The following is a 115,094-nucleotide window of genomic DNA, read 5'->3' as shown; positions in this document are numbered from 1 at the left end:
TCAGCTTCGTCGGGCGCCTGCCGGTGCGCGGCGAGGTGATCTCCGGCCCCGGCCATTACGAGATCGAGGTGCTCGATGCCGATCCGCGCCGCGTCAAGCGGCTGCGCATCTCGACACGGAAGGAGCGTCCTGCGCCGCGTACCCAGCGCGAGAGCCGCCGCCGCGAAGCCACGCCGGAGAGCGGCCAACCGCCTTCCAGCGACACGCCCGTCCCGCCGCCAAGCGACGGGACCGGTTCGCAGTGAGCCCGTTCCAGCGGTTTCGGCAGATTGCGCTTGCCATCATCCTCACCTGGGGATGGAAGCGTGCGCTCATCGCGATGGGATGCGGTGCGCTGTCGGTGCTGGCGCTGGCGCCATTCAATGTCTTTCCGGTGCTGTTCATCACCTTCCCGGTGCTGGTCTGGCTGATCGACGGCGCGGGCGCCGGACGATATCGCGGCGTCCCCGCCGCGGCACTGACGGGCTATTGGTTCGGGCTCGGCTATTTCGTCCCCGGCCTCTACTGGATCGGCTACGCCTTCTTCGTCGACGCCGATGTGTTCGCGTGGCTGACACCGTTCGCCGTGCTTGGCTTGCCGGCCTATCTCTCCATCTTCACTGCGATCGGATTCGCGCTGGCCCGCCTGCTCTGGACCAAGGATGCCACGCGCATCCTCGCGCTGGCCGCAAGCCTCACCATCGCCGAATGGCTGCGCGGTCACGCATTGACCGGCTTCCCCTGGAACGCGTTCGGCTATGCCCTGTCCGAGCCGCTGCCGCTGGCGCAGACGGCGTCGCTGATTGGCCTGTGGGGCATGACATTCCTTAGCATCGCGATCTTCGCAAGCCCCGCGGCTCTGATCGACCGTACTCCCGATCGCCGCCCGGCATGGCGCGCGCCGGCGGCTGCGATTGCTCTTCTGATTGTCATGAGCATCTTCGGCGCGATCCGGCTGTCGCTGCATCCGACCACGATGGTCGCGGGCGCGAAGCTGCGCCTGATGCAGCCGGACCTCCAGCAGGACGCGAAATTCAACTACGCCGCCAAGGCGGAGGTGATGAAGAAATATCTGGCGCTGTCGGACCGCGCCTCGGGGCCGCAATCCACCGGCGTGCGCGATGCCACCATCCTGATCTGGCCGGAATCCGCCTTTCCGTTCTTCCTGACCCGCGAAGCCGACGCGATGGCGCAAATCGCCGAGCTGCTGCCGAAGGGCACGGTGCTGATTACTGGCTCGGTCCGCGCCCCCGACCTGCCGCGGGGCACGCCGATCACGCGCGCCTATAATTCGATCTACGTGATCGATCACGACGGCAGCGTGCTCTCGGTCTACGACAAGCTGCACCTCGTGCCGTTCGGCGAATTCCTGCCCTACCAGGACCTGATGGAGAAGCTCGGCTTCGAGCAACTCACGCGCGTGCGCGGCGGATTCATTCCGGGCAGCGTGCGACATGCGCTATCGGTGCCCGGCGCGCCGCCCGCGCTGCCGCTGATATGTTACGAAGCAATTTTTCCAGGCGAGGTCGCCGGCCGCAATGAGCGTCCGGGCTGGATCGTGAATCTCACCAATGACGGCTGGTTCGGCATATCGACCGGTCCCTATCAGCATCTCGAGCAGGCCCGGATGCGCGCAATCGAGCTCGGATTGCCGCTGGTCCGGTCCGCCAATACCGGCGTGTCAGCGGTGATCGATCCGGTGGGACGAACCGTTGCCAGCCTCGGCCTCGGCGTCGAAGGCATTTTGGATGCAAACCTGCCCGCCGCAATTCCGCCGACCGTCTATGCGCGGGTGGGCGACGTGCCCGCAGCCATGCTCGTTGCGCTGGCCGTGTTTCTGGCGGTCCGCCGACGTGTTGCCAAACGGCACCCCTGATCACGCCTCGCGGCCGCCGCGACCGGAATCCTTTGACAACCGTAGTCCCACGGTTGACAGACTGCACGCGCCCTCCTCATTCTGCACCGGCTGCAAAAGACAGTGGGCGTTGCTAAATTTCTCCGCAATGTTTCCCAATAACAGGGTTTGATTTTGACGCTGCTGGCACCGGAGGCATTCTTGTGATTGCGCCGAAGGTGATGTTTGGAGGCTGAGGAAATGTCGAAAGCGCCCAACCCTGTTGACAAATATGTCGGCAGCCGCGTGCGTATGCGCCGCATCATGTTGGGCATGAGCCAGGAAAAGCTCGGTGAAGCTTTGGGCCTGACTTTCCAGCAGATCCAGAAGTACGAGAAGGGCACGAATCGCGTCGGCGCGAGCCGCATCCAGCAGATCGCCGAGATTCTGCAGGTGCCGGTGTCGTTCCTGTTCGAGGGCGGACCGAGCGGCGTGGCCGGCCCGGACGGCTTCGCCGAAGGCGCCTCGCCTTCCTATGTCTCGGACTTCCTCGCGACCTCCGAAGGTCTCGCTCTGACCAAGGCGTTCACCCGAATCACTGATTCGAAGATGCGCCGCTCGATCGTCGATCTTGTCGAGCAGATCGCCGCCCGCGAAGGTCCCGACAAACGCTGACGCGACGGCTCAATCCGATTTGAGACTGCGTCAAATCTGGCCTATGTCGTCATTTGCGGGCGCGTTTTTGGTGCGCGCCCTCTTCGATGATGCGGTTCAAAGGCACAGATGCGTTCATGACCAAGTCCAATTGGTTCGATTCACAAACTATTCTCGATGGCATCCGTCGCTGGGTGGAGATCGAGACGCCGACGGACACACCTGAACAGGTCAACAAGCTGATCTCCGTGGTCGCGGAGCAATACCGCGATCTGCCGGTTACGCTCGAGCGCGTCGCCGGCGTCGATGGCTGCGGCGATCATCTCGCTGCACGCTCGACCTGGGGCCAGGACCGGCCGGGCATTTTGGTGCTGAGCCACCTCGATACCGTTCACCCGATGGGATTCATCGAGCGCCTGCCGTTCAAGGTCGAAGGCGACAGCGCGTTCGGTCCCGGCATCTACGACATGAAGGGCGGCGCCTATATCGCCCATCACGCCTTTCGCGCGCTCTGCGCCGCCGGCGACCGCTCGCCGCTCGGCATCACCCATTTGTTCACCTCCGACGAGGAGATCGGCAGCCCGACCTCGCGCGCGCTGATCGAGGCGGAAGGGCGCAAGGCCAAATACGTGCTTGTGACGGAGCCCGCGCGCGACGGCGGCAAGATCGTCACCGGACGCAAGGGCGTCGGACGATTCGAAGTATTCATCAAGGGTGTGCCCGCACATGCCGGCACGAGGCCCCAGGATGGCCGCAGCGCGATCCGCGAGCTTGCCAACGTCATCCTGGCGCTGGAAGCGATGAATGATCTGGCACGCGGCGTTACGGTGAATGTCGGCGTGGCGCGCGGCGGCACGCGCCCCAACGTCACGCCGGAGGAGGCCTTTGCCGAAGTCGACCTGCGCGTGCCGAGCTTTGCCGACGCGGAAGAGTTCGTCGGCAAGATCCTCGGGCTGACGTCGAAGACGGATGGCGTCACCGTCAAGGTCACGGGCGGGCTCAACCGTCCACCTTATGAGAAGAGCAATGCAGGCGCCTCGCTGTACGAACACGCGAAGTCGCTTGCCACCGAGATCGGCTTCGAGCTGATCGACACTCACACCGGCGGCGGCTCGGATGGCAATTTCACCGCCGCCCACACCGCAACGCTCGATGGACTCGGCGTCGACGGCAAGGGCGCACACACCCATTATGAGCAGATCTACCTCTCGTCGCTCGAACCGCGCGCGCGGCTGCTCCATCGCCTGTACCAGACGCTGCGATGAGCGAACGAAAATCAGATCCCGATCGCGATGATAGCGAGCGCGCCTTCTTCGGGCGCCGCAAGGGCCACAAGCTCAGGCAGCACCAGGCCGAGCTGATCGATCATCTACTGCCGCATCTTTCACTCGACATCGAGGGCGAGAAGCCGGCGAATGCCAATGAGATCTTCGATTCCGCGGCCGACGATGTGCGGCTTGAGATCGGATTCGGCGGCGGCGAGCATCTTGCGGCCGAGGCCCAGAACTTCGCCACGACCGGCTTCATCGGCTGCGAGCCCTATGTCAACGGCATGGCAAAGATCCTCGCGCAGATCGAGGCCACCAACATCGGCAACATCCGTCTGTTCGCAGGCGATGCCGCCGAGCTGCTGGCCTGGCTGCCGCAGGCATCGCTGTCGCGGATCGACCTGATCCATCCCGATCCCTGGCCGAAGCGGCGGCACTGGAAGCGGCGCTTCGTCCAGGACCGCACCATCGCCGCGATGGCACGCGTGCTGAAGGCGGGTGGCGAATTCCGTTTCGTCTGCGATATCGACGATTACTGCGCGTGGACGCTGATGCATCTGTCGCGGTCGACGGATTTTCAGTGGCTCGCCGAATGCGCCGATGATTTCCGTCGGCCATGGGACGGCTACACCATGACGCGCTACGGCAGGAAGGCCACGCGCGAAGGGCGCAAGACCACGTATCTGCGGTTCAGGCGCGCATAGATTCTTCGCGCGATCCATCGATAATCGTCATGCCCGGGCTTGTCCCGGGCATCCACGTACTTTCCTTCTGTGGGCAGCAAGAACGTGGATGGCCGGGACAAGCCCGGCCATGACGACGAAGATCCGTACTTTGATTAGATCGTCTGGCGGTTGCGCCAGAATTTCACGACGCGCTCGGCCGTTGACGGCATCAGGCGCGTGAAGTTCACGCGCGCCTGCTCGAGATCGGCATCGGCCGGCGTGCGATGCGGGCCGTACCACATCAGGATCAGCGCGCGCACCGTGGGCCAGCCGAGATTGAGCACGCGCCCCAGAATGAGAATCGGATCGTAGCGGTCGCCCGCGACCAGGCGATCGAGGATCGAGAGGCGGACACCGGACATCGCCGCGAGCGAGGCGATCGATTCCTCGTATTTGAGCGCCTTGGCGAAGCCGAGCAGCGCGCTCTCGCCGAGATGACCCTCGCGATGCAAGGTCAGCACCGTGCGCTGTGCATCCGAGAAATCGCGGCGCGGCCCCGGCGGCAGCGCGGCCTCCTCGATCGCCGCCATGGCGCGCTTGATCTCGACCTGGCGCACGGGATTGACCACGCTCGAGAGGCGGCGGCGGATGACGTCGAGCGTGCCGTCGAGCAGCTGTTTCAGGTGCTCGCCCGAGAGATCGTTGCGCTGGCCGATCTTGAGCGTCAGCACGCCGTCCTGCGACGCACGCTTGATCAGCTCGGAATAGCTGCCTTGCGAGAACTCCGCGCCGGCATTGCCCGCGGCGCGACGCACCACGTCGCGATCGCCGCGCTCGACCAGCACGTCGGTGATGGCGGCCGACAGTGCGGGGCGCTCGGTCATCGCTAGCAGATGGCCCTGACCCTTCAGCCGCGCGATCTCGACGAGAGCGGCGTCGTCGAGCACCGGCGAGCGGCGCAGCACAGGACCCGCCACCATGATCTCGTTTTCGCGCGCGAGCTGGCTCACCAGATGCGGCGGCGCATTGTTCAGGCGCGAGAAACGCTCGGCGAGGTCGACGCGCGAGGCAAGCTCGGCATGCGGAACGAGATCGATCAGCAGATTGTCGAAGAGATCGACGAGATCAGGACGGAGCTTCTCGGCGTCCTGGAAGAACAGTTGGGCGATGGCGCGCGCGATCTCGCCGCGACGCCGGGGGTCGCCGCGTTTGACGATCTCGTCCAGTCCGGGAATGAGCGACGTGGCAGCGGTCATGAAAACGCAACTCGTACAGGGCACGCCGCGGGTGCGCCCTTGGTCCAAGTCGCCCCACAATCAGGGAATTTAGGCCTGCTAGATGAAGGAAGCGTTGCGCGGGGGGCCACAGGCCGGGCGCAAAAAGCCTCGTCTTTCCCGCGATGGGCCTTGTCCGGGAGGACGGAAAGGGCTATATCAGCGCCAATTCATCTTCTCATACGATCCGCGTAGTGAGAGTGGGCCCGAAAGGACCCGCTCTTTTTTATTACCTGAACGCGGCTTGGTGGAAGATATGCGACCCGGCGAGCTGCCGGGATAAAGAGTTCCGAAACAGGCTCTGCAGATCCTAACCTGTTCAAGTCCTTAACCAAGCCTTAACCATCGAGCGCCTTGACCCCTGATATGACCGAACCGAACACTGGTTCCACGGATGCCGAGTTGCTGGCCGAGCCGAGGCTCGTGGTCGAGCCGGGCGTGGCGGCACGTGTGTCTGCGGTCGCAGGTCCGGTGCTCGAGGGCATGGGCTACCGCCTGGTGCGGATCCGCATCTCCGGCGAGGCCGGCTGCACCGTGCAGATCATGGCCGAGCGGCCGGACGGCTCGATGCAGCTCGAGGATTGCGAAGCGATCTCGCGGGCGCTGTCGCCCGTGCTCGACGTCGCGGACCCCATCGACCGCGCTTATCGGCTGGAAATCTCCTCGCCGGGGATCGACCGTCCGCTGGTGCGCCGCTCGGATTTCGAGCGCTATTCCGGCTATCTGGTGAAGATCGACATGGCGGTCGCCCATGAGGGGCGGAAGCGGTTCCGTGGCATGCTTGGTGCCGTCGAAGGCGACCGCGTGCACCTGCATCGCGACGACGTCAAGGCGAACGATAATCCCGACGTTCTCCTGACGATGGAAGACATCGGTGAGGCACGCTTGGTGCTGACCGACGAGCTGATCGCGGAATCCATGCGCCGCGGCAAGGCCGAGGAGCGCCAGATGCGCCGCGATCTCGGCATCGAGCCGCCGGCTGCACCGCACGCGGAAATCAGTGCGAAGATCACCAAGAACACCAAGCCGCAAAAAAAGAAGCCGGCACCGACCAATACGAAGAAGCACCGCCTGGCCGCCGAACGCGCGCGGCGGGGCGAGATCGAGCCTGACGAAGGAGACTAGCCATGGCAGTCAGCGCCAATCGACTTGAATTGCTCCAGATCGCCGATGCCGTCGCGCGCGAGAAATCGATCGACCGCGGCATCGTCATCGCGGCGATGGAAGACGCCATCGCCAAGGCGGCACGGGCACGTTACGGCAGTGAGACTGACGTTCATGCCGAGATCGACCCGAAGAAGGGCGAGCTGCGGCTGTCGCGCCACATGCTGGTGGTCGAGAAGGTCGAAAATCATTCCAACCAGATCTCGCTGGTGGATGCGCAGCGCGCCAATCCCGGCGCCCAGGTCGGTGACACCATCGCCGATACGCTGCCGCCGCTGGAATATGGCCGCATCGCCGCGCAATCGGCCAAGCAGGTGATCGTGCAGAAGGTGCGCGAGGCCGAGCGCGACCGCCAATATCAGGAATTCAAGGACCGCATCGGCGACATCGTCAACGGCGTCGTCAAGCGCGTCGAATATGGCAGCGTGATCGTCGACCTCGGCCGCGGTGAAGCCATCATCCGCCGCGACGAGATGCTGCCGCGCGAAGTGTTCCGCAACGGCGACCGCGTCCGCGCCTACATCTTCGACGTCCGCCGCGAGACCCGCGGCCCGCAGATCTTCCTCTCCCGCACCCATCCGCAGTTCATGGCGAAGCTGTTCGCGCAGGAAGTGCCTGAGATCTATGACGGCATCGTCGAGATCAAGGCGGTGGCCCGCGATCCCGGCTCGCGCGCGAAAATCGGCGTGATTTCCCGCGATTCCTCGGTCGATCCCGTCGGCGCCTGCGTCGGCATGCGCGGCTCGCGCGTGCAGGCGGTGGTGAACGAGCTGCAGGGCGAGAAGATCGACATCATCCCGTGGTCGCCCGACATCGCGACCTTCGTGGTCAACGCGCTGGCGCCGGCCGAAGTCTCCAAGGTCGTCATCGACGAAGACCGCGAGCGCATCGAGGTCGTCGTGCCCGACACCAACAACCAGCTCTCGCTGGCGATCGGCCGCCGCGGCCAGAACGTGCGTCTGGCCTCGCAGCTCACCGGCTGGGACATCGATATCCTGACCGAGCAGGAGGAATCGGAGCGCCGCCAGGCCGACTTCGAGAACTCCACCCGCGTCTTCATGGAATCGCTCAACGTCGACGAGGTGGTCGGCCAGCTGCTGGCGTCCGAAGGCTTCACCTCGGTCGAGGAACTCGCGATGGTGGACCTCAAGGAACTCGCCGGCATCGAAGGCTTCGACGAGGAGACCGCGCAAGAGCTCCAGAACCGTGCCCGCGAATATCTCGAGCAGCAGGAGGCCGAGATCGAGGCCAAGCGCAAGGAGCTCGGTGTCGAGGACGCCGTCAAGGACGTGCCGGGCGTCACCTCCAAGATGCTGGTGAAATTCGGCGAGAACGACATCAAGACCGTCGAAGACCTCGCCGGCTGCGCCACTGACGATCTGGTCGGCTGGACCGAGCGCAAGGAAGGCGGCGAGCAGACCAAATTCCCTGGTGCGCTCGACGGTATCGAGATCTCCCGTGACGATGCCGAAGCCATGATCATGCAGGCCCGCGTCAAGGCCGGCTGGATCACCGAAGCCGATCTCGCCAAGCCCGCCGAAGAGGCCGAGGCGACCGAAGATCAGCCGGCTTAAGGACGAAGGAGAATGTCGCCCGGATGCTCGCAGATACTGACCACGATCTCGACCATGGACCGCGGACCGAAAGGTCCGCGACCATGCGGATGTGCGCGGTCAGTCGCGAGGTCCGGCCGATCGACGAGCTGATCCGCTTCGTCATTTCGCCGCAAGGCGACATAGTTCCCGATCTCAAGCGCAAGCTGCCCGGACGCGGCATGTGGGTCACCGCCTCGCGCGAGGTGGTTGCGGAAGCCGTGCGGCGTCACCAATTTAGCAAAGCCTTCAAGCGCGAGCTGCGCACTCCCCAGACGCTTCCCGCCGACATCGAGGCGCTCCTGGTTCGGAGCGTGACGGAAGCCCTTGGGATTGCCGCCAAGGCGGGCCAGATTGTGGCCGGCTTCGGCAAGGTCGAAAGCGCCCTGCGGGAAGGCACGGCCGAGGTCCTGATCCATGCCAGCGACGGGGCCGCGGACGGAATCCGCAAATTGGACATGCTGGCACGTCAAAATGGCGGGAATCGCGGCGCCAAGCCGCAGATTCCCGTCGTCACTGCGTTGAAATCGATAGAATTGGATTTGGCACTTACCCGGTCAAATGTGATACATGCTGCCCTGCTCGCGGGCCCGGCGAGCAAGTCATTCCTGTCACGTAGCCAGATGCTGGTCCGATACCGGATGGCGGACGATGACAAGACTGCCGAAAAGCCCGGCCAGGATTTCTGAGAGACAACGACGACCCAATAGGACGGTGCGGCAACGCACAACGTTAACAAAGATCAGGATTAGGACTGCTGAATGGTTGATACCAAGACCCCTGACGACAAGAAGCTGAGCGTTCCGAGCAAGACGCTATCGCTCAAGCCGCGCGTCGAAACGGGCACTGTGCGTCAGAGCTTCAGCCATGGCCGCAGCAAGCAGGTCGTGGTCGAGAAGCGCGGCAAGCGCCGCGTCGACGGCAGCCCCGAACCGCAAGCTCCCGCGGTTGTTGCAAAGCCGGCACCGGCCGCGCCTGCTCCCGCTCCGGCACGCCCGGCTCCGCCGCGCAACGCCGGCTCCGGCGTGGTGCTGCGCACGCTGACCGAGGACGAACGTTCCGCCCGCGCCAGCGCGCTGGCCGACGCCAAGGTGCGCGAAGTCGAAGAGCGCCGCCAGGCCGAAGACGAAGCCCAGCGCCGCGCTGTCCGCGAAGCCGCCGAACGCGTCGAGCGCGAAGCCGCCGAGGCCCGCCGCAAGGCCGAGGATGAGCGCCACCGCCACGAAGAGGAAGCCAAGCGCAAGGCCGAAACCGAGGCCAAGAAGCGTTTTGGCGAAGGCGAACAGCCGGCGTCAGCCGCGCGCCCTGCAACTGCCGCCCCGGCCGCTCCCACGCCACGTCCTGGCGCGCCCGCAGCACGCCCCGGCACCACCACGACCACGGCACGCCCGGGAACAACCACCGCGCGCCCTGGAACGACCACCGCGAGGCCGGGAGGCGGCCCGTTGGGTCGCGCTCCCGCGGTCGCAGCCGGACCGGACGAGGACGATGGTCCGCGCCAGATCCGTCGCGGTCCCGGCGGCGCCGCGCGTCCCGTGGTAGCCCCCAAGCCCACCCACAAACCCGGCCCGCAGAAGGAGCGCGGTCGCCTGACGGTCGTGACCGCATTCAATGCCGACGACGTGCGCGAGCGCTCGATCGCCTCGTTCCGCCGCCGCACTCAGCGCCTGAAGGGCCATGCCGCGAACGAGCCGAAGGAAAAGCTCATCCGCGAGGTGGTCATTCCGGAAGCGATCACCATCCAGGAGCTCGCCAACCGCATGGCCGAGCGCGCGGTGGAAATCATCCGCATGCTGATGAAGCAGGGCGCGATTCACAAGATCACCGACGTGATCGACGCCGACACTGCGCAGCTGATCGCCGAAGAGCTTGGTCACACCGTCAAGCGCGTTGCCGCGTCCGACGTTGAAGAAGGCCTGTTCGACGCCACCGACGATTCCACCGACACCGAGACGCGTTCGCCGGTGGTGACCGTGATGGGTCACGTCGACCACGGCAAGACCTCGCTGCTCGACGCGCTCCGCCATGCCAACGTCGTCTCCGGCGAAGCCGGCGGCATCACCCAGCATATCGGCGCCTATCAGGTGCTGTCGCCCGAAAGCGGCAAGAAGATCACCTTCATCGACACGCCCGGCCACGCCGCGTTCACCGCGATGCGCGCCCGCGGCGCCAAGGTGACCGACATCGTCGTGCTGGTGGTTGCTGCCGATGACGGCGTCATGCCGCAGACGATCGAAGCCATCAACCACGCCAAGGCGGCGCGGGTGCCGATCATCGTTGCCATCAACAAGATCGACAAGCCCGATGCGAAGCCCGAGCGCGTGCGCACCGAGCTGCTCCAGCACGAGGTGCAGGTCGAATCCTTCGGCGGCGAAGTCGTCGACGTCGAAGTGTCAGCCAAGAACAAGACCAATCTCGACAAGCTGCTCGAGATGATCGCGCTCCAGGCCGACATCCTCGACCTGAAGACCAATTCGGAGCGTCCGGCCGAAGGCACCGTGATCGAAGCCAAGCTCGATCGCGGCCGTGGCCCGGTCGCGACCGTGCTGGTCCAGCGCGGCACGCTTCGTGTCGGTGACATCATTGTCGCCGGCGCCGAGATGGGCCGCGTCCGCGCGCTGATCTCGGATCAGGGCGAGACGGTGCATGAGGCCGGTCCTTCGGTTCCGGTCGAGGTGCTCGGCTTCAACGGTCCGCCGGAGGCCGGCGATCGTCTCGCGGTGGTCGAGAACGAAGCCCGCGCCCGCCAGGTCACCAGCTATCGCGCGCACCAGAAGCGCGAGAACGCGGCTGCCTCGATCTCCGGCATGCGCGGCTCGCTTGAGCAGATGATGTCGCAATTGAAGACGGCGGGCCGCAAGGAATTCCCGCTGATCATCAAGGCCGACGTGCAGGGCTCGCTCGAAGCGATCCTCGGCTCGCTGGAGAAGCTCGGCACCGACGAAGTCGCAGCCCGCATCCTGCATGCCGGCGTCGGCGGCATCTCGGAATCGGACGTGACGCTCGCGGAAGGCTTCAATGCCGCGATCATCGGCTTCTCGGTTCGTGCCAACAAGGAGGCGGCTGCGGCCGCCAAGCGCAACGGCATCGAGATCCGCTACTACAACATCATCTACGACCTCGTGGACGACGTGAAGAAGGCGATGAGCGGCCTGCTCGCGCCGACCCTGCGCGAAACCATGCTGGGCAATGCCGCGATCCTGGAGATCTTCAACATCTCCAAGGTCGGCAAGGTCGCCGGCTGCCGCGTCACCGACGGCACCGTGGAACGCGGCGCCAATGTGCGCCTGATCCGCGACAACGTCGTCGTGCACGAAGGCAAGCTGTCGACGCTGAAGCGCTTCAAGGACGAAGTGAAGGAAGTCCAGTCCGGTCAGGAGTGCGGCATGGCCTTCGAGAACTACCACGACATGCGTGCCGGTGACGTGATCGAGTGTTATCGCGTGGAGACGATCCAGCGCTCCCTGTAAGTCCAAATCTTACCGAAGCGCCCGGATCTTTTTGAGCTGAAATTGCGGGAGTGCGATGGCCGGATTTATTCCGGCCATCCGCGCCGCATTCGTTTCAACAGGACAAATGACAATGCTCGTGTCCCAAACGCGGGCACGACGAGGTGATTTTCAACCATGCCCCGCCACCATCAGAAGAAAAGTTCCGCGCCGGGCGGCTCGCAACGCCAGTTGCGTGTCGGCGAGCAGGTTCGCCACGCGATGGCCGAGATTCTGGCGCAAGGCAATGTGCATGATGCGGACCTCGAAGGTCACATCATCACCGTGCCGGAGGTTCGGATGTCGCCCGACCTGAAGCTCGCAACGGTTTACGTGATGCCGCTCGGTGGCCGCGACACCGAGGTCATCATCGCTGCGCTCGAGCGCAACAAGAAATTCCTGCGCGGCGAAGTCGCGCGGCGCGTTAACCTGAAATTTGCACCTGACCTTCGTTTCCGCGTCGACGAACGATTCGACGAAGCGGAACGGATCGAGAAGCTTTTGCGAACACCTGCGGTGCAGAAGGACCTGGAACAGGATCCGGATTCGGATCGGGAAGAAGAGCGATGACGATGGACCCGGCTCACGGCACGATCGGCGGCGAAGAGACCGATCAGCGCGACGTGCAGAAAAATAATTTTGCGGATCTCGGCGGCGATTCCCAGCCGCATCAGGAGCCGCGCCGCGTCAACAACGATCCCCGCGCCAACAAGCAGAAGGGCAACCAGCCGCGCCGCGACCGCCGCGACGTCCATGGCTGGGTCGTGCTCGACAAGCCGATCGGCATGACCTCGACGCAAGCGGTCGCCGTGCTCAAGCGCCTGTTCAACGCCAAGCGCGCGGGACACGCCGGCACGCTCGACCCGCTCGCCTCCGGCGGCCTGCCGATCGCGCTCGGCGAGGCCACCAAGACGGTTCCCTTCGTGATGGACGGCCGCAAGCGCTACCAGTTCACCGTGTGCTGGGGCGAGGAGCGCGACACCGATGATATCGAGGGCCGGGTCACCGCGACCTCCGACCAGCGCCCGACCCGGGAGGCCATCCTGGCCCTGCTGCCCCGCTTCACCGGGGTGATCGAGCAGATCCCGCCGCGCTATTCCGCGATCAAGGTCCAGGGCGAGCGCGCCTATGACCTGGCCCGCGACGGCGAGGTCGTGGAACTGGCCCCCCGTCCGGTCGAAATTCATCATTTAACCCTTGTGGATCAACCGGATAACGACCGGACGGTGTTCGAGGCGGAGTGCGGCAAGGGCACCTATGTCCGGGCGCTGGCCCGCGATATGGGCCGGATTCTCGGCACTTACGGCCATATTTGCGCGCTGCGGCGGACCCTGGTCGGCCCATTTGACGAGAACGACATGATTCCGCTGGATCAGTTGGAGGCTTTATGCGATAGAGCCGCGTCCGGCGAGGGCAGCCTCGCCGACGCGCTTATGCCCGTTGAGACCGCGCTGGACGACATCCCGGCACTGGCCGTCACTCGGGCTGATGCGGCAAGGCTCCATCGGGGCCAGGCCGTTTTATTGCGCGGACGGGATGCGCCCACTAGTAGCGGCACAGTCTATGTCACGGTGGCAGGCCGTCTATTGGCGCTTGCTGAAGTCGGCAACGGCGAAATCATCCCCAAGCGTGTGTTCAACCTGACCGGTCTGACTGCCAGCACCGGTCGCAACGAGAGAAATTGACGATGTCGATTGCCGCAGAACGCAAAGCGGAAGTCATCAAGACGAATGCCAACAAGGCCGGCGACACCGGCTCGCCGGAGGTTCAGGTCGCGATCCTGTCGGAACGCATCAACAACCTCACCAACCATTTCAAGACCCACGTGAAGGACAACCATTCGCGTCGCGGCCTCTTGAAGCTGGTTTCGACCCGCCGCTCGCTGCTCGACTACCTCAAGAAGAGGGACGAGGCGCGTTACAAGGCGCTGCTCGAGAAGCACAACATTCGTCGTTAAGTGTTCCTGCGCGCGCCACTGGCGCGCGTTTTCGTGCGCGGTTTCGAGCGAAAGCGTTTGTTTAAAGGTTTTTGATCGAGGCTGCGTGCGCGTCGGGTGCGAGCCGTTGACGGCTAGCACCCGGGCACGATGGGCGAGGACCGCAATCCGGTGTTCGCGTTCGTGCCGACTGACAGTCCAGCAGCAATCCGGCGGCTGGGCACAACGGGCAAGGCGCCCGTATGACCCGAAAGGATGGACGCCATCCGAAATCCGAAAACCATGGCAGGATCGCAGGACGCTGATCGCCCGCTTCGATCAACGTCCCGCAATCTTGCGCATGGTTTTTGTTTTTCGGGCCGTCCTTCTTTCGAGAACCCATGAAAGAAGACATCTATGTTCAATAAGCATTCAGTCGAGATCGACTGGGGTGGACGCCCTCTCAAGCTTGAAACCGGCAAGATCGCGCGTCAGGCCGACGGCGCCGTCGTCGCCACCTATGGCGAGACCGTGGTGCTCGCCACCGTCGTCGCGGCGAAGGCGCCGCGCGAAGGCGTCGACTTCCTGCCGCTGACGGTCGACTACCAGGAGAAGACCTACGCAGCCGGCCGCATTCCCGGCGGCTATTTCAAGCGCGAGGGTCGTCCGACCGAGAAGGAGACGCTGGTCTCCCGCCTGATCGACCGTCCGATCCGTCCGCTGTTCGTCGACGGCTGGCGCAACGAGACCCAGGTGATCGTCACCGTGCTGTCGCACGACATGGAGAACGATCCCGATATCGTGGCGCTGGTGGCCTCATCGGCTGCGCTGACCCTGTCCGGCGCGCCCTTCAAGGGCCCGATCGGCGCAGCGCGCGTCGGCTTCGCCAATGACGAGTTCATCCTCAACCCGACGCTCGACGAGATGGTCGACACCCAGCTCGACCTCGTCGTCGCCGGCACCGCCGACGCCGTGCTGATGGTGGAATCGGAAGCCAAGGAGCTCAACGAAGAGGTGATGCTCGGCGCCGTGATGTTCGGTCACCGCCACTTCCAGCCGGTGATCAACGCGATCATCGAGCTGGCCGAGAAGGCTGCCAAGGAGCCGCGCGAAGTCACCGTCATCGACAATTCGGCGCTCGAGAAGGAAATGCTCGGCCTCGTCGAGCAGGAGCTGCGCGCCGCCTATGCCATTCCGATCAAGCAGGATCGCTACGCCGCGGTCGGCAAGGTCAAGGAAAAGGTGATCGCTCACTACTTCCCCGAAGGCCAGGAGCCGAAATACGACAAGCTGCGCATCGGCGGCGTGTTCAAGGAGCTGGAAGCGAAGATCGTTCGCTGGAACATCCTCGACACCGGCAAGCGCATCGACGGCCGCGATTCCAAGACCGTGCGCAACATCATCGCCGAAGTCGGCGTGCTGCCCCGTGCCCACGGCTCGGCGCTGTTCACCCGCGGCGAGACCCAGGCGCTGGTCGTGACCACGCTCGGCACCGGCGAGGACGAGCAGTACATCGACGCGCTGTCCGGAACGTACAAAGAGACGTTCCTGCTGCACTACAACTTCCCTCCCTACTCGGTCGGTGAGACCGGCCGCCTCGGCGGCACCAAGCGTCGCGAGATCGGCCACGGCAAGCTCGCCTGGCGCGCGATCCACCCGGTGCTGCCGCCGCATCACGAGTTCCCCTACACCACGCGCGTGGTGTCGGAGATCACCGAGTCGAACGGCTCGTCCTCGATGGCTTCGGTCTGCGGCGCTTCGCTGGCGCTGATGGATGCCGGCGTGCCGTTGAAGCGGCCGACCGCGGGCATCGCGATGGGCCTGATCCTCGAAGACAAGCGCTTCGCGGTTCTCTCGGACATCCTCGGTGACGAGGACCATCTCGGCGACATGGACTTCAAGGTCGCCGGTACCGAGCAAGGCATCACCTCGCTCCAGATGGACATCAAGATCGAGGGCATCACCGAAGAGATCATGAAGGTGGCGCTCGGTCAGGCCAAGGATGGCCGTATCCACATCCTCGGTGAAATGGCCAAGGCGCTCACCAACGCCCGCGCCGAGCTCGGCGAGTACGCGCCGCGCATCGAGACCTTCAAGATCGCCACCGACAAGATCCGCGAAGTGATCGGCACCGGCGGCAAGGTGATCCGCGAGATCGTCGAGAAGACCGGCGCCAAAGTCAACATCGAGGACGACGGCACCGTGAAGGTCGCCTCCTCCGATGGCGAGGCGATGAAGGCCGCGATCAAGTGGATCAAGTCGATCGCCTCCGATCCGGAAGTCGGCCAGATCTATGACGGCACCGTCGTCAAGGTGATGGAGTTCGGCGCCTTCGTGAACTTCTTCGGTTCCAAGGACGGCCTCGTCCACATCAGCCAGCTCGCTTCAGCGCGCGTGCAGAAGACCTCCGACGTCGTCAAGGAAGGCGACAAGGTCAAGGTCAAGCTGCTCGGCTTCGACGACCGCGGCAAGACCCGGCTGTCGATGAAGGTGGTCGACCAGACCACCGGCGAAGACCTCGAAGGCAAGGGCGGCGACGGCGAGAAGACCCCGCGCGAAGCCGCCGGCGAGTAATCGATCCGCACATCAGAAACACGAAGGGCGGCCTCGCGGCCGCCCTTTTTGTTTGTCGCTTGCTTAAGCCCGGGGATCAGGCCGCGAGGTCGTACCGGTCGAGGTTCATCACCTTGGTCCAGGCCTTGGCGAAGTCCTGCACGAACTGCTGCTTGGCGTCCGACGAGGCATAGACCTCGGCGAAGGCGCGGAGCTGCGAGTGCGCACCGAAGATCAGGTCGGCGCGCGTGCCGGTCCACTTCACCGCGTTGGTCTTGCGGTCGCGGGCCTCGTAGGTGCCGTCAGCCGCCGGCGTCCACTGCGCGCTCATGTCGAGCAGGTTGATGAAGAAGTCGTTGCTCAGCGTTCCGACCTTCGAGGTCAAGACGCCGTGCTTCGAACCGCCCGCATTGGCGCCGAGCACACGCAGACCGCCGACGAGCGCGGTCAGCTCGGGACCGGACAGCTTCAGCAGCTGCGCGCGATCGACAAGAGCTTCCTCCTGCTGCAGGAACTGATGCTTCTTGCCGACGTAGTTGCGGAAGCCATCGGCCCGCGGCTCCAGCGGGGCGAAGGATTCCGCGTCGGTCTGCTCCTGCGAAGCATCCATGCGGCCCGGCGTGAAGCCAAGCTTCACGTCAACGCCGGCATCCTTCGCGGCCTTCTCGACCGCGGCAGAACCGCCGAGGACGATGAGGTCGGCGAGCGAGACCTTCTTCGCACCTGCCGATGCGTTGAAGTCCTTCTGGATCGCTTCGAGCTTGCCGAGGACCTTGGAGAGCTGAGCCGGCTGGTTCACCTCCCAATCCTTCTGGGGGGCCAGACGGATGCGCGCGCCGTTGGCGCCGCCGCGCTTGTCCGAGCCGCGGAACGTCGAGGCCGACGCCCAGGCGGTCGAGACCAGCTCGGAGACCGAGAGGCCCGAAGCCAGGATCTTGGTCTTCAGCGCGGCGATGTCCTGGTCGCCGACCAGCTCGTGGTCGACCTTCGGAATCGGATCCTGCCAGATCAGCGTTTCCTTCGGCACCAGCGGGCCGAGATAGCGCTGGATCGGACCCATGTCGCGGTGGGTGAGCTTGAACCAGGCGCGGGCAAAGGCGTCCGCGAACTGATCCGGGTTTTCCAGGAAGCGACGCGAGATCTTCTCGTAGGCCGGATCGAGGCGCAGCGAGAGGTCGGTCGTCAGCATCGTCGGCCGGTGCTTCTTCGACTTGTCGAAGGCATCCGGAATGATCGCCTCGGCGCCCTTGGCCGTCCACTGATTCGCGCCGCCCGGGCTCTTCGTCAGCTCCCATTCGTACTTGAACAGGTTCTCGAAGAAGTTGTTGCTCCACTTCGTCGGCGTCGTCGTCCAGGTCACCTCGAGACCGCTGGTGATGGAATCACCCGCCAGGCCCGAAGCGTGCTTGCTCTTCCAGCCGAGGCCCTGGTCTTCGAGCGCACCCGCTTCCGGCTCCGGACCGACCAGCGACGGATCACCCGCGCCGTGGGTCTTGCCGAAGGTGTGGCCGCCGGCGATCAGCGCGACGGTTTCCTCGTCGTTCATCGCCATGCGGGCGAACGTCTCGCGGATGTCCTTGGCCGCGGCGACCGGGTCAGGCTTGCCGTTCGGGCCTTCCGGATTGACGTAGATCAGGCCCATCTGCACCGCGCCGAGCGGCTCGGCGAGCTGGCGTTCGCCGCTGTAGCGCTCGTCGCCCAGCCACGTGCCTTCAGGACCCCAATAGAGCTCTTCCGGCTCCCACACGTCAGCGCGGCCGCCGGCGAAGCCGAAGGTCTTGAAGCCCATCGATTCCAGCGCGACGTTGCCGGCGAGCACCATCAGATCAGCCCAGGAGATCTTGCGGCCGTATTTCTGCTTGATCGGCCAGAGCAGACGGCGCGCCTTGTCGAGATTGGCGTTGTCGGGCCAGCTGTTGAGCGGTGCGAAACGCTGCTGACCGGCACCGGCGCCACCGCGGCCGTCCGTGGTGCGATACGTGCCGGCGCTGTGCCAAGCCATGCGGATCATGAGGCCGCCATAGTGGCCGAAATCGGCGGGCCACCATTCCTGTGAGTCCGTCATCAGAGCCGTCAGGTCCTTGATGACGGCATTCAGGTCGAGCGACTTGAACTCCTTGGCATAGTCGAACTCCTTGCCCATCGGGTCGGACAGGGTGGAATTCTTGTGCAGCATCTCGATGCTGAGCTGGGTCGGCCACCAGTCGCGGTTCACGCGCGTGGGTTTTCCGCCCGAAAACGGGCACTTCGAAGTGTCATCCATGAATACCTCCTCTGGTGGCGTCGAACTCGCGCCTTTGACCAGGTAGAATTACTCTAGGCTTCGCATTCGATCAGGGGAAGTTGACTTTAATGATCGCTGCGATAGGATTTTCTGATGGCCAACGTGACGATGCGCCAGCTCAGATATTTCGACGCGCTGGCGCGTCACGGCCATTTCGGCCGCGCGGCGGAGGCAAGCTCGATCTCCCAGCCGGCCCTGTCGATGCAGATCAAGGAACTGGAGGAGGCGCTCGGCGGCCTGCTGCTGGAGCGCAGCGCCCGGCAGGTGGCGCTGACCCGGTTCGGCGAGGAACTCGCGCCGCGCGTCCGCGACATCCTGCGCTCGGTCGATGAGCTCGGCGATTTCGCACGCGCCTCGCAGGACCGGTTTGCGGGCCGGCTGCGGATCGGCATGATCCCGACGATCGCGCCCTATCTGCTGCCGAAGATCACCAAGAATCTCACGCGCATGCATCCGGAGCTCGACATCCGCGTGCGCGAGACGATGACGCCGCGGCTGATCCAGGAACTGGTCGAAGGCCGGCTCGACACGGCCATCGTCGCACTGCCGGTGTCCGAGCCTTCGCTCACCGAAGTCGCGCTGTTCGATGAAAAATTCCTGCTGGTGCGGCCGGGCTCCGACGAAGGCACACCGGTGCCATCACGCGAGATGATGCGCGAGATGCGGCTGCTGCTGCTCGAAGAGGGGCACTGCTTCCGCGATCAGGCGCTGTCGTTCTGCAACATGCAATCGGCGCCGCCGCGCGAGATGCTGGATGCGAATTCGCTGTCGACGCTGGTCCAGATGGTCAGCGCCGGCATCGGCGTCACCTTGATCCCGGAAATGGCGGTGTCGGTGGAGACACGATCGGCCTCGGTCTCGCTGTCGCGCTTCCGCGATCCCGAGCCCTCGCGCACCATCGGCATGGTCTGGCGCAAGACCAGCCCGCTGGCGCGGCAGCTGCTGCAGATCTCCGAGGTGGTGTGCCTGTCGGCCGGCAAGGCGCGCCCGCGGCAAGCCACGCGCGGCCAACGTGGGTAGGCGGGAATTTTCCTGAATAGCCGGGATCACTCAAGCGAGCCCCCGCGCAAGGCGGGCAGATCGAACCGAGAGCACCAATGTCTGATCCCGTCATCCGTCCCGCGCGTACCGACGAATATGACGAGATCGGCCGCGTCTGGATGGAAAGCTGGGTCTCGACCGGCCTCGCCGAGGCGAGTGAGTTCCTGTTGGCAAATCTGCGCGCGCGCATCAGGCGCGAGATCGAGAACGGCTGGAGCCTGTTCGTCGCCGACGACAACGGCACGATCGCCGCCATGCTGGCGCTGCATCTGCCAAAACTCTATCTCGACATGCTGTTCGTCGGCCCTGCCTATCAGGGGCAATCGCTCGGGCGGAAGCTGCTGGCCTTCACGCGCACGCAAATGCCCGACGAGATGTACCTGCGCTGCGTGCGCGAGAACGAGAAAGCCTGGCGCTGGTACGAGCGCGAAGGGTTTGCGTTCGAGAAGGAAGAGATCGAGCCGTCGAATGGGTTCGTGATGAAGTATTATCGGTGGAGGCGGCCGCGGCTCACCGGATAGACAGCGATCCCGGGCTGCAGCTTGCGGTTGTCACGATCCCACCCTAGTGTGGCGTATCCGATGACCTCCCGCCTCTGATCCTTGGAATCCATGTTTCGACTTGCTGCCCCGGTGCTCATCCTGCTGTCCTTCCTGACTTCGGCAGCAGCGCAGACCCCTCCCGCAACCACCGCTCCCGCCGCTCAGACCACACCACAGGCAAAGCCGACAGCCAAGAAAGCGACGACGAAGCCGAAGGCGACAGCCAAGCCTGCGGAGCCGGCGACTGCCGGTCCTTGCGGCGTCGGTGTGATTGCGGGGACCGGGGACATCTTTGTCGTCCAGAAGATCGGTTTGACCGTGTTCGGCAACGACTATGCCGAAGTCCCGGTATCCTGGGGCCTTGACGATCTTGTCTTTGCGCGGGTGCGGGCCGCAGCAGGCAACACGCCGGTGCGACGGATCACTTACGCCAAGGGCGCGCTCGATTCCTACTACCACCCCAGATCCGGCCTGTTCCGCAATCAGCGCGAAGAGCTGTCGAACCTGATCCGGCAGGTCGCGGGCAGTGCCGGTTGCGAGCGCTATCTCGTCGTCATGCGCAGCGAAGGACAGCTTGACGGGACCAATCAGTCGCTCAGCGGCGTCGGCATCTTCAGCCGGGGTGTCGGTCTCATCTCCTACGCGTATGTCTTCTCCTATATCGGCGCGACGTGGGTCGACGGCCGCACCTTCGAAATCATGAAAGGCCCCGCTGTGACGTTCGAAGGTGTCATGAAGCATATGGCTGACAACTTCGTGTCGAACGAGCTTTTGCAGAAGGTGGACAAGTCCATGTTTCCGGAGACGGCCGCGGACTCCGCCAACAACACCGCCCTGCGCGACACCACCCGCGACTTTCTGACCAAACGGCTGGACAAGATCTTGCCGCCGTATTTCGCGCAATAAGGCGCGTTGGCGTACGACGATGAATCTGCTTGCCGCCGCATTGGTATCATACGCGCTGCTGTCGCCGACAGGCGGGCAGGTGCAGCCGGCGCCAAAGCCGGAAGTGGTCAAGCCCGCGATCAGGAAACCGGCAGGCGTCAAGCCAAGCGGACCGGTTGAAAGCGGCCCGTGCCAAATCGGCGTGATACCGGTCGGCGGTGACCTATTCGTGGTCGAGAAGTTTGGACCTTTCACGTTCATGGACAAGCGTGCGCGGGTCTCGATTGGGGCGTGGGCGCTCGACGACCTCGTCGTCTCGCGCGTTCGCGCCGCTGCGGCCGGCAGTTCCGTGAAGAGAATTCCCTACACCGTCGAAGAGCTCAAGTCCGGTGGTCGCGAAAAGCAGCATCCGTTTTTTTACAGCGCAGCGACCGACATCGGAAACTTCGTTCGCTTCCTCGCGCCCAAACTGCGGTGTGAGCGCTACATCGTGGTCCACCGGAATCACGGAACGCATCGGGAATCCGGCATCGGTATCTCACAATACCCTTACGGTGGGCCAGTCCATCTCTTCGCGATGATGTACATCCGGGTCTATGACGGTACCACCTTCGCGTTGATCAAGGAGGCACCCGCCTTGATGACCGAGGACACGTATGTGGAGCGCTTGCTGCACAATCCGCTCGGCGGTCCGTCGAGCGAGCTGGATCGCGCGATGTTTCCGGAGAAGCCGGCGGACGCAGTCAACAACCCGGTGCTGCGCGACGGGGTACGCACGATGCTGACGAAGAGTCTCGACAAGACGCTGCCGGCCCTGCTGCAACGTCCGTCGCCGTCACGTTGACCAAGATATCGCTCGCAGAACGGCGCATCCATCTAGGCATAGTGCGTTGCGCATCGGGCGCAAACACGCAATGAATCTGCCCTCGCCCGCCGTTACGCCAATGGAAAGTTCTCGCCATGATCAAGCTCTATTGGTCGCCCCGCTCGCGCTCGTTCACGACGCTCTGGCTGATGGAAGAGAGCGGCCTGCCCTATGAGCGCGTGCTGACCGACATCTCGACCGGTGCGCAGAAAGCGCCGGATTATTTGAAGGTCAATCCGATGGGCAAGGTGCCGGCGCTCAGCGACCGCGATGCCGCGCTCGGCGAGGCCGCGGCGATTTGCGCCTACATCGCCGACCGCTATCCCGAGACGAAGCTGGCGCCCGCCATGACCGATCCGCGCCGTGCGCGCTATCTGCAATGGCTGTTCTTCTCGCCGGGCTGCATTGAGCCTGCCATCATCCAGATCTTCACCAAGATCGAGATCCCGACCTCGACGGCGGCCTGGGGCAGCGCCACGCAGGTGTTCGACGTGCTGGAAGCTGCGCTCGCGAAGGGACCGTGGATCCTCGGCGAGGAATTTTCGGCCGCCGACATCACGGTCGGCTCCGGCCTGAATTTTGCGGTGCGCCTGTTCAAGATGGTGCCGTCCCGCCCGACCTTCGATGCCTATCTCGCGCGCTGCATGGCGCGGCCGGCGTTCCAGCGTGCAGAGCAGATCGCCGCGGGATAAACCAACTCTCGTAGGGTGGGCAAAGCGGAGCGTGCCCACCACGTCTTTCTGCGGTCATGGAGAGATGGTGGGCACGGCGCTCTGCGCCTTTGCCCACCCTACGAAATCACTCTGACGTCTTCAAATCGTCCGGCCTTGGCATCAGGACGATGTTGTAGCCGGAATCGACATAGTGGATCTCACCGGTCACGCCGCCAGAGAGATCCGACAACAGATACAGCGCCGAGCCGCCGAGCTCGTCGAGCGTGACGCCGCGGCGGAGCGGCGAATGTTTCTGCATGAAGCCGAACATCGCACGCGCCTCGCCGATGCCCGAGCCGGCGAGCGTACGGATGGGGCCTGCGGAGATCGCGTTGACGCGGATGCCGCGCGGTCCGAAATCGGAGGCGAGGTAGCGCACGGAAGCTTCCAGCGCCGCCTTGGCGACGCCCATCACGTTGTAGTTCGGCATCGCGCGCTCCGAGGCGCCGAAGGTCAGCGTGACCATGCTGCCGCCCTCCGTCATCAGCTCGGCGGCGCGTTTGGCGACCTCCGTGAACGAGAAGCAGGAGATCACCATGGTGCGCGAAAAGTTCTCGCGGCTGGTGTCGGCGTAGCGGCCCTTCAGCTCGTTCTTGTCGGCAAAGCCGATGGCGTGGATGACGAAATCGAGCTTGCCCCATTTCTCGCGCAGCACGGCGAAGGTCGCATCAACGCTGGCAATGTCCTCGACGTCGCAAGGCAGCACCAATTCCACGCCGAGCTGCTCCGCCAGCGGCTTGACGCGCTTGCCCAGCGCCTCGCCCTGGAAGGTGAAGGCAAGCTCGGCACCGTGGGCATGCAGCGCCTTCGCCATGCCCCAGGCGATCGAATGATCATTGGCGATGCCCATGATCAGACCGCGCTTGCCTTTCATCAGTCCTTCCATCTCGCAATTACTCTCCGCTCTCCGTCATGCCCGGGCTTGTCCCGGGCATCCACGTTCTTCCGCAACCGGTAGCAAAGACGTGGATGGCCGGGACGAGCCCGGCCATGACGAAAAAACTACCAGTGCGTCTGCAATGACGTCACACATCCAGCCGGCTGAACACCAGCGTGGCGTTGGTGCCGCCGAAGCCGAAGGAGTTCGACAGCACGGTGCCGATCTTGACGTTGTCGATGCGCTTGCGCACGATCGGCATGTCGGCGAACACGGGATCGAGCTCCTGGATGTGAGCGCTCTCGCAGATGAAGCCGTTGTTCATCATGAGCAGCGAGTAGATCGCCTCCTGCACACCGGTCGCACCGAGCGAATGGCCGGTCAGCGCCTTGGTCGCCGAGATCGGCGGGCACTTCTCGCCGGCACCGAACACCCTGCGGAGCGCGTCGATCTCCGGCGGATCGCCGGCTGGCGTCGAGGTCGCGTGCGGATTGATGTAATCGACCTTGGTCTTCACCGTCGACATCGCCATGCGCATGCAGCGCTCGGCGCCCTCGCCGGAGGGCGCGACCATGTCGTAGCCGTCCGACGTCGCGCCGTAGCCGACGATCTCGCCGTAAATGCGCGCGCCGCGCGCCTTGGCATGTTCAAGCTCTTCCAGCACCAGCACGCCGGCGCCGCCGGCAATGACGAAGCCGTCGCGGTTGACGTCATAGGGACGCGAGGCGGTGGCGGGCGTATCGTTGTACTTCGACGACATCGCGCCCATGGCGTCGAACAGCACCGAGAGGGACCAGTCCAGCTCCTCGCAGCCGCCGGCGAAAATGATGTCCTGCTTGCCGATCTGGATCGTCTCATAGGCGTTGCCGACGCAGTGGTTCGACGTCGCGCAGGCCGAGGAGATCGAATAGTTCACGCCCTTGATCTTGAACCAGGTCGCGAGCGTCGCGGAGGCCGTGGACGACATCGCCTTCGGCACGGCAAACGGTCCGACGCGCTTCGGCCCCTTGGTGCGGGTGATGTCGGCGGATTCGACGATGGTGCGGGCCGACGGGCCGCCGGAACCCATGATGATGCCGGTGCGGATGTTGGAGATTTCTTCGGGCGACAGACCGGAATCCTGGATCGCCTGCTCCATCGCGATGTGATTCCACCCCGCGCCCTGGCCGAGGAAGCGCATCGCACGCCGGTCGACGACCGTCGCAGGATCGATCGTCGGCGCACCTTGCACCTGCGAACGGAAACCGAGTTCGGCATATTTTTCAGCCCGCGAAATACCTGACTTCGCCTCGTGAAGGCTCGCAAGCACTTCCTGGGTGTTGTTTCCGATGGACGAGACGATACCCATCCCGGTGACCACAACCCGCCTCATGACAGCCTCGCCTAAATCGTTGTCTTTCTTGATGTGATGCGCTCAGCCCAGGCTCACGCCCTGCTTGAACAGGCCGACCTTCAGATCCTTCGCGCGATAGATAATCTGGTCATCGACCGAAAGCCATCCGTCGGCGATGCCGAGCACCAGCTTTGAACGCATCACGCGCTTGATATCGATGTTGTACACAACCTTACGGGCCTCGGGCAGCACCTGGCCGCTGAACTTCAGCTCGTTCAGGCCAAGCGCGCGGCCACGCCCTTCACCGCCGCTCCAGCCCAAATAAAAGCCGACCATCTGCCACAGCGCATCAAGGCCGAGGCAGCCGGGCATGACCGGGTCGTTCTTGAAGTGGCAGCCGAAGAACCAGAGGTCGGGCTTCACGTCGAGCTCGGCCCGCACCACCCCCTTGCCAAACTCGCCGCCGGTCTCGTTGATGTCCGTGATGCGGTCGAACATGAGCATCGGCGGCAGCGGCAGCTGGGCATTGCCCGGGCCGAACATCTCGCCGCGGCCACATGCCAGCAGATCTTCATATTCGTAGCCGTTGCGCCTGTTCAGCATGCGGAAGCCTCTGTTCAAATCCCGATTGAGCGGCGTTTCTGGCGAAAATGGGCCCCGTTTCGTTCGGAAAGCCGCGCCAATTCCCGTCATCCGGCGCGACAGCCACGAGCCAGGATGGACTGCGGGCCGGGCCTCAATGCCCGGCTGCGCCATAGTCGGCCAAGCGGAACCGCGGGCTCTCTAACACAGGCATTTCGGGTGGCAAAGCGATCTCATGAAGGGAAAGTGACCACCTGCTCGCCCGGTTCCATTTCTCATTAGAACCTCTCTAGTTGCGAGAAACTTGCATCTGCATCTATCTGTCCATATATTGCATATAGATGCAGTGTCCACGCGTGCCCGAAATCTGGAAATGAGCGAGAATCCCGCGCCCCATCACGACGACCACGTCCATTCCGCCGCCCTCCTGTCCGGCCGCCAGCCGGCCTTGACCGGCTGCCCGTGGCACGACGTCAACGAAATGCTCCAGTCCGCGGGGCTTCGTCCGACGCGCCAGCGCATGGCGCTCGGCTGGCTCCTGTTCGGCAAGGGTGCTCGCCACCTCACGGCTGAAATGCTCTACGAGGAGGCGACGCTGGCCAAGGTGCCGGTGTCGCTCGCGACCGTCTACAACACGCTGAACCAGCTGACCGATGCCGGCCTGCTGCGCCAGGTCAGCGTCGACGGTACCAAGACCTATTTCGACACCAACGTCACCACCCACCACCATTATTACCTCGAGAACAGCCACGAGCTGGTCGATATCGAGGATCCGCATCTGGCGCTGTCCAAGATGCCGGAGGTGCCCGAGGGTTACGAGATCGCGCGCATCGACATGGTCGTGCGCCTGCGCAAGAAGCGCTGAGATCGATCCAAAGCTGCTGAATTTGTCGTCATGGCCGGGCTTGTCCCGGCCATTGTCGTTTGTGCCGTCATTCCGAGGCGGTGCGCAGCACCGAACTATGGTGCGCGCTTGCGCACCTGAGAATCTCAAGATCCAAGTCTTGCGCTTCGCGCCATCCTGGGATGACCCTTCGGGTCAGTTGACCTGCTCGTCCGAATAAACGCCCCAGAGGCGCTCCTGCTGGATCCAGCCGTCAAAGCCGTTGCCGGTGACGCGACACCAGTTTGCAGTGCACTTCTTGACCTGCGTGACGACGCCGGCCTGGAGCTTGGCCGCAACCGCGCTGTCGAGGTCGGCGCGGTCGTAGATCGGGGCGAGGTCGTCCTTGTGTTTCATGGTGACGACCGCGGTGCGGCGGCCCGACAGCAGCGAATGATAGACCCAGCCCTCGGCGCCTTCGGAATCGCGCACCCGGCGCCAGTTCTCGAACTCGGCGGTGATTTCGACCGGCAGGCCGGCGCGGGTGTAGACCCAGGCGACGTCATTGTCCTTGGTCGGGCCGGCGCGGACGTTCACGTGATCCGATTTGAGGCTGACATAACGCGGCACCGGCAGGCCGCTCGCGGTCTGGGGGGTGCTGTCCTTCGCCGAATGCCCGGGGCTGACCGAGGCGCTCAACCAGGTGCAAACGAGCGCCATCACCGAACAAAAACGCCCCAACGCCATCAACCCGTCTCCTGTCGAGGGCCCCGCCGCGCCGGGCCCTCACCCTAAATTCCGAACCTGCCGCGTAAGCCCATCTCCCGTGTTCCCGAAGCCTTAACCCGTGGTTCTTGTCTTGGCCCGGCCTTCTGCTAGAGAGGACGGACACTTGAACAACCAGTTTGCCCCGATTTTCCGGTCGGAAATGTCGGGAGAGCTTGAAGGAAGCGCCGGGGACGACACGGCAAAGGCAGTGTCGAACAACCGGGTTAATGAGGCCTCAACGGCCGGCCTTTGGTAACAGAGGCGGCTTGCGGCGCCTCATGAGGGCATGACATGTCGGTGAAGAAAAAGCCCCTCGTGGTGGTGACGCGCAAGCTGCCGGACTCGATCGAGACCCGGATGCGCGAGCTGTTCGACGCGCGGATCAATCTCGAGGACACACCGATGTCGGCCGAGCAGATCGCTGAGGCCGCGCGCACCGCCGACGTGCTGGTTCCGACCGTCACCGACCACATCACCGCCGACATCGTCAACCAGCCCGACTGCAAGCTCCGCCTGATCGCCAATTTCGGCAACGGCGTCGACAATATCGATGTCGAGGCCGCGCATGCCCGCGGCATCACCGTCACCAACACGCCAAAAGTTCTGACCGAAGACACCGCCGACATGACCATGGCGCTGATCCTGGCGGTGCCGCGCCGGATGATCGAAGGCGCCTCGATCCTGACCGAAGGAAAGCCCTGGCCCGGCTGGTCGCCGACCTGGATGCTCGGCCACCGCATCGGCGGCAAGCGTCTCGGCATCATCGGCATGGGCCGCATCGGCCAGGCGGTCGCGCGCCGTGCCCGCGCCTTCGGCCTCCAGATCCACTACCACAATCGCCGTCCCGTGGCGCCGAAGATCGCCGAAGAGTTAGGGGCGACCTATTGGGAAAGCCTCGACCAGATGCTGGCGCGGATGGACATCATCTCGGTGAACTGTCCGCACACGCCGGCGACCTATCATCTGCTGTCGGCGCGGCGGCTGAAGCTGATCCGCAAGGACGCCTACATCGTCAACACCGCGCGCGGCGAGGTCACCGACGAGGACACGCTGATCAAGCTGATCGAGGGCGGCGAGATCGGCGGCGCCGGCCTCGACGTCTACGAGCACGAGCCCGCGGTCAATCCAAAGCTGGTGCGGCTCGCCAAGGCCGGCAAGGTGACGCTGCTGCCGCATATGGGCTCGGCCACGATCGAGGGCCGCGTCGAGATGGGCGAGAAGGTGATCATCAACATCCGCACCTTCCTCGACGCCCACAAGCCGCCGGACCGCGTGCTGCCGAGCATGCTCTGAGGTTTATTTGCCGCGCGTTTCGCGCTTGCGCCAATCCGCGACGAAATCGATGAACGCGCGTAGCGCGGGCGGCGTCTGGCGCCGGCTCGGATAGTACAGGAACGGGCCCGGAAACGGCTCGCACCAATCTTCCATCAAGCTGACCAACGCGCCGGACGTCACTGCGTCATGGACGTAGCCATCGAGCGTCGCCCAGATGCCGGCGCCGTCGAGCGCAGCGCGCATGGCAAGGCCCATGTTGGTCGAGATCAGCTTTGCGGGCGGATCGACCTTCACGATCTGGCCAGCCTTCTCGAACTCCAGATCATGCATGACACCGCTCGAGTAGCGGGCGCGGATGCAATCATGGTCGAGCAGATCTTTCGGATGCTTCGGCGTGCCGCGGCGCGCGATGTACGCAGGCGATGCGACGACGACATAGCTCTGCGGACCGCTCAGCGGGATCGCCACCATGTCCTGCGCGAGGTGCTCGCCATAACGCACGCCGGCATCGTAGCCCGCGCTGACGATGTCGACGAAGCCGCTTTCGGAAACGATGTCGAGGTCGACCTGCGGGTAGGTCGCGAGGAACGGCCCGACCATCGGCGCCAGCACGAGGTCCACCGCCGGCGGCGGCGCGTTGATGCGCAGGCGGCCCGAGGCCACCTCGCGCATGCCGCGGACCTGATCCAGGGCATCGCCGACATCGCGCAGCGCCGGAGCGATGCGGGACAGCAGCAGCTCGCCCGCCTCGGTCAGCGCGACGCTGCGGGTGGTGCGGTTCATCAGGCGGACGCCAAGGCGCTCCTCCAGATCCCGCAGCCGCTGGCTAAGGCTCGACACCGACACACGAATTTCGATCGCCGCACGCCGGAAATTGCGGGTACGGGCAACCGCCACGAAGACGTCGAGATCTCGCAGATCGGGTTCGGCCATTGTTCTCTAATGTGAACAAACCATTCTGGATTGTCCAGCTTATCGGCCTAATCGGTCAGGCGCATATCTGGCCTCGTCACGCGGCGCAATCAGCCTGCCGCCTTTTCTAGGAGAGCCATCATGGAACAGCGCAAACTCGGTTCAACCGGTCCGACCGTCTCCGCCCTTGGTCTCGGCTGCATGGGCATGTCGGAGGTCTATGGCCCCGCCGACCGCGGCGAAAGCATCGCCACGGTCCGTTCGGCGCTCGATGCCGGCATCACACTGCTGGACACCGGCGATTTCTACGCCATGGGCCACAATGAAATGCTGGTGCGCGAGGCCCTGAAGGATGTGTCGCGCGACAAGGTGCAGATCAGCGTGAAGTTCGGCGCGCTGCGCGGTCCCGCCGGCGAATTCTCCGGCATGGACACAAGGCCAGCCGCGACCAAAAACTTCCTGGCTTATTCGCTGCAGCGCCTCGGCACCGACTACATCGACATCTACCGTCCGGCGCGTCTCGATCCCAACGTTCCCATCGAGGAGACGATCGGCGGCCTCGCCGATCTCGTGAAGGCCGGCTACATCAGGCATATCGGCCTGTCCGAGGTCGGCTCCGACACCATCCGCCGCGCGCACGCCGTGCATCCGATTGCCGATCTCCAGATCGAATATTCGTTGATCGAGCGCGGCATCGAACGCGACATCCTCAAGACCTGCCGCGAGCTCGGCATCAGCATCACGGCCTACGGCGTGCTGGCGCGCGGCCTGATCAGCGGCCATTGGTCGAAGGACTCCGGCAAGACCGGCAGGGATTACCGGCTGATGACGCCGCGCTTCCAGGGCGCAAATCTCGACGCCAATCTCGCGCTGGTGGAATCCCTGCGGGCGATCGCCACGGAGATCGGCGCGACGCCGGCGCAGGTCGCAATCGCCTGGGTGGCGGCTCAAGGCAAGGAGATCGTGCCGCTGGTCGGCGCACGCACGCGCAACCGTCTCACCGAAGCGCTCGGCGCGGCGAAGGTAACGCTGACGCCGGCGCATCTTGCGGCGCTTGCAAAAGCGTTTCCGCCCGACGTCGCTTCCGGCACGCGCTACGCGGCCGAGCAGATGGCGCATCTCGACAGCGAGAAGCCGGCCACGCGGTAGCGGCAGCGATCAGGTGCGATGGGCGCTGAGATCGGTGATGACAGGCCCATCGCCGTTGAGCGGATTGGCCGGATCGCGCGCGTAGCGCAGCGTCTCGAAGCGCATCGCGCGCGCGTCGATCATCAGGAGGCGGCCGACGAGGCCGTCGCCGAAGCCGACGATCTCGCGGATCGCCTCCAGCGCCATCATCGAGCCCATCACGCCCGCAAGCGCGCCCATGACGCCGGCCTCCGCGCAGGCCGGCACGGTGCCGGGCGGCGGCGCTTCCGGAAACAGGCAGCGATAGGTCGGATTGAACACGCCCTGCTCGTTCTTCTCATGCGCGCGGATGGTGGTGAGCGAGCCGTCGAAGGTGCCGAGCGCCGCCGTGATCAGCGGCCGCTTCGCGAAGAAGCAGGCATCCGAGACCAGATAACGCGTCGAGAAATTGTCGGAGCCGTCGAGCACGAGATCGTAGTCTCCGATCATGCTCAGCGCATTGTCGGCATTGAGCCAGGTGGCATGGCCGACGAAGCGGACATGCGGATTGAGCGCGGAGATCCGCTCCGCCGCGCTCTCGACCTTGTGACGGCCGATATCGGGCGTCGTATGGATCACCTGGCGCTGGAGGTTTGACAGCGAGACCACGTCGTCATCGACCACGCCGAGCGTGCCGACGCCAGCGGCCGCCAGATACATCAGCGCGGGCGCGCCGAGCCCGCCGGCGCCGATCACCAGCACGGAGGCCCGCTTCAGCGCAGCCTGGCCCGGCCCGCCGACGTCGCGCAGCACGATATGCCGGGCATAGCGTTCAAGTTCGTCCGGGCTCAGCATCGTCGTCCTTCGTACCTCTCGCCCCTCGTGGTGAGGCGGCGCAACACCTGAACCACCCCGACATTGTTCGCGACCAACGAGATGTGCTTCAATGGTAGCACGTTCAATGGGCTGGCTGGATTTGTCATGAGATCGATGCTTGCGGCAACACTGATGTTTGCGGCTGCCACAGGCGCGAGCGCCCAGATGACGGCGCCAGAGATCCCCGGCACCAAGCCGAAGCCGGTCCAGACCGTGCCGATCCGGCCTCCCGCACTGCAGACGCCGTCAGCGACGGCCGATGCGATGGCGCAGGCGGAGCGGCTGTCGCTCCAGTCCGACCTCGCCTGGGTCGGCCAATATAACGGCGCTATCACCGGCGACGTCAGCGCGCGCATGGTCGAGGCGATCAAGGAGTATCAGAAGGCCAAGGGTGGCAAGCCGACCGGCGTGCTCAATCCGCAGGAGCGTGCCGCGCTCGCCGAGACCGCGCGGCGCAAGCAGGAGAGCGTCGGCTGGAAGATCGTGATGGAGCCGACCAGCGGCGCCCGGCTCGGCATCCCCGGCAAATTGGTGCCGCAGCAGGCGACCGATGCCAACGGCTCGAAATGGACTTCGCCGACCGGCACGGTGCAGGTGCTGCTGAGCCGCCGCAAGGAAGCGAACCCGACCACGGCGAAACTCGCCGAGCTGGAGAAGGAGCCGTCGGGGCGCAAGGTCGACTACACCGTGGTGAAGCCCGACTTCTTCGTGCTGTCGGGATTGCAGGGCCTCAAGAAATTCTACGTGCGAGGCACCTTTAAGGGCGACGAAGTCCGCACCATGACGATCCTCTACGACCAGGCGACCGAGAACACCGTCGAGCCGGTCGTGATCGCGATGTCGAGCGCGTTCAATGCGTTTCCGACGGGCCCGCAGKCCGGGCCGCCGCCGCGCAAGACCGTCGAATACGGCACCGGCATCGTCGTCAGCGACGATGGTGCGATTGTCACCGACCACCTCGTCACCGATAGCTGTCTCGCGATCACGATTGCCGGCTATGGCAGCGCCGACCGTCTCGCCGAGGACAAGGAGCACGATCTCGCGCTCCTGCACATCTACGGCGCGCGCGGCCTGAAGCCGCTCAGCCTCACCGGTGGCACAGCGAAGACGAGCGTCGATGTCATCGGCATTGCCGATCCGCAGAGCCAGGGCGGAGCTGCGGGCGTATCGAGCCTCAAGGGCGCGCTGGCGCCGGTCACAGCAAGCGATTCCGCGCTGTCGCCTCCACCGGCGGTCGGCTTCTCGGGCAGCCCGGCCATCGACGGCGACGGCAAGTTCGCCGGCGTCGCGCTGTTGAAGCCGGCGATGGTCGCGGGGCCCGCGACATCGGTGCCGGCGTCACAGGCGGTGATGGTGTCTGCAGAAATGGTGCGTGATTTCCTGAAGGCGAACGGTGTCACTGCGAATGGCACGTCGACGGATGCGAAGGCGGCCGTCGTCCGCGTGATCTGCGTGCGGAAGTAGGCGAGAGAGAATAACACTTCTCTCGTGTCCCGGACGCGGTGCGGAACGCAATGCCTCTCCGTTGAGCCACGCAGCTCCTGCACGGTCTCACGTGCTCTTTGGCGAAGGTCCCAGATTTTCGAGGGGCGCGGTCAGCCTGCATGTAAGCCCGGCTGCGCCATACGAAACGTCAACGGAACCGCTGAAATCGTCCTTCAGCACCCGGGAAATCAGCCTGGAGCCAAAGCCTGTGCCGACGGGTTTCGATACGGATGGACCGCCAATCTCCTGCCAGACAAAGACAAATTTTGACTCGCCATCCTGAGCCTCGGCTGACCATGTAATCGATACGCAGCCTCCCGCTACGGTCAGAGCGCCGTACTTCGAAGCGTTGGTCGCGAGCTCGTGGAGCGCCAATGACAGAGCCAGCGCTTGTCGAGATTTCACGACGAGTGGAGGACCCGAGACGATGAAGCGGCCTTCGCCTGTCCGATAAGGTGCAAGAGCAGTGCCGATCACATCGTGGAGTGGCGCGGCCGCCCAATTTGATGCGGTCAGCAGATCCTGCGCTCGTCCAAACGCGCCGAGCCGTGCCTGGTACTTTTCGAGATCGGCTTTGCTCGTCGGGTCACGAAATGTCTGGGCAGCTACCGCGCTCAACACTGCGAGCGTGTTCTTGACGCGGTGCTTCAGCTCCTCATTGATGAGGTTCAGCGCTTCCCTTGCCATATGCTCGGACGTGACATCCCTGCAGACGACAAGCACGCCGCCCACATTGCCTTCAAGATCAATTGGACCAAAGCTGTACGTCCACCAAACGTCCTCGCGGCGCCCGTGACGGGTCACCGGCACCAGCTGGTCCTCATTCCAGGTCGCCCCCTTGCCCGACATGACGTACTCGATCTGGGGACCAATGATGTCCCAGATCTCCGCCCAACACTCACGGCCGCGCGCGCCCAAAGCGCTTGGGTGCCTTTCCGGCCCCATCGTCTCCCGGTATGCATCGTTGTAGAACTGGATGAGTTCTGGTCCCCACCAAATGAACATCGGGTGCCGCGAGGTCAGAACGAGCCGCACTGTAACTCGAAGACTTTGGGGCCAAGTGTCCGGAGAGCCCACGGATGTGCTTGACCAGTCAAACGCTCGCGTCAAAGCGCCCATCTCGCCGCCGCCGGCCAGGAAGTCGCCGCTTATATCGCCGCCCATACGCACAGCCTTACTCAGACGCTGATCGACGAGCCTGCCGCCAGTGTTCCGCACCCTACATTGCCGAACTTGTGCCGTCATCTGCGCGGATCGGGCCGCATAGGCGACATCTGCCTCGCACCGAAAAATACCGCGGAGGTTCGAAAACCGCGAACCGCTGGATTTGCGGTCGCGACACCTGCCGGCGATTGGACGACGTCAGTTGCACAAGAGGTACGAGCGCACCGTCCTTGTGAATGCGCGGTCAGCTCAACCTGAACCTGACACCGCTCCGCGCAAGCCCCCCAGAGATCCCGACCGGCGTGCCGTCCGCGCGCCAGCAGGCGGCGCCGGTCATGCTGCCGTCGTCGTGGAAGGCAATGCCGTTCATGCCGCCCGCCACCGTCGCAACGGCCTGCACCTTGTGGCCGAGGCCCGCAAGCTTCGCGCGCACGGCCTCCGGCACCTTCTGCTCGACTTCGAGCGCGTTGCCTTCGGTCCAGATGCGCGGCGCCTCGACCGCTTCCTGCAGGCTCATGCCGTGGTCGATCAGATTGACCAGCGCCTGCATCGCGCTGGGGAAGATGCGTTTTCCCCCGGGCAGGCCGAGCGCATAGCGCAGCTTGCCGCCGCTCAGCGCCATCATCGGCGACATCGAGGTGGTGACGCGCTTGCCCGGCGCCAGCGACAGCGCGTGGCCGGGGCGCGGATCGAACAGGTTCATGTAGTTGTTGGCGATGGCGCCGAGACCCGGGATCATGATCTTGGCGCCAAAGAGATTGTTGATGGTCTGCGTGGTCGCGACGACGTTGCCGAACGCGTCCGCCGCGGTCATGTGCGTGGTGTGCGCGCCTTCGAGCTGCGAGACGCCGGCGCCCCAGGCCTGCGCCCGCGCCGGATCGATCGCACGGCGGCGTTCCTCGGCATAGGCCTTCGACGTCAGCCGCTCCACGGGGACGCCGACATAATCCGGATCGCCGCTGGCCGCGGCGCGATCGGCGAAGGCGATCTTCAGGACTTCGGCGAGATAGTGGATCGTCTCTGGCGTGCCGAAGCCGAGGCCTCCGATGTCATAGCCCTCCAGAATGTTCAGCATCTGCGCGATGTGGACGCCGGAGGCCGCGGGCGGCGGCGGGCCAAGGATGGTCCAGCCACGATAGTCGGCGCGGATCGGTTGCCGTTCGACGGTCTTGTAGCCGGTGAGATCGTTGCGGCGGATGAAGCCGCCGGTTTTCTCCATGTAGTCGACGAGGATGTCACCGAGCGGCCCCTCATAGAGGGCCTTCTCGCCGTGGTCGGCGATGGTGCGGAGCGTCTCGGCGTATTCGGCCTGCACCACGCGTTCGCCGACCTTGAGCGGCTCGCCATCAGGCAAATAGATCGCCGCAATCGGCTTGTCCTTGCGCATCTCGGCGGCGCTCTCGCTGATGCATTCGTGCAAATATGGCGTCGCCGTATAGCCGCGCGCGGCATGCTTGATCGCGGGCTGCATCACGTCGCCAAGCGACATGGTGCCGAACCGGCGCAGCGTCTCGCACCAGGCTTTCAGCGAGCCCGGCGTGGCAACCGCCTTCGGGCCGTTGAGGTTCTCGTTGCCGACGGTGTCGAACACGTCATGCGCCGCGCCTGGCGCGGAGGTATAGCTGGTGTCACGCACCGCCGCAGGCACGGTGCTCTGCCCGTCGATGAAACGGTGGCTGCCGTCAGCCAGACGTATATGCGCCATGCCGCCGCCGATGATGCCGACCATCATCGGCTCGACCACGGTCAGCGTGAACAGGGTCGCGATCGCGGCGTCGATGGCGTTGCCGCCCGCGGCCAGCATCTCGGCGCCGGCGCTTGAGGCCAGCGGATGGTTGCTGACCACCATGCCGCGGCTCGAGACCGCCGGCATCTTCTGGCATTCAAAGATCGTTGCCGTCCGGTCGCGCCAGTTTCCGCCCATGCCGCCAGCCCCTTTTATTCACGGCGGCAAGCACATCATACGCGCGACTACGGGTCCAGTATTGGTACGGGTTAGCTGGCATTCCTGATTCTGCCATCATCGTTACCGTTGATTCGGACATCCGCGGTCCCCTTTGGATCGGGCAGGGCACGTCCTGAGCGAGTAGAGCTCAGCATCGAGAAGCGATGCACGTTCGCGTGGCGTTACCCCACAGACCCAAGCATTCCAAAGGATTCAACTTTCCATGCACACGATCGTACTGGCCACCCAAAAGGGTGGCAGTGGCAAGAGCACGCTTGCCATCGGCCTCGCGCGCTGGCGGCCAAGCAGGCCGGCCTCACCGTCCGCCTGATCGAAACCGACCCGCAGGGTACCCTGTCCAACTGGCTGCGTCGCCGCCACGCTGACGATCTCGTCGTCGAGCCGATCTATCACGCCGCCGACATCGCGCCGCGCCTGAAGATGCTGGCCGACAGCGGCTTGCAGCTCGCGATCGTCGACACCGCAGCCGGCCTCAGCGCCGCGACCACCGCCGCGATCCGCCATGCCGACCTCTGCCTGATTCCTGCTCGCCCGAGCGTTGCCGACATCGAGGCGACCGTCTCGACGCTGAGCGTCGCGCGCGCCTGGAAGCGGCCCTACGGCTTCGTGCTGAACCAGGCGCCGATCCGCGGCCAGCGCATCGACAACGCCGCCAACACGCTCGCCGAGGAAGCCGCGCTCGATCTCGCCGAAGTGCTCGCGCGCCCGTTGATCGTGATGCGCAATGACCACCAGGACTCGCTCGCGAGCGGCCTCGCCGTCAGCGAATTCGCGCCGAACGGCAAGTCGGCGGACGAGATCCGCGGCCTCTGGCGCTGGATCGAGACCCGGCTCGAGCTCGAAGCCACGACCAATGTCCTGATCGACCAGGTCATCTCGGTCGCGGACGGGATGCTGCACGTCGCCGCCGAACACGCGGCGGACGAGACCACGACGCTGGCGTCCTGAGCGGGGCGATCGCTCGGACGACAGGCGGCCTCTTCACTTATCCGGTTGAAGAGCCCAAGCGACGAACCAATCCGGCCACCAGCCCGGCCGGATTGCTTCGCCTCGCGTTTTTGGGACGCTCCATCCACCCGTCATTGCAAGCGCGGCTTCTTGTAGCCCGGATGAAGCGAAGCGAAATCCGGGAAAGTCTCTCCGCGGAGAGGCTGGACCCGGATTGCGCTTCGCTTCATCCGGGCTACGGTGCTACGTCACTTCTGACATTTCTGACACCAGAAGGTGGAGCGCCCGTTCTGGGTGAATCGCTTCACGGTGCCGCCGCACCCTGGCGTCTTGCAGGTCTCGCCCTCGCGGTCATAGACCTTGAAGGAATGCTGGAAATAGCCGAGCTCGCCCGAGGTCTGGCGATGGTCGCGCAAGCTCGATCCGCCGGCCTTGATCGCGTCGTTCAGCACAGTGTGAATGGCACTCACCAACCGCTTCGCGTGATCGGTCGGCTCGCCGCCGCCAACACCCTTGCGACCCTTGGTCGCGAGCGTCGCAGCAATGCGGCGCGGCGACAGATGCGAGCGATGCAGCGCTTCGCAGACATAGATGTTGCCGAGCCCGGCGACCACGCGCTGGTCGAGCAGCGCGGCCTTCAGGCTCGTCGTCTTGCCCTCGCACGACCGCGCCAGCATCGCGGCGTCGAATTCATTGCCGAGCGGCTCGGGGCCGAGATCGCGCAGCAGCGGCTCGTCCTCAAGCGCGTTGCGCGCGATCACTTTCATGTAACCGAAGCGGCGCGGGTCGTTGAACACGATGTCGGCGCCGGACGACATCCGAAACAGCACGTGGTCGTGCGTGGAGTCCTTAGCCCGCGGGTAGTGAAACTCGCCCGGCGCGGCCTCGTTGTCCGGCTTGATGACGCGGAACGAGCCCGACATCCCCAGATGCATCAGCAGCACGTCGCCGGAGGCGAGATCGGCCATGAGATATTTTGCACGGCGGCCAAGCCCCGTGACGACCTGCCCCTGGAGCCGGGCCACGAAATCGGGCTGGAAGGGAAAGCGCAGATCCGGCCTGCGGGCCTCCGCGACGAGGATTTTCGCACCCTCCATGACGGGCTGAAGGCCGCGGCGGACGGTCTCGACTTCGGGCAATTCAGGCATGGTCAGGCATTCACCTTATGAGGGCGGTGTGATAGCGCCATTGCGGCGGCCGCGCTATGGTCCGCCCAGTGGAGTAGAGTAATGGATCGGCCGGGCGAAACCACGCATTTTGGCTTCAGGGACGTTCCCCTGGGGGACAAGCAGACGCTGGTGAACGATGTGTTTCACAGCGTGGCGTCGCGCTATGACTTGATGAACGACCTGATGTCCGGTGGCCTGCACCGGGTCTGGAAGGACATCATGATCACCGCGCTCAACCCGCCGCGGGGTGACCGGCCGTTCGCGCTGCTCGACGTTGCCGGCGGCACCGGCGACATCTCGTTCCGCGCTGCCAAGGCGGCAGGTCCCGGCTTCCATGCCACGGTGTGCGACATCAACGCCGAGATGCTGGCCGTGGGCCGCGAGCGTGCCGCGAAGCGGCATCTCGAGACCCAGGTCGATTTCGTCGAGGGCAATGCCGAAGCGCTCGCCTTCGCCGACCGCAGCTTTGACGCATATACGATCGCTTTCGGCATTCGCAACGTGCCGCGGATCGACCTGGCGCTGCGCGAGGCCTATCGCGTGCTCAAGCCCGGCAGCCGCTTCCTGTGCCTGGAATTCTCCACCGTCGAGATGCCCGGGCTCGACCGGATCTATGACCTGTTCTCGTTCAAGGTGATCCCGCCGCTCGGCCGCATGGTCACGGGCGACGCCGAGTCCTACCAGTATCTCGTCGAATCGATCCGCAAGTTTCCGAAACCCAACGCCTTCGCCGACATGATCCGCGACGCCGGCTTCGCCCGCGTCAGCTGGCAGACGTTGTCCGGCGGCATCGTCGCACTGCATTCGGGCTGGCGTTTGTGATTTCTTCCATTACCCACATTTCGCGCCTGATCCGCGCCGCGTTCGTGTTTGCGCGCGAGGGCGTGTTCGGTTCCGTCGATCCGACCCTAGTGCCGCCGCCAGGGCAACTCGCGCTGAAGCTTGCGCGCCTCGTCGAACGGCGCGGTCCAAAGCACGGACCACGGCTGACGCGCGCGCTGACCCGGATGGGCCCAGCCTATCTCAAGCTCGGGCAGTTTCTGGCCACGCGTCCCGACGTCGTCGGCGTCGTCATGGCGCGTGATCTGGAAAGCCTCCAGGATCGCTTGCCGCCGTTTTCGCAAGCCGAAGCGGAAGCCGCGATCGCGAGCTCGCTGGAGCGTCCGCTCAAGGACGTATTCGCGAGCCTCGGCCCGCCGGTCGCGGCAGCCTCGATCGCGCAGGTGCATCGCGGCGAAGTCTTGCGCGACGGCATCCGCAAGCCGGTCGCCGTAAAAGTGCTGCGGCCCAACGTGGCCTCGCGATTCCGCCGCGATCTCTCCGATTTCTTCTACGTCGCGCACAAGGCCGAGACCTATTCGAGCGAGGCGCGGCGTTTGCGCCTGATCGAAGTCATCAACACCATGTCGCGCTCGGTCGCGATGGAGATGGACCTGCGGCTGGAAGCGGCTGCAATGTCGGAGATGGCGGAGAACACGGGCGACGATCCTGATTTTCGTGTGCCGACCGTCGATTGGGACCGCACCACGCACAACGTGCTGACGATGGAGTGGATCGACGGCATCGCGCTGAACGATCACAAGCGCCTGGCAGAGGCGCAGGTCGACCTGCCCGATCTCGGCCGCAAGGTGATCCAGAGTTTTCTGCGTCACGCGCTGCGCGACGGCTTCTTCCACGCCGACATGCATCCCGGCAATCTGTTCCTCGATGACGCCGGCCGTCTGGTCGCGGTCGATTTCGGCATCATGGGCCGGCTCGGGATGAAGGAGCGGCGCTTCCTCGCCGAAATCCTGCTCGGCTTCATCACGCGCGATTATCGCCGCGTCGCCGAGGTGCATTTCGAGGCGGGCTATGTGCCGGCGCACCACTCGGTCGAGAATTTCGCGCAAGCCATCCGCGCCATCGGTGAGCCTATTCACAACCGCACGGCGGAAGAGATCTCGATGGCGCGGCTGCTGACGCTGCTGCTCGAGGTCACCGGTCTGTTCGACATGACGACGCGGCCCGAGCTGATCCTGCTGCAGAAGACCATGGTGGTGGTCGAGGGCGTGGCGCGCGCCTTCGATCCCAAGCTCGACATCTGGAAGGTTGCCGACCCCGTGGTGCGCGAATGGATCGAGCGCAATCTCGGCCCGCTCGGCCGCGTGCAGGGCGCGCTGTCCGGCGGCAGCGACCTCGCCCGCGTGCTGATGCGCCTGCCCGACATCGCGCAACGCTCGGTCGCGGTGCTCGAGCAGCTCGAGACCATGACGCGGGAAGGCATCCGGCTGTCGCCGGAGAGCATCGCCGCGATGGGCCGCAGCGAAGGTCGCAAGAACCGCTGGCGCACCGTGGCGCTCTGGATCATTGCCGCCACCTTCATCGGAATCCTGATCGCCGTCCGGAATCTGTGATTGCACTGCAATCACGGAAACGATAGCATCGCTATCATTCCGTGCTGGAGGGGCGTCATGGCAAGCCTGACCATCCGCAAGCTCGACGAGGGCGTCAAAACCTATTTGCGCCTTCGCTCGGCCAGGAACCGCAGGTCGGTCGAGGAAGAGGTCCGGGTCATCCTCGGGGAGCTGATCGAGGGCCGCGAGGAGCCGCTGACGCCGTTTGCGCTGCCGCCGGCCCAATCCACCGCCCCCGCGCCGCAGCGGACCGGCGCCCTTCCCGAGGCCAGCGTCACCCTGATCATCGGCGGCGGGATCGCAGCCTATAAGTCGCTCGACCTGATCCGCCGGCTCAAGGAGCGCCGGATCGAGGTCCGTTGCGTACTGACCAAGGCGGCGCAGCAATTCGTCACGCCGCTGGCTGTCAGCGCGCTGTCGCATGAGCGCGTCTACACTGACCTGTTCGACCCCCAGAGCGAGTTCGACGCCGGGCACATTCGCCTGGCGCGCGACTGCGACCTGATCGTCGTCGCGCCCGCGACCGCCGATCTCCTGGCGAAGATGGCCAATGGCCATGCCGACGATCTCGCCAGCGCCATCCTGCTCGCGACCAACCGCAAGGTCCTGCTGGCGCCGGCGATGAATCCGCTGATGTGGAACAATGCCGCGACGCGGCGCAACGTCACGCAGCTCCAGCGCGACGGGGCGGTGCTGATCGGCCCGAATTCCGGCGAGATGGCTGAAGCGGGCGAAGCCGGAATCGGCCGCATGTCTGAAGCGATCGAGATCGCCACCGCCGCCGAGCGGCTGCTGCGGCCGCCGGTGCCGCGCCCGCTCGCCGGCAAGCGCGTGCTGATCACCGCGGGTCCCACCCACGAGCCGATCGACCCGGTGCGCTACATCGCCAACCGCTCGTCCGGCAAGCAGGGCTTTGCCATCGCCGCCGCCGCGCAAGCTGCGGGTGCCGAGGTGATCTTGGTCAGCGGCCCGGTCGGTCTCGGCGATCCCCCGGGCGTAACGGTGAAGCGCGTGGAATCGGCCCGGCAGATGCTGGAGCAGGTGCAGGCGGCGCTTCCCGCCGACATCGCGATCTTCGCGGCCGCGGTCGCCGACTGGCGGGTCGCCAGTGAGGGCGAGCAGAAGCTGAAGAAGACCTCGGCTGGCATGCCGCCGCTTCAGCTGGTCGAGAATCCCGACATCCTCGCCACGATCTCGAAGCTGACCGACCGGCGCCCGCCGCTGGTGATCGGCTTTGCCGCCGAGACCGAGCACCTCATCGACAACGCGAAGTCCAAGCTGGCCCGCAAGGGCTGCGACTGGATTGTCGCCAATGACGTCTCGCCGGCAACCGGCGTGATGGGCGGCGACCGCAACACCGTGCATCTGATCAGTCGCAAGAATGGTGAGGAGGACGGCGAGATCGCAGTTGATTCCTGGCCGGTGATGACCAAGGAACAGGTCGCCATCGAGCTGGTCGCGCATGTCGCAAAGAGCGTGACCGACAAATCCCGGGAGCCGGCATCTTGAGCACGAAAGTCACGGTCGAACTGCAGCAACTGGCCCACGCCGAAGGCCTTCCGCTGCCGGCCTACCAGACCTCCGAAGCCGCCGGCCTCGACCTGATGGCTGCAGTTCCCGACAGCGAGCCGATGATGCTCGCCCCCGGCCAATATGCGCTGGTGCCGACGGGCCTCGCGATCGCGCTGCCGCCCGGCCACGAGGCGCAGGTACGGCCGCGCTCGGGCCTCGCCGCCAAGCACGGCGTCACCGTGCTGAACTCGCCCGGCACGATCGATGCGGACTATCGCGGCGAGATCAAGGTGATCCTGATCAACCACGGCGCGGCGCCCTTCGTGGTCAATCGCGGCGAGCGCATCGCGCAGATGGTGATCGCCCCGGTGGTGCAGGCCGCGCTGGTTCCCGTGGTGACATTGTCCGCGACCGATCGGGGCGCCGGCGGCTTCGGCTCGACCGGCCGCTAACGCACGGCAACTCCAGCCGAATCACCGCAGAACTGCGTGAAACGGGAACAGCGCGCCCGGCATTTTTGTGGGACCGCCTTTGCGTTCACGATCTGGACTCTTACCGCTGGAGTCACGGTGGGGGTATTGTCGTTTGATTCGCGCGCGACGGGGGTCGCCGCGCGCAAATTCGTGCGATCTGGGGCAACTATGTCAGGCGTGATCGTGTCGATGCGTCGGACGCTGCTGTCGTGCACATCGTTGGCGCGCAACGGCTTGTTGGGAGGCGCTCTCGCGGCGCTGCTGCCGGCTGCGCCGGCTGAGGCTGCCGACCTCGTCGACACACTTTCCATAATGCTGGACTTCAACCGGCAGGAACTCGCGGTGCTGGCCACCGCGCTCGCGCTGCTCGGCTTCTCGGTCGTGGCCGCGATCCTGTTGATGCGCACGCGCGTGCGCACGGCGAACAACGAGGCGCGGCTGCGCGCACGGATCGGGGAACTGCAACTCCAGTCCGACCGCTTCGGCGCGTTGCTGTTCGCCGAGCCGCAGATCCTGATCTCCTGGCCGGCCGGCGACAACCGCGCGCAGATTTCCGGCGACATCTCCATGGTGCTGCCGCGCGATTCCTCGCCCCAGCGCGTCCTCGCGTTCGGAACATGGCTGCCGCCGGAACCCGCGCTTCAAATGGATCACGCGGTCGATGCGCTGCGTGACCGTGGCGACGGGTTCCAGCTGACGCTGACCACCGCGCACGGCCACACGCTGGAGGCCATCGGCCGCGCCATCGGCGGCCAGGCCATTGTCAGGATTCGCGAACTCTCCGGTCTCCGGCGCGATCTGGCCGAGACCAATCTGCGTTACAAAGCCCTCGCCGACGAGACCGAGATGCTGCGCGGCTTTGCCGCCGCGGCACCCTGGCCGATCTGGGCCAAGGCCGAGAACGGCGCGCTGAGCTACGCCAATCCGGCCTATGTGCGCGCGACCGAGGCAAGCAGCGTCACCGACGCCCAGCAGCGCAAGCTCGAGCTGCTCGACAGTGCCGACCGGACCGCGATGGAGCGGGGCCTGAAGGACGCGGCCAGTTTCACCTCGCGGCTGCCGATCGTGATCGGCGGCGAGCGGCGCATCTACGACGTCCGCGCGGTCAATGTCGGCAGCGGCAATGTCGGCGTCGCCATCGATGCCAGCGAGGCGGATGCGCTGAGCTCGGCGCTGGTGCGGATGGCGGAGGCGCATCGGCGCACGCTCGACCAGCTCTCCTCGGGCGTTGCCGTGTTCGACGGCCAGCGCCGGCTCGCCTTCTACAACGATTCCTATCGCCGGCTGTGGGACCTCGACCGCATCTTCCTCGACGCCAATCCCGACGATTCCAGCGTGCTCGACCAGCTCCGCGCAGCGCGCAAGCTGCCGGAGCAGCCGGACTTCCGCGCCTGGAAGGCCAAGCTGCACGAGGCCTATCGCGCGGTCGAGGCCGCCAAGGACACCTGGTACCTGCCCGACGGCCGCGCGCTCTCCGTCGTCACCACGCCGAATCCGGAAGGCGGCGTCACCTATCTGTTCGACGACGTCACCGAAAGCCTCGAGCTCGCCCGCCGCTTCGACGGCATGATCCGCGTCCAGCGCGAGACGCTGGACAGCCTCGCCGAGGGCGTCGCGGTGTTCGGCAGCAACGGCAGGGCGCAGCTGTTCAACCCCGCCTTCGTCCGGATGTGGAAGCTATCGAGCGACGCCATGCGCGACGAGCCGCACATCCAGACGGTCGAAGGCTGGTGCCATCAGCTGTTCGACGACCCGCACGTCTGGCGGCAGATCCGCGAGGCCGTCACCTCGATCGAGAGCCGCGCCGACGTGCCGCTGAAGCTGGAGCGCAAGGACGGCAGCGTGCTCGACGGCATGATCCGTCCGCTGCATGACGGCGCGACCATGCTGACGTTCCAGGACATCACCGACACCGAGAATGTCGAGCGTGCGCTGCGCGAGCGCAACGAGGCGCTGGAGGCCGCCGACCAGATGAAGGTGGATTTCGTCCACCACGTCTCCTACGAGCTGCGCTCGCCGCTCACCACCATCATCGGCTTCGCGCATTTCCTCAGCGATCCCTCGACCGGGCCGCTGACGCCGAAACAGGCAGAATATCTCGACTACGTCACCAAATCGACCAACGCCCTGCTGGCGCTGACCAACAACATCCTGGATCTCGCCACGATCGACGCCGGCGCCATGAAGCTGGAACTCGGCCCGGTCGACGTCAGCAAGGCCATCGAGCTCGCCGCCGAGGGCATCCAGGACCGCCTCGCCACCGACCGCATCCGCCTCAAGGTCGAGATCGCGCCGGATATCGGCAGCTTCGTCGGCGACGAGAAACGCGTGGTGCAGGTGCTCTATAACCTCCTCGCCAACGCCGTCGGGTTTTCTCCACAGGATTCCACCGTCGGCATCAGCGCACGCCGCACCGAACGCAGCGTGGTCTTCACTGTGACAGATTCCGGGCCTGGAATACCTGCCGACATGAAGGACAAGGTGTTCAACTGGTTCGAAAGCCGCTCGCAGGGGTCGCGTCACCGCGGCGCCGGGCTCGGCCTGTCGCTGGTGCGCTCCTTCGTCGAGCTGCATGGCGGCAAGGTGCGGGTGGATTCGATCGTGGGCAGGGGCACGGTCGTGATCTGCGACTTCCCGACCGACCAGGCGGCGCATCGCGACGCCGCCGAATGACGGAACCGACCACATTCTCCGTCGCGCTTGTCAACGAGACGGCCACCGCACAATTGATGGCCGACCTCGCGCTGCTGGTCGGCCCCGGCGACGTCATCACCCTCACCGGCGATCTCGGCGCGGGCAAGACTGCGGCTGCGCGCGCCATGATCCGCTATCTCGCCGGCGACGAGGCGCTGGAAGTCCCGAGCCCGACCTTCACGCTGGTGCAGGGCTACGAGCTGCCGCCGTTTCCGGTGATGCATGCCGATCTCTACCGCGTCGAGGACGAGAGCGAGCTCGAGGAGATCGGCCTGTCGCCGCTTCCCGATGCCACGCTCGTCCTGATCGAATGGCCGGAACGCGCACCGTCGGCGATGCCGCAAGACCGCATCGACATCGCGCTGACGCACCGGCCGGCGCTGGGCTCGAATGCACGCGCCGCCGACATCACCGGTTACGGCAAGGCCGCCGCACAAGTCGCACGGCTGAAGGCGCTACGGGAATTCCTCGAGGCATCCGGCTACATGGATGCAACGCGCAAGCACATGGCCGGCGATGCCTCGACCCGCTCCTATGCGCGGCTGCTGCGTAACGACGAGATCGTCATCCTCATGAACTTTCCGCAGCGGCCTGATGGCGCTGCGATGTACAATGGAAAATCCTACAGCGCGGCGGTGCATCTTGCCGAGAACATCAAGCCGTTCGTTGCCGTCGACGAAGGCCTGCGCGTGGCGGGAGTCTCAGCGCCCGCGATCCACCATTACGATCTCGACCACGGCTTCCTGATTTCCGAGGATTTCGGCAGCGACGGCGTGATCGAAGGCGATCCGCCGCGCCCGATCGCCGAACGTTACGAAGCTGCGACCGACGTGCTGGCCGTGCTGCACAGCAAGACGTTGCCGGAGACGCTGCGGCTGGCGGATCAGACCTACACCATTCCTGCCTTCGACACCGAGGCGCTGCTGATCGAGATCGGGTTGATGCCGGAATGGTATCTGCCCGATCGCAACGCGCCACTGAGCGACGAGAAGCGCGCGGAATTCTTCGCGATGTGGCGCGAGCTGCTGAAGAAGCCGCTGGCCGCGCCAAAAACCTGGATCATCCGCGACTACCACTCGCCCAATCTGATCTGGCTCGCCGATCGTACTGGCATGGCGCGTGTCGGCGTGATCGACTTCCAAGACACCGTGCTCGGGCCGCACTCCTATGACGTAGTGTCGCTGCTGCAGGACGCGCGTATCGACGTCCCTGAGACGCTCGAGCTGACACTGCTGTCGCGCTACATCAAGGCGCGGCGCACGGCCGATGCGAGCTTCGATCCGGCCGGCTTCGCCGAGCTCTACGCCATCATGTCGGCGCAGCGGAACACGCGCCTGCTCGGCACCTTCGCCCGCCTCAACCGCCGCGACGGTAAGCCGCATTATCTTCGCCACCAGCCGCGGATCTGGACCTACCTCCAGCGCTCGCTGGCACATCCCGCGCTGGCTCACCTGCGCGACTGGTATCTCGCCAACGTCCCGCCGCCCCAGGGGGCGTCCCAAGAACCGTCCGAAGAGCAGCCTCAAGAGCAGCCTGAAGAGCAGCCCCAAGCCTGATTCGCGGCCCGATTTACCGCCTGTTAGCCATCGCATCGGTATCATCGCCCGCAGGCAGCCGGACAAGGACGGGGCTGGAGCAAGGGCAGATGGCGGTCAAGACGGACCATCGTGGCAACAGCCGGGTTGTATTCGAGCGCGGGATACCGGCCCAGATGATGGGGATCGACGGCACCTGGCGGCGCGAGTGCACCATGGAGGACGTCTCCGAGAGCGGCGCCAAGCTGACCATCGACGGCTCGGTCGAAGGCCTGCATCTGAAGGAATTTTTTCTCCTGCTGTCGTCCACCGGACTTGCGTACCGGCGCTGTGAGCTGGCGTGGGTCAATGGCGACCAGATCGGCGTCAATTTCCTCAAGCTCGGCGACAAGAAGAAGAAGGCGCGTTCCACATCCGTTGGGGCGTGACGGCCACACCCGTCGTACAACCGTCACGGCAGGTGGTTAAGGCGGTTAAGACGCGGTGCGGCCAATTGCGGTCCGTGTTAGGATTGCTGCGTACGCGAACTTCAAAAGTTCTCAAGTCCAGGATTCCGGGAAAGACGAGTCTGAGAAAGCGAACGATGTCCGTCAAGCCGACCAAAGCCATGGTGCTCGCCGCGGGGTTCGGGCTGCGCATGCGTCCGTTGACGGAGAAGATGCCGAAGCCGCTCGTGCCGGTGGCCGGCCAGCCGCTGCTGGACCATGTGCTCGACAAGCTCGGCGACGCCGGCGTGACCGAAGCGATCGTCAATGTGCACTATCTGCCGGACCAGATCATCAACCACACCGCATCCCGCCAGCATCCGCGCGTGACCATCTCGGACGAGCGCGACCAGGTGCTCGGCACCGGCGGTGGCGTGGTCAAGGCGCTGCCGCTGCTCGGCGACGCGCCGTTCTTCCATGTCAATTCCGACACGCTGTGGATCGACGGCGTGCGCTCAAACCTGGCGCGGCTTGCGGAAAACTTCGACCCTGAGCGCATGGACATCCTGCTCTTGATGGCGCCGACCGCGACCAGCATCGGCTATAGCGGCCGCGGCGATTACGGCATGCTGCCCGACGGCGCCCTGCGCAAGCGCAAGGAAAAAGAGGTCGTTCCGTTCGTCTATGCCGGCGCGGCGATCCTGTCGCCCTCGATCTTCGCCGATGCGCCGCAGGGCGAGTTCTCGCTGACCAAGATGTTCGACCGCGCCAACGAGCAGGAGCGGCTGTTCGGCCTCCGCCTCGACGGCGTCTGGATGCATGTCGGCACGCCCGATGCCGTGCATGCGGCGGAAGAGGCGTTTCTGGAGAGCGTGGCGTAAGCCGCTCTCGTGTCCCGGACGCGGTGCGGCGCGAAGTGCCGCTCCGCAGAGCCGGGACCCAGCAAGCTCACAAATTCGACCAAGCAGCATAGGCCCCGGCTCAGCAACGCGTCATTTCATGCCGCGTTGCGTCCGGGCACGAGAGCGGTGGATGGCGAACAGCGGGGACTATCTCCCCTCCACCCATATCCATTTGAATCCGCCTCCCTATATTGGCGCCTGATTCCCGAATCAGGCAGCCCATGCGCGTTTTCAGCGTTCCCATCTCAGTTCCGTTCCTGCGCACGGTCGTCTCGAGCCTGCTCGACGGCCGGCTGGTCGACGGATTCGAGGCGCGCAAGGAACCGGCGCGGCTTGCGGATGCCACGCTGTACCTGCCGACAAGGCGCGCCATGCGCGTCGTGCGCGAGATCTTTCTCGATGAGATGGCGGCCGATGCGGTGGTCCTGCCCCGCATCGTCGCGCTCGGCGACATCGACGAGGACGAGCTCGCTTTCGCCGACGAGGGCGAGCAGTTCTCCGGCGCAGCGCCGCTCGACATTCCGCCGCGGCTTGGCGAGCTGGAACGGCGGCTGACGCTGGCGCAGCTCGTCGCCGCCTGGGCCAAGGGCCCGGTGCTGTCCCCGCTGGTGGTCGGCGGCCCCGCCTCGACGCTGGCGCTGGCCGGCGACCTCGCGCGCCTGATCGACGACATGGTGACGCGCGGCGTCGACTGGAGCGCGCTCGACGGCCTCGTGCCCGACATGCTCGACCGCTACTGGCAGCACTCGCTCGAATTTTTGCGGATCGCGCGCATCGCGTGGCCCGGCCATCTCGCCGAGATCAACCGGATCGAGCCCGCGGCGCGGCGCGACCTCCTGATCGCGGCGGAAGCCAGGCGGTTGACCGCGCATTCCTATGGTCCGGTGATCGCCGCCGGCTCCACCGGCTCGATGCCGGCCACCGCAAAATTCCTGCATGCGGTCGCCGCGCTGCCGCATGGCGCCGTGGTGCTGCCCGGCCTCGACACCGACCTCGACGACGACGCCTGGCGCAGCATCGGCGGCGTGCGCGATTCGCTCGGCAAGTTCGCCGAGCATCCGGCGTCGAACCATCCGCAATATGCCATGCACGCGCTGCTGGATCGCTTCGGCATCAAGCGCAGCGACGTCGACATCCTCCAGCCGCCGGCGGAAGGCGGCCGCGATCTGCTCGCATCGGAATCGATGCGGCCATCGGCCAAGACGGAAGTCTGGCACGACCGGCTGAAGCAGCCTGATGTCGCCGCGAAGATCGTGGGCGGCATGACGAATCTCGCGGTCGTCGAAGCCCCCAATCCTGAAATGGAAGCGCTTGCGATCGCCATTGCGATGCGCGAGGCGCGCCATCTCGACAAATCAGCGGCGCTGGTGACGCCGGACCGCGCGCTGGCGCGGCGGGTGATGGCCGCGCTGACGCGATGGGATCTCGCCTTCGACGATTCCGGCGGCGACGTGCTGATGGAAACGTCCGCCGGCGTTTTTGCGCGTCTGGCATCGGAAGCGGCGACCAAGGGATTGGAGCCGCCGACGCTGCTGGCGATGCTGAAGCATCCGCTGTGCCGGCTTGGCCGGCTGCCTGGCGCATGGAAGGCGGCGATCGAGGGCCTTGAGCTTGCGGTCCTGCGCGGCACGCGGCCGCCTGCGGGCACCGCGGGCCTGCTGCGCGAATTCAATCGTTTCCGCGAGGAGCTGGCAAAGCTGTGGCGCAAGGAGGTCTCTGCGCTCCACCACGCGGAGCCACGTGCGCGTCTGAAGGCAGAGGACCTCGATCGCATCCAGGCGCTGATCGATGCCCTGCGACAAGCGTTGGCGCCGATCGAGAGTCTCGCGTCATCGAAACCGTACGACTTCGCCGAGCTCGCGCACCGGCATCGCGAGATCATGATCGAACTGTCGCGCGACGAGCAGGGCATCCCGCTCGCTTTCGAGGAGCGCGAGGGCCTGGCGCTCGCAGCCGCTTTCGACGACCTCCTGCGCGGCGGCACCACCAGCGGGTTGATGGTGACGCTGCCTGACTATGCCGACGTCTTCCAGACCGCGTTCAGCGACCGGGCCGTGCGGCGGCGGGACAGACCCGGCGCGCGGCTGCAGATCTACGGCCCGCTGGAATCGCGCCTGATGCAGGCCGACCGGATCATCATCGGCGGCCTGATCGAAGGCGTCTGGCCGCCGGCGCCGCGCATCGATCCCTGGCTCAGCCGGCCGATGCGGCACGAGCTTGGCCTCGATCTGCCGGAACGCCGCATCGGCCTCTCCGCACACGACTTCGCGCAACTGCTCGGCGGCGACGAGGTGATCCTCACCCATTCCGCCAAGACCGGCGGCGCGCCGGCGGTTGCCTCGCGCTTCCTGCATCGGCTGGAGGCGGTCGCAGGCGACCAGCTCTGGAAGACGGCGATTCGCGCCGGCGAGAAATACGTGCAGTTCGCGGGCGCGCTCGATCAGCCCGCCGAGGTCAGGCCGGTCAAGCAGCCCGAACCGCGGCCGCCGCGCGCGACGCGACCGCTGAAGATGTCGGTCACCGCGATCGAGGACTGGCTGCGTGATCCCTACACGATCTACGCAAAGCACATTTTGCGGCTCGACGCGCTCGACCCCGTCGACATGCCGCTGTCGGCCGCCGACCGCGGCTCGGCGATCCACGATGCGCTCGGCGAATTCACGGAGAGCTACGCCACGCGCCTGCCCGACGATCCCGCGCGCGTGCTGCGCGCGATCGGCGAAAAGTATTTTGCGCCGCTGATGGAGCGTCCCGAGGCGCGGGCACTGTGGTGGCCGCGCTTCCAGCGCATCGCGCGCTGGTTTGGCGAATGGGAGACGGCACGCCGCGACGCGATCGAGTCGATCACCGCGGAGACGCGTGGCGAGATCTCGATCCGGCTCGACCACGACCGCAGCTTCCAGCTCTCCGCCCGCGCCGACCGCATCGAGCGGCGCCAGGGCGGCAGCTATGCCATCCTCGACTACAAGACCGGGCAGCCGCCGACCGGCAAGCAGGTCCGCATGGGCCTGTCGCCGCAGCTCACGCTGGAAGCGGCGATCCTGCGCGAGGGCGGATTCCCTGACATCGACGCGGGTTCGTCCGTCAGCCAGCTCGTCTATGTGCGCCTGAGCGGCAACAATCCACCCGGCGAGGAGCGCATCCTCGAGCTCAAGTATAGGCAGGGCGACGAGCCGCAGCCGCCGGATACGGCCGCCGCCGAAGCACGGGCCAAGCTCGAGGCGCTGATCCGCGCCTTCGAAGACGAGAATCAGGCGTACACCTCGCTGAACCTGCCGATGTGGACCAACCGCTACGGCACCTATGACGACCTCGCCCGCATCAAGGAATGGTCCGCGGCCGGCGGTTTGGGGATCGAGGAATGGTGAAGCTGCCGCGTCCCATTCCCGACGAGGTGCGTGCGCGGCAGGCGCGCGCGTCCGATCCGACTGCGTCGGCGTTCGTGTCGGCCAATGCCGGCTCGGGCAAGACCCATGTGCTGGTGCAGCGGGTGATCCGCCTGCTGCTGTCGGGTGTGCCGCCGGAAAAGATCCTCTGCATCACCTTCACCAAGGCCGCCGCCGCCAACATGGCCGAGCGCGTGTTCACGACGCTTGGCCATTGGGTCACGCTGGACGACAACGCGCTCGACGCGGCGATTAAGTCGGTCGGCATCCCACATCCCGATCGAAAACTGCGCCGCGAAGCGCGAAAGCTGTTTGCCTGCGCGCTGGAGACACCGGGCGGGCTGAAGGTGCAGACCATCCACGCGCTCTGTACCCGTCTGCTCCAACAGTTTCCGTTCGAGGCCAACGTGCCGGCGCGCTTCGCCGTGATCGACGAGCGCGACCAGACCGACATGATGGAGCGCGCCAATCTGAAGGTGCTGCTCGAGGCCGCGCGCGATCCGGAGACCGTCACCGGCCGCGCGCTGCTCACCGCTATGGCGAGTGCGGCCGACGTCACTTTCAAGGAAGTCGTGCGCGAGGCCTGTCTCAGCCGCGATCATTTCATGGCCTGGACCGACGAGGCCGGCAACGCCGGGGCAGCTGCTGAGCAGATGGCGGCGGTGCTGGGCGTGGAGGCGAGCGATCGCATCGAGGACGTCGAGACGGAAATTCTCGACGGTCCGTTCCTGCCGCGGTCGCGCTGGGATGACATCGCCTTCGCACTGGAAGACGGCACCTCTTCCGACAAGAGCCAGGCCGCTCGTTTCCGCGAGGCCAAGGTGTTTTCCGGTGCCGCACAGGTCGATGCCTATCTCGGCGTCTTCCTCACCGACGAAAAGCTGCCGCGCAAGGCGGTGCTGACGAAGAAGTTTGGCGATCACAACCCATCCGTCGCCCGCCTGTTCGAGAACGAGGGGCAGCGCCTCGGCGGATTGATCGAGAAGCGCCGCGCGGTGACCATGCGTGACCGCACCGCGGCCCTGCTGCACATCGCGACCGCGGCCGCCGCAAACTACCGCCGTGAGAAGCAGGAGCGCGGGCTGCTCGACTACGACGACCTCATCGACAAGACGCTGGCGATGCTGAACCGCGTCTCTTCAGGCTGGGTGCATTACAAGCTCGACCGCGGCGTCGATCACGTCCTGATCGACGAAGCCCAGGACACGAGCCCGCGGCAGTGGGACATCGTCGCGCACATCATTTCCGAGTTCACCGCGGGCGAAGGCGCGCGCGAAGGGTTGAACCGCACCGTCTTTGCCGTCGGCGACGAGAAGCAGTCGATCTTCTCCTTTCAGGGCGCCCAACCCCGAGAATTCGACGCGCGCCGGCGCGAACTGCACCGCAAGTTTACCGCCGCCGGGCTGAAATTCGATCCGGTCGCCTTCACCTATTCGTTCCGCTCGGGCGCGGCGATCCTGCACTCGGTCGACCACGTCTTCCGCGAGCCCCAGATCTACAAGAGCATCCATTCGGTCGAGATCGGCCATCCCCTGCACAATGCGCTCGCCGATGCGGGCCCGAGCGTGATCGAGCTGTGGGATCTCGCCGAGCCTGATGACAGGCAGGAGATCGAGGGCTGGCGCGCGCCGTTCGATGGCGTCGCCGCCACCAGCCCCGAGGTGAAGCTCGCCCGCCGCATCCAGACCGAGATCAAGCAACTGGTCGAGAGCGGCACGCTGACGGGACACGAAGGCGAGCGCCGCCCCCTGCGCTATGGCGACATGCTGATCCTGGTGCGCCGGCGCGGCAATGCCTTCGACGCCGTGATCCAGGCGCTGAAGCACGCCAACGTTCCGGTCGCCGGCGCCGACCGGCTGAAGCTGACCGAGCACATCGCGATCATCGACCTGATGAATCTTGCGGATGCGCTACTACTGCCGCAGGACGATCTCGCGCTCGCGGTTGCGCTGAAGAGCCCTCTGTTCGGGCTCGATGACGACGATCTGTTCCAGCTCGCCTGGGGCCGCAAGGGATCGCTGCGCCGCGCGCTTGGCGAGCATGCCGCCACAAGCGAGACGTTCGCCACGGCGCTGCGGCGGCTTGAAGCCTGCGAGGCGCGGTCGCGCGACGAGACTCCGTTCGCCTTCTACGCCTGGCTGCTCGGCGGCGACGGCGGGCGCGCGCGGATCCTGCGCCGGCTCGGCCATGAGGCCAACGACGCGCTCGACGAGTTCCTGGAGCTGGCGCTGAATTACGAGCGCAAGGCACCGGCCTCGCTGCAGGGTTTCATGGCCTGGCTGCGCTCGGCCGACACCGAGGTGAAGCGCGACATGGAGATCTCGCGCGACGAGGTGCGGGTGATGACGGTGCACGGCGCCAAGGGCCTGGAGGCCTCTGTCGTGTTCATGGTCGACACGACATCATCGCCCGCGGATTCGCAGCGGGTCCGGCTGATCCACGTGCCGCACGGCAATGGCGGCGAAGTCGTGGTCTGGGCCGGGCGCAAGGCCGATGATCCCAAGCCCGTCGCCGACGCACGCAAGGCCATGATCGAGGAGACCGAGGACGAGTATCGCCGCCTGCTCTATGTCGCGATGACGCGCGCGGCCGATCGGCTGATCGTCGGCGGCTGCATGCCCGGCAACATGAAGACGGTCCGCAAGCTGAGCTGGTATGACCTCATCGACACCGGGCTCACCGGCTCGGGCCTGGACAAGCAGACGATCGAGACGCCGCTCGGCAAGGTGACCCGATTCGCCCGGTCGGAGGATGTCGGGGCGCTCGGCACGCCTGCGATGGCGGTGGATCAATCGATCGCATTGCCGGACTGGCTGCGGATGCCGTTACCGCACGAGAGCGTCGATGACGATCCAGTGCGCCCCTCCGGCCAGTCGGCCGAGGACGGCCGTAGCGTGCGGTCAGGCGAATCGGTGCAGTCGCGCGCGGTGGCGCTGCAGCGCGGCACGCTGGTGCACCGGCTGCTGCAATCCCTCCCCGACATCGCCCCCGAGCGCCGGCGCGAGGCCGCGCTTGGCTTCATGGCGCGCAACGCGCCCGACTGGACGGAGGCCGACCGGACCGCGCTGGCCGACAAGGTTCTCGCCCTGATCGCCGAACCACGCTTTGCCCCGGTGTTTGCCGCCGGCAGCCGTGCCGAGGTCTCGATCGTCGGCCGATTGGACCGGCCGGGGCGGCCGCCAGCGCTGGTGTCGGGGCAGATTGACCGGCTGGTCGTCCGTCCGGATGAGGTTCTGATCGTCGATTTCAAAACCAACCAGGCGGCGCCCAAAAGCGCCGCGGAGGCGCCCGCCGCCTATGTCCGGCAGCTTGCGCTGTACCGGGCGGTGCTGGCGCGGCTCTATCCCCAAAAGCCGATCAGGGCCGTCCTGCTCTGGACCGAGGCCCTTGAATATATGGAGATTTCAGCCCCCGCGCTGGACGCGGCGCTGGCATCCCTTCATGTCGGCGTGAGCGTCCTTGACCCGGCAAGGGGCCGTTCATAGGTTGACGCCATGATCCCAGGCGCGATTCCCATCCGCGCCGATTCTTTCAACCGAGTGAGGTACTCCAATGGCCGTTGGCAAGGTTTCCGACACCGATTTCGAAGCCGAAGTGCTCAAGGCGAACGGCCCCGTGGTCGTCGATTTCTGGGCCGAATGGTGCGGCCCCTGCCGCATGATCGCACCTGCGCTTGACGAGATCGCCGGCGCGATGGGCGACAAGGTTAAGATCGTGAAGCTCAACGTCGACGAGAGCCCGAAGACCGCGTCGAAATACGGCGTGATGTCGATCCCGACGCTGATGATCTTCAAGGGCGGCGAGATGGCCTCCCGCCAGGTCGGCGCAGCGCCGAAGGCGAAGCTTCAGCAGTGGATCACCTCTGCGGTCTGATCCGCTTCGCGTGTAACTGAGAATTCTTCAACGGCCGGCAACATGCCGGCCGTTTTATTTTTGCTCGACGGCAATCACGCCGATCTCGTTTCGGCGAGTTTGGCGAGACTGGCGAGAACATCGGGAAAGTCCGACGCGACAGCCGGACCAATCTCGGACGCTTGGGGCCCTCGCGCGTCAACGGCGTAAACGATCCGCGTGCGCCCTGCCCCAAGGGATTCGATGCGATGGGCAACCTTGATGACGAGATCGCCGACCCGCGTTTCGTCGATGAAGCACGCGTTCTCGCGGACCTCGATCAGCTGCGAGCGCAGCGCCTCCTCGCCGGGAGGCTTCATCGTGAACCAGGTCCCGGCCGCAAATGGCCCGTCAATGTCGATCTGCTCGATACCTGCGTTCCAGGTTTTCCAACCGGGCACATCGCGGAAGATGCTCCAGATCGTCCCTGCGGTTGCGGACGTCTCGATAGCATATTCGTGTCGCCAGACATCTCCGTCATCCATGGCGCGCTCCCTCTTTGTTATGTACGCCGACAATGAGTGCACTTCTCAAGAAGTCCAACCGTAGCCCGGATGGAGCGCAGCGTAATCCGGGGCGGCCGTCGCTTATGGCAAGATTCCCGGATTGCGCTTCGCTCCATCCGGGCTACAGAGCCGTCTACTCGATCCAGCCCGTCGCCAGCGCATTTGCCAGTTCCGGCTGATTGTTGCGGCGCGCGAGCGCGGCCATCGGCTCATGGTCGTAAGCGATCTGGCGGAACGTCACCTGCCAAACACCGTCAACGAGCTCAAGGATCGCATAGCGCGCGTGCGGCGTACCGGCTTCGACGACATGCGGGAATGGATGCACGTCGCGATAGCCGGGGCTGCCGACGCTGCCGGGATTGACGATCAGCCGGCTGTCGCGCAGCCGGACCGCGCGGGCGAGATGCGTGTGCGCGCAGAGGATCAGCGATTGGGTGATGCCTTGCGCGAACTGCTCGATGCGGTCGAGCGGCGATAGCGCCACCGTGCCGTCGGGATGCACGGTATCGAGCCAATAGACTTCGTCGTCATCAGGCGTCGCGTGACAGAGGAAAACCTGCTCGCGAAACACCCGCGTCATCGGCTGTGCGCGCAGCCAGTCGAGTTGCGCGGCATTGAGCGCTTCGTAGGCGGGACGATCCCACGATCCCATCTTTTCCGGCGGGCGGTCGAGCAGGTAGCGGTCGTGATTGCCGAGCACGTGCACGGCGTCGAGCTGCATCAGGATCTCGATGGTCCGGCGCGCATCGAGCGGGCCGCTCAGCATGTCGCCGAGATTGACGATGTCGGCGATGCCCTGCGCGCGAATGTCGGCAAGCACCGCCTCCAGCGCGAGATGGTTTCCGTGGACGTCGGCAATCGCGGCAAAACGCATTGAGATTCCTGTAGCCCGGATGGAGCGAAGCGTAATCCGGGGCCGTCATTGCTTGTGGCGCGATTCCCGGATTGCGCTTCGCTCCATCCGGGCTACGCAACCTTATGCAGGAGGCGTGCCGTTGATGCCGAGCACGTGGCCGGCAAGATAAAGCGAGCCGGTGATCAGGATGCGCGGCGGCACCTCGTAGGCGAGCTTCGCCAAGCCGCGCAGCGCGGCTTCGATCCCGGGCGCGGTCTCGACGCGCATGCCGAGGCTGCGCGCGGCATCCGCGAGGCGGTCGACCGGCATTGCATTTTCGGTGTCGGGGATCGGCACCGCGATGATGTGACGGGTCAGGCCGGCGAAATTGGCGAGAAAACCTTGCGCGTCCTTGTTGGCCATCATGCCCGCGATCACGACCAGCGGCCGCGACACCCGCTCTTCGAGATCGCCGAGAGCGGCCGCCGCGACGCGCCCGCCTTCGGCGTTGTGGCCGCCGTCGAGCCAGATCTCCGAGCCCTGCGGTCCGAGCGCGAGCAGCTCGCCCGAGGTGATGCGCTGCATCCGCGCCGGCCATTCGGCGCCGACGATGCCCGCCTCGAACGCCGCCTGGTTGACCTTGAAAGCCGGAATCGCGCGTAGCGTCGCGATCGCAAGGCCCGCATTGTCGAACTGGTGACGGCCGAACAGGCGCGGCGCCGCCAGATCCATCAGGCCGCGATCGTCGGAATAGACCAGACGCCCGTGCTCGACACTGACGTGCCAGCTCTCGCCCGCGGCGAACAGCGGCGCGCGCATGCGCTTGGCCTGCGCCTCGAGCACGGCCATCGCCTCGCCCGTCTGCTCGGCGCAAATCACGGGCACGCCGCGCTTGATGATCGCCGCCTTCTCGCCCGCGATCGAGGTCAGCGTGTCGCCGAGGAAATCCATATGATCCATGCTGATCGGTGTGATCACGCACGCCGCCGGCGTATCGACCACATTGGTCGAATCGAGCCGGCCGCCGAGGCCGACTTCGAGCAGCACGACATCGGCCGGGTTCTGCGCGAACAGATGAAACGCCGCGGCGGTCTTCAGCTCGAACACGGTCGCGGCTTCGCCGGCATTGACGCGCTCGACCTCTTCCAGCGCCGCGCGCAACTCATCGTCGCCGACCAGCGCGCCACCGCCGACGCGGCCCAGGCGAAAACATTCGTTGATGCGGACCAGATAGGGCGAGGTGTAGGCGTGAACACGCAGGCCGGCGGCCTCCAGCGTCGCGCGCAGATAAGCGAGCGTCGAGCCCTTGCCGTTGGTGCCGGCGATGTGGATCACCGGCGGCAGCTTGCGTTCGGGGTGGCCGAGCCGCTCGAGCAGGCGGTGCATCCGCTCCAGCCCAAGATCGATGCGCTTCTGATGCAGGGCCGAGAGCCGCCCGATCAATTCACCGAGCGGCGGCTTTGCGCTGTCAGAGGACGCGTTCACGCGTGCGGCGCGGCCGGCGCCGTCTCGGCGGCCGAAACGATCTGCGCCGGACTGACCACCGGCTGCACCGATTTCGATGCGCCTTCCTGCGCCGGCGCCTTGGTCAGCAGGCGGCACAGCCGCGCCAGGGTCGGGCGCAGTTCGTGACGATGCACGACCATGTCGACCATGCCGTGATCCTTCAGATATTCGGCGCGCTGGAAGCCTTCCGGCAATTTCTCGCGAATGGTCTGCTCGATCACGCGCGCGCCGGCGAAGCCGATCAGCGCGCCGGGCTCGGCGATCTGGACATCGCCCAGCATCGCGTAGGACGCGGTGACGCCGCCGGTGGTCGGGTTGGTCAGCACGACGATGTAGGGCTGTTTCGCTTCGCGCAGCATCTGCACCGCGACCGTGGTGCGCGGCATCTGCATCAGCGACAGGATGCCTTCCTGCATGCGCGCGCCGCCGGACGCGGCGAACACGATGAACGGCGACTTCTTCTCGACCGCGAGCTCCAGCCCGCGCACGATCGCTTCGCCCGCGGCCATGCCGAGCGAGCCGCCCATGAAATCGAAATCCTGCACGGCGACGACGACGGCGGCGCCTTCGAGCTTGCCATAGCCGACCTTGATCGCATCGTTCAGATTGGTGCGCGCGCGGGCATCCTTGATGCGGTCGACGTATTTCTTCTCGTCACGGAACTTGAGCGGATCGGGCGTGACGTCGGGCAGCGCGACATCGTACCAGGTCTCGTTGTCGAAGATCGACTTCAGACGCGCCACCGCGCCCATGCGCATGTGGTAGTTCGAGCCGGGGATGACGAACTGGTTGGCCTCGACGTCCTTGTAGAACACGAGCTGTCCGGAATCCGGGCACTTGATCCACAGATTCTCCGGCGTCTCCCGCCGCAGCATGTTGCGGATCTTCGGCCGGACCACATTGGTAAGCCAGTTCATGGTTTGCTCCGATGTGCGAGCCCCGCGGAAGGGCCGCCTGAAGGATATATGGCGGCCGGGCCTCTGCCCGGCAAGCCGCCGTGTTCGCCCGCCCCAGAAGCGGAATTATGGCCTATTCGGCCGCAGCTTTCGCGCCCTTGACACCCTGGGCCAGGGCCGCCGTCAGCTCGGCCACGGCGTTAACAGTTTTGGCGGTCGCGCGACCCTCGGCATCGAGGCTGTTCTTGAGTGCATCGACCAGTGCCGTGCCGACCACCGAACCATCGGCCTTCTCGGCAATGGCGCGCGCCGCCTCTGGCGTGCGGATGCCAAAACCAACGCAGATCGGCAGCTTGGTATGCCGCTTGATGCGCGCGACAGCTTCACCGACGGCATTCGCGTCCGCCGCCGCGGCACCGGTAATGCCGGCGATTGAGACGTAGTAGACAAAGCCTGATGTGTTCGCGAGTACCGCGGGCAGGCGCTTGTCGTCCGTGGTCGGGGTCGCGAGGCGAATGAAGTTCAGACCCGCCTTCAGCGCGGGAATGCAGAGCTCGTCGTCTTCCTCCGGCGGTAAATCGACGATGATCAGGCCGTCAACGCCGGCCGTCTTGGCATCGGCCAAAAACTTGTCGACGCCGTAAATGTAGATCGGATTGTAATAGCCCATCAGCACCAGCGGCGTGACGTTGTCGTCCTTGCGGAAGTCGCGCACCAGTTCCAGCGTCTTCTTCAAGGTCATGCCGTTCTTGAGCGCGCGCAGACCTGCAGCCTGAATCGAGGGACCATCGGCCATCGGATCGGTGAAGGGAATGCCGAGTTCGATGACGTCGGCGCCTGCCTTGGGCAGCGCCTTGACGATATCGAGCGACGTCGCGAGATCGGGATCGCCGGCCATCACATAGGTGACGAAGGCCGAGCGGCCCGCTTTCTTCAGCTCGGCGAAACGGGTGTCGATACGCGTGGTCACTTGCTCTTGCCCCTCAGGATGTCGCCGACCTGCGGGACGTCCTTGTCGCCGCGGCCGGAGAGATTGACGACCATCAGGTGATCTCTCGGCCGCTTCGGCGCGAGCTCCATCACCTTGGCGATGGCATGCGCGGGCTCGAGCGCGGGGATGATGCCTTCCAGCCGCGACAGCAACTGGAATGCTGCGAGCGCCTCGTCATCGGTCGCGGAGAGATAGTTGACGCGGCCGATCTCGTGCAGCCAGGAATGCTCGGGGCCGATGCCCGGATAGTCGAGGCCGGCGGAGATCGAATGCGCGTCCTGGATCTGGCCGTCTGCATCCATCAAGAGATAAGTGCGGTTGCCGTGCAGCACGCCGGGACGGCCGCCCGCGATCGAGGCCGCATGCAGTTGCGTGAGCCCATGGCCGGCCGCTTCGACGCCAAAGATTTCGACGGAGGGATCGTCGAGGAACGGATGAAACAGGCCCATCGCGTTCGAGCCGCCGCCGATGCAGGCGACCAGCGAATCCGGCAGGCGTCCCTCGACCTCCTGCATCTGCGTCTTGGTCTCGTTGCCGATGATGGACTGGAAGTCGCGCACCAGCGTCGGATAGGGGTGCGGGCCCGCCACCGTGCCGATACAGTAGAAGGTGTTGTGCACGTTGGTGACCCAGTCGCGCAGCGCCTCGTTCATGGCGTCCTTCAGCGTGCGCGTGCCTGACTGCACGGGGACCACGGTTGCGCCCAGCATCTCCATGCGGATGACGTTAGGCTGCTGCCGCTCGACGTCGACCGCGCCCATATAGACCACGCATTCGAGGCCGAAGCGCGCGCACAGCGTCGCGGTAGCAACGCCGTGCTGGCCGGCGCCGGTCTCGGCGATGATGCGCTTCTTGCCCATGCGCCGTGCCAGCATGATCTGGCCGAGCACGTTGTTCACCTTGTGCGAACCGGTGTGGTTGAGCTCTTCGCGCTTGAGGTAAATCTTGGCGCCGCCGAGATGCTCGGTAAGGCGCTCGGCGAAATAGAGCGGCGAGGGCCGGCCGACATAGTTCTTGAGGTAGCCGTTCATCTCGGCCTGGAAGGCCGGATCGGCCTTGGCCGCTGTGTAGGCCTTCTCCAGGTCGAGGATCAGCGGCATCAGGGTTTCGGCGACGAAGCGGCCGCCGAAAATGCCGAAGTGCCCGCGCTCGTCGGGACCGCTGCGGCAGGAATTTGGTTTGGCGATGTTCATCGAACGCTCAACTCTTGACTTGCATCTTGGGTGGCGCGCGCGGCGCGAATGAAGGCCTTGATCATCTCGGGATCCTTGACGCCGGAGGCGCTCTCGACACCGGAGGAAACGTCGACGCCGCCGGCGCGCGTGACCCGAAGGGCCTCGGCGACGTTGTGGGCATCAAGTCCGCCCGAGACCATATACGGCAGCTTGAGTTCCAGGTTTTCGAGCAGATGCCAATCGAAGGCGGCGCCGAGGCCGCCGGGACGTGTCGCGTCCTTTGGCGCCCGCGCGTCGAACAGGATGCGATCGGCAACCTCTGCGTAGCCAGGCAGCACGGCGAGATCGGCGGCGGTTGCGACCGGCACCGCTTTCATCACCGGACGGCCGAACCGCTGCTTGATGTCGCGCAGGCGCGCGACGCTCTCCTTGCCGTGGAGCTGAAGGATATCCGGCGACAGCGCGTCCATGATGTTGTCGAGCGTGGCGTCATCGGCATCGACCGTGAGCGCGACCTTGAGCGCGCGCCGCTTCACCTGGCGGCCGAGGTCGCGGCCAAGCTCCAGAGAGACGTGCCGCGGCGACGGCGGAAAGAACACGAACCCCACCATGTCGGCGCCGGCGTCGAGCGCTGTTTCGAGCGTCTCGCGCGTGGACAGGCCGCAGATTTTGACGAGCAGGGACATGGTCTCAAAGCAGGTGAAGGCCGCGGGTCTGCGGCCGGAAAACCGGGTTTTCGGTTGCGGCCGCTTCTACAACGTCGCGCGCTGCTTGTCTCGCCCGATGCGCCCGTAAAGGCCAACCCCGAAGGGAACGGGGAGGCGCTGGGGCTGGGGCTTCGCTGCGGCCGCCTGGGCCCGCAGATCGGCCAATTCGGTCCTGGCAGYCCGTGCCTCCGCATCATTCCGGCGCGCCGCGCGGCGCCAGCGCCGCTGGCCGAACCAGACAGCGCAGCCGCCCGCGAGGACCCCGAGGGCCGCCACCAGGATGAGGAGCAGGAACAGCGGCAACGTCACCGAGAATGACGGGTCGTTCGTAATGAAGGGATCGAAAGAGACCGTGACGAAATGCCGGTTGGCGACGGCAAAGGTCACCAGGATCAGGCCCAACGGAATCACGATCAGCGCGGTCAGGAACTTTCGCATCTCGCTTCGCTCGCCTTGAATCAAGCTTCCGGCCGCTTCTCTCGCGACCGCGGAAAACCCTGACGCCGGTCTCAGTCTGGCGCGCCTGGATCCGGATGGTCGCGGTTCAGCCGTTCGCGCATTTCCTTGCCGGTCTTGAAGAACGGAACGCTCTTCTGATCGACGGGCACATGGGCGCCGGTGCGCGGATTACGCCCTGCGCGCGCAGGGCGATGCTTGACCGAGAAGGCACCGAAGCCGCGCAACTCGACGCGATCACCGCGCGCGAGAGCCGCTACGATCTCTTCGAGAATCGCATTCACAATGTTCTCGACATCCCGCTGGTACAGATGCGGGTTGTGCTCGGCGATACGCTGAACAAGTTCGGATTTGATCATCGAGAGATAGGACCCGGAAGCGTGCGGATGACCATTTCCGTGAAAATACTGTGATCTGTCAAGACGCTAAATGAAGGTTGGGCGTCGGGAATTTGCGTGACAAATGCCGAAAAAGCGGGCTGCCCCGCTACCCGCCAGACGGGAAAAGCCTCTGAAGCTCGCCCGGTTCCATCAATTTGACGCAGCCGGCTGCCACAGGGCCAGCATTCCATCCATTCCAAGCCGATCGACGGCCTGCGCGACGCCGGTTTGCCCGATCTGATGCGCAATCGAGCCTAAACCAAGCGCTTCCAGCGTGACGACAGCCGCCGTCTTGAGGAACGGCAGATCGCCAAAGCGGGGCTGCAGCTTGTAATCGCGGACGGTGAGGCCCTTCTTGACGCCCTTCTGCTCGACCAGCCAGGTCACGGCGGTCTTCTCGTCGCCGAGCTGATCGATCAGCTTGAGATCGATCGCCTGGCGTCCGGTGAAAACGCGGCCATCGGCGACTTTTTCGAGCTGCGTGTCATCCATGCCACGCCGCTCCTTCACCAATCCCTTGAACCAGGCATAGGAATCCTTCACCAGCGCATCGAGCGCGGCGCGTGCCTCGGGGCTGGTCGGCTCAAAACCGTTCGGCGCGGCCTTCAGCGGCGAGGATTTCACCTCCTCGACCTTCACACCGACGGTCTTCAGCAGCTCCGTGACGTTGGGAAACTGGAACAGCACGCCGATCGAACCGACCAGCGAGCTCTGCTGGGCAATGATGTGGTCGCTCGCAATCGCGGTGATGTAACCGCCGGACGCGGCGAGGCCTTCGACCACGACGACGAGCGGCTTCTTCGCCTTCAGCCTCACAAGCGAATCGTAAAGCTGCTCGGAACCGGCGGTGGTGCCACCGGGCGAGTTGATGTGAATGATGACGGCGGCGGCCTGCGAGTTCTCCAGTCGCTCCAGCGCCTGGGTGCGATCGGAGTCGCTGCGGATCAGGCCATCGATCTGGACCCGCGCGATCGAGCCGGCGGATGCGAACGTGCCGCGCGCACCAGGTGTTGCGATCAGCGCGAAGCCCGCAATCGCCGCGATCGCGATCAGCGCAGCCATCACGCGCCAGAACGTCAGCTTACGACGAATCCTGCGGCGATCGACGATGATGTCCGAATCGAGCGACATCGGAATATCTCCAAATGAAAGGCTGGGCGCGTTGTGCCGTCACAGCGTGACCATTGGCTTATCTGGATACATCAATTGCGGCGTAATTTGAAGAAAACAAGGCTGGTGTAGCCCGGATGGTAGCCAAGCACTCAGATGTCATCCCCGCCTAGTGCGCAATTGCGCACGGGCGCGGGGACCCATACCCCCAGGGAGAAGTTGTCGCGCGAGTTGGCAACCACGAGTCTTCGCCAAACTCGATCCTGTGGTTATGGGTCCCGGGCTCGCGCTTCCGCCTTCGCTCTTCGAGCTACGGCGGACAAGTCGCGCGCCCCGGGACGACAGTTGAGTATGCTGCCTCAACAAAAAAGCCCCGGCTCGCGCCGGGGCTTTGATGGTTGCGAAACAGGCGTTTCGCTTATTTGTCGCGGTTCTTGAGCGCGGTGCCGAGAATGTCACCGAGCGTCGCCCCCGAATCGGAGGAGCCGTACTGCGCGATGGCTTCCTTCTCTTCGGCGACTTCGAGCGCCTTGATCGACACCTGGACCTTGCGGGCCTTCTTGTCGAACTGGATCACGCGGGCATCGACCTTCTCGCCGACGGCGAAGCGCTCGGCGCGCTGGTCGTTGCGGTCACGGGCGAGCTCTGAACGCTTGATGAAGGTCGAGAAGTCGGTACCGGTGATCTTCACCTCGATGCCGCTTTCCTTCACTTCGAGCACTTCGCAGGTCACGACCGCGCCCTTCTTGACATCGCCCGGCTCGGCGAAGGGGTCGCCTTCGAGCTGCTTGATGCCGAGCGAGATGCGCTCCTTCTCGACGTCCACATCGAGCACCACGGCTTTCACCACGTCGCCCTTCTTGTAGTTGTCGATCACCTGCTCGCCCGGAAGCTTCCAGTCGAGGTCGGAGAGATGGACCATGCCGTCGACGTCGCCCTCGAGGCCCAGGAACAGACCGAACTCGGTCTTGTTCTTGACTTCGCCCTCGACCACCGAACCGGTCGGGTGACCTTCGACGAAGACCTCCCACGGGTTGCGCATGGTCTGCTTGAGGCCGAGCGAGATGCGGCGCTTGACGGAATCGACTTCCAGCACCTGCACTTCGACTTCCTGCGAGGTCGAAACGATCTTGCCGGGGTGCATGTTCTTCTTGGTCCACGACATCTCGGAGACGTGGATCAGGCCTTCGATGCCCGGCTCGAGCTCGACGAACGCACCGTAGTCGGTGATGTTGGTGACGCGGCCGGTGAAGCGGGCACCCAGCGGGTACTTGGCTTCGATGCCCTGCCACGGATCGTCCAGCAGCTGCTTCATGCCCAGCGAGATGCGGTGCGTCTCGTGGTTGATCTTGATGATCTTGACCTTCACGGTCTGGCCGATCGAGAGCACCTCGGTCGGGTGGTTGACGCGGCGCCACGCGATGTCGGTGACGTGCAGCAGACCGTCGATACCGCCGAGATCAACGAACGCACCGTAATCGGTGATGTTCTTGACCACGCCGTCGATGACCTGACCCTCTTCGAGGTTCTGCACCAACTCCTGACGCTGCTCGGCGCGGGTCTCTTCCAGCACCGTGCGGCGGGAGACGACGATGTTGCCGCGGCGGCGATCCATCTTGAGAATCTGGAACGGCTGCGAGTTGTTCATCAGCGGCGCAACGTCGCGGATCGGACGGATGTCGACCTGCGAGCGCGGCAGGAAGGCCACGGCACCGTCGAGGTCGACGGTGAAGCCGCCCTTGACCTGGTTGAAGATGACGCCGTTGACCTTCTCGTTGTTCTGGAAGGCCTTCTCGAGCTTGCCCCAGCTCTCTTCGCGGCGCGCCTTGTCGCGCGACAACACGGCTTCGCCGAGGGCGTTCTCGATGCGATCGAGGAACACTTCGACCTCGTCGCCGACCTTGATCTCGCTCTCACGGCCGGGGCCGGAAAATTCGCGCAGGGCAACGCGGCCCTCGGTCTTCAGGCCGACGTCGATGACGGCCATGTCTTTTTCAATTGCAACCACCTTGCCCTTGACGACGGAGCTCTCCTGCAGGTTGCCACCTGCGAAGGACTCGTCGAGCATCGCGGCGAAATCGTCGCGCGACGGGCTATAGGTATCAGCAGAAATCGAAGCCATTTGTTCTCCAGTTGCGGATGTCGTGCCGGCCGTTGGGTTCATGGGCGCATCGCACACGCAGTGTCGGAAGGTCCGCAAGACCTTCGAGCGACCGCTCGTTGCTCCGGCATGGAGGCGGAACAGCGGAGGCGGGCCGGCTGAGGCCCGCGCGTTCGATACGTGGAAATCTTGGTCCGGAGCCTGGATCGCGCCGGGCCCAAACAGGGGACCGGGGTTATCGACCTCAAAGAGCGGGAGCGGGCGCTTCCTCCAATGACGGCGGCGGCTTAACCCCGCGACCGGCCCGCTCGGACGGCCTCGATAATGTCGATGGCGGCCCGGACGCCGCCTTCTATATCCAGTTGGGAGTTATCTAGCAAGTAAGCATCCGGGGCCGGTTTCAAGGGCGCAATCGGCCGGTTCTTGTCGCGCTCGTCGCGCCGGATGATGTCAGCGAGCACCGCCGCCTCGTCCGCCTCCTCGCCCCTCGCCTTGGCCTCCATGGTCCGGCGGTGGGCGCGGACCCTGGGGTCGGCCACGACGAAGATCTTCACGTCGGCATGGGGGCAGATCACGGTTCCAATGTCCCGGCCGTCGAGCACGGCGCCGGGCGGATCGGCGGCGAATTGCCGCTGGAAATTGAGCAGGACCTCGCGAACCCTGKGGATCGCCGAGACGATCGAGGCGCCCTCGCCGGCCTCCTGGGTCTTCAGGGCGGGATTGCCGAACTTTTCGGGATCAAGCTCCAGCGCAGCCTGCACCGCAGCCGCCTCGTCCCGGAGATCATGACCGGATTCCATTACGGCATAGGCCACCGCGCGATAAATGACGCCGGTATCGAGATGACGATAGCCGTAATGATGGGCGAGCCGCTTGCCGAGCGTCCCCTTGCCCGAGGCCGCGGGCCCGTCGATGGCGATGATCATGAAAACTCGGCCCCAAGCGAACGCATCATCGGGATGAAGTCCGGAAAACTGGTGGCGATGAAGGCGGTGTCGTCGACGGTTACGGGCTGGTCGGAGGCGCAGCCCATCACCAGCGCGGACATCGCGATGCGATGATCCATGTGCGTGGCGACAGTGCCGCCTCCGGGAACATGGCCGCGGCCCTCGACAATCAGATCGTCGCCGGAGACGTCGACCTTGACGCCGTTGACGCGGAGCATGTCGGCGGTGGCCTCAAGCCGATCGGATTCCTTGACGCGCAGCTCCTGGAGGCCGCGCATGATGGTCGTGCCCTCGGCGAAGGAAGCCGCCACCGCCAGCACGAGATATTCGTCGATCATCGAGGGCGCGCGCTCCGGCGGCACCTCGACGCCGCGCAGTTTCGACGCGCGCACGCGCAGCTGCGCCATGGGCTCGCCGGCGTCACCACGGACTTCGCTTTCCTCGATCGAGGCACCCATTTCACGCAGCGTGGTGAACAGGCCCGTGCGCAGCGGATTGGTCATCACGTCGGACAGGACGACATCAGAACCTTCGACGATCAGCGCGGCAACGATTGGGAAGGCGGCAGAGGAGGGATCGGCGGGCACCACGACGGTGGCGCCGTGCAGCTCGGGCTGACCCACCAGCGTGATGCGGCGGCCGTGCTGACCCTCCTGCGCGGAAGTGATGTCGGCGCCAAAGTGCTTCAGCATCAGCTCGGTATGGTCGCGGCTGGCCTCGGTCTCGATCACCGTCGTGGTGCCGGGCGCGGCCAGGCCCGCCAGCAGCACGGCGGATTTGATCTGGGCAGAGGCGACCGGGGTCTTGTAGGTGATCGGCAGCGGATCGCGCGCGCCCTGGACGGTCAGCGGCAGACGGCCGCCCTCGCCGCCGGACACCACTTTGGCGCCCATCTTCTCGAGCGGGTCGAGGATCCGGCGCATGGGGCGGCTGCGCAGCGAGGCATCGCCGTCGAAAATCGCCGAAATCGGGCAGCCGGCGACGGCGCCCATGACGAGCCGGCAGCCGGTACCGGAGTTGCCGAAATCAAGCGGCGCCCTGGGCTCGGCGAAGCCGGCGACGCCGACGCCATTCACCTTCCAGGCGAAATCGCCGGTGCGCTCGACCCTGGCGCCCAGCGCCTGCATGGATTTGGCGGTGTTGAGGACGTCCTCGCCCTCGAGCAGGCCCGAAATCCGGGTCTCTCCGACCGCAAGCGCGCCCAGGATGAGGGCACGGTGGGAGATCGACTTGTCCCCGGGGACCCGTACTTTCCCGGTCAGGGGACCGCTTGCGCGCGACTGAAGCGGCGTCGGCTTGTCGGAATCAGTCAAGTTTGTGTCCTTGGATAGGCCCGAAACATCCCTGCGGGGCTCGCGGGGCAGGTACCACAAGGTCTGCCCGCCGTCACGGGCATGTCTTTCTCCCGTAATGCGCTATTGACAGCGGGCCGCCAACTAGCCAAGTGAAACACCGCTTTTCAGACATTCCCAGGATTCCTGCCGTGGCCAAGTCCGAACTCGGAACCAAACGTATTTGCCCGACCACGGGCAAGAAGTTCTATGACCTCAACAAGAATCCGGTGATCTCGCCCTATACCGGCGAAGTCGTCCCGATCGCGCCTGTGGCGCCGGCCCGCGCGACTCGCGGCGCCGAACCTCGCCACACGCCGGCTGCCGACACCACGCCGGAGCCGGCAGAAGTCGAAGAGGTCTCGCTCGAGGAGGCCGACGCCGAGGAAAACACCGGCAAGGTCAAGGCCGCGGTGCCCGAATCCGAGGACGACATCGAGGTCGACGAGACCATCGAGGACGATGACGACGATGATTCGACCTTTATCGCCGACGACGAGGAGGGCGATGAGGACGTCACGGACATCATTGGTGATGTCGGAGGTGATGAAGAGACTTGAGATCAGCCCTGATCTGTGAAAAAGGGTGCACCGCGCGAGTCACCAGGCTCGGCGGTCGGGAGTGATCCACCAGGATCCTCCCAACTGGAAGACTAAGGGGCCATAGCTCAGCTGGGAGAGCGCTTGCATGGCATGCAAGAGGTCGGCGGTTCGATCCCGCCTGGCTCCACCACGCTTCGCCCTTCGGGCTACGCGTGGCGCAGCCGCGCGGAGCTCGAAGGGCGAAGCGTGGTGTCCGGCGAAGCCCATAGGGCGAAGACGGACTGATGAGACCCCCACCTAACGACTACCCCAGGCGATCTCCGTCAATGTGGTACGTCTACCTCCTCCGCAGCGTCGAATTTCCCGAGGAGGAATACGTTGGGGCCACGGAGGATTTGAAGCGCCGGGTTCCGGAGCATAATGCGGGCAGATCCACCCATACCGCCAAGTTCAGACCGTGGAAGCTGATCTGGTACTGCGCGTTCCCCGACAAGTACAAAGCGCTCGAATTTGAGAAGTACCTGAAGTCCCACTCCGGCCGCGCCTTCACGAAGAAGCGGCTGTCCTAGTTTCCAGCGAACTCCCCCCTACTCCCCGATCACCGCATTCAACCGATCCCGCAGCGCCACGATCTCGTCCTTCATCGCGACCAGCTCCGACACCGAGCAGTCCGACGCCGCCAGGATCGACTGCGGCACGGCGCGCGCTTTTTCCTTCAAGGCATGGCCCTGCGGGGTCAGCGCGATCAGCACCTGACGTTCGTCCTCGCGCGAGCGCGTGCGCTTGACGAGGTGGGCGGCCTCGAGGCGCTTGAGCAGCGGCGTCAGCGTGCCCGAATCCAGGAACAGCTTTTCGCCGATGTCCTTGACCGGCACGTCGTCGCGCTCCCACAGCACCAGCATCACCAGATATTGCGGGTAGGTCAGGCCGAGCCGGTCCAGCAGCGGCTTGTAGACCCGGTTGAAGGCATGCGCGGCCGAATAGACCGCGAAGCAGATCTGATTGTCGAGGCGCTGCGGGTCCAGCGCCGATAATTTCCGGGGCATCGAGAATCTCACGCGGTTTCCTCCATTCTGGGATCGGGCGGCCGTACATTCAATTGCGAACAATTAAATGTGAGGCATGCAAATTTCAATTGCGCACAATCTAATTGTTTGCGATGTAGGTTCCACCCCAACCCGAACACCTGAGGAGACGAAAATGTCGGTAAACGTCCTGTACAAGACCAGCGCAAAGGCCACCGGCGGCCGCGATGGCCATGCCGCGACCCTCGACGGCGCGCTCGACGTCAAGCTCACCACGCCGAAGGAACTCGGCGGCGGCGGCGGCGCCGGCAACAATCCCGAGCAGCTGTTTGCGGCCGGCTATGCCGCCTGCTTCATCGGCGCGATGAAGTTCGTGGCCTCGCAGGGCGGCCCGAAGGTTCCGGCTGACGCCTCGGTCACCTCCACCGTCGGCATCGGCCCGCGCGCGGCCGGCGGCTTCGGTCTCGACATCGATCTGGCTGTCTCGCTGCCGGGCCTCGCCCGCGCGGAAGCCGAGGCGCTGATCGAGAAGGCCCACCAGGTGTGCCCCTACTCCAATGCCACGCGCGGCAATGTCGACGTTCGCCTGACGGTCGTCTGATCAAACGGCGGATTGGCTGGCCCGAGATCCCCCTCGGGCCGGCCGCTTCCTCTAGTTTTGTTGTTTTGCCACGCCGCGGGATTGCACGGCGGCACCGCATACGCCCCTACGCACCAAGCCATTGCTGGCGCAAAAAAACCTCGCTAGGCCTGTGATCAATGATCGACACAGGGGAAGCGAAGGCATGACTGAAGCCGTTTTGGGCGCAATGAGCGGACTGCGCGTCATCGATCTCACGCGCGTGCTCGGCGGTCCCTACTGCACCCAGATCCTCGCCGACCACGGCGCCGACGTGATCAAGGTCGAGCCGCCCGCCGGCGACGAGGTGCGCGACTGGGGCCCTCCGTTCCACGACGAAGACGCGGCCTATTTCATCGGCATCAACCGAAACAAGCGCTCGATCGGCCTCGACCTCGCCTCCGAGGGCGGCCGTGTCGTGCTGCTGAAGATGCTCGAGACCGCCGACGTCCTGATCGAGAATTTCAAGCCGGGCACGCTGGAGAAATGGGGCATCGGCAACGATGTGCTCAGCAAGAAATTCCCGCGCCTGGTGCATTGCCGGATCTGCGGCTTCGGCGCCGACGGTCCGCGCGGCGGCAATCCCGGCTATGACGCCATCATCCAGGCGATGACCGGCATGATCGCGGCGACCGGTTCGCCCGAGAGCGGACCGATGCGGATCGGCGTGCCGCTGGTCGACATCACCACCGGCCTTTATGCGGCGATCGGCATCCTGATGGCGCTGTCGGAGCGGCAGCGCTCGGGCCAGGGCCAGTTCCTGGAGACGACGCTGTACGAGACCGGCCTTGCCATCATGCATCCGCACACCGCGAATTATTTCATGCACGGCAAGCCGCCGTCGCTCACCGGCAACGAGCATCCCAACCTCGTGCCTTACGCGATCTTCCCGACCAGGACCGACGATATCTTCATCGGCGTCGGCAATGACGGCACCTTCCGCAAGCTCGCCAAGGAAATCGGCAAGCCCGAGCTCGGCACCGATCCGCGCTTTGCCCGCAACAAGGACCGCATCGCCAATCGCGAGGCGCTGCGGGCCGAGCTCGCCGCCGTGTTCAGCCAGCACGAGGCCGAGCCGCTGTGCAATCGTCTGCTCGCCGCCGGCCTGCCCGCAGGTCCCGTGCAGAAGATCGACCAGGCCTTGACCAACCCGCACACGATCGCCCGCGGCGATGTCATCGAGAAGGACTGGTACAAGGGCGTGGCCTCGCCGATCCGGCTCGATCGCAGCAAGCCGAGCCTGCGCCGCCTGCCGCCGAAATTCAGCCAGCACTCCCAGGAGGTGCTGGGCGAGTTCGGCTACTCCAAATCGGAGATCGACGCGATGGTCGAAAAGGGCACGGTCTGCGGCCCCGAGCGCAAGCGCTAAACGCCCTCGCCGCCTCACCCGAGCAAATGCCGCACTGCGGCGCGGGCACGCATGTGCACCGCGAACGGAGGAAGCTGCGCGCTCGGCATTCGCCTATTTGACGGCTTCCCTTTTGGCCGCGCTTGCTGCTTTCGTTTCTCCCGCTTACACAGTCATGTGAACGTCATATGGCGCTGCTAGCGCAAGCGCTTCTTTTTGACGGCCAAGGGAGGTTTACTTGATGGCTCTTCGACACTTTGGGGCGGCTGCCGCAGTTGCGATCACGATCGGCATGGGCGCATCGCCGGCCTTGGCCGTGACCGAAATCCAGTGGTGGCACGCGATGACCGGCGCCAACAACGACGTCATCGTCAAGCTCGCCACCGACTTCAACGCCTCGCAGACCGACTACAAGGTGATCCCGACCTACAAGGGCAACTATCCCGATACGATGAACGCCGGCATCGCGGCGTTCCGCGCCGGCAACGCCCCGCACATCATGCAGGTGTTCGAAGTCGGCACCGCGACCATGATGGCCGCGACCGGCGCCGTAAAACCCGTCTACAAGCTGATGGCCGAGGCCGGCGAGAAGTTCGACCCCAAGATCTACCTGCCCGCCATCACCGGCTACTACTCGACCTCGAAGGGCGAGATGCTGTCGTTCCCGTTCAACTCGTCGTCGACCGTCATGTGGGTCAACCTCGACGAGCTCAAGAAGGCGAATGTCGAGATCCCCAAGACCTGGCCGGAAACGTTCGAGGCCGCCAAGAAGCTGAAGGCTGCGGGTCATGACACCTGCGGCTTCTCGGGCTCCTGGGTCACCTGGGTCAATCTTGAGCAGCTCTCCGCCTGGCACAACGTGCCGCTCGCCAGCAAGGCCAACGGCCTCGACGGCTTCGACACCGTGCTGGAGTTCAACGGCCCGCTTCAGGTCAAGCATCTCGAAACCCTGGTCGAGCTGCAGAAGACCAAGACTTACGACTATGCCGGCCGCACCAACACCGGCGAAGGCCGCTTCACCTCCGGCGAATGCCCGATCTACCTGACCTCGTCGGCGTTCTTCGGCAACGTCAAGGCGCAGGCCAAGTTCAACTTCACCGCCGTGCCGATGCCATACTATCCGGACGTCAAGGGCGCTCCGCAGAACTCGATCATCGGCGGCGCTTCGCTCTGGGTGATGGGCGGCAAGTCGGCCGACGAATACAAGGGCGTGGCGAAGTTCCTGACCTTCCTCTCGGACACCGATCGCCAGGTCTACATCCACAAGGCCTCGGGCTATCTGCCGATCACCAAGGCGGCCTACGCCAAGGCGAAGGAAGAAGGCTTCTACAAGGATCAGCCCTATCTCGAGACCCCGCTGATCGAGCTGACCAACAAGGAGCCGACCGACAATTCGCGCGGTCTGCGCCTGGGCAACATGGTTCAGCTGCGTGACGTCTGGTCGGAAGAGATCGAGCAGGCGCTGGCCGGCAAGAAAACCGCCAAGCAGGCGCTCGACGCCGCCGTCGAGCGCGGCAACACGATGCTGCGGCAGTTCGAAAAAACCGCCGTCAAGTGAGGCGATGAGCGGCAGGCCGCAAGCCGGCCTGCCGCTCACCTGACATCATGCAAAAGCAAGCCATTTTCCAAGCAAAACTATTGCCCTACGCGCTGGTTGCGCCCCAGCTCGCGATCGTCTTGATTTTTTTCTACTGGCCGGCCGCGCAGGCGGTGATCCAATCCTTCCTGCTCCAGGACGCCTTCGGTCTGTCGACAAGCTTCGTCTGGTTCGAGAATTATCAGGACCTGTTCAAGGACCCGGCCTATTTCGAGGCGGTTGTCCGTACGTTCGTCTTTTCGTTCGCCATCGCCGTCTCGTCGCTGTCCTTCGCGCTCTTGCTCGCCGTGATGGCGGACAAGCCGCTGCGCGGCTCAATGCTCTACCGCACGCTGCTGATCTGGCCCTATGCGGTGGCGCCACCCGTCGTCGGCGTGCTCTGGATCTTCATGCTGCATCCCTCGCTCGGCGTGCTGTCGCGCTATCTGCGCAACCTGGGCGTCGACTGGAATCCGCTGCTCGACGGCAACCAGGCGGCTGGGCTGATCATCCTCGCCGCGGCGTGGAAGCAGATCTCCTATAATTTCCTGTTCTTCCTCGCCGGCCTGCAAGCGATCCCCCGAAGCGTGTTCGAGGCCGCCGCGATCGACGGCGCCCGTCCGATGCGGCGGTTCTGGACCGTGACCTTCCCGCTGCTGTCGCCCACGATCTTCTTCCTGCTGGTCGTCAACATCGTCTACGCCTTCTTCGACACCTTCGGCATCATCGACACCATGACCCGCGGCGGTCCCGGCACATCGACGGTCACGCTGGTCTACAAGGTCTATTCCGACGGCCTGCTCGGCGGCAATCTCGGCAGCTCGGCAGCGCAATCGGTGATCCTGATGGTCATGGTGATCGTGCTGACGGGAATCCAGTTCCGCTTCGTCGAACGCAAGGTGACCTACTGATGGTCGAAGAAGAGGGCTTTCGGCGCTACGTCGCCCACGCGATTCTCTGGATCGGGATCGCGATCGTCGCATTCCCGGTCTACATCGCGATCGTCGCCTCGACCCAGGACAACGCCCTGATCGCGAACGGGCAGATGTCGCTGCTGCCGGGCGGCCATTTCTTCGAGGTCTACTACAAGACCATCTTCGTCGGCACGAGCGGCTCGACCCGCGAGCCCGTCGGCAACATGATGCTGAACTCGCTGGTGATGGCGCTGGCAATCGCGATCGGCAAGATCGCGATCTCGATCATCTCGGCCTATGCGATCGTGTATTTCCGCTTTCCGTTCCGGATGGCGATCTTCTGGATCATCTTCATCACGTTGATGCTGCCGGTCGAGGTGCGCATCTATCCGACCTACAAGATCGTCGCCGATTTGCACATGCTCGACAGCTATGCGGGCCTCGCGCTGCCGCTGATCGCGTCGGCCACCGCGACGCTGCTGTTCCGCCAGTTCTTCATGACCGTGCCGGACGAGCTGCTGGAGGCCTCGCGCATCGACGGCGCCGGCCCCTTGCGCTTCTTCTGGGACACGCTGCTGCCGCTGTCGCGCACCAACATGGCGGCGCTGTTCGTGATCCTCTTCATCCTCGGCTGGAATCAATATCTCTGGCCGCTGCTGATCACCACGCGTGACGACATGCAGACCATCCAGGTCGGCATCCGCAAGATGATCACCACCACCGACGCGCTGACCGAATGGCCGATCGTGATGGCCACCGCCGTGCTCGCCATGCTGCCGCCGGTGTTCGTCGTCGTCGCCATGCAGAAATTGTTCGTGCGCGGCCTGGTCGAGACCGAGAAGTAGGTTTTTGGAAATGAGTTTTCATGGCTAACGTCACCCTGCGCAACGTCCGCAAGACCTATCCCGGCGGCTTCGAGGCCATCAAGGGCGTCAACGTCGATGTCGGCGACGGTCAGTTCTGCGTGCTGGTCGGTCCCTCCGGCTGTGGCAAATCCACATTGCTGCGCATGGTCGCAGGTCTCGAGACCGTCACCGGCGGCGAGATCGACATCGGCGGCCGCGTGGTCAACCAGATCGAGCCCGCCGATCGCGACATCGCGATGGTGTTCCAGAACTACGCGCTCTATCCGCATATGAGCGTCTTCAACAACATGGCCTACGGCCTGCGCAACCGCGGCATGAAGGAGGCCGAGGTCAAGACCCGCGTCGACGAGGCCGCACGCGTGCTCGAGCTCACGCCAATGCTGGAGCGCAAGCCGCGCCAGCTCTCCGGCGGCCAGCGCCAGCGTGTCGCCATGGGCCGCGCCATCGTGCGCCAGCCGAAAGTGTTTCTGTTCGACGAGCCGCTGTCGAACCTCGACGCAAAGCTGCGCATCGCGATGCGCGTCGAGATCCGCAAATTGCAGCGCCGGCTCAACACGACGTCGATCTACGTCACCCACGACCAGCTCGAGGCGATGACGCTCGCCGATATTCTCGTGGTCATGAATGGCGGCCAGGTCGAGCAGGTCGGCAATCCGCTCGCGATCTACGAGAAGCCGGCGACGACCTTCGTCGCCTCCTTCATCGGGGCACCGCCGATGAATTTGATGTCGACGCGCGCCGATGAGATCAAATCGCAGCTCGGCGGCGGCGCAACCGATGCCGGCATCCTCGGCATCCGCCCTGAAGACTTCGTGATCACCGACCAGACCCCGGCCGGCGGTGTCGCACTGCCGCTGACCGTGGAAGCGATCGAGCGCGTCGGCGCCGAGACTTTCGTCTACGGCACGCGGGCCCAGGACGAGCAGCGCGTCGCCGCCACCCCCGGCGAGCTGCCGCCCGGCGAGGTCATCGTCCGCATTCCCGGAACCGAGGCCCCAGCCATCGGTGAGAGGATCCGCGTCGCCGCGGTACGGCCGAAGCTGCACCTTTTCAGCGGCGACGGGCGGACGCGGATCGAGGCCTGACCGGTTCCGAGGGCCGGCCGATCAAAAACGCGAAAAACAACCCCATGCACAGTAGCCGGGGGTTTGATTTCATTGAGATAAATCGTCGGCCGATTCGTCATGCCCGGGCTTGCCTGAGCATTTGCGTTCCCGGTGACGAATTGGGCGCTTCCGCGCGACCGCGGGCGGGGTCAGGCGCGAAAATGGGCAATCCACAGGCCCCCGCTACGTCCTTGAACCCCCAAGGGGTTATGACCATATTGCTGACCAAGGGGCGCCGCTTCCGGGCCCTGAAATGCCAAAGTCGCTTCGAGAGGACTTTGTAAACTATGTCTCGTGTTCCCACGCTTTCCAGTCCGTTCCTTCTGGGCTTCGACGAGATCGAGCGCGTGCTTGATCGCGTCGTCAAAGGCGCTGACGGCTACCCTCCCTACAATATCGAGAGGTGCGACCGGTCGGACGGCCAGCCCGAGCGGCTGCGGATCACGCTGGCGGTCGCCGGATTCACCCGCGACCAACTCGATGTAACCATTGAGGAAAACCAGCTCGTGATTCGCGGGCGGCAGCAGGACGACAAGACCCGGCAATACATCCATCGCGGCATCGCCGCGCGCCACTTCCAGCGCACCTTCGTGCTGGCGGAGGGGATGCTCGTGCTGGGAGCGGATCTGAAGAACGGGCTGCTGTCGGTCGATCTTGCCCGGCCTGAACCGGAGAGGATCGTTAAGACAATCGCTATCAATGAGCACGAATAATGGAACGAGTAGCGGACTCGACCGCTTAGTTTCTGTGAAGGAGTCGAGACCATGAGTGAAGGTCACGTTGCGTTCGAATACGAAGCCAAGAACGTCTCGCCCGAGACGCTGGCAACTCTCGGCGAAGGTCATATCGCCTATGTGAAGCAGATCCGCTCCGAGGATGTGCCGGGCCTGTTTCCCGAAGCGCCAAAGATCGCGCCGGGCCTCAAGCTCTTCGCGCTCCACGCCGCCGACGGCACGCCGATCATGCTGACCGACAGCCGCGAAGCCGCGGTCGCCAACGCCTGGAGCAACGAGCTGCAAGCCGTGAGCGTGCACTGACGCACGCTTAGCGCGACATCTGCGAATTCAAATGCGCGGGCATGCCTCAAGGCGGCCCGCGCATTTTTTATGGACCATCCCATGACGCGGCACCAAGCGGACGCCTCGCTTTCTTTGTGCTATGGCCCGATATCCTCCGGCTACTCGATCAGCCGGATCGGGCTATGGAAGCGTGACCAGACCATCATGACCGACGAGCCAATCGCGTACATTGGAGGTGCTCAGGCTCGATTCGTTGAGGTGGTGTTGGCATTTCGCCGTTGGGCTGATCGCTACCCTGTTGACCAGAGATCTGGCGAGTGGGAATGCGACTATGGAGAATGGCCCGCGATCACGACTGCCTTCGCCGCGTTCCTGGATTCGGGCGTTCCGCAGCATTGGAGCGCTCCTATCGTCGAGTTGCTGCTTTACATCCTTGCTCGCGACAATGAGGTGGAGGTACTCAAGCGCGAGTTGATGACCAAGCCGGCTCATCTGCTGGCTTTGGCGAGGGTAGCCCCGCATTCACCGGAGCGAGATGCCCGGTGGCAACTCGCCGATGCGCTTGGGAGCGACGAATTTGCCGCCGATGAAGTCGAACCGCTGTTGGAGCAATTCTTTCACGACGCGGATGAGTATGTAAGCCGGCGAGCGCTTCTTGCTCTCGCGCGCAGGCGGTCGAAAAGGTCGGAGACGCTGGCGCTTCGCGCGTGGAGCACGGAGTATGAATATCAGCGGATGGCCGCGCTCGAGGCACTTTCCGCGGTTAACTCGCCGTTGTTGCCGTCATATCTCGATCTCGCTCAGCGCGACGGGCGGCAGTATCTCGTCAATTTTGCCAATTCGCTCCGCGCGAAGCCGGCTTCAGAAGGTAGCGAGTAGGAGAAGGCGACCACATCGACCAAATGTCGTCTTGCACCGCTCGGGTATTGCCGACGCACCGCCACCCTTGATTAGCTGCCTGACCGCCCTGCCAGCCGCGCGCGAATGTCCGGCTTCAGCACCTTGCCCACCTTCGAGCGCGGCAGGTCGTCCCGGACTTCGATCAGCTTCGGTGTCTCACCGTCGCCCGCGCTCCCGCCATTTTTCTTCGCCGACCAGACAGGACACCCGGGGCTCTTTCTCGGCGGTTCGGACGATCCTCCCCTCCGGCGTGAGGCCCGCAACTTCGAGAACAAGCTTGGTCCGGATCGCTTCCTGGATTTTTTCGCGATCCTTGATTGTCATGATGAAGGCACCCGGCCCTCCGATCACGCAGTCCTCGTAATAGAGATCGAGATTCTCGATATCGGTCGTCAAATAGGACGGCTCCTTCACCATGATCGGCAGGCCGTTGATGATGATGCCTTTCTCAACGGCAGCGTCGCGCGCGCCGGTGACGGGGGCTCCGTCGTTGTTCGGCCCATCGCCGGAAATGTCGATGACGCGCCGCGACCCGCGATAGGGATTCTCTTCGAACAGCTGCACTGCGAAATTGATCGCGCCGGAAATCGAGGTGCTCGAACCTCGGCGAATCGGCGTTTTCATGATCTCGGCGGCCACGGCGTCCGCCGATTCCGGGCCGTCGATCACGCGCCACGGAATGATGATCCTGTCGTCGCCCGACATCGACCACTCGAAATAGGTCAGAGCCACCTTGCTGGCCGGACGGGCCCTTAGCGCCTGAAGAAAGTCTTTCGAGACGATGGCCTGTGCATAGCCCTCGCGCTGAATGGCGAGTTCGTCCAGATCCATCGAATAGGAGACGTCGACGGCGATAACGAGCTCGACATTGACGGACAGTGCGCTGTGCCTGGCGTCGGCTATCCCTGATTTCGGGCTCGGCGCGGCAATGCTGGCAACGTCACCTCCGACGATCGCCCCCGCAACAAGCACCGCCCCGACCGAGACACACCAGCGCATGGCGGCCCTCCCGTCCGTTCAAAAGCATGGTGACATCCAAAACGCGCATCGAAAAGCGGAAACATGCCTTTGCTTGCCCGGACACGGATGAGAGTTCCAGGCCCGCGCGAATGTCCGCGTCAGCGCGTCTCGCGGACATCTTCGAAGCGATGGGCCTTCAATAAGATGCGCCTCAGCCGCCTGAACGCTCCGCCAGCCGCGCGCGGATGTCCGGCTTCAGCACCTTGCCGACCTTGGAGCGCGGCAGATCGTTCCAGACTTCGATCTGCTTCGGTGTCTTGACGCTGCCGATCCGCTGCTTGACGAAGGCCGCCAGCGCCGTCGCATCGACGCTTTGGCCGGCGCGGGGCTGCACAACGGCGACGATCCGCTCACCCCATTTCTCGTCCGAAAGGCCAATCACGGCGCAATCCTGCACCGCCTCATGCGCCCGCAGCGCGTTCTCGACCTCGATCGAGTAGACGTTGAACCCGCCGGTGATGATCATGTCCTTGGCGCGATCGACGATATAGAGGTAGCCGTCGGCGTCGACGCAGCCGATGTCGCCGGTGTGGTGCCAGCCATGTGCGGAGGCTTCCGCCGTCGCCTCGGGATTTTTGTAATAGCCCTCCATCACCAGCGAACCGCGGACCACGATCTCGCCACGGGCGCCGGTCGGCAGCAAATTGCCGTCGCCATCCATGATGCCGGCCTGCACCAGCGGGCTGATCCGCCCGGCCGAGGCGAGACGCTCCATCGCGATCGTGCCGTCGGCATTGTAATGCTCGCTAGGTGCCATCATCGAGATCATCATCGGCGCTTCGGTCTGACCGAACAACTGCGCCATCGGCCCGATACGCTGGAGCGCTTCCGCAAGCCGCGCGGCCGAGATCGGCGCCGCGCCGTACCAGAAACATTGCAGAGACCCGAGCCTCGCGGAGTCGAGCTTCGGATGATCGAGCAGCATGTAGATCACGGTCGGCGGCAGGAAGGTGTGCGTGACACGGTAGCGCTCGATCAGATCGAGAAATTCGGCGATGTCGGGGTGATGCATGATCACGATGCGGCCGCCAAGCGCCATGATCGGGAAACACAGCACGCCGGCCGCGTGGGTCAGCGGCGCAAGCGCGAGGTAGATCGGGCGGCCCTTGAAGGGATAGCCCATCAGCGTCAGTGCCGTCATCGCCTCGATGTTGCGGCCCGACAGCATGACCCCCTTCGGCTTGCCTGTGGTGCCGCCGGTGCCCGGGATCATCGCGAGATCGTCGACCGTCTCGCGTTGATAGTGGTCGTCTGAAAGGCCGGCGAGCCAGCTGTCGAACGAGGGCGCGAAGGACAACTCGGCATCGAGACAGACGACGGCGCGCAGCTTTGGCAGCTCTGCACGCACCGCCTCGACCATCGACGCGAAGCTCGAATGAAACAACAGCAGGCTGCAGTCGAATTGCTCGAGGATGAGCCGATTTTCGGCCGCCTCGTTGCGCGGATTGATCGGGCACCAGACCGCGCCCGCGCGGGAAATGCCGAACACGCAGGCAAACGCGACCGGATCGTTGCCGGAAAGGATTGCGACCTTCTCGCCGGCAGCAATGCCCGATCGCGCGAGCCCGCGCGCGACGCGGTAGCTCAGCCGCTGCACCTCGCGATAGCTGAGGTCGCGTCCATCCATGGTGAGGCACGGCGCGTCGGCGCCGAGCGAGGCACCTTTGTCCAGGTAATCGATGAAGCGCATGATCAACACCCGAAGCAGAGCGGGTGACGCGGAGGACCGCGCCACCCGCGATTGACTCAATCGTGCACGGTCAGAACAGGCTTGCTGACGAGCCCGAAGCTGCGCAATTGCCCGAGCAGCTCGTGATGGCCGAACGCCTGGCAGCCGGAGGCGAAGCCTACGCGCTTGGGCGGCTGCTGCAGCAGGTGCGCCGCGGCATAGGCCTGCAACATGCCGGTCTGCTTGTAGTTGCTGTTGCCGTTGATGACGCAGTGCGCGCGCCCCAACGGGCCGGAGGCATGCACCGAATCCAAGGACTTGTTGACGCGCGGGTTCTCGCGCGGCGGCATGGTGTTCATCACACCGGCGGCGGTCTGCGCCAATGCGGCGTAGCGCTCGTCGGGATTCATATCCTTGGTCGCCTCCAGCGCGGCCGCGACGATCTGCGGCACGCCCAGCATCAGCGCGCGATTGAACACGCCGCCCAGCACCTTCACGTTGGCCACGCGCGGATCGCGCTTGAACCACACCGGGTGCGAGGTGCCTCCCCAGGGCAACGCCAGCGCCAGCTCGTGCTGGCCGGGGATGGCGAGGTTGTAGAGGCCGGCATCGGGCTGATGCTCGACGTATTTGTTCTGCTCCAGGTAGTAGGCCTTGGCCATCGCGGCGTTGACCAGGATGGTCTGCGTCGATGCGATGGTCGGGCTGCCACCCCAGAACACGGCAATGTCCAGCGTGTCGAGGCCGGGCGTCTCCAGGCACAGCTGCGCGGCGATCTCGCCGGTGGTGTACATCTGCGCGATGCCTGGCGCCAACAGCAGCCCGGCATTGGTGAACTTCGTGCCCCACTCCTGCTCGAGCGTGATCAGCCAGTCCTGCTCACCGGTGGTGTCGGTGTAATGACACTTGGAAGCGAGGCAAGCCTGCACCACTTCGCCGCCGAACTTGGCGAAGGGACCCACGGTGTTGAGCACCACCGAGGCGCCCTTGAACAATTCAGTCAGCGCAGCCACGGTGTGCGGCACCTTGACCACCTCGTAGTCGGCGGTCTCGATGCCCGCTACATTCGACTTCATCGCGGCGTTGAGCTTCTCATTGCTGCGGCCGGCGGCGATGAAGGGGATGTTGTATTCGCGTAAGTATTCACAGACCAGCCGGCCAGTATAGCCGGAAGCGCCATAGACGATGACGGGCTTCTTCTCGCTCATTGCGTTCCTCCGAAATGCTTGTTGTCCGCTTTGTTGCTACATGCCCATGCCGCCATCGACCGGCAGTCCGATGCCGGTGATGAAGCGCGCCTCGTTCGAGCACAGGAACACCGCGGCATCGCCGATGTCCGTGACCTCGGCGAGACGGCCGAGCGGGGTTTGCTCCACCACCGAGCCGACTGCGGCGTTGACGTCAGCCGCGAGCCCGACCTTGACGATGTCGTTGGCGAGCTGCATGCCCATGTCGGTCGGGATCAGGCCCGGATAGATGCAGTTTACGCGCACGCCGAAACCGAGCTTGCCGGCTTCCATCGCTCCGACCCGCGTCATGCGGTCAACCGCGGATTTGGTGCCCGAATAGACCGCGATGCTCGGGAAGGCGATCGTTGCCGCAACCGAGGCGATGTTGACGACGGCGCCGCCCTTGCCGGCCGGCCCGCCCGGGCGCATGGCACGGAAGGCGTGCTTCATGCCGAGCACGGTGCCAACGATATTGACGTCGCACATCCGCCGCGCGTCCTCGGCCTTGACCTCGGAGATCAGCGACGTGATCTCGATGCCGGCATTGTTGATCAGAATGTCGTAGCCGCCGAGGGTTGCGACGGTCTTGGCAACCGCCCGCTCCCATTGATCGTCGTCGGTGACGTCGAGCTGGACGAAGCCCGTGGCGACGTCTTCCTTCGCGATAGCGGCTGCGCTTGCGCGGCCGGTCTCTTCCAGGATGTCGGCGATCATGATCGAGGCGCCGGCTCGCGCCAGCGCTTGCGCGATGGCCGCCCCGATTCCTCGGGCACCGCCGGTGACCAGGGCTTTCCTGCCTGCAAGGCTCTTCCCACTCATGACGCACTCCTCCGTTGCTGGTGATCGATTCGTGCTGCGCCAATCGGCGCGCACCAAGTCGATGGGCGCAGGCCTTTCGGCGGCACCCAGCGAAGCGTTCCTCCATGGTCGGACGTCTTGACGACTGTCCAAATTCTTGGTCCGAACCTCCGCCAAAATCTTGACACTTGTCAAGAACGAATTTGACAGTTGTCAAAGGAAGTGGTTGTGAGGGGATGGAGCATTCCGCGGTCGACGCGGTATAAGTCCTTGAAAGAACGGGACTGAGGATAAGGACAAGATGGCGCGGCAGGTGACGGGAGCGGCCCGGCGTGTGGCTGATGCGGCCGAGGTGCTGCGCGACGAGAAGTTCAACGCGCGGCGCGTCGAGCTTGCCGAGGCCGCGCTCGAAACGCTTGGAGAGCTCGGCTTCGCACGCACCAGCCTGCGCGAAATCGCGCAGAACTCGGCGTTCACGCACGGCGTGTTCCACTATTATTTCAGCGACAAGCTCGACCTGATCTGCTGCTGCGTCCGCCACTACAAGGCGAAGTGCGTGACGCGATATGACGATGTCGTCGCGACAGCAACGAGCCGCGACGAATTGACGGAGGGTTTCCTCGCCAAGCTCGCAGCAACGCTGCAGAACGAAGCCCGTATGCACCGCCTTTGGTACGACCTGCGTTCGCAGGCGATGTTCGAGGCGGCGTTTCGCAAGGATGTACTCGAGATCGACAAGAGCCTGGAAGCGATGATCTGGCGCATCGCCTCCCGCTATGCCGAGCTCGGCGGCAAGCGGCCGGCATCGTCGCCCGCCGCGCTCTATGCGCTGTTCGACGGTCTATTCCAAAGTGCGCTGCTCAAGCACCTCGCGGGTGACAAGACGGCGATTCCCGAACTGCTCGACGAAGTCCGGCGCCTGCTGCCGACGGTCTGCTGACGCGCACGAGCGGCGCCGGCGAAGGCGTGGCGCTTTCATTCGGGTGATAGATCGCCTGCGCTCTCCTCGTCATTGCGAGCGCAGCGAAGCAATCCAGAATCTTTCCGCGGAGAGATTCTGGATTGCTTCGTCGCTTCGCTCCTCGCAATGACGGAGAGTAGGGTTGCAGCGCGGCCCTGCTCTCGCATCACTTCAAAAAGCCAAGTCCTTCGCGCGCCGTGTCCGCGGCCCATTGGTCGCCCGGCGGCAGTGCGAGCACGCTATTGAAATCGGCGCGCGCATGTTTGGCGTCGGACAGCTTCATGTAGAGGATGCCGCGATTGACCAGAGCGACCTGATTGCCGGGATCGAGCCGGATCGCCTCATTGTAGTCGGCGAGCGCGCGGGCGTGCTCTCCGATGTCGCGCAGCGTGCTGGCGCGATTGCTGTAGGCCATCGAATTTCCCGGCTGCAGCCGGATGCCCTCGTCGAAATCGGCAATGGCGCGACGATCATCGCCCTTCTTGCGCCAGGCGGTTGCGCGAACGAAGTAGGCTTTCTCGAAGGAAGGCATGATCCTCGTGACGTCATCGAGCTCGCGGATGGCGCTGTCGGTGTCGTCCTTTTTCAGGAGAACGATGGCCCGGCAATAATGACCGCCAGCACTCCCGGGCTCCAGACGGACGGCGGTGTTGCAGTCGTCGAGAGCCTCGTCGATCTTGCCCTTGTCGAAATGGACGGTGCTTCGCAGCTCGTAGGGCCATGCGGCGGCGGGATTGCGCCGCATCGCCTCGTTGTAATCGGCGACGGCATGATCGGAGTCGCGCTTCGCCGCATACGCTTCCCCTCTCTTGATAAGAGCAAAGTAGGCTTGCTTAGGATTGCGTTCGATGGCCTCGGTAAACGCGCCGATCGCCAGATCGAAGTCGCGATTGTTGAAATATTCGAGGGCACGGGAGGTGTAGGACGGTCCGTAGCCGGGATCGAGGCGAATGGCCTCGTTGTAATCGGCCAACGCGCGATCCCGTTCGCCCTTCGCCGAATAGGCGCGGCCGCGGCAGTTGTAAGCCCGCCCGAAATTCGGATCGATCCGTATCGCGGCGCCGCAGTCCTCGAAGGCGCGATCCTTGTCCCGCTTGAGGTACCAGGCTTCGCCACGCAGCTCGTAGGCAACCGCGTTGGTCGGATCAGCCGCAATGATCTCGGTCTTTTCGGCGATGACGCGGTCGTTGGACGTCTCGTCGGCATGGACGGCAACCGTCACGGCAATGGTGACCGAGCAAAGCAGACCGAAAATCCGGCCGATCGAACCGCAATTCATGGCTCAAAAGATCCTGCACCGAAGCCGCGCCGGGTCGCGCAAGCGGGCGACGATCGAACCCGGCGGAGAAACATCACAGCGCCCGGCTGCGAAAATAAGTCGCAGACGGCGGGGCTTCGGTTCGAACGGATGAGGGCCGCCCCTGCGGTCTCACCAGGCGTAGCGCAGGACGCCCTTGCCGGCGTAGCTGCGCGTGACGTGCAGCGATTACGCCGCTACCGAGCGCTCTAACGCAGCACGACCTCGATCGGCGCCTGGTCGTTCAGGCCGAGGGGCGCAGCGGGATCGGGCGGAGTGGCGCCGCAGACCGGGTTGCCCCCGGCCCCAAGCGAGCAGGCGCCTGCGTCGCGCGGAATGATTGCGAGCCGGCCGTCGACATAGGTGATGTCGTAGTTCGCGGATGTCAGCCCCAAGGCGGCGATGCCGTAGACCCCGGGATTTCGCGTGCCCTGGGCCGAGCCGCCGTAGACGAGCGTGCCGGACAGCGCGGACAGCCCCTCCCCGTTCACGAAGCCGGAATAGATCGCGCTGCCGCCGGAGAACGGCACGCCGTCGTAATTCTTCGTGACGCCGTTGACTGCAATGGTGAGCGGCGCCTTGTTGACGGTCAGCGAACCGTCGACATAGGTGATCGCATAGTTGGCCGAGGAGAGGCCCGACGCCGTCAGGCTGTAGCGGCCGGCATTCACCGCGCCCTGCGCCGTGCCGCCATAAAGAAGCGTGCCCGACAGCACGGATGCAGTCTCGCCATTCATGAAGCCGGAATAAGCGACGCTGCCGCCGGAGAAGGCGAGGCCGTCATAGGTCTTGGACGCGTTGGCGCTGATGGTGAGTGGCGCCCTGTCGATGGTGAGGCCGACCGCGACCAAGCCGACATAGACCGCGCCGCCCGAGCCGGTCGCGCTGAGAACGTCGGGGCCGCTGAGATTGTAGCTGCCCGCGCCCAATGCGGTGGTGACTGCGCTGCCCCAGCCGAGCGTGACGCGATTGGCGTTCACACCGGTCATCGTCAAGCCGCCGAGCGAGGCCAGCGTGCCATAGGTGGTGCTGGCCGAGCCCGCGACGTTGACATAGGCATCGTAGACGGTGTCGCCGAACGCGCGCAGCACCGGCATGCCATTGTTGGCGCCGCTGACGGACTTGCCCCAGACGGCGGCAAAGTCATAGCCGTTGTTGATAAAGGTGAAGGGATCGCGCAGCTGGGCCGTGGTGAGCATGCCGCCATCGCAGATGCCGCCGCCGAAAGATGCGCCACAGGCGGCGCTCTGCCCCGATGTCTCCCTGTTCGCATAGCTTTGGGTGACGTCGCCGCCATCCCAATTCATCCCCACGATCGCGCCGACATTGCTGGTTCCCGACACGGTGCCCGCGAAGTAGCTTCGGCTCACATGGCTTTCCTGATTCACCCCCACCAGCCCGCCGACCTCGGAATTTCCTGAAACCGCTCCCGTGGCGTAGGAATCGAGCACCGAAACGGCTTCATTGCTGCGCCCGACCAGCCCGCCAATCGAACGCGTTCCGGACACATTGCCGGTCGCGTAAGACTGGCTTACCACGGCGCCGTACCAGCTGCCTCCCACCAGCCCGCCGACCGAATCGACACCGGACACGTTGCCGGTGGCGTAAGATCGCTCCACCCGACTGTACTGTTGGAACCCCACCAGTCCGCCGGCAGATGTGCCTGTGCCGCCAATTGCGCCGGTGCCCGAAACATTACCGGTGGCGTGACTGTCGGTGACGAGACCGATGTTGCTGTATCCCAACAAGCCACCGACATTGATGCCGCCGGATACGGTACCCGTGGCATAAGAGTGGCTCACCGTACCGATGGCATAATCCCCGGGGCCCGGTCCCATCCACGTGCCGATATTGTACGCGATCAGCCCGCCAGCGCCGTCCCAGCTAGCGGAAACGTTGCCGGTCGCATACGAGTTGGAGACGAACGAGGCGACGACGCGCCCTCCCAGCCCGCCGGCGGCGCCATAGCCCGCAACCGTGCCGGTGGCATATGAGTTGCTGATCGTAGTGTATAGGCGTCGCCGACCAGCCCGCCGACCATGGCGCCGCTGCCGGTCACATTGCCGGTGTTGTAAACGTTGCTGATGGTGTTGTAAGCGACGCTGCTCGTGCCGCCGTAGACCCAGAGGCCGCTCGACCCCACCAGCCCGCCGACGGAATTGTTGCCCGTCACGCTGCCGCCTTCCAATCCGACATTGCGGATGGTCCCGCCATCGATGTAGCCGAACAGGCCGATGTTATCGCTGGATGGCCGGTTGATGGTCAGGTTGCTGATGCGGTGACCGAGCCCGTCGAAAATGCCGGAAAAATATTTGCTGATATCGCCGATGCCGCCGATCGGTGTGAAGCCGGCGCCACCATTCCAACCCGCCGTCGCGCTGGCATCGATGTTCGCGCCCAGCACATAGTTACCGGACCGGTTGGTGTTGATGTTCTGCAGGGCATTCACATCGGTGATCACCGCATAGGTGATGGCGGCATCAGTTCCTTTCTGGGTCTGGAACAGGCTGCCCGCGGCCAGGTTGACCGGAGCGTTGATGGTGTAGCCACCGGTGGCCGTGGTCTGTGCGTATTGCAGGACCAGGCCGTCACTGCTCGTCGTGCCGGTCGACGTCAGCGGCGCATTGATGACGATGTTGTTGTCGGCCCGCAGCGTCAGGATGTGCGAGCCCCAGGTGACGGCGGAGTTGACCGTGACGTTGCCTTCATCGGTGCCGCTGCCCGAGGTCGTCACCGTCACGTCGCCGCTCGCAAGCGCCGTCTGCAAGACGCCAGCGTAGTTCGCGTCGATGGTGATGTTGACGGGATCGATCAGCCAATGCCCGCCCAGCGTATCGACCTTCAGATCGGCGGCGAGATTGACCTTGGCGGCGGAGGTTTCGACCGAGCGGGCCCGCAGCGTACCGCCGGCATTGACCTCGCCGTGCTTGGCATCGCCGAGCAGTAGGATGCGGCCGTTCTTGCTGCCGATGCTCGCGGCCTGCACCACGCCGGTGTTGTTGACGACGCCCTTCATGGCGTCGCTCGCGCCCTTGGCGGTGAGGATCGCGAGCCCACCATCGGCGCGGATCAATCCCTTGTTCTCGACCAGGGTCTTGACGGTAGAGGCCTTGACCTCGACCGAGAGCAGGCCGTCGCCGTTGAAGTCGAGCAGCACGTCGGTGCCGGCGGCGAGCGCCGTGCTGCCGGTGATGCTGCCGGAATTGCTGACGCTCGGCGAGATCAGCGCCACCACCTTGCCGGAGATGTTGCCCTCATTGGTGATCGCGCCGCCGCTGCCGGTGAAGTTGTAACGACCGGCCAGAAAATCAGCGTTGCTGATGCCGAGCGTGGAGGCGACGAAGCCGCCGGTCTGCACGCTGCCGGTCTTGCCGATGGCGATGCCGTTCGGATTGATCAGGAACACTTGCCCATTGGCGCTGAGGGTGCCGAGGATTCTTGACGGGTCCTGGCCGACGACGCGGTTCAGCGCGACCGAGGATGCGCCGGGCTGGTTGAAGGTCACGGAGTTGCCGGCGCCGATCGAAAAACTCTGCCAGTTGGCGATCATCCGGTCGCTCGACTGGTTGATCGTCATGGCGTTGCCGGACTGACTGATCGTGGCCTGTCCCGACACGACCTGGCCGCCAGTCGGCAGCGTCTGCGCCAGCGCCGGCGGCGTCAGCATCGTGGTCGCGGATAGCGCGATTGCGAGTCGCATCCGCGGCAGGGTCGATGTCATCGCGTGCCCCCTCGAAACATCAGAAGCGAATGCCAGCTTGCAGCCAGAACTGATCGTTGGCCTTGACGCCATCGGCATTGGCGCCGGTGATGATGGAACGGCCGGGATTGTCGCCCAGCGTATGGGCCCAGCTCGCCGAGACGTTCAGCCATTCGCGCGTCCAGCGCGCGGCGAGGCCGGCGCTGGCGAGCCCGTAATCGTTGCAGCCGCAGACAGTGACCGGCGCGATGCCGTTCGGCGACACGTTGATCTTGACGTAGCCGCCGTCCAGGAAGCTCGCGAGTTGCAGGCTGCCGAAGCGCACAGGCAGCGGCGCGTTGTAGCGAAGCTCCAGCGTGCCGAGCACGCCCATATCGCCGCGCGCCTCGCCGACGGGATAGCCGCGCACGCCGAACGGGCCGCCCAGCGCAAAATCTTCCGAGGAATCGAGGTTCTTGTCGGCCCATTGCCCGTAGAGGCGACCGAACAGTGCGAAGTCGCCGGGCAAGGCCTGAAGCCGGGCAACCGAGGCATTGATCCGATTGAACGGCCCTTGCGTCCGGAGTCCAGCCTGGTCCGCCGCGAGCGCGCTCGCCAGGCGCGAGAGATCGAGGTCGCCAAAAGTCCAGCTCACCGACCAGTTGGTGATGCCGCCGCCGAGCAGCGCGTCGCGCCGGTCGCCGTTGAGGCTGAGCGTGCCGGCGGTCGAGCGCTTGTCCTGAAGCTTTCCGACGATGCTGTCGTCGACCAGCGCCTTCCAGGTCACGGTGCCGCCAAGCTGGAGGTTGAAATCGCGCGAGCGGATCAGGCTGTAGTCGATGCCGCCATTGGCGAAATGGGCAAAACCGGTGAGACCGAGGGCGCTGCCGATGGCGTCGATATTGTGGTAGTCGAGATAGCCGTAGCTCGCATTGGCAATGAAGCCGCTGGCGCCGAGCGGCACGCTCGTCACCAGCGAGCCGTACTCCTGCCCTTGCGATACCGTGCCGGAGAGCCGCGTCAGGTCGCCGTAGCCGGACACGTCGGTGAGCGAGATGAGCCCGTTGCCCTGCGCCTTGCCCACGTTGGAGCTGCCGTAATTATCGGCCCAGATACCGCCCCCGAGAATGGGCGCCTGCGCGACGCCGACGACGAGCTTGCTGGTGTTCGGCGCGTCACCCGGCGCGAGCTTGGCATGCACCGACACGCCCGGCAGGTCGTTCATCCGCAACAGCGCGTCTTCCAGATCCTGCCGCGTCACGCCGTCCGACTTGACGCGGCCCTCGATGATCGCGCGCAACAGGTCCTCACGCACGCGCACGCCCTTGGCGCGATCGAGCGTGATGGTCTCGAGCGCGCCCTCGGCGATCTCGATCGTGACGATGCCGTTGGTGATATCCTGAGGCGGCAGCAGCGCGCGCGCCAGCAACCGGCCGCGGCCCTGGAGCACGGCCGTCACCTGATCGGCCAGCGCATAGAGCCCTTTGATGCCGAGCCGCTTGCCGCGCACCGAGGCAACGAGTTGCTCGCGCTCGGCCTGTGGCAGCAGCTCCACCTTGCCGGTGAAGCGAACGCCCTTCACGATGATGCGCTCGCCCCGGTCGGGGATGGCGGCGGGCGCCTGCTGCGGTCGAATCTCGCCAGGGGACGGCAGCCTTTCCTGCCGCTGCATCTCCTGCTGCCGCTGCATCTCGCGGAGCAGCGATCCGGCATCCTGCGCGACGGCCGGGACTGCGGTACCTGCTATCACTAGCCCCACCACAACAGCCCTGCTCTGCACCGCGCCAACCACTTTCATCCTACGGGCCCGACCTTCGGGCGATAGGTAACGACCTCAGCGAAAGCGCAGGACGGCGCGTCGATCCTAGCGCCACTTGCGTTCGTGGGCGTCTTTAGCGGACTCCGACAAGGCGCGATGTGCCGGACGTCTCAACTGGGGAAATTTTTCGCGGTCTCTTGCCGGCTAGTACGAGATCACGACATCCCGCGCGCATGCTACGGAGATGGCCGGCCTACATTGGCAATTGCGCGGATCGATTCCGCTTCTCGGCGGACGACGAGGACAGGCGACGTTACGCCGCGGTCGCAGGCGGCAGCGCCAGCACCGAATAGATCGCCTGGGCGTCGCGCGAGGCGCGGAGCTTCTTGGCGATGTCCTGGTCGCGCAGGAGGCGGGCGATGCGGGCGAGCGCCTTGAGGTGATCGGCGCCGGCGCCTTCCGGCGCGAGCAGCAGGAAGACGAGATCGACCGGCTGGCCGTCCATCGCCTCGAAATCGATCGGGCGATCGAGTCGCGCGAACAGGCCAAAGATCTTTTCCAGCTTGGGCAGCTTGCCGTGGGGAATGGCGACGCCGTAGCCGACCGCGGTGGTGCCGAGCTTCTCACGCTGCAGCAGCACCTCGAACACGGAGCGTTCGTTCTGCCCGGTCAGCTCGGCGGCCTTGGCCGCGAGCTCCTGAAGCGCCTGCTTCTTGCTGTTGACCTTCAATGCCGGGAGAATCGCCTCGGGTGCGACCAGATCGGTAATCGGCATGGAAGGTTTCCGAGGTGAATTAAACCGTCAGGTTCCGAATTGGCCAGCTTGGTCAAACCATGCCTGGCCGGCATCAAGAAGGTGAAGCAGGAGGGGGACTTAGCCCCGATCCTGATGTGGGGCGCTTCTACTCCAACGCAATCCCGGTGCCAACTGCTGCGTGCGGCTTTGCCCCGCTCATTGTTAAGGGCTGCGGTTGGTACGGGGGCCGGTTCCAGCCCTTAACCGTCCGGTTTGGGCCCCGGCGGGTCGATCCAGCCGACATTGCCGTCGGCCCGGCGGTAAATGATGTTCACCCGGCCGCTGGAGCCGTGCTGGAATACCAGGCAGGGCGCTCCGCTGAGGTCCAGCTCCATCACCGCCTCGCTCACCGACAGCTGCTTCAGCGAGGTGGTGGCCTCGGCGATGATGACGGGACTGTAGCCGGTGACCTCGTCCTCGTCCTCACCCTCGCCCGGCGCCTCCAGCACATAGCTCGTGGCGTCCATGGCGGCCAGCGCTGCGGAGGCGACATGGGCCTTGCGGGCCGAGCGGTCCTTGAGCCGACTCTTGTAGCGCTTGAGCCGCTTCTCGATCATCAGGAGCGCCTGGTCGGCGCTGGCATAGGCATCCGGCGCGTTCGAATCGGCCTCCAGCGTAATTCCCGTATCAAGATGCAGGGCACAGTCGGTGCGGAAGCCGAAGCCATCCTTGCTCAGGGTGATGTGGCCGGAATAGTTCCCGTCGAAATATTTACGCAGGACCTCGTCGGTCCGATCGGTCACGCGGCCGCGCAGGGCGTCGCCGACGCTGACGCTCTTTCCCGAGATTCTGAGGGTCATGTGATGCCTCGCTTGGTTTTAAGTGCCCAGCTTGGATCGGTCTCGATGGGGGATCGAGAGTAGCGCGATTTCGCGCCAGCGCAATCAGGCCGGCTCGGTGTTGCGGGAGCGATCGGGCATTGCGGTGGAGAGGACGTTACCAAGAGCGCTCTGCTTGTCACGGCGGCGTTGCACCGAAGAGGGAATGCGCATGGCTTCGCGGTACTTCGCGACCGTGCGGCGGGCAATATCAATTCCCGAGGCGCGTAAGCGTTCCACGATGGTGTCGTCCGACAGGATCGCCGACGGCGCTTCCGAATCGATCAGCTGCTTGATGTGGTGGCGCACGGCCTCGGCGGAATGCGCCTCGCCGCCGTCGGCGGAGGCGATCGAAGCCGTGAAGAAATATTTCAATTCGAATGTGCCGCGATTTGTCGCCATGTACTTGTTGGCGGTGACGCGCGACACCGTGGATTCATGCATCTGGATGGCGTCGGCAACGGCCTTCAGATTCAGCGGCCGCAGGTGCGCCACGCCATGGGTGAAGAAGCCGTCCTGCTGGCGCACGATCTCCGTCGCAACTTTCAGGATGGTGCGGGCGCGCTGATCGAGCGCGCGCACCAGCCAGGTCGCGTTCTGGAGCGCGTCGGTGAAATAGGACTTGTCGCCGTCCTTGCCGACCTTCTTCGAGAGTTGCGAATAGTAGGTCTGGTTGACCAGCACGCGCGGCAAGGTGTCGCTGTTGAGCTCGACATGCCAGCCGCCATCCGGGCCCGGGCGGACATAGACGTCGGGCACCATGGTCTGGAGCCGCGCCGAGCCGAACTTCATGCCGGGCTTGGGATTGAGGCGGCGGATCTCGCCGATCATGTCGGCGATGTCCTCGTCGTCGACGCCGCAGAGCTTGCGCAGCGAAGCGATGTCGCGCTTCGCGAGCAGATCGAGGTGCTCGACGAGGGCCTGCATCGCCGGGTCGTAGCGGTCGAGCTCGCGGAGCTGGATCGCCAGGCATTCGCTCAAATTGCGCGCGCAGACGCCGGGCGGATCGAATTTTTGCAGCACGGCAAGGACGTCCTCGACGTCGGCTTGCGATGCGCCAAGGCGCTCGGCGGCCTGGCCGAGATCCGGCGGCAGATAGCCGGCCTCGTCGACGAGGTCGATCAGGTACTGGCCGATCATGCGCTGCGCCGGGCCGGTGAAGGCGACCGAGAGCTGCTCGGCAAGATGGTCGCCGAGCGTGATCTCCGCGGCGACGAAGGCTTCGAGATTGTAGTCCTCGTCGCCGGAGGCCCCGCCGCCCCATTCGGTATAGGTGGTCGGCGCCGCATCCTGGGCGTTGCGCGCGGCGGCCTCGGCCGGTTCCTCGGAGAAGACGTTGTCCAGGCCCGTATCCAGGGTCTGCTCGATCTCGGCGCGGGTGCCGAGATCCTTGCTCATCCATTCTTCCTGGCCCGGCTCGAACGCCTCGCCCGGACCGCCGCCCGGCTCGTCGTTGTGGCCACCGTCGGAATCGCTGAACTGGCCGGTCTCGGCCGGGGCTTCACCGGCGGGCGGCTCGTCGTTGGCCCGCTCCAGCAGGGGGTTCCGCTCGAGTTCCTCTTCCACGAAGGTCGTGAGATCGAGATTGGACAATTGCAGCAGCTTGATCGCCTGCATCAGCTGCGGCGTCATGACCAGCGACTGCGATTGCCGGAACTCTAATCTCTGCGTGAGCGCCATGAAGCAAGAACCGATCCCAAAAGTTGGTCCGATTTTTGCTTATCCTAGTCTTGGCACGATGTACACGGCTTGACGAACGGGAAAAAAGGGCTAGAGGCGGAATTCCTCGCCAAGGTAAAGCCGGCGAACGTCGGGATCGGCGACGATCTCATCCGGGCTACCCTCGGTCAAGATTTCACCGGCATAGACGATATAGGCGCGATCGGTCAGGCCGAGCGTCTCGCGCACATTGTGGTCGGTGATCAGCACGCCGATGCCGCGGTTGGTGAGATGGCGGACGAGGTCCTGAATGTCGCCGACCGCGATCGGATCGATACCCGCGAAAGGCTCGTCGAGCAGCATGTAGTTCGGACGCGTCGCCAGCGCGCGCGCGATCTCGACGCGGCGGCGCTCGCCGCCCGACAGCGCGATCGACGGCGATTTCCGCAAGCGCGTGATGTTGAATTCGTCGAGCAGCGAGTCGAGCTGCTGCTCGCGCTTCTTGCGCGAGGGCTCGACCACTTCGAGCACGGCGCGGATGTTCTGCTCGACGGTAAGGCCGCGAAAGATCGAGGCTTCCTGCGGCAGATAGCCGATGCCGAGCCGCGCGCGCTGATACATCGGCAGCTTGGTGACGTCGTGGCCGTCGAGCTCGATCGCGCCGCAATCGGGCTTGATCAGGCCGGTGATCATGTAGAACACGGTGGTCTTGCCGGCGCCGTTCGGGCCGAGCAGGCCGACCGCTTCGCCGCGGCGCACATAGATGCTGACGCCGCGCACCACCTGGCGGCTGCCGAAACTCTTTTCCACGCTATGCACAGCCAGGAAACCCGGCCGCTTCAGAAGCTGCGGTCCGCCGGCGCCGTTAGGCCTGCTGGCGGCCCTCACGGGATGCACCGCCTGGGCACGCGGCGGTTCGGTCTGGTAGTCGGCTTGGTAGTCGGCCTGGAAATGGTCGGGCGCGCGCATCTGGTCGCGGGCGATCGGCGATGCATCCCGCACCGGGCTGGGCACGAGACCGCCGACGCTGTCACCGAGGGCGGTGATGTCCTGGCGCGCAAATCCTGGCCGGCCGCGCTTGGCGGGGCGCCGACGGAACATGCTGAAGAGATCGACCATCCCGCCTTCTAGCCTTTCACGACAATCCTGCGCGATGATCCGCGCGTGATCCCGCGATCTGCCGCACCGGCCTTGCGATTCGCCAGCACAGCATGAGTGAAGGGATGTCTCATGCCCAGTGAAACACGCCCGAAAAGCGGCGAACCCCGCTTGGAAAGCCCTTCGCGCTAGATACAGCCTCGCCGGGCAAGCTTCAACCTCGGATCGGGAGAATCTGGCCCAAGCGCTTGAAGTTACTTCAGGAATTTACTTTTGTTTGCCTGCGCCGGGCAATTGCAGCGGCGGCGCAGGAGCGGGCTTGCCCGGGCTCCCCGATCCGCAATCATTGCTGCCGCCCTGCGGCAGCAATGCCTGCACCCTGCCGCTGTCGGATTCCACCCGCGAGACGCCCGTGGTCATGTCGACCACCAGACGGTCGCCGCGCAGCACGTTCCTGCACTGCGTGAGGACGACGCCGCCGAGCATGGTGATGAGGTTGGTTTTGGTGTCGAACACGGCGGTCTCGCCTGTTACCACCTGGTCCTTCTGGGTGACGACGACATTGCCGCGCGCTTCCAGCCGCTTGATCGAGGAACTGCCGCCCGGCCCCGGCTGCGCCGACTGCATCGGCGCAGCCTTGGTCCCCWTCGCCGCGGGCTGCGGCGCGGCCGGCTTGTCGCCGCCGCCGGAGTCGTAAAACACCACGAGCGTCTTCGAGGTCATGGTGGTGTCGCCCTGGATGACCTTCACATTGCCGGAGAAGGTCGCCTCCTTCTTCTTGTCGCGCATCTCGAGCGAGGCGGCTTCGATCTGGATCGGCTGGTCGCGGTTTTGCGAAAAGCCCTGCATTGCGTTGGGCACGCCTTGCATCGTGCTCTGCGCGATGGCCGCACCGGTTGCGACCAGCGCGACCGTGACGGCGAGCGCGGCCACACCGAGAATGGCGCACCGCTTGTCTTCGTTGCGCGAAAAGAATCTCACCATGAAAATCACTTTGAATTGGCAGACTTGTTCTGAGGCGTGCGTGTCTTCACCGGCGGCGCGGGCTGCTCGGCCGGCGCAGGCTGGGCAGCGGCGGGGTCATCCAGCTTGTCCAGATGCATCACCACATTGCCMTCGAAGCGGATGACGTCGCCGCCTTCCGTGATCCGCAGCCGGTCGGCGGTCAGCGTTCCGTTGGTCAGCTTGACGTCGACATGCTCATCCGAGGAGACCGTTCCCTTGCCCATGTCGACGAAGGCCGAGTTCAGCCGCGCCTCATAGCCGGACGAGGTGCGCAGGAAGATGTCCTTGTGCAGGTCGAGCTGCTGCTGCTTGTTGTCGAAGCGGCCGGTGCGCGCATCGAGCAGCAAAGTGGATTTGTCTTCCATCAGCACCTTTGCGCGCAAATCATTGAGATCGACATGATCGGGGTCGGTGATGTCCTGCGTCGCGGTCTTGGCCCAGAGCTCGTAGGGCCGCTGGTCCGGGGTGAAGCCGGACATATGCGGCGTTTCCATCGTGATCTTGGTGCCCGTCACCACGAGATTTCCGGAGTCGAGCTTCACGGGGATCTGGAAGGGATTGAGGAAGGTCGAGACGGCGACGATCGCGGCCATGGACGCAGCCACCGTCACCGGCACCGCGATGCGCAGAATCCGCACCAGGCGGCTGTGGCGCGCCGCGCTGGCAAACTTCGCCGCAAGCGCGGCGTCGTAGGTTGGATTCTGGGCCGAATTCACCTGAGCTCCCGAGGTGTCGCTCGTCTCGTCCGGTTGACGGGCGCACGCCATTGTATCCGGCGCCGCCTGAATATGCAGCCTGCGACAGGCCGCACGAAAGTGTCCGAAACGGGGCGGCAGCCCTAAGCTAACAGCGGCCCGAGGCCTCAGGAATGCGCGAAAATGTCCTCTTCCGCCCAGCCCTGGAGATCGAGCAGAGCGCGGGTCGGCAGGAAGTCGAAACAGGCTTTTGCCAGCGCGGTGCGGCCCTCCCGCACCAGCATGGCGTCGAGCCGCTCGCGCAGGGCATGAAGGTGCAGCACGTCGGAGGCGGCGTAGGCGAGCTGCGGCTCGGTCAAGCTGTCGGAACCCCAGTCGCTGGATTGCTGCTGCTTGGAGAGGTCGACATTGAGCACCTCGCGCACGAGGTCCTTGAGGCCATGCCGGTCGGTGTAGGTGCGGGTCAGGCGCGAGGCAATCTTGGTGCAATAAATCGGGCCGGTCATGACGCCAAACGTCTGGTACAGCACCGCGACGTCGAACCGCGCGAAGTGGAAGATCTTCGTGATCCCGGGATTGGCCAGCAGGGCCTTCAGGTTCGGCGCGTCGGTGTGACCCTTGGGGATCTGCACCACGTCGGCGCTGCCGTCGCCGGGCGAGAGCTGCACCACGCAGAGCCGGTCGCGGTGCGGGTTCAGCCCCATGGTCTCGGTGTCGATCGCCACCGCTCCGGTGTAGCGGGACAGGTCGGGCAGGTCGCCGCGATGCAGGCGTACGGTCATGGCGTTTCAAAACCTCAATCGAATTGGTCGGTCGGCATCATAAGCTAATCGGATTGCCCGCGATGTAGCCACTGGCGGCGGGCGGCGCAAGCGGCAGCTGTTCCCGCCGGGGCGCGGTCAGATCGCCGCCAGCATGATGCAGATCATCGCCGCCACCGTCGTGCGGCTGGCACCATCGCGAAAAGTGTAGAGAATCGGGTCGTCGGGCATCTCGCGGCGATGCGCCATCATCAGGGCGCGGCCGAACCAGTAGAGCAGCAGCGGATTGAGCAGCCACAGCATCCAGGGACGGCTGTAGAGCGGCGTCACGGCGGAGGAGGAGACGTAGAGCGAGAACACGGTCACCGCGTTCATGGCGCTCGCCGCCGCCATCGCGCCGATGATGTGCAGGTCGGTGATCCTGTAATCGCGGTTGGAGGGATCCGCGAGGCCGGCGCTCTCGCGCATGCTGAGCTCGCTGAAGCGCTTGATCAGGGCGAGCGAGGTGAACACGAACAGCGAGAAGATCAAGAGCCATTCCGACAGCACCACGCCGACGCCGACCGCGCCGGCGATGATGCGCAACGTGTAGAGGCCGGCGAGTGTCACGACGTCGACCAGCATCTTGCGCTTGAGCGCGAGCGAATAGGCGATCGTGGTGGCGAGATAGCCGCCGAGCACGCCGAGGAACAAAGGCGAGATGCAGAGGCTGGCCGCAACCGCGAGCAGCCAGAGCGCGGGAATCGCAAGCAGCGCCGAGGACATCGGCAGTCGACCTGCCGCCAGCGCGCGATGGCGCTTGGTCGGATGCTGCCGGTCGGCGGCGAGGTCGAGCAGATCGTTCATCAGGTAGGCACCCGACGCGCAGGCCGAGAACGCCAGGAACGCCAGCAACGCGTAGCCGAGCGTCGCAAGATTCATCTGATGCGCCGTGATCGCCGGCACGAACACCAGCGTGTTCTTGGCGTATTGATAGACGCGCAGCGCCTGCGCCCAGGTTTTGAGGCTGGCACGGCTGCTGCTGCGCGTCTCGATGCGCTCCATGGAGGCGCGGTCGAACGGCAGCCGGTCAGCCGCCGCGAGATCGGCCGGCGCAACGACGCCATCGAACCCGAGATGCGCGGCAATGCCCGCCGCATGGTGCGCAAACCGGCTGGCAACCAGATAGATTGTCTCGCCCCGCGCCCGCGCCGCCAGCGCCTGGTTCAGCACGTCGGCATCATAGGGCAGATGGGCGTAGTCGAGCTCGGCCTGCGCCAGGATATCCGTGAGCGCCGCCATGCCCGGGCGTCCGCCCGCGCCGAAGCGGGCCAGCAGGCGGCCGGGGCTGGAGAACAGCGCTTCCAGCAGCAGTTCGGAACGGAGCAGGGCGCCTTCGAGATCGATGACAAGCGTCCGCGCCGCGGCGGGGACCGCCGACGGTGTGGGGACGCCCGAATCGTAGTGCCAGGCAGGCTGCTCCATCCGAAAACGCTCTATTGGCCGCAACATGACCGGCCCTGAGGCCGGGGAGCAGGGAAATGGACGGCCGAGAGCCTAGGGGGCATTCGCTAAGGGCGACTTAACCGAGGGGAGGGCCGGCGGCCCCCGGGAGATGCCAGGCCCAAACCATGCACCCTGCTGTTGCATGGATCCCACAACCCGGCGCCAGCTTCATGTTCCGGCAGGGCTTTTGCCGCGCGCCCCGTGAAAATCCTCCCGGCCGACCCCATCTGCCAGTTTTCGCGCGCTCGCCCGCCCCGCCCACAATGAAATCAGGTGTCATGACCGAACAGACGCTCGCTGCGCCTATCGACGACCAACAGGAACGCCAGCGCGGCTTTACGCGCTACCAGGCGCTCCTGATCGCGCTGCTTGCGTTCACGCAGTTCACGATCATTCTCGATTTCATCATCATGTCGCCGCTCGGCGCCATCCTGATGCCGGCGCTCGACATCACGGCCGGACAATTCGGCGTCGCGGTGTCGGCCTACGCGTTCAGCGCGGGACTGTCGGGGATCCTGGCCGCGGGCTTCGCCGATCGCTTCGACCGCAAGCGCCTGCTGCTGTTCTTCTATGTCGGCTTCACGCTCGGGACCCTGCTCTGTGCCGCCGCGCAGACCTACCACGTGCTGCTGCTCGGCAGGATCGTGACCGGATTGTTCGGCGGCGTGATCGGCTCGGTCGTGCTGGCCATCATCACCGATTTGTTCGCGCTGCACCTGCGCGGCCGCGTGATGGGCTTCGTCCAGACGGCGTTCGCCGCGAGCCAGGTGCTCGGCATTCCCGCGGGGCTGTTTCTCGCCAACCACTGGAACTGGCATGTCTGCTTCGTTGCGATCGTCGGCTTGTCGATCGTTGCGATCGCCGTCATCGCCTTCGCGATGGAGCCGGTCGACGCGCATCTGAAACTGAAGCAGGACAGAAACCCGTTCCGCCATCTGATCGCGACCATCGGACAGCCGCGCTATACGCTGGCCTTCGCCGTCACGACGTTGCTAGCGACGGGCGGGTACATGCTGATGCCGTTCTCCAGCGCCTTCACCGTGCATAATCTCGGCATCGACATCCTGCATCTGCCGACGATCTATCTCGTCTCCGGCCTGTTCAGCATCGTCACGGGACCGCTGGTCGGCAGGGCGAGCGACGCGTTCGGCAAGTACCCGACCTTCGTCTTCGGCAGCGTGGTGTCTGTCATCATGGTGCTGATCTACACCCATCTCGGCCACGTCTCGCTCGCGACCGCGATCCTCGTCAACGTGCTGATGTTCGTCGGCATCTTCTCGCGCATGATCCCGTCGCAGGCGCTGATGTCGGCGATCCCCGACCCCAGCCAGCGCGGCTCGTTCAGCGCGGTCAGCGCGTCGCTTCAGCAGCTCTCCGGGGGGCTCGGTTCGGTCCTCGCCGCCGTCATCATCGCGCAACAACCGGATGGTTCGCTGCTCCATTTCGACCGGATCGGCTACGTCGTCGTCGCGTCGGCAATCGTCTCGCTGGTCGCGATGTACTTTGTGCAGAAGGCGGTGGCGGAGCGGACCGGGAGACGGGTGGTCTGAGGGCTCGGCTTGAAAAGCCCGCTATGCCCGCCCGCCGGCCAGCATTTCAAGCTGGTCGTGAAGCTGCGCAGGAAGATACGGCTTGGGGATGAACCTCGCCCCGAGCGGGATGTCATCCGCTGCCGGGCTGACTTGGCCGGACGTAATGAGGAGCCGCACGGGCGGCCATCGATCTCTGATCACCGCCGCCAGCCGAAGGCCATCCATCGAGCCGGGCATCTGAATGTCTGTGAAGACGACGGTGATCGCCGGTTCCGTCTCCAGCAGATTGACAGCCTCGTCTGCGTCGGCCGCCTCGAAGACATCGAAGCCCATATCCCGCACCATGTCAGCCGCGTTCACGCGGATGAGGAAGTCATCTTCCACGATGAGGATCACGTCCCTATGCTGGCTGAGATTGGACACTTATGCTCCGGCATAACCGAGCATAAGGTTTGAACGGCTTCTTTGTTCCACCGAACGTCTTGCAAAGGATCGCGTTTGTTAGAGTAGGGCGTTAGGGTTCACCATGGTAATTGACATCAAGGCGGACGTGGATGCCGTCCAGCAGATTGGGGCAGTTCCCAAAGTTCTGGATTTGGCCGCACGCATAACGGGCATGGGCTTCGTCGCCATAGCGCGCGTAACTTCAGATCAATGGATTTGCTGCGCCGTTCGGGACAGCATCGCCTTTGGCCTTGAGCCGGGCGGAGAACTGCGTGTCGAGACGACCATCTGCAACGAGATCCGGCAGCACGGCAACACGGTCGTCATCAACGATGTGCAGACGGACGACGTCTTCTGCAATCATCCGACACCGGCCATGTATGGATTTCGCAGCTACATCTCGGCTCCCATCGTCCTGATCGACGGAACCGTTTGGGGGACGCTGTGCGCCATCGACCCCACGCCTCGACAACTTCGCACGCCTGAAATCCTCGACACGTTTCAGCTGTTGGCGGAACTGATCGCTGCGCAGCTCGAACTCAATCAACGTCTGGAGCGGAGCCAGGCCGATCTCGTCGACGAGCGAAAAACGGCCGAGCTGCGCGAGCAGTTCATCGGCGTATTGGGACACGATCTTCGTAATCCCCTCGCAGCCGTCGATGCGGGCATGCGCGTGCTGCTGAAGAACCTCGACACCGGGCGGGCGCCCGAAATCGCGCTTGGCGTTCAAAAGGCCGTCTATCGCATGGCCGGCATCGTCGAAAACGTCATGGACTTCGCGCGAGGCCGACTTGGCGGAGGCCTCACGATCAAGCGAGACGCGACGCTGCCGTTGACGCCGGTGCTGGAGCAAATCATCGCGGAGTTCAGGACGGCGTGGCCGACCGTGACGATCAGTTCATCGGTCCAGATCGAAGAGCCCATCAGCTGTGATCGGAGCAAGATGGGCCAACTTTTCTCGAACCTGCTCGGCAATGCAATTACGCACGGTGACCAGGATAGACCGATCCACGTCGTAGCCAGAACCTTTGACGGAACGTTCGGGCTGACGGTTTCCAACGAAGGCCCGCCAATCTCCGAAAAGGCGCTGGCGAACCTCTTCAAGCCATACACGCGAGGCGACCGGCCCAGCCAGCAGGGCCTGGGACTCGGTCTCTACATTGCTTCGCAAATCGCCCAGGCCCATGGCGGCAAATTGAGTGCGATATCGACCGCACGCGAAACGACCTTCTCTTTCGAGATGCCGATCTAGGCGGGCCGGGAGCAGGATCGTCTGGAGCCAGGTTATTGCTTTACCGTGGCCGGGAAAATGAGCGACTGATCGTCGATCTCCTGATCCGCGAGCTGATGGACGCCCGCCATGGCGTGCAGCTCGACCAAGGACGGCATGGCCGCGGCGGATAGCTCTATCGAGCGAGGTTGCGTCCTGAAGATCAGGGCAGAAGCGGCTATCAGAGCTGCAACGACGAAACAAGCGATCAGCGACCGGCGCATATGGCGTCTCCCACGTCTATGTGGAGAACAGAAAGCCTAACAAACAATAATGACCGCTAAACGCGGGCGCTCGACTCAGCAAACGCCGTCGTCGCGGACTCCTGGACGAAATGATCAAGGATGCCGGCGGCACCGAGTGCGACAACAGCGGCAAACAGACAGGCAATAATGAAAACGCGCATCCTGTTGATCCCTACATCTATAATCTAGCACGCTCCCAAACGGATTTGTGCAGCGCCCGTACAAAACGCTGTGTTCAACCTGGAAGTGCGAAGGCCTCCGCCTCGATATCGATAAACGTCCGTCCGAGCGCGCCAACGGCGGCATAGAAGTTTGCCGAACGCGCCCGCTCGAGATCGGCGAAAAAGCGCCTCATCCAGCGTGAGACATGCTGATCAAAGAAGAGGCGCTCGGCGCCCGCTGGCGCCAAAATGCTCCCGCCGGCAAGGCCTGCCATGATCTCACAGAGAAATCCCGCGTGATCTTCGGGCTCCGTGCGCTCCGGGGCCTTTTCGAGGCCGAGCCCCTCGAGAGTTTGCCTCAACCGCGCGAGTGGACGGCCATACAGGGTATCGGACAGGTAGTGTGACGCATAAGGCAGGAGTGTCCCCTTGCCCAACCCTGCAAAGAGGGCGAAGAACTCGCGCGATGCGGCCTGCTCATCTGTCCGGCGCGCCGCATCCGCCAGCGCCATGTGTGCCGCGCCCATCGCACTTGCATCGCCGCGCAATGCAGAGATCCGGTGCAGCAGCTGCGTGTCGGGGCTGCGCGTCAGCAACGTCGCCAACAGCGCATATTCCTGCGCCCGGGCGAGGTCGAATTCATCGACGATACGCACTGAAGCGATTGTTGAAGTTGGATCCATCATTGTTCGATCGCGCAAGACATATCATCCTGCCGGTTGCTAGCGGGGCAATGCGCTGCCATGACGTCGTGCTCGCTGGGAGGGCGGCTCTCCGGCAGCAGGACTGACGGACTGCATGCTCTCATTCCGGTCCTGGTCCGGTCGCGCCGTGGCATCATCGGCCAGCGATTGAGCTGCCAATATCGTCGGTTCGAGAATGGGCTGTTCGGCATCGGGCCGCCCTTGCGGAATAAGCTCGGTTGGCGGCGGCGCGTCCACAAGCGCGTCACCCACCTGCTCCAGCCCCTTCGACATCCGCGCGACGAGATCGGCGACGTTGTCCGCCGGATCGAGCGGGCCAAATCCGGGAATTGCGTTGGGATCGTTGAAATCCCACTGGTTCTCCGCGATCCCGATGAAGTCGCGGATCGCAGGGTCGGCCGCCCAGGCACGGCGCAATGCCAGGCGCGTCAGTTCGGCCGGAACGCCCGTCTGCAGGAACGCCGCAATGTCGGTGTGAGCGGTGATCGATTCGATCGACGGCAAACTGGCGAGATCGAAAGGCTGGTCGTTCCCGTCATTCGCTGCGGACGGCTCAGCAGCCTGCTCTTTGTCGACCGGAGCAAGTTCAGCGTTTTGGCTTTTCGAAGCTTGCTTGAGCCGCGCCCAGCGAACGAAGACGTTAGTCTCTGACATCGATCTCTCTCATGCCGCTGCTAACGATTGCGCTGCCGTTTGACGAAAGGTCGTTCGACATGATGCTCGGCGACGAACCGGCCGACGATCTCGGAGATGCCTGGTGGCATCGGCACGGCTTCGACCAGATTGCTGCCTGCATCGGTAAACGCCTCGCCCTCCGCCGGATCGGCCGTGACCGCGAGCAGCTCGTAGGGCGGCTCGGAACCGGTCGGGCGCAAATTGACCCACAGCGTCGGCGAGCCTGACGTGAGATTTTCGCGATAGTTGGTGGTTTCGGTCCGGTGTAGTTCGATCACGGCATCACCTGCATAGAACAACGTGACGTCGCCTTCGCCTCCAATCGGAGTCCACGGCCTCGCAGTCGGCTCTCCCGCGAATACCGAGACGGGCCGCCACAGAAAATCGGCCCACGCACTCTTGGCCTTGCGCCGTTCGATTGCGACACCGACAGCAATGCGTGCAAGACTCGTCGATATCAATGTACCCTCTCGCGATCGAGACGTGGTTCCTGCTTCCGAAGCCAATCCAGCGAAGCTGCGCTCGCGCCCGGCGAGAGCGATAATCGTGCGCTCATGATACGGGCGTCGTCTTTTCCGATACGCGGAGTATATACTTCGGGGGTGAACGGGCCAGTAGGTGGCCGCTCTATTTTGGGAGCCGCGAGATATTGTGACCGTCATATCTGACACCGGCAGGCGCCTCCTGATCTGCTCGTGCGAAGGGACGATGCCGCTCGATGCAGACGCAATTCGCCGCGGCTGCCGCGGTGAAGTGACGGCTGCGACGCAGCTCTGCGGCGCCGAACTCGGCCGATTCAAGGCTGTCGCCGCCGAAGATGGTCCGCTCACGGTGGCCTGCACGCAGCAGGCGGCGTTGTTTTCGCAGGTTGCTTCCGAAAATAATCGTGCGAATTCGATACAGTTTGCCAACATCCGCGAGACCGCCGGATGGTCCGGCGATGCCGACCGCGCGGGACCGAAGATGGCCGCGCTGCTGGCCGCCGCGGCCGAAGTCGCCGCACCCGCGCCGATGGTCCAGCTGGAAAGCAGCGGGGTCATCCTGATCTACGGCCGCGACGAGGCCGCGATCGAGGCTGGCGACTTGCTGAAGGAGCATCTCGACGTCACCGTGCTGATTGCGCCGCCAGCCGCGATCGCACCGCCGCGTAACGCCGACCATCCGATTGCCAAGGGCCGGATAACGAGCGTCAAAGGACATCTGGGCGCGTTCGATGTGGTGGTCGACGATTTCGCCGAAGCCGCACCGTCCTCGCGTCGAGCCCTGACGTTTGGCGCGTCGCGCAACAACGCCCGTTCGACCTGCGACATCGTCCTCGACTTGACCGGCGGGCCGGCGCTGGTTCCTGCCGACTTGCGCGACGGCTATCTGCGCGCGGATCCCGGCAGTCCCGCAGCAATCCTCCAGGCCGTGCTGAAAGCGCGCGACCTCGTCGGGACCTTCGAGAAGCCGCGCTACATCACCTTCGACGCCGGGCTTTGCGCACATTCGCGCTCGAAGCGGACCGGCTGCACCCGCTGTCTCGATTCCTGTCCGGCCGGCGCGATCACACCTGCCGGCAACCATGTGGCGATCGACGCCAACATCTGCGCGGGCTGCGGCCAATGCGCGACGGCCTGTCCCACCGGCGCCGCGTCCTATGCGCTGCCGGCGGAAGACGCGCTGGTCAGAAAGCTGCGTGCCATGCTGCTCGCATACCGTCAGGCGGGCGGCGAGCGGGCCGTTGTCCTCGTCCATGACGAAAGCAACGGCGCGCCGCTGATCGACGCGCTGTCGCGGTTCGGCGACGGCTTGCCCGCGAACGTGCTGCCGTTCGCGGTCAACGAGGTCACGCAAATCGGGTTGGAGAGCATCATCGCGGCTTTTGCCTATGGCGTGTCGGCGGTGCGTTTCCTGCTGCGAGCCAAGCCGCGCCACGACGTCTCCGGATTGACGCGGACGATCGCGCTCGCCGATCCGATCCTTGCCGGGCTCGGCTTCGGCCCGGCCCGGCTTTCCATCATCGCGACCGACGATCCAGACCGGCTGATCGAAGCGCTCCGCACCGCGCCGGCCGACGCGCCCACTCCGCGCCCTGCGAGCTTCCGCGCCGTGGGCGGCAAGCGCGACGTGCTGCGCTTTGCGCTGGCCGAACTGCACCGCGCGGCGCCTGCACCCGTCGATGTCATTCCGTTGCCCGAAGGCGCGCCGTTCGGGGCCGTCGAGATCGATGCGGCCGGCTGCACGCTTTGCCTGTCCTGCGTGTCGGTCTGTCCGACGAGCGCCCTGCGCGACGACCCCGAGCGCCCGGCATTGCGTTTTGTCGAAGACTCCTGCGTTCAGTGCGGTCTGTGCCGGACGACCTGCCCGGAAAAAGTCATCACGCTGGTCCCGCAAATTGACTTCCGCGCCAGTCGGGCGCCGACCCGGGTTCTCAAGGAAGAGGAGCCGTTTTGCTGTATCCGCTGCGGCAAGCCATTCGGCGTCAAGAGCAGCATCGAGCGTGTGGTCGCGAAGCTCGAAGGCCAGCACTGGATGTATTCGGGCTCGGCGCAGCGGCTCGACGCAATCAAGATGTGCGGCGACTGCCGCGTCGGCTTCGTGGCCGAGCAAGGTTTTGAATCTTATGGCGCGCAGAGCCCGACCGTCCGCACCACCGACGATTACCTGCGTGACCGGGACGCGAAGCGAGACCCGGACGGCCGCTCCAACTGAATTGCCCGGTTCAGGTTAGTCCGGGCGCCATCGCGCTATTCAGCCGGTGTCGCCGAGGCTTGCCGGCCTTCCGCTTCGAGCTTTTCGGCGAGCCAGCGGTCGTGATGCTCTCTCGCCCAATTGATATCGACCTCGCCCGTACCCATGGCTTCGAACGCGCCTTCCATGCCGAGCGTGCCGATATAGATGTGTCCCAGGATCAGCGCGATGAAAAGGATCGCGATGACGGCGTGGGCGACCTGGGCGATCTGCATGTCGGCAATGTTAGTGCCGTAGAAGGGAAACAGCAGCACGAATCCCGATGCGGAGACCAGGAGGCCGGCCGCGACCGACAGCCAATAGACCAATTTCTCACCGAGATTGAAGCGTCCTGCAGGCGCATGTTTCGACTTGATGAAGCCGCCACCCTGCTTGACCCAGTCAATATCGACTCGCTTGAACAGATTGTCCCTGAAGAAGAGCACCGTGATCAGAACGAGGCCCGCCACGAAGGCGAAGCTCGTGAAATTGTGCACGTACTTGGCGACCTGGGAGATGTCGGAGAATAGATCCGGGCCGACGAGCGGCCGCAGCAGGATCTTGCCGAAGGTGACGTTCAGGCCGGTCAATCCGAGCAGCACGAAAGAGACTGCTGTCAGCCAATGCGCGAACCGCTCGAAAGCCTTGAAGCGGACAATCTTCCGGCCGGAGCGCCCCGCCTCGATGCGAAGCCGGCCCATGATCAGATAGGCGAGCGCGAGTACGGCAAGCATGCCGACGATCACCACCGCCCCACCCCAGTGCAGCAGGACCTCGTGGAAATAATCCCAGGTCCGTCCCGCCGGCTGCATCAACACGCTGGCTTTGACATCTGGAATGTCGATCCGGCCCTGGATGCGCGGCGCTTGCTCGAGAAGCGTCTTCTGATTGGCCACACTGGCGGTCGGATTGGGCGCCCCGTCGGGACCGAGCTTCTGGGCGAGCACCGGGGCTGTCGTGAGGCCGAACAGCATCAACAACAGCGCTGCGAAGCGAATGCGTGCGAAAGCCGTCATGACGGATACCCAATCTTCGTCCCTGATCGTCGCGGTAAGCGCAGGTCCCTTATGACTTGACGTCCTCGTGATAGGCGGTTGTCCAGCCCCAGGCTCCGGAGCCGTAGCCGCGCTTCTCGACGCGCTCCTCGTAGATCTGGGCGATGATATCGCCATCGCCTGCGAGTAGCGACTTGGTCGAGCACATCTCGGCGCACATCGGCAGCTTGCCTTCGCCGAAGCGGTTCGAGCCGTATTTCGCATATTCTTCGGCGCTGCCCGGCGCCTCCGGTCCGCCGCCGCCCGCGCAATAGGTGCACTTGTCCATCTTGCCTCGCGAGCCGAAATTCCCGACCTGGGGATATTGCGGCGCTCCGAACGGACAGGCGTAGAAGCAATAGCCGCAGCCGATGCACAGATCCTTGTCGTGCAGGACGATGCCGTCTTCGGTCGGATAGATGCACTTGACCGGACACACCGACGCGCAAGGCGCATCGGTACAGTGCATGCAGGCCATCGACACCGACCGTTCGCCCGGCTTGCCGTCATTGATGGTGACGACGCGCCGTCGGTTGATGCCCCAAGGCACTTCGTTCTCGTTCTTGCAGGCGGTCACACAGGCATTGCAGTCGATGCAACGGTCCGCATCGCACAGGAATTTCATGCGTGCCATTGGTCTAACCTCTCATGCGGCCCTGATCTGACACAGCGTGGCTTTCGGCTCCTGCATGCCGGTGGCAGGATCATAGCCATAGGTCGTCAGCGTGTTGTTGCTCTCGCCGAGCACGATGGGATCGGCCCCCGTTGGATATTTCGCCCGAAGGTCGGCTCCCTCGTACCAGCCGGCGAAATGGAACGGCATCCAGGCAACGCCCTTGCCGACGCGTTCAGTCACCTGCGCCTTCATCCGGGCCCGCGAGCTGTTCTCTGCACCGGTCACCCAAACCCAGCCGCCATCGACGATGCCGCGCTCGGCTGCGTCCGCCGGGTTGATCTCGACGTACATGTGCTGCTTCAGTTCGGCGAGCCATCTGTTGGACCGCGTTTCCTCGCCACCGCCTTCGTATTCAACCAGACGGCCCGAGCTCAGGATCAGCGGGAACTGCTTCGAGATTGCGCGATCGACGGCGGCCTTCTGCACGGAGAAGCCGATATTGGGCACGCGGAATTGCTTCGCGTCCGGCAAGGTCGGATAGTCGGCGACGAGGTCGGGACGCGGCGTGTAGATCGGCTCGCGATGCACCGGAACCGGATCGGGAAGATTCCACGCAATCATGCGTGCCTTGGCGTTTCCGTAAGGCGAACACCCGTGTTCGATCGCGACCCGCTGGATGCCGCCGGACAGATCGGTCGACCATGACACCTTGTCGGGATCGGCCGGATTGATGCGCTCGATCACCTCGCGTTCTTGCGTCGTGAGGTCCTTGTCCCAGCCGAGTTTCTTCAGCACGCCAAGGGTGAACTCGGGATAACCGTCCTTGATCTCCGAACCAACGGAGTACGAGCCTTCGGCAAGAAGATTATCGTGATCTTCCCGCTCCACCTCCTGCCCGTTCTCCATCACCTTGCGCTTCACGACGCGCTCGACTCCGAACCGCGCGCGGAAGGTGCCGCCGCCCTCCTTCACCGGAAGGTTGGTATTGTAGAGGATCGGCGTGCCCGGATGCCTGTACTCGGGCGTGCCCCAGCACGGCCATGGCAGGCCGTAATAATCTCCACCAACCTCCGGATCATCCTTCGGCGCCCGCAGCGTCACCAGGTCGAACTTGTGCTGGTTTCTCATGTGGGCCTTGAGCCGCTCCGGCGACTGGCCGCAATAGCCCGTCGACCAGCCGCCGCGGTTGATCTCGCGCAGGATGTCCTCCGCCGAGACCGCGCCGTTCTCGACCTTGATGTTCTTGAACATCAGGTCGGCAAATCCGAACTTGCGGGCGAACAGGTACATGGTGTCGTAGTCGTTCTTCGATTCGAAGACCGGATCGACGATCTTTTCGCCCCATTGCAGGGAGCGGTTGGAGTTGGTGCGCGAACCTTCCATCTCGAAGCTCGTGCAGGCCGGCAGGAGGTAAGTGCCGTTCTTGCGCTCCGACAGCACCGACCATGCGGTCGGATAGGGATCGCAGACCACCAGCAACTCCAGCTTCTCGATGCCCTTCACCGCTTCCGGCATCCGCGTGATGGTGTTGACGCCATGGCCCATGATGAACATGGCCTGCACCGGATTGGGCTGGCTGATCTGATTCTTCGGGAGCAGGGTTGCGTCGAACCAGCGCGTGCTGGGAATGCCAGGCGTTTCCATCAGCTTCTTGTCGGGGAAGCGCGACTTCATCCAGTCGTAGTCGACCTCCCATACCCGGCACCAATGCCGCCAGGCCTCCTCGGCAAGACCGTAGTACAGCGGCAGCGACGTGACATCGAGACCGAGATCGGTTGCACCCTGCACGTTGGTGTGGCCGCGGAAAATGTTGGCGCCTGCGCCGGGCAGCCCCATGTTGCCGGTGGCGAGCAGCAACAGGCAGCTGGCGCGGACATTGGCGGTGCCGGTGGTGAACTGGGTCTGCCCCATCGCCCAGATCAGGGTGGACGGCTTCTGTTTGGCGAACAGTTCGGCGACGTGCTTGACCTGCGCCTCCGGCAGGCCGGTCACGCGCTCGACCTCCTTGGGCGGCCACTTCGCAACCTGCTTCCGGACCTCATCCAGGCCATAGACGCGCTGAGCGAGGAATTCCTTGTCCTCCCAGCCATTCTCGAAAATGTGCCACAGCATGCCGTAGATCGTGGCGATATGCGTGCCGGGGCGAACCCGGACATATTCGGTCGCGTGCGCAGCGGTCCGCGTCATCCGGGGATCGACCACGATCATGTTGGCGCGGTTGAGCTCCTTGCCTTCAAGAATGTGCTGCAGCGAAACCGGATGGGCCTCGGCTGGATTGCCACCCATCAGCAGGATGGTCTTGGCGTTGCGGATGTCGTTGTAGCTGTTGGTCATCGCGCCGTAGCCCCAGGTATTGGCTACACCGGTGACCGTCGTGGAGTGGCAGATCCGCGCCTGGTGATCGGAATTATTGGTGCCCCAGAACGCCGCAAGCTTGCGATTGAGATAAGCGGCCTCGTTGGTGAACTTGGCGGAGCCGAGCCAATAGACCGAGTCGGGCCCCGCCTTCTGGCGGATATCCAGCAGCTTGTCGCCGATCTCGTCGATCGCCGTCTCCCAGGAGATGCGCGTCCACTGTCCGTTGACGAGCTTGACGGGGTAACGCAGGCGTCGTTCGTTCAACACGTCGTCGCGAACTGCCGCACCCTTGCAGCAATGCGAGCCGCGATTGATCGGACTGTCGTAGTCGGGCTCCTGCCCGATCCATACGCCGTTGGCGACCTTGGCGATCACCGAGCAACCGACCGAGCAGTGCGTGCAGACGTTCTTGCGGGTCGTGACCGTTGCGCCGACAGGTGGCGGCGGACCGGCTTCGGCCTTGCGCACGCTGTGCAGCGCGAGTTCGCCCACCGCGGCCAATGCGCCGGCCGTCACTCCAGAGCGCTTCAGGAACGTTCGCCGGTCCAGTTTCGCGGATGCTTCGTCGGCCGCCGCATCGAAAAGCCTGGCACGCTCCGGACGACGATCGGACTTCCTGATCAGCACGGAAGTCTCCTATCGAGCGGGATAGCTGTTGACGCGATAGAAATTCCTGACTTCCTGGGAGTCAGGTCGATAGCGAGCCTTCCGCTTCTGATCGAGATCAACGGGCTTTGCGGAAGCCGCCGCCGGCAACAATTGGCCGGCACCCAACGCACCGGCACCGACAATCGTCAGCCGAAGCAAGTCGCGTCGAAGAAGCTTTGGCGCTTGATCATTCTTCAACGAAGCACACTCCCTGTCGGGGTCAGGCCTTCCCGAAGGCTATCCGAGTTTTGCGCCGGACATCAATCACAGACCTGCGTTGCATAATCTGCAGGAGCGGCCGTGCCACGCAGCTTTGCTGCTGGTGTTACCGCAACAAGCGGTCAATCGCCGTCAACATCATTGTTATCAGCCGTTCGGCTCCGCAGATTGTCGTGCGAATTGGAAACGCCGAAACATCGAGCAGATGATTGCCGGACGGGTGACGTCACACGCGTCGCGAGTGACGAACTCGCGATCGATACGAATGATACGTCGACATCGTGAGCGATCGCGGAAATCCGCGTCGGGTCGGCGGGGCCGCGCCCCTTCGTTGCGCATTTGAGGTCACGCAACACAAGGATGCGATTTATCTAGCTGGAAATGCTGGGTATCCAGAAAAAGCTGGCGCCCCCGAAAGGACTCGAACCTTCACGGCCGTTAAGCCACTGGCACCTGAAGCCAGCGCGTCTGCCAATTCCGCCACCTGCGCATGCCGTTTTGGCGCACGGAGGCGGTTACCATGGTTCGGTGACGCGCTTGGCGCAGGACGATGCGCCTCTCTGGCAGCGTCAGAAGTCAACCGTCATTGACAACCACAACGTACGCGGCATGCCGCTGATCACATAACCGGTCGGATTGCCGATCCAATAGCGTTTGTCGAAGAGGTTCGTGAGAGAAGCACGGAACGTGGTGGGTCGTCCCGCCAGTTGGGTTGCCTAACGTGCACCAATGTCGAACGTCATCCAGGCCGGAACACTTTGGATGTTGTCAGCACTGACATAGGCCTGGCTGGTGTAGATGGTACGCGCCGTCGCAGTCAGCCCGGGCAGGAACGGAGTGTCCCACTCGACACCGAGATTGCTCTGCCATTCCGGAGCGCCGATGGCACGGTTGCCATCATGGAGGTGCCCTTCAGTCTTTGTCAGCCGCGCGTCGAGGTAAGTCACCCCTCCCAGGACGCGGATCCCGGGCCCGACTTCACCGAACGTATTGAACTCGATGCCCCGGTTCCTTTGCTCACCATCGAGACTGAAGATCCTGGTAACCGGATCGGTCGCGCCGCTCGGCAGGCTGATCTGGAATGCCGCGAGGCTCGCGCCGAAGCCTCCGAGATCGAGCTTGGTTCCGACTTCATACTGCTTTGTCTTGAAGGGCGCGAACACCGCATTGGTGTTGGCGGCGCCGGACGGCGGCGTTGGTCCAGGCGTGAGGCCTTCGATGTAGTTGGCGTAGAAGGACAGCTCCTTGATCGGCCGAACCACCAGCGCCACGGAAGGCGACGTGGCGCTCTGATCGTAGTGGGTCATTTCCAGGCCGCTCACGGGGGCATAGCTGTTCGCGATAACCTGCTGCTGTCGCGCTCCGACGATCACCTGAAGCATCCCGTTCATCATCGAGAGCGTATCGGCAACGCCGACACTTCTCAGACCGAGGAAATCCGACTTCCCCTCAGGGAATGAAGACACCGGGGTGCCCGGACTCGCCAGCAGGGTCGGCGTGTAGATGTTGGTAAGATAGTTTCCGTAATTGGTCTGACCGAGCCAGTCAGTGCGGTTCATGGCGCTGCCGCTGACAACCACCTCATGACCGACCGGACCTGTGTCGAAACGCGCCCGCACGCCGGCTTCGCCCGATACGCCGTCGTTTTTGCCGGTCTGGAAGCGAGAGGTCGAGAGGGCATCGCCTGCCGTGTTTAGAATGGTGGCGCCGGGGGCTTCCTGCTTGTCGAAGGTGAATTGGTTGGCGCCGATTGCGCCGAACACGGTGACATTATTCGACACATCATATTCGGCGCGCGTAAGCCCGGTGAGGCTCTTCGCGCGGGCATAGTCGAACGGCTGGGCGAGGTTGATGCGGGGGTCCGGAGCATTCGGCACCGCGATGCCAATGACGGGCGTGTAGCCGCGAGCTGCCGCTTTCATCCAGTCGTCCTGATAGATGACATCGGCGGACCACCTGAAGCGCTCGCCCCGATAGTCAACGCCAAGCGAACCGACTCCGTCGCGTACCGACTGACGGTCGATCGTCGTATTGCCGCCATCGATCCCGCCGTTGAAACGAACGCCCCATTCGCGCTGCTCGCCGTAACGGCGCGCCACGTCGATCTCCGTGCCAAACCGCGCATTCGAGATGTAGCCGGCCGTCAGACGCGTCAGGTCCTCGTTTGCCCGTTTGGTCACGACATTGACGCTGCCGCCGATGCTGCCGGACGGAGCCATGCCATTGAGGAACGCCCCGGGTCCCTTGAGCAGCTCGATGCGCTCGATCGGCGCAGGGTTGATCCGGTAAGCCGGCACGAGGCCGTACAGCCCATTCAGCGCGATCTCGCTGTTCTCGACCCGGAAGCCGCGAATGGTCAGCGCGTCATAGCGATTGCTGCTACCGATCGCCGCCCGTACTGACGAATCGGAATTGGTCAGGACCTCGGCGACACTGGTCGCCTGCTGATCGCGGATGGTCTTTTCCGTGTAGCTCGTGAGGCTATATGGCGTTTCCATATAATCCCTGTTGCCGAGCAGGCCGACCTGTCCGCCCCTTGCGATTTGCCCTCCAACATGCGGCACCGGCAACGCTGCCTGCCTTGCTCCAAGCGTGGCCGGCGCGCTCGTCACCGGCGCGTTCTCACGTCGCTCTGCCCGCCGCGTCGTCGCAGCGCGCGATGTATTGGATGACCGCTGTCGCCGTGCGAGAGAGGCTCGCTGCTCAGGCGCGACGACGGTCACGGGAGGGAGTGACTGTCCGGACGTCGCCGATTGTTGGCGGCCCGACTGCTGTGCGACGGATGAGGTCGTGGTCAAAAACACTGACACGCACGCAAGCCCGAATGCGCGCGAGAAGGTCACGTCGTTAAGCATGCAGTCCCCGGAGTCTTTTCTTCTTGATGCCCCGTCCCAGACACGAATCGCTTGGGACGAGAGCGAATAAGCATTCGGGAAAATCCATGCCAACTAGAAGGCATCTAAGCTTGCAGGTGATCCTGGCGCGCCGTTCTACGTTTCGATTTCACATCGCATCGATTGTTGGTAAGCGCGAAAGCCTTTTGCTGCCGCCCGAACGCACGATTCGAAAAACTTCGTAAGACCGCAACGCGCCGGATGTGATCGCGACGAGTCATGAGGCAGACCGCGCGAAACCACCGCGGTCAATTGTCACAGACGCGCAATTGCTGGGGACTCAAGACCCGACATGACATCGCTACTGGTAAATGCGTCGCACATCGCCGCGCGGAAGCGACCCAACATGCGATCGCTGGGGACGCGGGCCAGCATCCACCGCTGGACGAGCATCATCTCGACGCTGTTCCTGCTGATCCTCTCGCTGACGGGCTTGCTGCTGATATTTCAAAAAGAGATCGACGAGGCGTTTGGTTCATCGGGAATGTTGGCCGAAGTCCCGGAAAGCAAGGGCGCGCCAACGCTTGATTCCATCGTCGCGGCAGCGCTGGCGCGACACCCCGGCGATACGATGATCTCACTCGAATTTGCAAAGCGGTGGCCGATCGTGGAGACGCGCTCGGCGCCAACCCCGGATGCCGGACCCACCCGGATACACCGCGAGGTGATCGACCTTCGCACCGGTCAGCTCACAACGATGCCGCAACGGCGTAGTCCCGTGATGCAATTCCTGCACACGCTGCACGCGGATTTGTATCTGGGGCTGCCCGGCGGCTTGTTCCTTG

The 115,094-nt window shown here is 64.6% G+C and carries 100 protein-coding genes, 2 tRNA genes and 1 pseudogene (2 of these 103 running past the window's edge); 51 read left to right on the top strand and 52 right to left on the bottom strand.

Annotated elements, in window-relative coordinates; all coding sequences use genetic code 11:
• From AC1DW2_RS14180 to trmB, 5 genes are all read left to right on the top strand, one after another.
• On the top strand, positions 1-245 hold the final stretch of the coding sequence (locus AC1DW2_RS14180; RefSeq protein ID WP_063980132.1) for a hemolysin family protein. It extends 874 nt beyond the left edge of the window; only the last 245 of its 1,119 coding nucleotides appear in the window; its start codon lies off the left edge, out of view; it ends in the stop codon at positions 243-245.
• Positions 242-1,855: an apolipoprotein N-acyltransferase gene (gene lnt / locus AC1DW2_RS14175; RefSeq protein WP_135214074.1), complete on the top strand. Its 1,614-nt coding sequence runs from the start codon at positions 242-244 to the stop codon at positions 1,853-1,855. The genes AC1DW2_RS14180 and lnt overlap by 4 nt, the downstream gene beginning before the upstream one ends.
• A gap of 219 nt (positions 1,856-2,074) precedes the next feature.
• A complete protein-coding gene (locus AC1DW2_RS14170) occupies positions 2,075-2,488 on the top strand; it encodes a helix-turn-helix domain-containing protein (RefSeq protein ID WP_008131807.1) in 414 nt (137 codons plus the stop codon).
• 86 nt (positions 2,489-2,574) lie between these two features.
• Positions 2,575-3,732, top strand: coding sequence for a M20 family metallopeptidase (locus tag AC1DW2_RS14165; RefSeq protein ID WP_135214073.1), 1,158 nt, complete (start codon positions 2,575-2,577; stop codon positions 3,730-3,732).
• Positions 3,729-4,439 carry a tRNA (guanosine(46)-N7)-methyltransferase TrmB gene (gene trmB / locus AC1DW2_RS14160; protein WP_477006368.1) on the top strand — a complete coding sequence of 237 codons (711 nt, stop codon included), beginning with the start codon at positions 3,729-3,731 and terminating at the stop codon, positions 4,437-4,439. The genes AC1DW2_RS14165 and trmB overlap by 4 nt, the downstream gene beginning before the upstream one ends.
• A 134-nt stretch (positions 4,440-4,573) precedes the next feature.
• On the opposite strand, the gene AC1DW2_RS14155 is transcribed toward trmB, so the two are convergent.
• Positions 4,574-5,656, bottom strand: coding sequence for a DUF2336 domain-containing protein (locus AC1DW2_RS14155; RefSeq protein ID WP_135214071.1), 1,083 nt, complete (start codon positions 5,654-5,656; stop codon positions 4,574-4,576).
• Positions 5,657-6,040: 384 nt separating this feature from the next.
• Between AC1DW2_RS14155 and rimP the strand changes: the two genes are divergently transcribed.
• From rimP to pnp, 8 genes are all read left to right on the top strand, one after another.
• Complete coding sequence (gene rimP, locus AC1DW2_RS14150) at positions 6,041-6,799, top strand: ribosome maturation factor RimP (RefSeq protein ID WP_063980137.1); 759 nt, start codon at positions 6,041-6,043, stop codon at positions 6,797-6,799.
• Positions 6,800-6,801: 2 nt separating this feature from the next.
• The gene (nusA, locus tag AC1DW2_RS14145; protein ID WP_028150578.1) at positions 6,802-8,412 is read left to right on the top strand and encodes a transcription termination factor NusA; all 1,611 of its coding nucleotides are present in this window, start codon (positions 6,802-6,804) and stop codon (positions 8,410-8,412) included.
• Positions 8,413-8,435: 23 nt separating this feature from the next.
• Positions 8,436-9,119 carry an RNA-binding protein gene (locus AC1DW2_RS14140; RefSeq protein ID WP_071908928.1) on the top strand — a complete coding sequence of 228 codons (684 nt, stop codon included), beginning with the start codon at positions 8,436-8,438 and terminating at the stop codon, positions 9,117-9,119.
• 72 nt (positions 9,120-9,191) lie between these two features.
• Entirely contained in the window at positions 9,192-11,900 is a 2,709-nt protein-coding gene (gene infB, locus AC1DW2_RS14135; RefSeq protein ID WP_063980139.1) for a translation initiation factor IF-2, read from the top strand.
• Between the two features lie 156 nt (positions 11,901-12,056).
• Complete coding sequence (gene rbfA / locus AC1DW2_RS14130) at positions 12,057-12,488, top strand: 30S ribosome-binding factor RbfA (RefSeq protein ID WP_028150575.1); 432 nt, start codon at positions 12,057-12,059, stop codon at positions 12,486-12,488.
• On the top strand, positions 12,485-13,603 hold the full coding sequence (gene truB, locus AC1DW2_RS14125) for a tRNA pseudouridine(55) synthase TruB (protein WP_135214069.1): 1,119 nt from the start codon (positions 12,485-12,487) through the stop codon (positions 13,601-13,603). Before rbfA ends, truB begins: the two co-directional genes overlap by 4 nt.
• A 2-nt stretch (positions 13,604-13,605) precedes the next feature.
• Positions 13,606-13,875 carry a 30S ribosomal protein S15 gene (gene rpsO, locus AC1DW2_RS14120; RefSeq protein ID WP_008131787.1) on the top strand — a complete coding sequence of 90 codons (270 nt, stop codon included), beginning with the start codon at positions 13,606-13,608 and terminating at the stop codon, positions 13,873-13,875.
• 375 nt (positions 13,876-14,250) lie between these two features.
• A complete protein-coding gene (gene pnp, locus AC1DW2_RS14115) occupies positions 14,251-16,407 on the top strand; it encodes a polyribonucleotide nucleotidyltransferase (protein ID WP_085405047.1) in 2,157 nt (718 codons plus the stop codon).
• Positions 16,408-16,483: 76 nt separating this feature from the next.
• Here the strand turns inward: pnp and katG are convergent, their stop codons facing one another.
• Positions 16,484-18,649 carry a catalase/peroxidase HPI gene (gene katG, locus AC1DW2_RS14110; RefSeq protein ID WP_477006367.1) on the bottom strand — a complete coding sequence of 722 codons (2,166 nt, stop codon included), beginning with the start codon at positions 18,647-18,649 and terminating at the stop codon, positions 16,484-16,486.
• 114 nt (positions 18,650-18,763) lie between these two features.
• On the opposite strand from katG, the gene AC1DW2_RS14105 reads away from it, so the two are divergent.
• The 5 genes from AC1DW2_RS14105 to AC1DW2_RS14085 all read left to right on the top strand — a co-directional run bounded on the left by AC1DW2_RS14105 (position 18,764) and on the right by AC1DW2_RS14085 (position 22,695).
• The gene (locus tag AC1DW2_RS14105) at positions 18,764-19,690 is read left to right on the top strand and encodes a hydrogen peroxide-inducible genes activator (protein WP_028150571.1); all 927 of its coding nucleotides are present in this window, start codon (positions 18,764-18,766) and stop codon (positions 19,688-19,690) included.
• A 77-nt stretch (positions 19,691-19,767) separates the two neighbouring features.
• Complete coding sequence (locus tag AC1DW2_RS14100) at positions 19,768-20,232, top strand: N-acetyltransferase family protein (protein WP_477006366.1); 465 nt, start codon at positions 19,768-19,770, stop codon at positions 20,230-20,232.
• Positions 20,233-20,343: 111 nt separating this feature from the next.
• The gene (locus AC1DW2_RS14095; RefSeq protein ID WP_477006365.1) at positions 20,344-21,159 is read left to right on the top strand and encodes a hypothetical protein; all 816 of its coding nucleotides are present in this window, start codon (positions 20,344-20,346) and stop codon (positions 21,157-21,159) included.
• 103 nt (positions 21,160-21,262) lie between these two features.
• Positions 21,263-21,982, top strand: a complete 720-nt coding sequence (locus AC1DW2_RS14090) for a hypothetical protein (RefSeq protein WP_477006364.1) — start codon at positions 21,263-21,265, stop codon at positions 21,980-21,982.
• Between the two features lie 116 nt (positions 21,983-22,098).
• Positions 22,099-22,695, top strand: a complete 597-nt coding sequence (locus AC1DW2_RS14085) for a glutathione S-transferase family protein (RefSeq protein ID WP_477006363.1) — start codon at positions 22,099-22,101, stop codon at positions 22,693-22,695.
• A gap of 106 nt (positions 22,696-22,801) precedes the next feature.
• Here AC1DW2_RS14085 and fabI read toward each other — a convergent pair whose 3' ends face one another.
• From fabI to fabA, 3 genes are all read right to left on the bottom strand, one after another.
• Positions 22,802-23,602: an enoyl-ACP reductase FabI gene (gene fabI / locus AC1DW2_RS14080; RefSeq protein WP_477006362.1), complete on the bottom strand. Its 801-nt coding sequence runs from the start codon at positions 23,600-23,602 to the stop codon at positions 22,802-22,804.
• Positions 23,603-23,741: 139 nt separating this feature from the next.
• On the bottom strand, positions 23,742-24,965 hold the full coding sequence (fabB, locus tag AC1DW2_RS14075; RefSeq protein WP_071908918.1) for a beta-ketoacyl-ACP synthase I: 1,224 nt from the start codon (positions 24,963-24,965) through the stop codon (positions 23,742-23,744).
• Positions 24,966-25,007: 42 nt separating this feature from the next.
• Positions 25,008-25,529, bottom strand: a complete 522-nt coding sequence (gene fabA / locus AC1DW2_RS14070) for a bifunctional 3-hydroxydecanoyl-ACP dehydratase/trans-2-decenoyl-ACP isomerase (RefSeq protein ID WP_071908917.1) — start codon at positions 25,527-25,529, stop codon at positions 25,008-25,010.
• 352 nt (positions 25,530-25,881) lie between these two features.
• Between fabA and irrA the strand changes: the two genes are divergently transcribed.
• Complete coding sequence (gene irrA / locus AC1DW2_RS14065; protein ID WP_477006361.1) at positions 25,882-26,373, top strand: iron response transcriptional regulator IrrA; 492 nt, start codon at positions 25,882-25,884, stop codon at positions 26,371-26,373.
• 174 nt (positions 26,374-26,547) lie between these two features.
• Here irrA and AC1DW2_RS14060 read toward each other — a convergent pair whose 3' ends face one another.
• Positions 26,548-27,078 carry an SH3 domain-containing protein gene (locus AC1DW2_RS14060; RefSeq protein ID WP_071908916.1) on the bottom strand — a complete coding sequence of 177 codons (531 nt, stop codon included), beginning with the start codon at positions 27,076-27,078 and terminating at the stop codon, positions 26,548-26,550.
• A 312-nt stretch (positions 27,079-27,390) separates the two neighbouring features.
• Between AC1DW2_RS14060 and AC1DW2_RS14055 the strand changes: the two genes are divergently transcribed.
• Positions 27,391-28,392 carry a 2-hydroxyacid dehydrogenase gene (locus AC1DW2_RS14055; protein WP_028149823.1) on the top strand — a complete coding sequence of 334 codons (1,002 nt, stop codon included), beginning with the start codon at positions 27,391-27,393 and terminating at the stop codon, positions 28,390-28,392.
• Between the two features lie 3 nt (positions 28,393-28,395).
• Here the strand turns inward: AC1DW2_RS14055 and AC1DW2_RS14050 are convergent, their stop codons facing one another.
• Positions 28,396-29,307, bottom strand: a complete 912-nt coding sequence (locus AC1DW2_RS14050) for a LysR family transcriptional regulator (protein WP_477006360.1) — start codon at positions 29,305-29,307, stop codon at positions 28,396-28,398.
• A 120-nt stretch (positions 29,308-29,427) separates the two neighbouring features.
• Between AC1DW2_RS14050 and AC1DW2_RS14045 the strand changes: the two genes are divergently transcribed.
• On the top strand, positions 29,428-30,435 hold the full coding sequence (locus AC1DW2_RS14045) for an aldo/keto reductase (RefSeq protein ID WP_477006359.1): 1,008 nt from the start codon (positions 29,428-29,430) through the stop codon (positions 30,433-30,435).
• A gap of 9 nt (positions 30,436-30,444) precedes the next feature.
• On the opposite strand, the gene AC1DW2_RS14040 is transcribed toward AC1DW2_RS14045, so the two are convergent.
• Positions 30,445-31,248 carry a HesA/MoeB/ThiF family protein gene (locus tag AC1DW2_RS14040; protein ID WP_039155124.1) on the bottom strand — a complete coding sequence of 268 codons (804 nt, stop codon included), beginning with the start codon at positions 31,246-31,248 and terminating at the stop codon, positions 30,445-30,447.
• Between the two features lie 126 nt (positions 31,249-31,374).
• Between AC1DW2_RS14040 and AC1DW2_RS14035 the strand changes: the two genes are divergently transcribed.
• Entirely contained in the window at positions 31,375-32,733 is a 1,359-nt protein-coding gene (locus AC1DW2_RS14035) for a serine protease (RefSeq protein ID WP_477006358.1), read from the top strand.
• Between the two features lie 87 nt (positions 32,734-32,820).
• Here the strand turns inward: AC1DW2_RS14035 and AC1DW2_RS14030 are convergent, their stop codons facing one another.
• The gene (locus tag AC1DW2_RS14030) at positions 32,821-33,789 is read right to left on the bottom strand and encodes a sensor histidine kinase (RefSeq protein ID WP_477006357.1); all 969 of its coding nucleotides are present in this window, start codon (positions 33,787-33,789) and stop codon (positions 32,821-32,823) included.
• A 373-nt stretch (positions 33,790-34,162) separates the two neighbouring features.
• A complete protein-coding gene (gene ggt, locus AC1DW2_RS14025; RefSeq protein WP_477006356.1) occupies positions 34,163-35,842 on the bottom strand; it encodes a gamma-glutamyltransferase in 1,680 nt (559 codons plus the stop codon).
• Positions 35,843-36,086: 244 nt separating this feature from the next.
• Here ggt and AC1DW2_RS14020 point away from each other — a divergent pair.
• Positions 36,087-36,832 (top strand): annotated as a pseudogene (locus tag AC1DW2_RS14020) (nucleotide-binding protein).
• Positions 36,833-37,080: 248 nt separating this feature from the next.
• Here the strand turns inward: AC1DW2_RS14020 and mutM are convergent.
• Positions 37,081-37,980 (bottom strand): bifunctional DNA-formamidopyrimidine glycosylase/DNA-(apurinic or apyrimidinic site) lyase, encoded by a 900-nt coding sequence (gene mutM, locus AC1DW2_RS14015; protein ID WP_063980156.1) that lies wholly within the window; start codon positions 37,978-37,980, stop codon positions 37,081-37,083.
• A gap of 81 nt (positions 37,981-38,061) precedes the next feature.
• On the opposite strand from mutM, the gene ubiE reads away from it, so the two are divergent.
• From ubiE to trxA, 11 genes are all read left to right on the top strand, one after another.
• Positions 38,062-38,823 carry a bifunctional demethylmenaquinone methyltransferase/2-methoxy-6-polyprenyl-1,4-benzoquinol methylase UbiE gene (gene ubiE, locus AC1DW2_RS14010; RefSeq protein WP_085405034.1) on the top strand — a complete coding sequence of 254 codons (762 nt, stop codon included), beginning with the start codon at positions 38,062-38,064 and terminating at the stop codon, positions 38,821-38,823.
• The gene (gene ubiB / locus AC1DW2_RS14005; RefSeq protein WP_085405033.1) at positions 38,820-40,394 is read left to right on the top strand and encodes a 2-polyprenylphenol 6-hydroxylase; all 1,575 of its coding nucleotides are present in this window, start codon (positions 38,820-38,822) and stop codon (positions 40,392-40,394) included. The genes ubiE and ubiB overlap by 4 nt, the downstream gene beginning before the upstream one ends.
• Positions 40,395-40,451: 57 nt before the next feature.
• Positions 40,452-41,903: a bifunctional phosphopantothenoylcysteine decarboxylase/phosphopantothenate--cysteine ligase CoaBC gene (coaBC, locus tag AC1DW2_RS14000; protein ID WP_477006355.1), complete on the top strand. Its 1,452-nt coding sequence runs from the start codon at positions 40,452-40,454 to the stop codon at positions 41,901-41,903.
• The gene (dut, locus tag AC1DW2_RS13995) at positions 41,900-42,358 is read left to right on the top strand and encodes a dUTP diphosphatase (RefSeq protein ID WP_477006354.1); all 459 of its coding nucleotides are present in this window, start codon (positions 41,900-41,902) and stop codon (positions 42,356-42,358) included. Before coaBC ends, dut begins: the two co-directional genes overlap by 4 nt.
• 189 nt (positions 42,359-42,547) lie before the next feature.
• Positions 42,548-45,052 carry a sensor histidine kinase gene (locus AC1DW2_RS13990; RefSeq protein WP_477006353.1) on the top strand — a complete coding sequence of 835 codons (2,505 nt, stop codon included), beginning with the start codon at positions 42,548-42,550 and terminating at the stop codon, positions 45,050-45,052.
• The gene (tsaE, locus tag AC1DW2_RS13985; RefSeq protein WP_477006352.1) at positions 45,049-46,629 is read left to right on the top strand and encodes a tRNA (adenosine(37)-N6)-threonylcarbamoyltransferase complex ATPase subunit type 1 TsaE; all 1,581 of its coding nucleotides are present in this window, start codon (positions 45,049-45,051) and stop codon (positions 46,627-46,629) included. Before AC1DW2_RS13990 ends, tsaE begins: the two co-directional genes overlap by 4 nt.
• A gap of 89 nt (positions 46,630-46,718) precedes the next feature.
• Positions 46,719-47,036 (top strand): PilZ domain-containing protein, encoded by a 318-nt coding sequence (locus tag AC1DW2_RS13980; RefSeq protein WP_014490931.1) that lies wholly within the window; start codon positions 46,719-46,721, stop codon positions 47,034-47,036.
• A gap of 155 nt (positions 47,037-47,191) precedes the next feature.
• Positions 47,192-47,914, top strand: a complete 723-nt coding sequence (locus AC1DW2_RS13975) for a nucleotidyltransferase family protein (RefSeq protein WP_247306100.1) — start codon at positions 47,192-47,194, stop codon at positions 47,912-47,914.
• Between the two features lie 242 nt (positions 47,915-48,156).
• Positions 48,157-51,303 carry a double-strand break repair protein AddB gene (gene addB / locus AC1DW2_RS13970; protein ID WP_477006351.1) on the top strand — a complete coding sequence of 1,049 codons (3,147 nt, stop codon included), beginning with the start codon at positions 48,157-48,159 and terminating at the stop codon, positions 51,301-51,303.
• Positions 51,297-54,806: a double-strand break repair helicase AddA gene (gene addA, locus AC1DW2_RS13965; protein WP_477006350.1), complete on the top strand. Its 3,510-nt coding sequence runs from the start codon at positions 51,297-51,299 to the stop codon at positions 54,804-54,806. The genes addB and addA overlap by 7 nt, the downstream gene beginning before the upstream one ends.
• 67 nt (positions 54,807-54,873) lie before the next feature.
• On the top strand, positions 54,874-55,194 hold the full coding sequence (gene trxA, locus AC1DW2_RS13960) for a thioredoxin (protein WP_007598398.1): 321 nt from the start codon (positions 54,874-54,876) through the stop codon (positions 55,192-55,194).
• 74 nt (positions 55,195-55,268) lie between these two features.
• On the opposite strand, the gene AC1DW2_RS13955 is transcribed toward trxA, so the two are convergent.
• The 13 genes from AC1DW2_RS13955 to aroA all read right to left on the bottom strand — a co-directional run bounded on the left by AC1DW2_RS13955 (position 55,269) and on the right by aroA (position 68,135).
• Positions 55,269-55,697, bottom strand: a complete 429-nt coding sequence (locus tag AC1DW2_RS13955; protein WP_477006349.1) for an SRPBCC family protein — start codon at positions 55,695-55,697, stop codon at positions 55,269-55,271.
• A gap of 154 nt (positions 55,698-55,851) precedes the next feature.
• A complete protein-coding gene (locus tag AC1DW2_RS13950) occupies positions 55,852-56,592 on the bottom strand; it encodes a metallophosphoesterase family protein (RefSeq protein WP_477006348.1) in 741 nt (246 codons plus the stop codon).
• 102 nt (positions 56,593-56,694) lie between these two features.
• Positions 56,695-58,038, bottom strand: a complete 1,344-nt coding sequence (locus AC1DW2_RS13945) for a bifunctional folylpolyglutamate synthase/dihydrofolate synthase (RefSeq protein WP_477006347.1) — start codon at positions 58,036-58,038, stop codon at positions 56,695-56,697.
• A complete protein-coding gene (accD, locus tag AC1DW2_RS13940; RefSeq protein ID WP_028149802.1) occupies positions 58,035-58,976 on the bottom strand; it encodes an acetyl-CoA carboxylase, carboxyltransferase subunit beta in 942 nt (313 codons plus the stop codon). The genes AC1DW2_RS13945 and accD overlap by 4 nt, the downstream gene beginning before the upstream one ends.
• Before the next feature lie 112 nt (positions 58,977-59,088).
• Positions 59,089-59,925, bottom strand: a complete 837-nt coding sequence (gene trpA, locus AC1DW2_RS13935) for a tryptophan synthase subunit alpha (protein ID WP_166063845.1) — start codon at positions 59,923-59,925, stop codon at positions 59,089-59,091.
• Entirely contained in the window at positions 59,922-61,139 is a 1,218-nt protein-coding gene (trpB, locus tag AC1DW2_RS13930) for a tryptophan synthase subunit beta (RefSeq protein WP_477006346.1), read from the bottom strand. The genes trpA and trpB overlap by 4 nt, the downstream gene beginning before the upstream one ends.
• On the bottom strand, positions 61,136-61,807 hold the full coding sequence (locus tag AC1DW2_RS13925) for a phosphoribosylanthranilate isomerase (protein WP_135214039.1): 672 nt from the start codon (positions 61,805-61,807) through the stop codon (positions 61,136-61,138). Before AC1DW2_RS13925 ends, trpB begins: the two co-directional genes overlap by 4 nt.
• Before the next feature lie 66 nt (positions 61,808-61,873).
• On the bottom strand, positions 61,874-62,266 hold the full coding sequence (locus AC1DW2_RS13920; protein WP_477006345.1) for a lipopolysaccharide assembly protein LapA domain-containing protein: 393 nt from the start codon (positions 62,264-62,266) through the stop codon (positions 61,874-61,876).
• 71 nt (positions 62,267-62,337) lie between these two features.
• A complete protein-coding gene (locus tag AC1DW2_RS13915; protein ID WP_007598410.1) occupies positions 62,338-62,643 on the bottom strand; it encodes an integration host factor subunit beta in 306 nt (101 codons plus the stop codon).
• Between the two features lie 171 nt (positions 62,644-62,814).
• Positions 62,815-63,795 (bottom strand): signal peptide peptidase SppA, encoded by a 981-nt coding sequence (gene sppA, locus AC1DW2_RS13910; protein WP_028149797.1) that lies wholly within the window; start codon positions 63,793-63,795, stop codon positions 62,815-62,817.
• A 397-nt stretch (positions 63,796-64,192) separates the two neighbouring features.
• The gene (gene rpsA, locus AC1DW2_RS13905) at positions 64,193-65,896 is read right to left on the bottom strand and encodes a 30S ribosomal protein S1 (RefSeq protein WP_063980172.1); all 1,704 of its coding nucleotides are present in this window, start codon (positions 65,894-65,896) and stop codon (positions 64,193-64,195) included.
• Between the two features lie 266 nt (positions 65,897-66,162).
• Entirely contained in the window at positions 66,163-66,801 is a 639-nt protein-coding gene (cmk, locus tag AC1DW2_RS13900) for a (d)CMP kinase (protein ID WP_477006344.1), read from the bottom strand.
• Positions 66,798-68,135 carry a 3-phosphoshikimate 1-carboxyvinyltransferase gene (aroA, locus tag AC1DW2_RS13895; protein ID WP_477006343.1) on the bottom strand — a complete coding sequence of 446 codons (1,338 nt, stop codon included), beginning with the start codon at positions 68,133-68,135 and terminating at the stop codon, positions 66,798-66,800. Before aroA ends, cmk begins: the two co-directional genes overlap by 4 nt.
• 170 nt (positions 68,136-68,305) lie before the next feature.
• Between aroA and AC1DW2_RS13890 the strand changes: the two genes are divergently transcribed.
• The 3 genes from AC1DW2_RS13890 to AC1DW2_RS13880 all read left to right on the top strand — a co-directional run bounded on the left by AC1DW2_RS13890 (position 68,306) and on the right by AC1DW2_RS13880 (position 69,264).
• On the top strand, positions 68,306-68,713 hold the full coding sequence (locus tag AC1DW2_RS13890) for a TIGR02300 family protein (protein ID WP_063980175.1): 408 nt from the start codon (positions 68,306-68,308) through the stop codon (positions 68,711-68,713).
• Positions 68,714-68,809: 96 nt separating this feature from the next.
• Positions 68,810-68,885, top strand: a tRNA-Ala gene (locus tag AC1DW2_RS13885).
• A gap of 136 nt (positions 68,886-69,021) precedes the next feature.
• Positions 69,022-69,264 carry a GIY-YIG nuclease family protein gene (locus tag AC1DW2_RS13880; RefSeq protein WP_477006342.1) on the top strand — a complete coding sequence of 81 codons (243 nt, stop codon included), beginning with the start codon at positions 69,022-69,024 and terminating at the stop codon, positions 69,262-69,264.
• Between the two features lie 18 nt (positions 69,265-69,282).
• Here AC1DW2_RS13880 and AC1DW2_RS13875 read toward each other — a convergent pair whose 3' ends face one another.
• Positions 69,283-69,741, bottom strand: a complete 459-nt coding sequence (locus AC1DW2_RS13875) for a MarR family winged helix-turn-helix transcriptional regulator (protein WP_014490915.1) — start codon at positions 69,739-69,741, stop codon at positions 69,283-69,285.
• Between the two features lie 154 nt (positions 69,742-69,895).
• On the opposite strand from AC1DW2_RS13875, the gene AC1DW2_RS13870 reads away from it, so the two are divergent.
• The 9 genes from AC1DW2_RS13870 to AC1DW2_RS13830 all read left to right on the top strand — a co-directional run bounded on the left by AC1DW2_RS13870 (position 69,896) and on the right by AC1DW2_RS13830 (position 78,047).
• On the top strand, positions 69,896-70,321 hold the full coding sequence (locus AC1DW2_RS13870; protein WP_477006341.1) for an organic hydroperoxide resistance protein: 426 nt from the start codon (positions 69,896-69,898) through the stop codon (positions 70,319-70,321).
• A gap of 184 nt (positions 70,322-70,505) precedes the next feature.
• The gene (locus tag AC1DW2_RS13865; RefSeq protein WP_477006340.1) at positions 70,506-71,708 is read left to right on the top strand and encodes a CaiB/BaiF CoA transferase family protein; all 1,203 of its coding nucleotides are present in this window, start codon (positions 70,506-70,508) and stop codon (positions 71,706-71,708) included.
• A gap of 220 nt (positions 71,709-71,928) precedes the next feature.
• Positions 71,929-73,245, top strand: a complete 1,317-nt coding sequence (gene ugpB / locus AC1DW2_RS13860) for a sn-glycerol-3-phosphate ABC transporter substrate-binding protein UgpB (protein WP_135214036.1) — start codon at positions 71,929-71,931, stop codon at positions 73,243-73,245.
• Between the two features lie 47 nt (positions 73,246-73,292).
• Positions 73,293-74,174, top strand: coding sequence for a sn-glycerol-3-phosphate ABC transporter permease UgpA (ugpA, locus tag AC1DW2_RS13855; protein WP_063980179.1), 882 nt, complete (start codon positions 73,293-73,295; stop codon positions 74,172-74,174).
• Positions 74,174-75,022 carry a sn-glycerol-3-phosphate ABC transporter permease UgpE gene (gene ugpE, locus AC1DW2_RS13850; protein ID WP_063980180.1) on the top strand — a complete coding sequence of 283 codons (849 nt, stop codon included), beginning with the start codon at positions 74,174-74,176 and terminating at the stop codon, positions 75,020-75,022. The genes ugpA and ugpE overlap by 1 nt, the downstream gene beginning before the upstream one ends.
• Before the next feature lie 20 nt (positions 75,023-75,042).
• Positions 75,043-76,128 carry a sn-glycerol-3-phosphate import ATP-binding protein UgpC gene (locus tag AC1DW2_RS13845; protein WP_477006339.1) on the top strand — a complete coding sequence of 362 codons (1,086 nt, stop codon included), beginning with the start codon at positions 75,043-75,045 and terminating at the stop codon, positions 76,126-76,128.
• A gap of 308 nt (positions 76,129-76,436) precedes the next feature.
• On the top strand, positions 76,437-76,862 hold the full coding sequence (locus tag AC1DW2_RS13840; protein WP_014438749.1) for an Hsp20 family protein: 426 nt from the start codon (positions 76,437-76,439) through the stop codon (positions 76,860-76,862).
• 51 nt (positions 76,863-76,913) lie between these two features.
• A complete protein-coding gene (locus AC1DW2_RS13835; protein WP_011083553.1) occupies positions 76,914-77,186 on the top strand; it encodes a BQ00720 family protein in 273 nt (90 codons plus the stop codon).
• Positions 77,187-77,267: 81 nt separating this feature from the next.
• Positions 77,268-78,047, top strand: a complete 780-nt coding sequence (locus tag AC1DW2_RS13830; protein WP_477006338.1) for a HEAT repeat domain-containing protein — start codon at positions 77,268-77,270, stop codon at positions 78,045-78,047.
• Positions 78,048-78,224: 177 nt separating this feature from the next.
• Here the strand turns inward: AC1DW2_RS13830 and AC1DW2_RS13825 are convergent, their stop codons facing one another.
• The 4 genes from AC1DW2_RS13825 to AC1DW2_RS13810 form a co-directional block, all read right to left on the bottom strand.
• Positions 78,225-79,067: a DUF1194 domain-containing protein gene (locus tag AC1DW2_RS13825; RefSeq protein ID WP_477006337.1), complete on the bottom strand. Its 843-nt coding sequence runs from the start codon at positions 79,065-79,067 to the stop codon at positions 78,225-78,227.
• Between the two features lie 172 nt (positions 79,068-79,239).
• Positions 79,240-80,778, bottom strand: a complete 1,539-nt coding sequence (locus tag AC1DW2_RS13820) for an AMP-binding protein (RefSeq protein ID WP_477006336.1) — start codon at positions 80,776-80,778, stop codon at positions 79,240-79,242.
• Between the two features lie 56 nt (positions 80,779-80,834).
• Positions 80,835-81,965 (bottom strand): DUF5938 domain-containing protein, encoded by a 1,131-nt coding sequence (locus AC1DW2_RS13815; RefSeq protein WP_477006335.1) that lies wholly within the window; start codon positions 81,963-81,965, stop codon positions 80,835-80,837.
• Positions 81,966-82,001: 36 nt separating this feature from the next.
• Positions 82,002-82,805, bottom strand: a complete 804-nt coding sequence (locus tag AC1DW2_RS13810) for an SDR family NAD(P)-dependent oxidoreductase (RefSeq protein ID WP_477006334.1) — start codon at positions 82,803-82,805, stop codon at positions 82,002-82,004.
• A gap of 280 nt (positions 82,806-83,085) precedes the next feature.
• Between AC1DW2_RS13810 and AC1DW2_RS13805 the strand changes: the two genes are divergently transcribed.
• On the top strand, positions 83,086-83,724 hold the full coding sequence (locus AC1DW2_RS13805; protein ID WP_085405011.1) for a TetR/AcrR family transcriptional regulator: 639 nt from the start codon (positions 83,086-83,088) through the stop codon (positions 83,722-83,724).
• Positions 83,725-83,911: 187 nt separating this feature from the next.
• Here AC1DW2_RS13805 and AC1DW2_RS13800 read toward each other — a convergent pair whose 3' ends face one another.
• The 12 genes from AC1DW2_RS13800 to AC1DW2_RS13745 form a co-directional block, all read right to left on the bottom strand.
• Positions 83,912-85,024, bottom strand: coding sequence for a tetratricopeptide repeat protein (locus AC1DW2_RS13800; protein ID WP_477006333.1), 1,113 nt, complete (start codon positions 85,022-85,024; stop codon positions 83,912-83,914).
• A 227-nt stretch (positions 85,025-85,251) separates the two neighbouring features.
• The gene (locus tag AC1DW2_RS13795; protein WP_477006332.1) at positions 85,252-86,844 is read right to left on the bottom strand and encodes an MBG domain-containing protein; all 1,593 of its coding nucleotides are present in this window, start codon (positions 86,842-86,844) and stop codon (positions 85,252-85,254) included.
• 59 nt (positions 86,845-86,903) lie between these two features.
• A complete protein-coding gene (locus tag AC1DW2_RS13790; protein WP_477006331.1) occupies positions 86,904-88,763 on the bottom strand; it encodes a two-partner secretion domain-containing protein in 1,860 nt (619 codons plus the stop codon).
• 19 nt (positions 88,764-88,782) lie between these two features.
• Positions 88,783-90,471 (bottom strand): ShlB/FhaC/HecB family hemolysin secretion/activation protein, encoded by a 1,689-nt coding sequence (locus tag AC1DW2_RS13785; RefSeq protein WP_477006330.1) that lies wholly within the window; start codon positions 90,469-90,471, stop codon positions 88,783-88,785.
• A 322-nt stretch (positions 90,472-90,793) separates the two neighbouring features.
• The gene (gene ptsN / locus AC1DW2_RS13780) at positions 90,794-91,255 is read right to left on the bottom strand and encodes a PTS IIA-like nitrogen regulatory protein PtsN (RefSeq protein WP_008141251.1); all 462 of its coding nucleotides are present in this window, start codon (positions 91,253-91,255) and stop codon (positions 90,794-90,796) included.
• A gap of 221 nt (positions 91,256-91,476) precedes the next feature.
• Positions 91,477-92,076: a ribosome hibernation-promoting factor, HPF/YfiA family gene (gene hpf / locus AC1DW2_RS13775; RefSeq protein ID WP_063980189.1), complete on the bottom strand. Its 600-nt coding sequence runs from the start codon at positions 92,074-92,076 to the stop codon at positions 91,477-91,479.
• Between the two features lie 84 nt (positions 92,077-92,160).
• Complete coding sequence (rpoN, locus tag AC1DW2_RS13770; protein WP_063980190.1) at positions 92,161-93,774, bottom strand: RNA polymerase factor sigma-54; 1,614 nt, start codon at positions 93,772-93,774, stop codon at positions 92,161-92,163.
• Positions 93,775-93,864: 90 nt separating this feature from the next.
• On the bottom strand, positions 93,865-94,872 hold the full coding sequence (lptB, locus tag AC1DW2_RS13765; RefSeq protein ID WP_477006329.1) for an LPS export ABC transporter ATP-binding protein: 1,008 nt from the start codon (positions 94,870-94,872) through the stop codon (positions 93,865-93,867).
• Between the two features lie 246 nt (positions 94,873-95,118).
• Positions 95,119-95,835, bottom strand: a complete 717-nt coding sequence (locus tag AC1DW2_RS13760; RefSeq protein ID WP_477006328.1) for an LptA/OstA family protein — start codon at positions 95,833-95,835, stop codon at positions 95,119-95,121.
• 5 nt (positions 95,836-95,840) lie between these two features.
• A complete protein-coding gene (gene lptC, locus AC1DW2_RS13755; protein ID WP_477006327.1) occupies positions 95,841-96,572 on the bottom strand; it encodes an LPS export ABC transporter periplasmic protein LptC in 732 nt (243 codons plus the stop codon).
• 146 nt (positions 96,573-96,718) lie between these two features.
• Positions 96,719-97,333 (bottom strand): ribonuclease D, encoded by a 615-nt coding sequence (locus AC1DW2_RS13750; RefSeq protein ID WP_071908880.1) that lies wholly within the window; start codon positions 97,331-97,333, stop codon positions 96,719-96,721.
• A gap of 117 nt (positions 97,334-97,450) precedes the next feature.
• Positions 97,451-98,776, bottom strand: coding sequence for a UbiA family prenyltransferase (locus AC1DW2_RS13745; protein ID WP_477006326.1), 1,326 nt, complete (start codon positions 98,774-98,776; stop codon positions 97,451-97,453).
• Between the two features lie 299 nt (positions 98,777-99,075).
• Between AC1DW2_RS13745 and AC1DW2_RS13740 the strand changes: the two genes are divergently transcribed.
• The gene (locus AC1DW2_RS13740; protein ID WP_477006325.1) at positions 99,076-100,347 is read left to right on the top strand and encodes an MFS transporter; all 1,272 of its coding nucleotides are present in this window, start codon (positions 99,076-99,078) and stop codon (positions 100,345-100,347) included.
• 21 nt (positions 100,348-100,368) lie between these two features.
• On the opposite strand, the gene AC1DW2_RS13735 is transcribed toward AC1DW2_RS13740, so the two are convergent.
• The gene (locus AC1DW2_RS13735; protein ID WP_071908878.1) at positions 100,369-100,752 is read right to left on the bottom strand and encodes a response regulator; all 384 of its coding nucleotides are present in this window, start codon (positions 100,750-100,752) and stop codon (positions 100,369-100,371) included.
• Between the two features lie 103 nt (positions 100,753-100,855).
• Here AC1DW2_RS13735 and AC1DW2_RS13730 point away from each other — a divergent pair, with 103 nt between their 5' ends.
• Positions 100,856-102,025, top strand: a complete 1,170-nt coding sequence (locus tag AC1DW2_RS13730) for a GAF domain-containing sensor histidine kinase (RefSeq protein ID WP_477006324.1) — start codon at positions 100,856-100,858, stop codon at positions 102,023-102,025.
• Between the two features lie 32 nt (positions 102,026-102,057).
• Here the strand turns inward: AC1DW2_RS13730 and AC1DW2_RS13725 are convergent, their stop codons facing one another.
• The 5 genes from AC1DW2_RS13725 to AC1DW2_RS13705 all read right to left on the bottom strand — a co-directional run bounded on the left by AC1DW2_RS13725 (position 102,058) and on the right by AC1DW2_RS13705 (position 104,289).
• Positions 102,058-102,267 (bottom strand): hypothetical protein, encoded by a 210-nt coding sequence (locus AC1DW2_RS13725; RefSeq protein ID WP_477006323.1) that lies wholly within the window; start codon positions 102,265-102,267, stop codon positions 102,058-102,060.
• Positions 102,268-102,323: 56 nt separating this feature from the next.
• Positions 102,324-102,449 carry a hypothetical protein gene (locus tag AC1DW2_RS13720; RefSeq protein ID WP_256376444.1) on the bottom strand — a complete coding sequence of 42 codons (126 nt, stop codon included), beginning with the start codon at positions 102,447-102,449 and terminating at the stop codon, positions 102,324-102,326.
• Positions 102,450-102,523: 74 nt separating this feature from the next.
• A complete protein-coding gene (locus AC1DW2_RS13715) occupies positions 102,524-103,135 on the bottom strand; it encodes a TorD/DmsD family molecular chaperone (protein WP_477006322.1) in 612 nt (203 codons plus the stop codon).
• 36 nt (positions 103,136-103,171) lie between these two features.
• Complete coding sequence (locus AC1DW2_RS13710; RefSeq protein WP_477006321.1) at positions 103,172-103,807, bottom strand: DUF3306 domain-containing protein; 636 nt, start codon at positions 103,805-103,807, stop codon at positions 103,172-103,174.
• Positions 103,808-103,827: 20 nt separating this feature from the next.
• Entirely contained in the window at positions 103,828-104,289 is a 462-nt protein-coding gene (locus tag AC1DW2_RS13705) for a DUF3305 domain-containing protein (protein ID WP_477006320.1), read from the bottom strand.
• 247 nt (positions 104,290-104,536) lie between these two features.
• On the opposite strand from AC1DW2_RS13705, the gene AC1DW2_RS13700 reads away from it, so the two are divergent.
• Entirely contained in the window at positions 104,537-106,522 is a 1,986-nt protein-coding gene (locus tag AC1DW2_RS13700) for a 4Fe-4S binding protein (protein ID WP_477006319.1), read from the top strand.
• Between the two features lie 35 nt (positions 106,523-106,557).
• On the opposite strand, the gene AC1DW2_RS13695 is transcribed toward AC1DW2_RS13700, so the two are convergent.
• The 5 genes from AC1DW2_RS13695 to AC1DW2_RS13675 all read right to left on the bottom strand — a co-directional run bounded on the left by AC1DW2_RS13695 (position 106,558) and on the right by AC1DW2_RS13675 (position 114,027).
• The gene (locus tag AC1DW2_RS13695) at positions 106,558-107,556 is read right to left on the bottom strand and encodes a formate dehydrogenase subunit gamma (protein WP_477006318.1); all 999 of its coding nucleotides are present in this window, start codon (positions 107,554-107,556) and stop codon (positions 106,558-106,560) included.
• Between the two features lie 49 nt (positions 107,557-107,605).
• Complete coding sequence (gene fdh3B, locus AC1DW2_RS13690) at positions 107,606-108,208, bottom strand: formate dehydrogenase FDH3 subunit beta (RefSeq protein ID WP_014490880.1); 603 nt, start codon at positions 108,206-108,208, stop codon at positions 107,606-107,608.
• Positions 108,209-108,220: 12 nt separating this feature from the next.
• The gene (locus AC1DW2_RS13685) at positions 108,221-111,175 is read right to left on the bottom strand and encodes a formate dehydrogenase subunit alpha (protein ID WP_477006317.1); all 2,955 of its coding nucleotides are present in this window, start codon (positions 111,173-111,175) and stop codon (positions 108,221-108,223) included.
• Positions 111,176-111,818: 643 nt separating this feature from the next.
• Positions 111,819-111,899: transfer RNA gene (locus tag AC1DW2_RS13680), tRNA-Leu, on the bottom strand.
• A gap of 232 nt (positions 111,900-112,131) precedes the next feature.
• The gene (locus tag AC1DW2_RS13675) at positions 112,132-114,027 is read right to left on the bottom strand and encodes a TonB-dependent receptor (protein WP_477006316.1); all 1,896 of its coding nucleotides are present in this window, start codon (positions 114,025-114,027) and stop codon (positions 112,132-112,134) included.
• Positions 114,028-114,601: 574 nt separating this feature from the next.
• Between AC1DW2_RS13675 and AC1DW2_RS13670 the strand changes: the two genes are divergently transcribed.
• Positions 114,602-115,094: the start of a PepSY-associated TM helix domain-containing protein gene (locus AC1DW2_RS13670; RefSeq protein WP_477006315.1), read on the top strand. 692 nt of this gene lie beyond the right edge of the window; 493 of the gene's 1,185 nt are visible here — the first part of the coding sequence; the start codon lies at positions 114,602-114,604; its stop codon lies beyond the right edge, outside the window.

The organism is Bradyrhizobium sp. P3_C3 (assembly GCF_056402655.1).
Note: the sequence above shows the minus strand (reverse complement) of the source record. Positions and strands in the feature narration are given on the sequence as shown.

Excerpts from the sequence above, each read along its gene's own strand:
- AC1DW2_RS14170 (WP_008131807.1), top strand. The coding sequence starts at position 2,075 with ATGTCGAAAGCGCCCAACCCTGTTGACAAATATGTCGGCAGCCGCGTG.
- AC1DW2_RS14165 (WP_135214073.1), top strand. The coding sequence starts at position 2,575 with ATGATGCGGTTCAAAGGCACAGATGCGTTCATGACCAAGTCCAATTGG.
- trmB (WP_477006368.1), top strand. The coding sequence starts at position 3,729 with ATGAGCGAACGAAAATCAGATCCCGATCGCGATGATAGCGAGCGCGCC.
- AC1DW2_RS14155 (WP_135214071.1), bottom strand. The coding sequence starts at position 5,656 with ATGACCGCTGCCACGTCGCTCATTCCCGGACTGGACGAGATCGTCAAA.
- rimP (WP_063980137.1), top strand. The coding sequence starts at position 6,041 with ATGACCGAACCGAACACTGGTTCCACGGATGCCGAGTTGCTGGCCGAG.
- nusA (WP_028150578.1), top strand. The coding sequence starts at position 6,802 with ATGGCAGTCAGCGCCAATCGACTTGAATTGCTCCAGATCGCCGATGCC.
- AC1DW2_RS14140 (WP_071908928.1), top strand. The coding sequence starts at position 8,436 with ATGCTCGCAGATACTGACCACGATCTCGACCATGGACCGCGGACCGAA.
- infB (WP_063980139.1), top strand. The coding sequence starts at position 9,192 with ATGGTTGATACCAAGACCCCTGACGACAAGAAGCTGAGCGTTCCGAGC.
- rbfA (WP_028150575.1), top strand. The coding sequence starts at position 12,057 with ATGCCCCGCCACCATCAGAAGAAAAGTTCCGCGCCGGGCGGCTCGCAA.
- truB (WP_135214069.1), top strand. The coding sequence starts at position 12,485 with ATGACGATGGACCCGGCTCACGGCACGATCGGCGGCGAAGAGACCGAT.
- rpsO (WP_008131787.1), top strand. The coding sequence starts at position 13,606 with ATGTCGATTGCCGCAGAACGCAAAGCGGAAGTCATCAAGACGAATGCC.
- pnp (WP_085405047.1), top strand. The coding sequence starts at position 14,251 with ATGTTCAATAAGCATTCAGTCGAGATCGACTGGGGTGGACGCCCTCTC.
- katG (WP_477006367.1), bottom strand. The coding sequence starts at position 18,649 with ATGGATGACACTTCGAAGTGCCCGTTTTCGGGCGGAAAACCCACGCGC.
- AC1DW2_RS14105 (WP_028150571.1), top strand. The coding sequence starts at position 18,764 with ATGGCCAACGTGACGATGCGCCAGCTCAGATATTTCGACGCGCTGGCG.
- AC1DW2_RS14100 (WP_477006366.1), top strand. The coding sequence starts at position 19,768 with ATGTCTGATCCCGTCATCCGTCCCGCGCGTACCGACGAATATGACGAG.
- AC1DW2_RS14085 (WP_477006363.1), top strand. The coding sequence starts at position 22,099 with ATGATCAAGCTCTATTGGTCGCCCCGCTCGCGCTCGTTCACGACGCTC.
- fabI (WP_477006362.1), bottom strand. The coding sequence starts at position 23,602 with ATGGAAGGACTGATGAAAGGCAAGCGCGGTCTGATCATGGGCATCGCC.
- fabB (WP_071908918.1), bottom strand. The coding sequence starts at position 24,965 with ATGAGGCGGGTTGTGGTCACCGGGATGGGTATCGTCTCGTCCATCGGA.
- fabA (WP_071908917.1), bottom strand. The coding sequence starts at position 25,529 with ATGCTGAACAGGCGCAACGGCTACGAATATGAAGATCTGCTGGCATGT.
- irrA (WP_477006361.1), top strand. The coding sequence starts at position 25,882 with ATGAGCGAGAATCCCGCGCCCCATCACGACGACCACGTCCATTCCGCC.
- AC1DW2_RS14060 (WP_071908916.1), bottom strand. The coding sequence starts at position 27,078 with ATGGCGTTGGGGCGTTTTTGTTCGGTGATGGCGCTCGTTTGCACCTGG.
- AC1DW2_RS14055 (WP_028149823.1), top strand. The coding sequence starts at position 27,391 with ATGTCGGTGAAGAAAAAGCCCCTCGTGGTGGTGACGCGCAAGCTGCCG.
- AC1DW2_RS14050 (WP_477006360.1), bottom strand. The coding sequence starts at position 29,307 with ATGGCCGAACCCGATCTGCGAGATCTCGACGTCTTCGTGGCGGTTGCC.
- AC1DW2_RS14045 (WP_477006359.1), top strand. The coding sequence starts at position 29,428 with ATGGAACAGCGCAAACTCGGTTCAACCGGTCCGACCGTCTCCGCCCTT.
- AC1DW2_RS14040 (WP_039155124.1), bottom strand. The coding sequence starts at position 31,248 with ATGCTGAGCCCGGACGAACTTGAACGCTATGCCCGGCATATCGTGCTG.
- ggt (WP_477006356.1), bottom strand. The coding sequence starts at position 35,842 with ATGGGCGGAAACTGGCGCGACCGGACGGCAACGATCTTTGAATGCCAG.
- mutM (WP_063980156.1), bottom strand. The coding sequence starts at position 37,980 with ATGCCTGAATTGCCCGAAGTCGAGACCGTCCGCCGCGGCCTTCAGCCC.
- ubiE (WP_085405034.1), top strand. The coding sequence starts at position 38,062 with ATGGATCGGCCGGGCGAAACCACGCATTTTGGCTTCAGGGACGTTCCC.
- coaBC (WP_477006355.1), top strand. The coding sequence starts at position 40,452 with ATGGCAAGCCTGACCATCCGCAAGCTCGACGAGGGCGTCAAAACCTAT.
- AC1DW2_RS13990 (WP_477006353.1), top strand. The coding sequence starts at position 42,548 with ATGTCAGGCGTGATCGTGTCGATGCGTCGGACGCTGCTGTCGTGCACA.
- tsaE (WP_477006352.1), top strand. The coding sequence starts at position 45,049 with ATGACGGAACCGACCACATTCTCCGTCGCGCTTGTCAACGAGACGGCC.
- AC1DW2_RS13980 (WP_014490931.1), top strand. The coding sequence starts at position 46,719 with ATGGCGGTCAAGACGGACCATCGTGGCAACAGCCGGGTTGTATTCGAG.
- AC1DW2_RS13975 (WP_247306100.1), top strand. The coding sequence starts at position 47,192 with ATGTCCGTCAAGCCGACCAAAGCCATGGTGCTCGCCGCGGGGTTCGGG.
- addB (WP_477006351.1), top strand. The coding sequence starts at position 48,157 with ATGCGCGTTTTCAGCGTTCCCATCTCAGTTCCGTTCCTGCGCACGGTC.
- addA (WP_477006350.1), top strand. The coding sequence starts at position 51,297 with ATGGTGAAGCTGCCGCGTCCCATTCCCGACGAGGTGCGTGCGCGGCAG.
- trxA (WP_007598398.1), top strand. The coding sequence starts at position 54,874 with ATGGCCGTTGGCAAGGTTTCCGACACCGATTTCGAAGCCGAAGTGCTC.
- AC1DW2_RS13955 (WP_477006349.1), bottom strand. The coding sequence starts at position 55,697 with ATGGATGACGGAGATGTCTGGCGACACGAATATGCTATCGAGACGTCC.
- AC1DW2_RS13950 (WP_477006348.1), bottom strand. The coding sequence starts at position 56,592 with ATGCGTTTTGCCGCGATTGCCGACGTCCACGGAAACCATCTCGCGCTG.
- accD (WP_028149802.1), bottom strand. The coding sequence starts at position 58,976 with ATGAACTGGCTTACCAATGTGGTCCGGCCGAAGATCCGCAACATGCTG.
- trpB (WP_477006346.1), bottom strand. The coding sequence starts at position 61,139 with ATGAACATCGCCAAACCAAATTCCTGCCGCAGCGGTCCCGACGAGCGC.
- AC1DW2_RS13925 (WP_135214039.1), bottom strand. The coding sequence starts at position 61,807 with ATGTCCCTGCTCGTCAAAATCTGCGGCCTGTCCACGCGCGAGACGCTC.
- AC1DW2_RS13915 (WP_007598410.1), bottom strand. The coding sequence starts at position 62,643 with ATGATCAAATCCGAACTTGTTCAGCGTATCGCCGAGCACAACCCGCAT.
- sppA (WP_028149797.1), bottom strand. The coding sequence starts at position 63,795 with ATGTCGCTCGATTCGGACATCATCGTCGATCGCCGCAGGATTCGTCGT.
- rpsA (WP_063980172.1), bottom strand. The coding sequence starts at position 65,896 with ATGGCTTCGATTTCTGCTGATACCTATAGCCCGTCGCGCGACGATTTC.
- AC1DW2_RS13880 (WP_477006342.1), top strand. The coding sequence starts at position 69,022 with ATGTGGTACGTCTACCTCCTCCGCAGCGTCGAATTTCCCGAGGAGGAA.
- AC1DW2_RS13875 (WP_014490915.1), bottom strand. The coding sequence starts at position 69,741 with ATGCCCCGGAAATTATCGGCGCTGGACCCGCAGCGCCTCGACAATCAG.
- AC1DW2_RS13870 (WP_477006341.1), top strand. The coding sequence starts at position 69,896 with ATGTCGGTAAACGTCCTGTACAAGACCAGCGCAAAGGCCACCGGCGGC.
- AC1DW2_RS13865 (WP_477006340.1), top strand. The coding sequence starts at position 70,506 with ATGACTGAAGCCGTTTTGGGCGCAATGAGCGGACTGCGCGTCATCGAT.
- ugpB (WP_135214036.1), top strand. The coding sequence starts at position 71,929 with ATGGCTCTTCGACACTTTGGGGCGGCTGCCGCAGTTGCGATCACGATC.
- ugpA (WP_063980179.1), top strand. The coding sequence starts at position 73,293 with ATGCAAAAGCAAGCCATTTTCCAAGCAAAACTATTGCCCTACGCGCTG.
- ugpE (WP_063980180.1), top strand. The coding sequence starts at position 74,174 with ATGGTCGAAGAAGAGGGCTTTCGGCGCTACGTCGCCCACGCGATTCTC.
- AC1DW2_RS13845 (WP_477006339.1), top strand. The coding sequence starts at position 75,043 with ATGGCTAACGTCACCCTGCGCAACGTCCGCAAGACCTATCCCGGCGGC.
- AC1DW2_RS13840 (WP_014438749.1), top strand. The coding sequence starts at position 76,437 with ATGTCTCGTGTTCCCACGCTTTCCAGTCCGTTCCTTCTGGGCTTCGAC.
- AC1DW2_RS13835 (WP_011083553.1), top strand. The coding sequence starts at position 76,914 with ATGAGTGAAGGTCACGTTGCGTTCGAATACGAAGCCAAGAACGTCTCG.
- AC1DW2_RS13830 (WP_477006338.1), top strand. The coding sequence starts at position 77,268 with ATGACGCGGCACCAAGCGGACGCCTCGCTTTCTTTGTGCTATGGCCCG.
- AC1DW2_RS13825 (WP_477006337.1), bottom strand. The coding sequence starts at position 79,067 with ATGCGCTGGTGTGTCTCGGTCGGGGCGGTGCTTGTTGCGGGGGCGATC.
- AC1DW2_RS13820 (WP_477006336.1), bottom strand. The coding sequence starts at position 80,778 with ATGCGCTTCATCGATTACCTGGACAAAGGTGCCTCGCTCGGCGCCGAC.
- AC1DW2_RS13815 (WP_477006335.1), bottom strand. The coding sequence starts at position 81,965 with ATGAGCGAGAAGAAGCCCGTCATCGTCTATGGCGCTTCCGGCTATACT.
- AC1DW2_RS13810 (WP_477006334.1), bottom strand. The coding sequence starts at position 82,805 with ATGAGTGGGAAGAGCCTTGCAGGCAGGAAAGCCCTGGTCACCGGCGGT.
- AC1DW2_RS13805 (WP_085405011.1), top strand. The coding sequence starts at position 83,086 with ATGGCGCGGCAGGTGACGGGAGCGGCCCGGCGTGTGGCTGATGCGGCC.
- AC1DW2_RS13800 (WP_477006333.1), bottom strand. The coding sequence starts at position 85,024 with ATGAATTGCGGTTCGATCGGCCGGATTTTCGGTCTGCTTTGCTCGGTC.
- AC1DW2_RS13790 (WP_477006331.1), bottom strand. The coding sequence starts at position 88,763 with ATGACATCGACCCTGCCGCGGATGCGACTCGCAATCGCGCTATCCGCG.
- ptsN (WP_008141251.1), bottom strand. The coding sequence starts at position 91,255 with ATGCCGATTACCGATCTGGTCGCACCCGAGGCGATTCTCCCGGCATTG.
- hpf (WP_063980189.1), bottom strand. The coding sequence starts at position 92,076 with ATGACCCTCAGAATCTCGGGAAAGAGCGTCAGCGTCGGCGACGCCCTG.
- rpoN (WP_063980190.1), bottom strand. The coding sequence starts at position 93,774 with ATGGCGCTCACGCAGAGATTAGAGTTCCGGCAATCGCAGTCGCTGGTC.
- lptB (WP_477006329.1), bottom strand. The coding sequence starts at position 94,872 with ATGGTCGATCTCTTCAGCATGTTCCGTCGGCGCCCCGCCAAGCGCGGC.
- AC1DW2_RS13750 (WP_071908880.1), bottom strand. The coding sequence starts at position 97,333 with ATGACCGTACGCCTGCATCGCGGCGACCTGCCCGACCTGTCCCGCTAC.
- AC1DW2_RS13745 (WP_477006326.1), bottom strand. The coding sequence starts at position 98,776 with ATGGAGCAGCCTGCCTGGCACTACGATTCGGGCGTCCCCACACCGTCG.
- AC1DW2_RS13740 (WP_477006325.1), top strand. The coding sequence starts at position 99,076 with ATGACCGAACAGACGCTCGCTGCGCCTATCGACGACCAACAGGAACGC.
- AC1DW2_RS13730 (WP_477006324.1), top strand. The coding sequence starts at position 100,856 with ATGGTAATTGACATCAAGGCGGACGTGGATGCCGTCCAGCAGATTGGG.
- AC1DW2_RS13725 (WP_477006323.1), bottom strand. The coding sequence starts at position 102,267 with ATGCGCCGGTCGCTGATCGCTTGTTTCGTCGTTGCAGCTCTGATAGCC.
- AC1DW2_RS13720 (WP_256376444.1), bottom strand. The coding sequence starts at position 102,449 with ATGCGCGTTTTCATTATTGCCTGTCTGTTTGCCGCTGTTGTCGCACTC.
- AC1DW2_RS13715 (WP_477006322.1), bottom strand. The coding sequence starts at position 103,135 with ATGATGGATCCAACTTCAACAATCGCTTCAGTGCGTATCGTCGATGAA.
- AC1DW2_RS13710 (WP_477006321.1), bottom strand. The coding sequence starts at position 103,807 with ATGTCAGAGACTAACGTCTTCGTTCGCTGGGCGCGGCTCAAGCAAGCT.
- AC1DW2_RS13700 (WP_477006319.1), top strand. The coding sequence starts at position 104,537 with ATGCCGCTCGATGCAGACGCAATTCGCCGCGGCTGCCGCGGTGAAGTG.
- AC1DW2_RS13695 (WP_477006318.1), bottom strand. The coding sequence starts at position 107,556 with ATGACGGCTTTCGCACGCATTCGCTTCGCAGCGCTGTTGTTGATGCTG.
- fdh3B (WP_014490880.1), bottom strand. The coding sequence starts at position 108,208 with ATGGCACGCATGAAATTCCTGTGCGATGCGGACCGTTGCATCGACTGC.